Consider the following 81,940-nt stretch of genomic DNA (forward strand, 5'->3'; position numbering starts at 1 on the left):
GAGGGCCGGGGTGAGGGGCTGAAAACCCCCGTCCCCAACCCACCCGGCAAGCCGTGAATACACCACGTCCACCGCCTCTTTCACCGGCGGCGTCATCGGATAATAAAACCCGACGATGTCCGGCTGAATGCCCAGAAACAGCACCTCACCCACGTCGTCTTTAATCTGATCCACCATGTAGTTCAGCGGCATGTTGTGGGTGGTCATCATAAACATCTCGGCGATGTCGTCCGGGTCAATCAGGCGGATCTCACCGGGGTTGAGCCCCATATCGGTGGCATCGACGATTAACAACCTGTCCGGGCGCAGCTCGCGAATGGCCACCACGTCGTTTTCCGGCGCGCTGCCGCCGTCAATCACCACCCAGTTGCCCGGCGGGTTCGCGGCGCACATCTCCGCCAGCAGCGGGCCCGCGCCGTCGTCGCCCATCATGCTGTTGCCGACACACAGTAAAACGTCAGTCACGTAATCTCCTCACCATCAGGTAGATGGCGCTCTCCTGATGAATATCGTGCAGCATGCCGAGCAGCGTTTTGCTCCACGCCTGCTGCGCCGGGGTTTGTACGCTCAGCGCCGCGTCAAAGGCGTTGGCGAGCATCGTGATATGGTTGGCGTCGATGACGATCTCACCGTACTTAGGCACGCCCTCCATTTTGCGCCGCGCCGTGCTGCCCTCCTCCAGCGTGGCGATCCACGCCAGGTACTCGGGCCACGGGCAGCTTAGCGCCGTTTCAAGGCAGTCGATCACCCCGAGGTGGTGCCCAATCGCCAGGCTGTAATAGACCACCTGCTGCGCCGCATCCGGCGTGGCATCGTTCTCATCAATAAACTTACGGCTCAGCTGGCTGAACACCACCGTTTCACTCATCGGATACGCGCCTCATCCACAATACTGTTCAGGTTTGCCACGATCTCATTGAGACGCGGATCGTTTTCCGCCTCCAGCCAGCGCGCCACCTGATGGTCGCCCTGGCTCAGCAGGCGCAGATAATCGTCTGCAATCTGACGGCCATAGCGGTAACCCGCCAGCCTGCGCGCCGTGCGATCGATCTTCACCCGCAGCGGCTGCACCATATCCGGGTGCAGGAGAGTGGCTGGCTGGTTGTCCAGCTCGCCCGGCTCGCGGGCGTGGATCTTCTGCTCCAGCAGGCCGAGCGCCATGGCAAAACCGTACAGCGTGGCGGCGGGCGTCGGCGGGCAGCCCGGAATGTAAACGTCCACCGGCACGATTTTGTCGGTGCCACCCCAGACGCAGTAAAGATCGTGGAAGATGCCGCCGCTGTTGCCGCAGGCGCCGTAGGAGATGCAGATTTTCGGATCCGGCGCAGACTGCCAGGCGCGCAGCGCAGGCGAGCGCATCGCGCGGGTGACCGCGCCGGTGAACAGCAGGATATCCGCGTGGCGCGGGGACGGCACCACTTTGATGCCGAAGCGTTCGGCGTCAAACAGCGGCGACAGGGTGGCGAAGATTTCGATCTCACAGCCGTTGCAGCCGCCGCAGTCCACGCGATAGACGTAGGCCGAGCGTTTGATTTTTTTCAGCAACGACGCCTTCATGCTGGCGATGGACTCCTCCACCGTCAGCGGCACCGGAATGCCGTTAGCGTCGCGCGGGCCGAGTAAGTTTTCCATCAGCTGGCCTCTCTCATATGACGGGTTAAATCGATGCGGTCAGACGGCAGCAGGCATTTCTGACGTTTGCACTCCGGGCAGGTTTCGAAGCTTTCACGGTGATGCTCCGCACGCACGTCGCCGTTGTGCTTCAGCAGCGCGATGGCGTAGTCGATTTCTTTTTGCACGGCGAACGGACGCTTGCAGACGCGGCAGTTGCACAGCGCAAAGCGCGACTGCTGGAGGAAATCCTCTTTTTTCCACACCGCCAGCTCGTACTCCTGAGACAGGCGAATGGCTACCGTCGGGCAGACCTCCTCGCAGCGGCCGCAGAAGATGCAGCGCCCGAGGTTAAACTGCCAGGCCAGCTCGCCGGTTTTCAGGTCCGTTTCCACCGTTAAGGCATTCGACGGGCAGGCGTTGACGCAGGCCGCGCAGCCGATGCACTGCTGCGGGTTGTGCTCCGGCTTGCCGCGAAAGTTTTTATCCACCGGGATCGGCTCCAGCGGATAACTGCTGGTCTGCGCGCCGGTTTTGATCACTTTTTTGATAAAGGTAAACATCACGAGTCCTTATTTCAGCGGCGAGTTCTTACGCTCGATGCTGTAGCGCTCAAGCTCTTTGTACGGCACCACCTGGCTTTTCTTCTTGCGCACGTCCACGACGGTCATGCGGTCGGTGCAGGAGTAGCACGGATCGAGGCTGCCGATGATCAGCGGCGCGTCAGAGACGGTGTTACCGCGCAGCATGTAGCGCAGGGTTGGCCAGTTGGCGTAGGTCGCCGCACGGCAGCGCCAGCGGTAGAGCTTCTGGTTGTCGCCGGTCATGCTCCAGTGAATGTCATCCCCGCGCGGCGCTTCGGCGAATCCGAGGGCAAAGCGGTTTGGAATGTAGGTGAAGCCTTCCACCATCAGCGGGCCGCCCGGCAGGTTATCAAGGCCGTAGTCGATCATGTTCAGCGCGGTAAACACCTCGTTGATGCGCACCTTCAGGCGGGAGATGACGTCGCAGCCCTGCTCGCTGTGCACGGTCATCGGCAGCAGGCCGTAGCCGACGAACGGGTGATCGGCGCGGGTGTCGCGGGCGTGGCCGCTGGCGCGCACCATCGGGCCGACGTTGCTGAAGTCGCGGGCGATTTCAGGGTCAAGACGACCAATCCCGACGGTGCGCTGCTCGATGTTTGGCGTGCTGAGCAGCATGTCCACCAGCTCCTGCACGTCGCGGCGCATCTGCTGCGCCAGCTGGCGGGTCTGGATCATGTCGTCTTTCAGCAGGTCGCGGCGGATCCCGCCGATCAGGTTCAGGCCGTAGGTTTTACGCGCCCCGGTGAGGATCTCCGCCATCTTCATTGATGCCTCACGCACGCGGAAGAACTGCATAAACCCGGAGTCAAAGCCGACGAAGTGGCAGGCCAGGCCGAGGTTCAGCAGGTGTGAGTGCAGGCGTTCCACCTCCAGCAGAATGGCGCGGATCATCTGCGCGCGTTCCGGCACCACGATCCCCATGCCGTTCTCCACCGAGGTGGTGTAGGCGGTGCTGTGGGCAAAGCCGCAGATGCCGCACACGCGGTCAGAAAGAAACGTGACTTCGTTGTAGCCCATGCGGGTCTCCGCCAGCTTCTCCATGCCGCGGTGGACGTAGAACAGGCGGTAGTCGGCGTCGATAATGTTTTCGCCGTCGACGAACAGGCGGAAGTGGCCCGGTTCGTCAGAGGTGACGTGCAGCGGGCCGATCGGCACCACATTATTCTTCTTGCTGCCCAGCTCGTTGATGAACTCGTAGGTTTCGCTGTCGGTTGTCGGGGCCGGACGCTGGCGGTAGTCCATGCTGTCCTTGCGCAGCGGATAGAGTTCATCCGGCCAGTCGTCCGGCAGCACCAGACGACGCTCGTCAGGCAGACCAACCGGCACCAGGCCGTACATGTCGCGCACTTCGCGCTCGCCCCAGACGGCGGCGGGTACGCGCGGCGTGACGGACGGGTACTCCGGCTTGTTCGGGTCAACTTCGACGCGCACGGTGAGCCAGCACTTCTCGCCCTGCTCCATCGACATCACGTAGTACACCGCATAGTTGCCGCACAGCTGACGCTCGTCGTTGCCGAACAGCACCGACAGCCAGCCGCCCTGCTGGTAGTAGAGAAACTCCACCACTTCCGGCAGGTAGTTCACCTTAATGGTGACGGTTACCTGGTCTTTGGTTTGCCAGGACTCCTCCAGCACCACGCCCGGGAAAGCCTGATGCAACGCGGCGAGATACTGCTGACCTTTCTTTTCTTCAGACATAAACACTCTCTTTAATCACGCCACCAGCAAGGAGACGAACGCTAAAAATGCAAAACCAAAACCAGCCCAGGTAATGCGTGACGTTTCGACAAAACGCAGGCGCGCCATGCTGTTTTCAAACAGGGCAATCACCAGCACGCCGATAAGCAGCTTGAGCGCAGCCACCACAACGGCCAGCAGCAGGCCGCCCGCAGAGAAGTGCGTCATCTGCCCCCACGGGAAGAAAACGCCGACGAACATCTGCAACACCACCAGCTGCTTGAGGCTGATGCCCCACTTCAGCACCGCAAAGCCGTAGCCGCTGTACTCGGTGAGTGGCCCCTCCTGCAATTCCTGCTCCGCTTCCGCGAGATCGAACGGCAGCTTGCCCATCTCGATAAAGGTGGCGAACGCGCAGGCGCAGAGCGCCAGCACCAGCGGGAGCGAACGTGAAACCGGCCAGTGGTAAACGGTGTCGGTGATGAAACTGATGTGGGTCGAGCCAGCAACCTGCGCGGCGACCCACAGCCCCAGCAGCAGAATTGGCTCAACCAGCACGCCGAGCATCGCCTCACGACTGGCGCCGATACCCGTAAACGGGCTGCCGGTGTCCAGGCCCGCAATCGCAAAGAAGAAACGCGCGATGGCGAAGAGGTAGATCAGCGTAATCAGATCGCCAAGCACGGGCAGCGGCGAGCCCACCGTCACTACCGGCAGCGCGGTGGCGATGGTCAGCATCACGCCGACCATCACGAACGGCGTCAGGCGGAACACCCAACCTGCGGCATCCGGCGCGACGCTCTGACGGGAGAGCAGCTTGAAGAGATCGCGGTACTCCTGGAGCACGCCAGGCCCGCGACGGTTGTGTAGCCGGGCGCGCGCCACGCGCGTGATGCCCGACAGCAGCGGCGCGGCGGCAAACAGCACCAGCGCCTGAAGAATTGCCAGTAACAAACTCATGTCAGGCTCCTCGTGAAATGACAATCACCACCAGCACCGCCAGCTCGATCAGCGCCAGGCGGCGGAACAGCACGGGCACGGCGGCACTCTGCCAGCCCGGCACCCAGCGCACCGGGTTCAGCCAGTGGCGCAGCTTCAGCACGGCGGCGAAGTTCTCCTTCACCGGCATGGCGAAACCGTGGGCGGTGATGACCATCGACTGCTCGTGTTCGTAGCCGCAGGCCCACGCCGCGCCGCGCGAGCGGGAGGCGAGACGGTCGCGTCTGAAGAACAGCATCAGCACGAACGGCAGGAGCGGCGCGGCAATCAGCAGCAGCGCCATCATCGGCTGGGACACGACGGTATGCGCCGTAGCCAGCGGCAGCGGAATGGCGTGGCCCAGAAGCGGCAGCAGCCACGGCGCGGCAACCCCACCTGCGATACAGCACAGCGCCAGCGCGACCACGCTGGTGGCCATCAGCACCGGGGCGCAACAGGCGTTTTCCGCTTCGCGGGTGCGCGGCGCGCCCAGGAAGGTGACGCCGTAAACCTTCGCCATACACATCACCGCCAGCGCCCCGGTAATCGCCAACCCAACCGCCAGCAGCGGGCCGAGCAGCCGCGCGATAAACGCGTCGCTCTGGCCGAGCGCGAAGAAGGATTGATAGATCACCCACTCCCCGGCAAAGCCGTTCAGCGGCGGCAGCGCGGCCATCGCCATCAGCCCGACCAGCATCGCCAGCGAAATGACGGGCATTTTTTTGCCAATCCCGCCGAGCTTTTCAATATCGCGGTGCCCGGTGCGAAACCAGACGCTGCCCGCGCCGAGGAACAGGGTGCTTTTAAACAGGCTGTGGTTGATAAGGTGATACAGACCGCCAATAAACCCGGCGGCAATCAGCGCTGGCTGGTTGAGCGCCAGCCCGCTGACACCCGCGCCCATGCCGAGCAGGATGATGCCGATATTCTCCAGAGTGTGGTACGCCAGCAGGCGCTGGATGTTATGCTCCATCAGGGCGTACAGCCCGCCGACAAATGCGGTGATCATCCCCGCAATCAGCAGCGCCACGCCCCACCACAGCGGCGGCTGGCCGCCCGTCAGGGTTATCGTCAGGATGCCGAACAGACCGACCTTCATCACCACGGTGGAGAACAGCGCGGCAGCCGGGGCCGAGGCATTGGCATGCGCCTGCGGCACCCAGCCGTGCAGCGGGATAATCCCGGCCAGCAGGCCAAAACCGACTACGCCCAACAGCCAGACGTCATTCCCCAGCGGCTGGCCGTTAAGCACGGCAAAGTCCAGCGTGCCGAAACGCTGCCACACCAGCCAGCAGGCCAGCGCCAGCAGCAGCGTGCCGAGTCGTCCGAGCGCAAACCACAGCTTGCCGGAGGCGCTGCATCCGGTCAGGAACACGCCGCACAGGGCCATGATTTCAGCCATCACCACCAGCGCGCCGAGGTTGCTGGCGACAACAGTGCAGACCGCGGCGGCCATCAACAGGTTGACCAGCAGGCCGTTGGCGTTGGTGTGCTGATGGCGGTGCCAGTCGATATTAAACAGGCTGATAAACAGCCCACACAGACCAAAGGTGACCAGCCAGATGGCATTTAGCGGCGTAAGCTCAACGGCGTGGTGAATCAGCGGGATGAGGGTGTCGACGGATTGGCCGTCGATCAGGACAGCGCCGCCCGCCGCCAGCGTCATCAGGCTGCCGACCGCCCCGCCGATACCGGCGATCCAGCCGCTCAGCGTTTTATGGAAGGAGAGGAGCAGCGCCAGGACAGCGGCGGCGGCAAACCAGGCCACGCCGCTGGTCATCATAACTATCGCGTTCATTTCGCCCCCTCGTTAAACGCCCGCAGCAGCGAAAGATCGCCGACGTCAGTATTGATGGTCAGCTCGCGCTTGCGTTTGCTGGTGCGGGCGATGTCGCGAATATTAACCAGAATTAACGCTTTGGTCGGACAGGTGCGCACGCAGGCCGGACCTTGTTCATCGAAGCTGCACAGGTCGCACTTCACCGCGACGGCGCGAATGCCCGGCACCCAGTCCAGCATCGTGCTCACGCGTGCCGGTGCCGGCGGCGCAGGCGGCGCTTTCGGGGTGTTGGCATTCGCCGGAATATGCAGCGGACGGCTGCCGGAAAACTCAATGGCGCCAAACGGACAGGCGATGCCGCACAGCTTGCAGCTCACGCACAAGCTTTCGTTCAGCTGTACCGCGCCGTCAACGCGGGTGATGGCATTGACGGGACAGACGCCCGCGCATGGCGCGTCTTCACAGTGGTGACAGAGCTGCGGGGCAGACTCTTTCTCATTACGCATGACGCGCAGGCGCGGCATGGACTGTAGCCCGTGCAGGCGGTGCGTTTCCGAGCACGCCGCCTCACAGGTTCGACAGCCAATACAGACCGTCGAGTCAGCAATTACAAAACGGTTCACCGGGTCATCCTCTGGTGATGGTCATTTTTGACGAAAAAAAACTGTCTTATCGACACTTCTCGACACTCGCTTTTCAGGCCACGTTCGCGGAGGATTTTCCGTCGATCAGCTGTTTCAGGTTGATCGGCTGATCGTGCTCAACGGCAGCGTAGAGGCCGTTATAAACCGGCGCGATTTTCTCCAGATAGTGCTCCAGCACCTGCTGGCGATCGCGGGTGCTGACGTGACCGTCCACCATGCCGTCGGCCATCAGTTGGGCTTTCGCAATACACTGTTTTTCACCCTCTTTTGTCTCAACGTAATACTCAATGGTGTGGCTGTTGAAGCTCTCCGCCAGGGTGACAAAAATCGTGAAGTGTCCAAACAACACAAAGCGCATATCCCCCTGCGCCGCGCAGCTCATGGCATGGTGCAGACGGGCTTTTGAGAGGGTGATCCCCTGAATCAGAGAGTTGCAGTAGAGGTGCCACTGATCCTGAAGCTGCTGATGACGTTGCGCGATGTAATCCGCTTTTTCGCTAATTTCCCAAATAGTCATAAAAGGTATCCGGTTAATGGAGTTAGCGGCTGTTAAGCAGATTTCGTGCCAGTTTTTAATTTATTGATTTATATTGATTTTAAAGAGATGCGCACTGTCACCGCTGCGGTGTCGACGTGTCATTTCGACAGCGTTGACATCGTCACGCCGTAACGCAAATCAAGCTGGCACTGTTATTGCATTAAAGGGGCAATTCATTAAGGAGGCGTCATGCACGAAATCACCCTCTGCCAGCGGGCACTGGAACTTATCGAACAGCAGGCTGTGCAGAACCATGCGAAGCGCGTGACTGGCGTCTGGCTGAAGGTCGGGGCGTTTTCCTGCGTCGAGACCAGCGCCCTCACCTTCTGTTTTGAGCTGGTGTGCCGCGGCACGCTGGCGGAGGGTTGCGCACTGCATATCGAGGAGCAGCAGGCGGAGTGCTGGTGCGAGCAGTGTCAGCAGTACGTCACGCTGCTGTCATCGAAGGTACAGCGCTGTCCGCAGTGCCAGAGCAGCGGGCTGCGCATCGTGGCGGATGACGGTATGCAGATCCAACGCCTCGAAATCGAGAAGGAGTAATGTATGTGTAGTACCTGCGGTTGCGCTGAAGGCAACCTGTATATAGAAGGGGATGAACACCGTCCCCACTCCGCGTTTCGCTCCGCGCCCTTTTCCCCTGCCCCGCGTCCCGCGGCGGCATTGACCGGCATCACCTTTGCGCCGCAGCGTTCAGACGCGGGCGACCTGCATTACGGCCACGGCGAAGCAGGCACCCACGCGCCGGGCATCAGCCAGCGCGAGATGCTGGAGGTGGAGATCAATGTGCTGGACAAAAATAACCAGCTCGCCGCCCGCAATCGCGCCTGCTTTGCCGCCCGTCAACAGCTGGTACTGAACCTGGTCTCCAGCCCCGGCTCCGGTAAAACCACCCTGCTGACCGAAACCCTCAAACGACTGAATAAACGTGTCTCCTGCGCCGTTATCGAAGGCGATCAGCAAACGGTAAACGACGCGGCGCGCATCCGCGAAACCGGTACGCCCGCGATTCAGGTCAACACCGGCAAGGGCTGCCACCTGGATGCGCAGATGATTGCCGACGCCGCCCCGCGCCTGCCGCTGGCGGATAACGGCATCCTGTTTATTGAAAACGTCGGCAACCTGGTCTGCCCGGCAAGCTTCGACCTCGGCGAGCGGCATAAAGTGGCGGTGCTCTCCGTGACCGAAGGGGAAGACAAGCCGCTGAAGTATCCACATATGTTTGCCGCCGCCTCCCTCATGCTGCTGAACAAAGTCGACCTGCTGCCGTACCTGAATTTCGACGTGGATAAGTGCCTGGCTTACGCCCGGGAAGTGAACCCGGACATTGAGATCCTGCTGGTTTCCGCCACGCGCGGCGACGGGATGGACGCCTGGCTGAACTGGCTGGAGAGCGAACGATGTGCATAGGCGTCCCCGGACAAATTCATTCCATCGTCGGCAATCAGGCCAAAGTGGATGTCTGCGGCATCCTGCGCGATGTCGATCTGACGCTGGTGGGCAGCCACGATGAGACCGGCGCATCGCGTCTCGGCCAGTGGGTGCTGGTCCACGTGGGGTTTGCCATGAGCGTGATTAATGAGGAAGAAGCACGCGACACGCTGGACGCGCTACAGAATATGTTCGACGTTGAGCCGGACGTGGGTGCCCTGCTGTATGGTGAGGAACGATAACACATGCGTTACGTTGATGAATATCGCGCGCCTGAGCAGGTGTTGCAGCTTATCGATCGCCTGAAAACCCGCGCGTCCCTGCTGGACTACACGAAAGAAAAACCGCTGCGGATCATGGAGGTGTGCGGCGGACACACCCACGCCATCTTCAAATTTGGCCTCGACCAGCTGCTGCCGGAGAACATCGAATTTATCCACGGCCCCGGCTGCCCGGTGTGCGTGCTGCCGATGGGGCGCATCGACAGCTGTCTCGACATCGCCAGCCGCCCCGGTGTGATTTTTTGCACCTTTGGCGACGCCATGCGCGTACCGGGAAAAAATGGCTCGCTGCTCCAGGCGAAGGCGCGCGGCGCGGACGTGCGAATCGTCTACTCACCGATGGATGCCCTGACGCTGGCGATGGCTAATCCTGAGCGTAAGGTGGTCTTTTTCGGGCTGGGTTTTGAAACCACCATGCCCGCCACCGCTATCACTCTCCAGCAGGCGAAAGCCCGCAACGTCACTAACTTTTACTTTTTCTGCCAGCACATCACGCTTATTCCCACGCTGCGTAGCCTGCTTGAAGCGCCGGACAACGGCATCGACGCCTTCCTGGCACCAGGACACGTCAGCATGGTGATCGGCACAGAAGCCTACGGTTTTATCGCTGAACAGTACAATCGTCCGTTAGTGGTGGCTGGTTTCGAGCCACTTGATCTACTGCAAGGCGTGACCATGCTGGTTGAGCAGAAAATAGCGGCCCTGAGTGTGGTGGAAAATCAGTATCGCCGCGTGGTGCCCGATGCAGGTAACAGACGGGCACAGCAGGCGATAGCCGACGTGTTTAGCGTCGAAGGCGACAGCGAGTGGCGCGGACTGGGGCTGATTGCCGAATCCGGCGTACACCTGACGCCCGCGTATCGCGCCTTCGACGCCGAAGCGCATTTCCGCCCGCAGCCGCAGAAGGTGTGCGACGATCCCCGCGCCCGCTGTGGCGACGTACTCACCGGCAAATGCAAACCTCATCACTGCCCGTTATTTGGCAACGCCTGTAACCCGCAAACCGCGTTTGGCGCGCTGATGGTCTCTTCCGAAGGGGCATGCGCCGCGTGGTATCACTATCGCAACCAGGAGTGTGAAGCATGAACACGGTGGAAATGGCGCACGGAAGCGGTGGACAGGCGATGCAGCAGTTGATTAACAGGCTGTTCATGGAAGCCTTTAACAACCCCTGGCTCGCCGAGCAGGAAGATCAGGCGCGTATTGACCTCGCGGCCCTGACCGCCCACGGCGACAGGCTGGCGTTCTCTACCGACAGCTACGTGATTGACCCGCTGTTCTTCCCGGGCGGCGATATCGGCAAGCTCGCCGTCTGCGGCACGGCAAACGACGTGGCCGTCAGCGGCGCGATCCCCCGCTACCTCTCCTGCGGGTTTATCCTCGAAGAAGGGTTACCCATGGAGACGCTCACGGCGGTGGTCAACAGCATGGCGCACACCGCCCGCGAGGCGGGGATCGCCATCGTGACCGGGGATACCAAGGTGGTGCAGCGCGGCGCGGCAGATAAGCTCTTCATTAACACCGCCGGAATGGGGGCGATCCCCGCCAACATTCACTGGGGCGCGCAGCAGCTTTGTGCAGGCGACGTGCTGATTGTCAGCGGCACGCTGGGCTGCCACGGGGCAACCATCCTCAACCTGCGCGAAGGCTTAGGGCTGGATGGCGAGCTGCACAGTGACTGCGCGGTACTCACGCCGCTGATCCAGACGCTGCGCGACATGCCGGGTGTAAAAGCCCTGCGCGACGCCACGCGAGGCGGCGTGAACGCCGTCGTACACGAATTTGCCGCAAGCAGCGGCTGTGGAATTGAACTGACCGAGCGCGGCCTGCCCGTTAAGCCTGCTGTACGCGGGCTGTGCGAGCTATTAGGGCTAGACCCGCTTAACTTTGCCAACGAAGGCAAGCTGGTGATCGGCGTGGAACGTACGGTGGCGGAAGCCGTACTTGAACAACTGCGCGCACATCCCTTAGGGAAAGACGCGGCCATCATCGGCGACGTGGTTGAGCGCAAAGGGGTGCGCCTGACCGGGCTTTACGGCGTGAAGCGCACGCTGGATCTGCCGCACGCTGAACCGTTACCCCGAATTTGCTAGACCGCGCCAAAAGCGGTCAGCGCTGAATGTCTCTTTTTTGCCAGTTTCTATTGGAAAGCAATAATGCCGTATACACCGATGAGCGATCTTGGACAGCAGGGCCTGTTTGACATCACGCGCACACTTTTACAACAGCCCGACCTCGGCGCGCTGAGCGATGCCCTGACGCGGCTGGTCAGGCAATCAGCGCTGGCGGACAGCGCCGCCATTGTGCTCTGGCATAGCGCAACCCACCGCGCGAGCTATTTCTCAACGCGTGATAATGGCAAAATCTTCGAATATGAAGATGAAACGTTTCTGGCCCACGGTCCGGTGCGACGTATTCTCTCCCGCCCGGAAGCGCTGCACTGCAATTTTGACCAGTTTCGCCAGGCCTGGCCGAAGCTGGCAGAGAGCAACCTTTACCACCCGTTCGGCCACTACAGCATGCTGCCGCTGGCGGTGGAAGGGCAAATTTTTGGCGGCTGCGAGTTTATCCGTAATAACGACCAGCCCTGGACCGAGGCGGAGTACGAGCGGTTGCATACCTTCACGCAGATTGTGGCCGTCGTGGCAGAGCAGATCCAAAGCCGCGTCACCAATAACGTGGATTACGACCTGTTGAGCCGCGAGCGCGATAATTTCCGCATTCTGGTCGCCATCACCAATGCCGTGCTGTCGCGTCTCGATATGGACGAACTGGTGAGCGAAGTCGCCAAAGAGATCCATCACTATTTCAGGATCGATGCCATCAGCATTGCGCTGCGCGGCAACCGTAAGGGCAAGCTGAACATCTACTCCACCCACTACCTCGACGAAGCTAACCCGGCGCACGAGCAAAGCGAAGTGGACGAAGCGGGAACCCTGTCTGAACGGGTATTTAAAAGCAAAGAGATCCTGCTGCTCAATCTCAATGAACAGGATCCGGTAGCCCCCTACGAGCGGATGCTGTTCAACACCTGGGGCAACAAGATCCAGACCCTGTGTCTGCTGCCGCTGATGTCCGGCAACACCATGCTCGGCGTGCTTAAACTGGCGCAGTGCGATGAAGCCGTATTTACCACCGCCAACCTGAAGCTGCTGCGCCAGATCGCCGAACGTATCTCCATTGCGCTGGATAACGCCCTCGCCTATCAGGAGATCCACCGTCTGAAAGAACGGCTGGTGGACGAAAACCTGGCGCTGACCGAGCAGCTCAACAATGTGGACAGCGAGTTTGGCGAAATCATCGGACGCAGCGATGCCATGTACAATATCCTCAAGCAGGTGGAGATGGTGGCGCAGAGCGACAGCACGGTGCTGATCCTCGGTGAAACCGGCACAGGGAAAGAGCTGATTGCCCGGGCGATCCACAACCTGAGCAACCGCAACAGCCGCCGGATGGTGAAGATGAACTGCGCGGCGATGCCTGCGGGCTTACTGGAAAGCGACCTGTTCGGCCACGAGCGCGGCGCGTTTACCGGCGCCAGCAGCCAGCGGCTGGGCCGTTTTGAACTGGCGGATAAAAGCTCATTGTTCCTCGACGAAGTGGGCGATATGCCGCTGGAGCTTCAGCCTAAGCTGCTGCGCGTTTTGCAGGAGCAGGAGTTCGAGCGTCTCGGCAGCAACAAGCTGATCCAGACCGACGTGCGTCTGATTGCCGCCACCAACCGCGATCTGAAAAAAATGGTCGCCGACCGCGAGTTTCGCAGCGATCTTTACTATCGTCTGAACGTCTTCCCGATCTGCCTGCCGCCGCTGCGCGAACGCCCGGAAGATATTCCGCTGCTGGTGAAAGCCTTTACCGCGAAGATTGCCCGCCGGATGGGGCGAAATATCGACAGTATTCCTGCCGAAACGCTACGCACCCTTTCGGCGATGGAGTGGCCGGGGAACGTGCGCGAGCTGGAAAACGTCATTGAGCGCGCGGTCCTGCTGACGCGCGGGAACGTGCTCCAGCTCTCCCTGCCAGAGGTTACTCTCTCTGAAACGACCGTGGCCGCAAGCGAGCTTGCGAAAGAGGGAGAAGATGAATATCAGCTCATTATGCGAGTGCTGAAGGAGACCAACGGCGTGGTAGCCGGACCGAAAGGTGCGGCGCAACGGCTGGGGCTGAAGCGTACCACCCTGCTCTCGCGTATGAAGCGTCTGGGAATCGATAAAGAGAGCCTGAAATAACCCGTCATTCCGGCGGCGAGCGTCAGCGGGTACATATCGCTCCCGCGCTGGCGCAGGGATATTTGGTGCTCTTTTTCTGTCTGCCTGCGCCGCGCCGTCGCCCTGAGCGTGATTTGTCGTCCACTGCGGCGCTGAGCCGGTTATTTTTTAGGCCGATACTTTTCCGGTAATTCCGGAACCGGACGACGATCGTCGATCAGATGTCGGATGGTCAGAATCGGATGACGCCATAACATACGTGGCCCTGCCCAGCGCATTACCTGCTTCATCTCTTCCCGTCGGGCGGGCTGATAACAGTGCACCGGGCACTGTTTGCAGGCAGGTTTTTCCTCACCAAACACGCATTTATCCAGCCGCTTATCGGCATAAGCCTTAAGCGCCGAATAGTGCCCCTCTTCTTTTATGGCGTGCGGACACCTGTTTTCGTACAGGGCGATCATTCTGGCGATCGTCTTTTTTTCTCGTGAAATACGTTTACCGGACATAACGTCGTCCTCAACAATAAAGTGCATTTATAATACCTTTTTATCCGCACATTTTCAGTTATTGCATTCCGTTTTCTGAAGCGTCCTTCCAGAATTACCCCTCCCCTCGCTGCGTTTTACTGGTATTTTATACAGGTGTAAATAACCGTATTCACCGGAGAGCTTATGCAACAGATCGCGATCGCCAAACCCTATCGGCACTTAAAAGTGGGTTACTTCAGAAAACGTCATGAAGACCGTAAAACGAAAATTCCAAAACGCTACAGCGTACACGCAGCGCTGAGCCTGAAAGGCGACTGGCTTGAACAAGCGGGATTTACCACCAACTCGCAGGTTCGGGTGGGCGTCGAGCACGGAAAAATCATCATTGAATTAATAGCGGAAGATGCCTCGTAAAGTCGTGACTTTTTTCTGCGCCGCACCTTTTTTTCATGCGACAATAGAAGGAACAATCGGCCATTGAGCCGCTCAAAGCGTAATATTTTCAAAGAAATGGATATCATAACTCCATGAGCACAATCGACAATTTCGACGCGCATACGCCAATGATGCAGCAGTACCTGAAGCTGAAGGCACAGCATCCGGAAATTCTGCTGTTTTACCGTATGGGCGATTTTTACGAGCTTTTTTATGACGATGCGAAACGTGCGTCTCAGCTGCTCGACATTTCTCTGACGAAACGTGGCGCGTCGGCAGGCGAGCCCATCCCGATGGCGGGTATCCCGCATCACGCGGTTGAAAACTATCTGGCGAAGCTGGTGAACCAGGGCGAGTCTGTCGCTATCTGCGAACAAATTGGCGACCCGGCCACGTCGAAAGGCCCCGTTGAGCGCAAGGTCGTACGCATCGTGACGCCGGGAACCATCAGCGATGAAGCCCTGCTTCAGGAGCGCCAGGATAACCTGCTGGCGGCGATCTGGCAGGACGGTAAAGGGTTTGGCTACGCCACGCTGGATATCAGCTCCGGTCGTTTTCGCCTGAGTGAACCGGCTGACCGTGAAACCATGGCGGCTGAACTACAGCGCACCAATCCGGCAGAACTGCTTTATGCAGAGGATTTCGCCGAGATGGCGCTGATTGAAGGTCGCCGCGGCCTGCGTCGTCGTCCACTGTGGGAGTTCGAAATTGATACCGCGCGCCAGCAGCTGAACCTGCAATTTGGCACGCGCGATTTGATTGGCTTTGGTGTGGAAAATGCCCCGCGCGGGCTATGTGCTGCAGGCTGCCTGTTGCAGTACGTGAAGGATACGCAGCGTACCGCCCTGCCCCATATCCGTTCAATTACCATGGAGCGTCAGCAGGACAGCATCATCATGGATGCCGCCACGCGCCGCAACCTGGAGATCACGCAGAACCTCGCTGGCGGCATGGAAAATACGCTGGCGTCGGTTCTTGACAGCACGGTTACCCCCATGGGCAGCCGTATGCTCAAACGCTGGCTGCATATGCCGATCCGCAACACCGAAACGCTGATTGGCCGTCAGCAAACCATTGCCGCATTGCAGGATCGTTACACCGAATTGCAGCCGGTGCTGCGTCAGGTGGGTGATCTTGAGCGTATCCTGGCGCGCCTGGCATTGCGCACCGCGCGTCCACGCGATCTCGCCCGTATGCGTCACGCTTTCCAGCAGTTGCCGGAACTGCGCGCTCAGCTGGGAGAGATCGACAGCGCGCCAGTGCAAAAGCTGCGCGAAACCATGGGCGAATTTACCGAGCTTCGCGAACTGCTGGAACGCGCCATCATTGATGCGCCGCCTGTTCTGGTGCGGGATGGCGGGGTTATTGCTCCGGGTTATAACGAAGAGCTGGACGAATGGCGTGCGCTGGCCGATGGCGCGACGGATTATCTGGATAAGCTGGAAATCCGCGAGCGTGAACGTCTGGGGCTCGACACCCTGAAAGTCGGCTACAACGCCGTACACGGTTACTATATCCAGATCAGTCGTGGGCAGAGCCACCTGGCACCGATTCACTACGTTCGCCGCCAGACGCTGAAAAATGCCGAGCGCTACATTATTCCCGAGCTGAAAGAGTACGAAGACAAAGTGCTCACGTCGAAAGGTAAAGCGCTGGCGCTGGAGAAACAGCTGTATGACGAGCTGTTCGACATCCTGATGCCGCATCTGGCTGACCTTCAAATGAGCGCCGCTGCGCTGGCCGAGCTGGATGTGCTGGTAAACCTGGCCGAGCGCGCCGAAACGCTGAACTACACTTGTCCAACCTTTACTGACAAGCCCGGCATTCGCATTACCGAAGGTCGCCATCCGGTGGTTGAGCAGGTGCTGAACGAGCCGTTTATTGCCAACCCGTTGAACCTGTCACCGCAGCGAAGAATGCTGATCATTACCGGCCCCAATATGGGCGGTAAAAGTACCTATATGCGCCAGACAGCCCTTATCGCGCTGCTCGCCTACATCGGCAGCTACGTTCCGGCGCAGAAGGTTGAGATTGGCCCTGTCGACCGTATCTTCACCCGTGTGGGTGCGGCGGACGATCTGGCGAGCGGTCGCTCTACCTTTATGGTCGAGATGACCGAAACCGCCAACATTCTGCATAACGCGACAGAGAACAGTCTGGTGTTGATGGACGAAGTAGGACGCGGTACCTCCACCTATGACGGCCTGTCCCTGGCCTGGGCGTGCGCGGAAAGTCTGGCGAATAAAATCAAGGCGCTGACGCTGTTCGCGACGCACTATTTCGAACTGACACAGCTGCCAGAGAAAATGGAAGGCGTGGCTAACGTTCACCTTGATGCGCTTGAGCACGGCGACACCATCGCCTTTATGCACACGGTGCAGGACGGCGCGGCAAGCAAGAGCTATGGCCTGGCCGTCGCCGCGCTGGCGGGTGTGCCGAAAGAGGTGATTAAGCGCGCGCGTCAGAAATTGCGTGAGCTGGAAAGTTTGTCACCGAATGCGGCAGCTACGCAGATAGATGGTACGCAGATGTCACTGCTGGCGGTGCCGGAAGAGACCTCTCCGGCTGTGGAAGCGCTGGAAAATCTCGATCCGGATTCGCTGACGCCGCGTCAGGCGCTGGAGTGGATTTATCGGTTGAAGAGTCTGGTTTAGTTCTCTGCGGTCTTTTTTGCCGGGTGGCGGCTTCGCCTTACCCGGCCTACAAAACCCGTAGGCTCGGTAAGCGTAGCGCCACCGGGCAAAAGACCGCACAATATTATCGCCCGGTAAGCGCAGCACCTCCGGGCTTTTTATTACAGCAGCGGCGGGATCGTCGGCACCTGCGGTGCCTCATCAATATCCTTCTGCGTCATGCGGAACGCTTCCGGGTAATGCTCGCGGCTGGTACGGCGCAGCGGTTCGGTATCGCGCCAGGTATACAGACAGTGCTGACACTGGTATACCGTCCAGACACCTTTCACCGGTGATGTTGCCATCACTTCAATTTGTTCATCGGCACAACGTGGACAAATCATTTTTTCCTCCTTATTGACGTGCCGCCAGCATCGCGGTCAGTTTTTCGGCCCAGGCTTTGGTTTCAGGGAGATCCTGTACCGGCTGGCTGTAATGACCACGGTTGTCCGGGGCAACAGGGGTAGTGGCATCAATGATCAGCTTGTCAGTGATCCCCGCCGGGCTGGAGCCGGGGTCAAGCTCGAGCACAGACATATTCGGTAGCTGCACCAGATCGCCAGCCGGATTGACCTTCGATGACAGCGCCCACATCACCTGCGGCAGGTTAAACGGATCGACGTCCTCATCCACCATAATCACCATTTTCACGTAACCCAGACCGTGTGGCGTGGTCATGGCGCGGAGCCCGACCGCACGGGCAAAACCGCCGTATCGTTTTTTGGTGGAGATAATCGCCAGCAGGCCGTGGGTGTACATGGCGTTTACCGCCTGCACTTCCGGGAATTCCGCCTTCAGCTGCTGATAGAGCGGCACGCAGGTAGCGGGCCCCATCAGATAATCAATCTCGGTCCACGGCATCCCCAGGTAGAGAGATTCGAAAATGGGTTTTGTGCGGTAAGAGACTTTATCAATGCGCACGACCGTCATGTTGCGCCCGCCGGAGTAGTGTCCGGTAAACTCACCGAATGGCCCTTCAATCTCACGTTTTCGGCCTTCAATCACCCCTTCCAGGATCACTTCCGACCCCCACGGCACATCAAAACCGGTCAGCGGAGCCGTCGCAATCGGATACGGGCTTTCGCGTAGCGCACCGGCCATCTCATACTCGGATTGATCGTATTTCAGCGGCGTGGCGCCCATCAGGGTGATGATCGGATCGTTACCCAGCGTAATGGCAATAGGCAGGTCTTCGCCGCGCTCTTCTGCCTTATGCAGATGCAGCGCGATATCATGCATCGGCACCGGTTGCAGGCCGAGCTTACGCTTGCCCTTCACTTCCATACGGTAAATCCCGACGTTCTGCTTGCCGAAGTGATCGGGGTCGAGCGGATCGCGGGAGACAACGCACGCTTTATCGAGATAAAAGCCCCCGTCACCGTCGTTCAGGCGGAACAGCGGCAGAATGTCGAACAGGTTGATGTCTTCCCCGTCCACCGTGTTCTGCGCCCAGACCGGATTTGCACGACGCTCTGGCGAGACGGGGAATTTGTCCCAGCGACGAATAAACTCGTCGATCTGTTTTTTCACCGGGGTATTCGCTGGCAGCCCCATCGAAATAGCGTGGTTTTGCCACGAGCCGATAGTGTTCATCACCACACGGGCATCGGTGAAGCCGCGAATATTATCGAACCACAGCGCAGGCGCACCATCGCCAATGCGTCCGGTAGCGTTGGCGGCGGCGGCTAAATCCGGCTCAGCGTTTACCTCTTCCTCAATTTTCAGCAGCTGCCCTTGCTCATCGAGCGCCTGCAAGAAGCTTCTCAAATCATCAAATGCCATCTTTATTCTCCTGTGAAAAATGTTTCGCTGCCTGCAAACCTTCCCAGCGTCGGGCTTTTTTATGCTCCAGACCAAACTGGTCCAGAACGCGGGTCACGATATGCTGGGTTATGTCATCGGCGGTTTGCGGGTGGTTGTAGTACGCAGGCATAGGCGGCACCATCGCCACGCCCATGCGGGAAAGGGCAAGCATGTTCTCAAGATGGATGGTGCTGAGCGGCGTCTCACGCGGAACCAGCACCAGCTTGCGTCCCTCTTTCAGCACCACGTCTGCCGCACGCCCTACCAGCCCTTCGGCATAGCCCGCGCGGATACCCGCCAGCGTTTTCATGCTGCACGGAATGACGATCATGCCGTCGGTGCGAAACGAGCCGGATGAGATGGTGGCAGCCTGATCGGCCGGGCTATGGACGACATCCGCCAGTGCGGCAACGTCATGCGCAGTGAAGGGCGTTTCCAGCTCAATCGTGGTTTTTGCCCACTTCGTCATCACCAGATGCGTTTCCACCTCCGGCATTTCCCGCAGCGCCTGCAACAACGCCACGCCTAATGGCGCACCCGTCGCGCCCGTCATTCCCACAATCAATCTCATTCAGCACCTCAATTAGTTTGTTCGTATACGAACATATTAACTAAACTACGCCTCGATCCTGCTGCTGACAAGATCGTTCGCATACGATCACACTATTCGCTAAAAACTCTCGCGTTAAAATTCAGCCCGAGAGCGGCTATCATAGAGGGAGTATTTTTCCGTCGGAGTGTCCATGGAGTTAAGACAAGAAGCTTTTCACCTGCTACGTCAGCTTTTTCAACAGCATACCGCCCAGTGGCAACACGCATTGCCCGAACTGACCAAACCACAATATGCGGTGATGCGGTCAATTGCTGAAAATCCTGGCATTGAGCAGGTTGCCCTGACTGAAGTCGCGGTGAGCACCAAAGCGACGCTGGCAGAAATGCTGAGCCGCATGGAAGCACGCGGCCTGGTCAGGCGCGAGCACGATCCGGCAGACAAGCGCCGTCGGTTTGTCTTTCTGACGGCCGAAGGTGAGGCCCTGCTTGAGAGCAGTAAACCGATTGGAAATGAGGTGGATGAGGCGTTTTTAGGGCGCCTTAACGGCGCGGAACGAGAGCAATTTTCAGCGCTCATTAAAAAGATGATGCAGGGTTAAGTAACCCTGACGCGCATAAAATCAATAAATGTTCGCACTTTCGCGGGCACATGCCGGGCATCGGGATAAACAGCATAGATGCCCTGCTGAGCAAACGTGTACTCCGGTAACAGCGAGACCAGCGTCCCTGTATCCAGTGCGTTACGCACCAGCCACTCCGGCAACAGCGCCACGCCACATCCCGCGAGGGCAAAAGCCATCAACGCCTGGGCACTGTCTGCATACAGGCGCGGCGCTTTTCTGATCTCAAAGGAAACCGGATGCCGATCAACGCCTCTCACCTGCCAGCGCAGCGGCGACGTTAAACGCTCGTGAATGATCCAGTCCGCTTCCGCCAGCTGCTCCAGCGAGTCAACCGGATGGTTTGCCAGCCAGCATGGCGTCGCCACGGGCAGGATGGTGAAGGAGGTCATCAACGCGGCGTGGTAGCGCGAATCTGCAAGCGTGCCGAGCCGGATAGCGACATCGAAGCGCTCGGCGATAAGATCGGCATGCAAAGAGGACGAGACATGCCGCACGCGGAGATCAGGGTGCAGCTGGCTAAACTCAGCCAGCAAAGGCACCACCACCTGCGAGCCATACTCGGGCGTGGTGGTGATCCGCAGTTCTCCCGTCAGCCCGGCGTGGTTGGCGCGAACATCATCCTGCAATCGCTCTGCATCCCGTAACAGCATCACGCTTCGTTGATGAAAGAGCTTCCCCGCTTCGGTCAGCGTCAGGCGTCGGGTGGTTCGCAGCAACAGGGTGACGCCCAGCTCCTCTTCAAGCTGACGAATATGAAAGCTGACCACCGCTTTTGTCAGCCCCATCGCCTCCGCCGCGGCGGTGAAACTGCCGGTGTCCGCTACGGCGATAAACATCGCCGTACGCTGTAAATTAAGCATCGCTTGCCTGGTTAACTGTCAAAATAATGTTGACAGTATATCGTCCTTTGTCGCGTTTATCCGTAACGCGCGGGCCGATACGATACGCCACCTCACCGGAGGAACTTCCATGACGTATCGCAGCAAAATCGCCGTCGTCTTTCTGCTCGGCTTTTTCCTTGATTTGATAAACATGTTTATTGCCAGCGTCGCCTTTCCGGCGATGGCTCACGCATTCAATACCACACCTTCCGCGCTTGCCTGGGTAAGTAACGGATACATTGCCGGGCTGACGTTAGTCATCCCATTCAGCAGTATTCTGACGCGCCGCGTCGGGCCGAAGCGCGTTATTCTGCTCTCACTGCTTCTCTTTAGCGCGGCCTCCGTTGCGGCGGGTCTCTCATCTTCGCTGGAAAGTTTGATTGCCTGGCGCGTCGTGCAGGGCGCCGGAGGGGGTTTACTGATCCCGGTTGGTCAGGCGCTGACCTGGCAACAGTTTAAGCCTCATGAGCGGGCCAGACTCACCTCGGCGGTGATGCTGGTCGCGCTGCTTGCCCCCGCCTGCTCACCGGCTGTGGGCGGCATGCTGGTTCAGACATTCAGCTGGCGCTGGATATTTTTTGCCACCCTGCCCGTCGCCATTGTCACCTTTGTTTTGGCCTGCGCGTGGCTTAAAACAGAACCGTCACCGATAAACACCACCAGAATAGTAAACCTGTCTTTGCTGACGGATCCGCTGTTGCGCTTATCCATGCTTATCTATGTGTGCGTACCCGGCATCTTTATTGGCGTGAACGTAACGGGCATGTATTACCTTCAGAGCGAGGCCAATATGACGCCCACCGCAACGGGCATGCTTATGCTGCCGTGGTCTGTGGCATCGTTTTTGGCTATCACCGCGACAGGACGCTATTTCAACCGTATCGGCCCGCGGCCGCTGGTGGTCATCGGTTGCCTTTTGCAGGCAACGGGCATTCTGCTTTTAATTAACGTCGGCCCGGCTATGCTGTTACCTGCCGTTGCGTTTGCGTTAATGGGTGCGGGGGGAAGCCTTTGCAGCAGTACGGCTCAGAGCAGCGCGTTTTTGACAATGCGGCGGGAAGATATGCCTGATGCCAGTGCGCTGTGGAATCTGAATCGTCAGTTGAGCTTTTTTGCGGGTGCCGTGCTGCTGGCGCAGGCGCTGAGCTTCATGCAAGCTTATTTTACGCCGCTGGCCGCCTGGCACGGGATGTTTATTTTTGCCGCAGTTATCACTCTGCTGCCCGTACTGTACGTCTACCGTCTTAATAACACGCAGTTACTTGCGCAACTGCAACAGGAGCAACCATGACCCATTTCGAACAAGAGATCCTCGACATCCACGTCGCCCTTGAAAACTGGTTAGGTGCAGGCGAAGGCGATCGGGACGCCCTGCTCGCCCGTTTCCGTCCGGATTTTCTGATGGTTCCAACGAGTGGCGCCCATTTAGATCATCACGCTCTGGCCCAATTTTTATATGCGCAGCGGGGAACCCGACCCGGGCTCAGGATCGGCATTGATGCGCTAACGACGCTTCAGACATGGGACAACGGCGCGGTGCTCCATTACCGGGAGACGCAAACCCGGCCAGGCCAGCCCGTCAACGTGCGCTGGTCAACCGCGGTGCTTAATCAGGAAGGGGATAACATCACCTGGCGTTTGCTGCACGAAACGGCGCAATCGTAAGGCATAAAAAAGGCCCGTCTCACGACGGGCCTTTTCTGACGAATGGTTGCTTACTCGCGGAACAGCGCTTCGATATTCAGACCTTGCCCTTGCAGGATTTCACGCAGGCGGCGTAGCCCTTCAACCTGAATCTGACGAACACGTTCACGGGTCAGGCCAATCTCACGGCCGACATCTTCCAGTGTCGCAGCTTCATACCCCAGTAAACCGAAACGACGTGCCAGCACTTCACGCTGTTTGGCGTTCAGTTCGAACAGCCATTTGACGATGCTCTGTTTCATGTCATCGTCCTGCGTGGTGTCTTCCGGGCCGTTGTCTTTTTCATCGGCCAGGATGTCCAGCAGCGCTTTTTCGGAGTCACCACCCAGCGGGGTGTCAACCGAGGTAATGCGCTCGTTGAGACGCAGCATACGGCTTACGTCATCAACCGGTTTGTCGAGTTGCTCTGCAATCTCTTCCGCACTTGGCTCGTGGTCCAGTTTATGGGACAACTCGCGCGCGGTACGCAGATAAACATTCAACTCTTTGACGATGTGGATCGGCAGTCGAATCGTACGGGTCTGGTTCATAATAGCCCGTTCGATGGTCTGACGAATCCACCAGGTCGCGTAGGTTGAGAAACGGAACCCGCGTTCCGGGTCAAACTTCTCAACTGCGCGGATGAGACCTAAGTTGCCCTCTTCAATCAGATCCAGCAGAGCCAGACCACGATTGCCGTAACGGCGGGCAATTTTCACGACCAGTCGCAGGTTACTTTCGATCATGCGACGACGCGAGGCAACATCACCACGCAAAGCACGACGTGCGAAATAGACTTCTTCTTCGGCCGTTAGCAGTGGGGAGTAACCAATCTCCCCAAGGTAAAGCTGAGTCGCGTCCAGCACACGCTGTGTGGCACCCTGCGATAACAGCTCTTCTTCAGCCAAATCGTTATCACTGGGTTCCTCTTCTACTAAGGCTTTTTCGTCAAAAGCCTCTGATCCGTTCTCATCAAATTCCGCGTCTTCATTTAAATCATGAACTTTCAGCGTATTCTGACTCATAAAGGTGGCTCCTACCCGTGATCCCTGGACGAGACACCCTGGCTGGCATGCCCCGTCAATTTATCGCTGCGGTAAATATTGCAGCGGGTTTACGGATTTCCCCTTGTAACGAATTTCAAAATGCAAGCGTGTAGAACTGGTTCCGGTGCTACCCATGGTAGCGATTTTTTGCCCCGCCTTAACTTCTTGTTGTTCCCGGACCAGCATAGTGTCGTTATGGGCGTAGGCACTCAGGTAATCATCGTTATGTTTGATGATAATAAGATTACCGTAACCGCGCAGTGCGTTACCGGCATAGACAACGCGTCCGTCTGCGGTCGCGATGATTGCCTGTCCTTTACTGCCTGCGATATCGATCCCTTTGTTGCCCCCCTCAGAGGTAGCGAAGTTCTCGATAATCTTGCCGTCAGTTGGCCAGCGCCAGGTGGTGATTGACGAGCTGGCATTCTGACTGCTTGCAGTCGGTACAGTAGAGCTAACCACAGGTGCCGTAGTCGGTGCTGTGACAACAGTCGCAGTACCTTTATTATTCGGCAACATTTTGTTAGCACTCTGATCACCTGAATCCTCAGAATACGTAATTACAGGTTGTGAAGCAACCACCGTGGTGGTTTTTTGTGCAGGAGTAACGCTGTTATTTTGCGCAGTTACGTCGGCCGCTGAAACGGTGTTGCCTGGCGTAAGCGGTGTCCCCGTCGCGTTGCCAACCTGAAGCGTTTGCCCGACTTCCAGAGCATACGGGGCCTGGACGTTGTTTCGCTGTGCAAGATCGCGGAAATCGTTCCCGGTGATCCAGGCAATATAGAACAGCGTATCGCCGCGCTTCACGGTATAGGTGCTGCCGCCGGTATAGCTACCTTTCGGAATGTTCCCATACTTACGGTTATACACTATGCGGCCATTTTCAGTCTGAACAGGCTGTTCCACTGCCTGAATCTGCGTAGGCTGCGTAACTGGACGTTGAACCGGCTGGATCTGCGGAGTTTGCTGCGCCGTTGAGGTGCCCATTTTAGGCGGAGGGGTGATCAACATTCCGCTGGACGTGTTACCCGAGCCGCTGGTTCCATTAACGGAACTGACGGGCGCAGGCGCGTTATTTGAACTTGTACAGCCTGCCAGCCAGAGCGAAACCAGTGATAATGCCGCAACACGGCTGATGGTGAATTTTGGGCTTCCCGCGCTCATTTATCCCCCAGGAATGTGTTAACTACCAGTGACTTAAAAATAACCGTGATGGCACGAATCTATCGCGCCACACCATACGCTGAATTTGCCTTAATAACCCTGGAAAAATCCGAGTCTCAGGCCAGTTCGCCCTTAACCAGGGGCACAAAGCGCACGGCTTCCACGGTATCGATAATAAACTCGCCGCCGCGTCGACGAACGCGCTTCAAAAGCTGCTGCTCATCGCCGACGGGCAATACAAGAATGCCACCCTCGTCCAGCTGCGAAAGAAGCGCAGTGGGGATTTCAGGTGGCGCTGCCGTGACAATGATGGCGTCAAACGGGGCGCGAGCCTGCCAACCCTGCCATCCATCGCCGTGGCGTGTCGATACATTATGTAAATCAAGCTGTTTCAGGCGACGGCGCGCCTGCCACTGCAACCCTTTAATCCGTTCCACCGAACAGACATGGTGCACAAGGTGAGCCAGGATCGCGGTTTGATACCCTGAACCGGTGCCAATTTCCAGCACCCGGGACTCTGGCGTTAGCTCCAGAAGCTCCGTCATACGCGCCACCATGTAGGGCTGCGAAATCGTCTGGCCTTGCCCAATGGGCAGCGCCACGTTTTCCCACGCTTTGTGTTCAAACGCCTCATCTACAAACTTCTCACGGGGAACCTGGGCAAGCGCGTTCAGCACCTGCTCGTTGGCGATCCCCTGTGCGCGTAATTGTTCCAGAAGAGTTTGTACACGTTTACTTACCATTGCGCGTTCACTCCGACCCGATCTAACCAGTCCGACACCACATCATGCGCGCTATAAGCGGTTAAATCTACGTGCAACGGCGTAACGGAAACGTACCCTTCATCCACCGCAGCGAAGTCGGTGTCTGGCCCGGCATCGCATTTATCTCCCGGCGGGCCGATCCAGTACAGGGTATTGCCGCGCGGATCCTGCTGGGGAATAACCTGATCGGCAGGATGGCGACTGCCACAGCGCGTCACGCGGATCCCTTTGATCTCGTCCAGCGGGAGGTCCGGCACGTTAATATTGAGGATACGTCCGGTACGCAGAGGCTCGCGGCCAAGCGCACGGAGAATGGAGCAGGTCACCGCGGCGGCTGTGTCATAGTGGGTGTGACCGTTTAACGAGACCGCCAGCGCCGGAAACCCCAGGTGACGCCCTTCCATCGCCGCAGCCACGGTGCCGGAGTAAATCACATCATCGCCAAGATTTGGCCCGGCATTGATGCCGGAGACCACAACGTCCGGCCGCGGGCGCATCAGCGCGTTCACGCCCAGAAACACGCAGTCGGTCGGCGTCCCCATCTGGACGGCAATATCGCCATTCTCAAAGGTAAAGGTGCGAAGTGAAGATTCCAGCGTCAATGAGTTAGACGCGCCACTGCGGTTACGATCGGGAGCCACGACCTGCACATCCGCAAATTCGCGGAGGTGTTTCGCCAGCGTCTGAATACCTGGCGCATGGATCCCGTCATCGTTACTCAGCAATATTCGCATAATCACCCGACGTGTTGATAAGTTCCCTGACAACACTGGTGGCAAAGCTACCTGCCGGCAGCCAGAAGCGTAACTCGACGGTTACGTCATCCCACCAGTTCCAGCTCAGCTGTTGCGGGTAGAGGAGCATCGCACGGCGTGCCGCCTCGACCTTTTCCCGCACCAGCAACGATTGTAATTCTGGCGCATCCGCCACCGCTGACTGCTCAGCGGCCAGCGCCTCGCCCTGGGTTCCCCAGTCGCCTGAACCCGGCAAGGCGGCGGTAATCATCAGCGTTTTAGCGTCCACGCGCGACTGGACATCGGCCATCTCTTCGGCCGTTGCCACAAACCAGCTTCCGCGTCCCGCTAATTGTAGCGCATCGCCGACAACAACTTGATTCGCGTCCGGTTTTTTCAGCCGTTCGCTCACAATCTGATTAAACAACGCACTGCGGGCCGCCGACAACCAAAAACTGCGTTTATTACGATCACGCACCGGTGCACCGCTTTGCGCCCAGCGCAGCGCGCCCAGCAGGTTGCTACCACCGATACCAAAGCGCTGAGCGCCGAAATAGTTTGGTACGCCGCGTTCGTTAATGGCCTTCAGGCGTTTTTCAACGTCCTCGCGTTCGGTCACTTCGCGCAACACCAGGGTAAAGGCATTGCCTTTCAGTGCGCCCAGACGCAATTTGCGTTTATGGCGGGCGTACTCCAGTACCTTACAGCCCTCAAGCTCAAATTTGCTTAAATCGGGCATGGCATTGCCGGGCACGCGGGCGCAAAGCCACTGTTCGGTCACGGCATGTTTATCTTTTTGACCGGCAAAGCTCACTTCGCGGGCGTGAATATTGAGGAATTTTGCCAGCGCGTCCGCCACGAAGCGGGTGTTGCAGCCGTTTTTCAGAATGCGCACCAGGATGTGCTCGCCTTCGCCGTCCGGCTCAAAACCCAGATCTTCCACTACCACGAAATCTTCAGGGTTGGCTTTCAGCAGACCCTTGCCCTGCGGTTTACCGTGCAGATACGTCAGATTGTCGAAATCCGTCATTTGGCCGCCTTCACCAGCAGCGCCACGGCTTCACAGGCAATGCCTTCGCCACGACCGGTAAAGCCCAGCTTCTCCGTGGTGGTCGCTTTGACGTTGACGTCGTCCATATGGCAACCCAGATCTTCAGCGATAAACACGCGCATCTGAGGGATGTGCGGCAGCATCTTTGGTGCCTGAGCAATGATCGTCACATCAACGTTGCCGAGGGTGTAGCCTTTGGCCTGAATACGACGCCAGGCTTCGCGCAGCAGTTCGCGGCTGTCTGCGCCTTTAAAAGCAGGATCGGTGTCCGGGAACAATTTGCCAATGTCGCCCAGCGCGGCGGCACCCAGCAGCGCGTCGGTCAGCGCATGCAGCGCCACGTCGCCATCAGAATGCGCCAGCAGACCTTTTTCGTAAGGAATGCGCACGCCGCCAATGATAATTGGGCCAACGCCGCCAAAGGCGTGTACATCAAAACCGTGTCCAATACGCATTATGCCTTCTCCTGAGGGGTCGTACGGGTAAGATAAAATTCCGCGAGTTGTAAGTCTTCCGGGCGCGTCACTTTTATATTATCAGCGCGCCCTTCAACAAGCGTGGGGTGGAAACCGCAATACTCCAGCGCCGAGGCTTCGTCCGTAATGGTCGCACCTTCTTTAAGCGCTCGCGTTAAGCAGTCGTGGAGTAATTCGCGGGGAAAAAATTGTGGCGTCAGCGCGTGCCATAGATCGACGCGCTCGACGGTGTGGGCAATCGCCGGTTTACCCGGTTCGGCACGCTTCATGGTGTCACGCACCGGGGCGGCCAGAATGCCGCCCACTTTACTGGTTTCACTCAGGGCCAGCAGACGCGACAGATCGTCGTGATGCAGACAGGGACGCGCGGCATCGTGCACCAGCACCCACTGCGCGTTCCCGGCAGCCTGAATGCCCGCCAGAACGGAGTCAGCCCGCTCTGCGCCGCCGTCAACGACGGTAATCTGAGGATGATTCGCCAGCGGGAGCTGCGCAAAACGTGCATCGCCGGGGCTGATGGCAATAACAACGCGTTTCACCCGGGCATGCGCCAGCAGCGCCGCCACGGCGTGCTCGAGGATCGTTTTATCGCCAATTGAGAGATACTGCTTAGGACATTCTGTCTGCATACGCCGGCCAAAACCTGCGGCCGGCACCACGGCACAGACGTCCGAAAAAGTTGCTGCCATGTCGTAATCCTGGGCCTGATTATCGATTGTTTTGTGCGGAGCCCTGATTGCGTTTAGACGCATCCGGAACCAGGCGATAAAACGTTTCGCCCGGCTTAGTCATACTAAGTTCATTGCGTGCGCGCTCCTCAATCGCCTCCTGGCCGCCATTGAGGTCATCAATTTCAGCAAAAAGTTGATCGTTACGCGCTTTAAGTTTGGCGTTTGTCGCCTGCTGTGCCGCGACGTCATCGCTCACCCGGCTGTAGTCGTGCAGTCCGTTTTTGCCGAACCACAGCGAATATTGCAGCCAGACCAGCAAAGCCAGCAACAGCAGCGTTAGTTTACCCATCCTGCCCCCTGAAAAAACGGCATCATCATCCCATAACTTTCCGCTGGACTCTACTGCGGGGTTTTAATTATGCCGTAAGTTAGCCCATCAGCCATAAAAACAGCAGGCCAAAGATGACCACAACGGTGGCGATAGTGATGAGCGTACTATACAGGAGCTTGCCGTTGAAAAGGGAGTGCAGCGCCACGCCCACCACAACCGCAACGGGCATCAGCGCCAGGAAGAAAGGCCAGGTATAGAGGAAGAAAAAGAGGGTGTTTCCACCGTAGATCAAAAACGGGATACCCAGCGCCAGTAGCCACGACACAAAGCCGACAATCGCCCCAGGGAAGGACCAGGTCGTCTCGTCGTCGGTCGTTAACGGTTCCGACCCGGTGGTAATCATGTAGTTTTCACTGTTGCGCATAGCTAATCCTGTGACCGTGACTCATCGCTCGGGAAGACAGCTCCCGAACGATACCGTCTCAGGATCTGATAATATCGTCCCGTCTGAGCAGGTCTAATAATTGGCTTACTAAATTTGTTACCAATTGTTGACCTTCCAGATGAATCTCAGGGGATTCAGGCGCTTCGTAAACCGAGTCAATACCGGTGAAGTTTCGCAGCTCTCCCGCGCGGGCTTTTTTATACAGCCCTTTCGGATCGCGCGCTTCGCAGATTGCCAGCGGCGTATCCACAAACACTTCAATGAAGCGATTCCGGCCCACGCGCTCACGCACCATCTGACGTTCGGCGCGGTGCGGTGAGATAAACGCCGTCAGCACCACCAGCCCGGCATCCGCCATCAGGCTGGCGACTTCTCCCACCCGGCGAATGTTCTCTTTACGGTCTTCATCGCTGAACCCTAAATCGCTGCACAGTCCGTGACGCACGTTGTCGCCGTCCAGCAGGTAGGTGCTCACTCCCTGCTGATGCAGCGCCTCTTCCAGCGCGCCTGCCACCGTGGATTTACCGGAGCCAGACAGCCCGGTAAACCACAGCACAACCCCACGGTGACCGTGGAGCTGTTCGCGCTGGGCGACGGTGACCGGATGAGGATGCCAGACGACGTTCTCATCATGGGCAGCCATTACTTGCCTCCCAGCAAATCGCGTGCGCCCCAGTGCGGGAAGTGTTTACGCACCAGCGCATTCAGCTCAAGTTCAAACGCGCTGAACTCAGAGGCCACGGTAGCCTGCGTGTTTGGTTCACGGACCATCCCGGCGCCGACGGTGACGTTGGTCAGGCGGTCGATAAAGATCAGCCCGCCCGTCACCGGATTCTGCTGATACGGATCCAGCACCAGCGGCTCGTCGAAGGTCAGATCCACCAGACCGATGCCATTCAGCGGCAGCTCGCTCACGTCACGGTGGGTCAGGTTGTTGATGTCCACCTGGAACTGAATGCCGTCCACGCGGGCGCGGGTTTTCTTGCCGGCAATTTTAATGTCATAGCTCTGGCCTGCGGTCAGGGGCTGTTCCGCCATCCACACCACGTCCATGGATGCGCCCTGCACCGCCGCCAGCGTTTCCTGCGCGTCGACCAGCAGATCGCCGCGGCTGATGTCAATCTCGTCTTTTAGCACCAGGGTTACCGCTTCACCTGCCCCTGCTTCGTCCAGATCACCATCAAAGGTGACGATACGGGCAATGGTCGATTCCACGCCGGACGGCAGCACCTTCACGCGCTGGCCCACGTTGACCGAGCCGGACGCAAGGGTGCCGGAGAAGCCGCGGAAATCGAGGTTCGGACGGTTTACGTACTGCACCGGGAAGCGCATCGGCTGGGTCTCAACCACGCGCTGAATTTCAACGGTTTCCAGCACCTCCAGCAGCGTCGGGCCGCTGTACCACGGCATGTTCGCGCTCTGAGAGGCGACGTTATCCCCTTCCAGCGCCGACAGCGGCACAAAGCGAATATCGAGGTTGCCCGGCAGCTGTTCAGCAAAGGTCAGGTAGCTCTGGCGGATCTCGTCGAATCGCGCTTCGCCGTAGTCCACCAGATCCATTTTGTTCACCGCCACCACCAGGTGTTTGATCCCCAGCAGCGTAGAGATAAAGCTGTGACGACGCGTCTGATCCAGCACGCCTTTACGGGCGTCCATCAGCAGGATCGCCAGGTCACAGGTGGACGCGCCGGTCGCCATGTTACGGGTGTACTGCTCATGCCCCGGGGTGTCGGCGATAATAAATTTGCGCTTTTCGGTAGAGAAGTAGCGATAGGCGACATCAATGGTAATGCCCTGCTCGCGCTCCGCCTGCAAGCCGTCCACCAGCAGCGCCAGGTCGAGTTTTTCGCCCTGGGTGCCGTGGCGTTTACTGTCGTTGTGCAGGGAAGAGAGCTGATCTTCGTAAATTTGTCGCGTGTCGTGCAGCAGGCGACCAATCAGGGTACTTTTCCCGTCATCAACGCTGCCGCAGGTCAGGAAACGCAGCAGACTTTTGTACTGTTGGGCGTGCAGATAAGCTTCTACGCCGCCTTCATCGGCAATTTGTTGGGCAATAGTCGTATTCATGGCGGCTCCTTAGAAATAACCCTGACGTTTCTTCAGCTCCATGGAGCCTGCCTGGTCGCGGTCAATCACGCGGCCCTGTCGCTCACTGGTGGTCGACACCAGCATCTCCTCGATAATCTCCGGCAGCGTCTGCGCACTGGATTCCACCGCGCCGGTCAACGGCCAGCAGCCGAGAGTACGGAAACGGACCATCTGTTTTTTGATCACTTCACCCGGCTGTAAATCAATGCGATCGTCGTCGATCATCATCAGCATGCCGTCGCGCTCCAGGACCGGGCGCTCTGCTGCCAGATACAGCGGAACGATCTCAATATTTTCCAGATAGATGTACTGCCAGATATCCAGCTCGGTCCAGTTGGAGAGCGGGAAGACGCGAATGCTTTCGCCCTTGTTGATCTGGCCGTTGTAGTTGTGCCACAGCTCCGGACGCTGGTTTTTCGGGTCCCAGCGGTGGAAGCGGTCGCGGAAAGAGTAGATACGCTCTTTGGCGCGGGATTTCTCTTCGTCACGCCGCGCGCCGCCGAAGGCCGCATCAAAACCGTATTTATTCAGCGCCTGCTTCAGCCCTTCGGTTTTCATGATATCGGTATGCTTGGCGCTGCCGTGCACGAACGGGTTGATGCCCATCGCCACCCCTTCCGGGTTTTTGTGCACCAGCAGCTCGCAGCCGTAGGCTTTGGCGGTACGGTCACGAAACTCGTACATCTCGCGGAATTTCCAGCCGGTATCCACATGCAGCAGCGGGAACGGCAGCGTCCCCGGATAAAAGGCTTTACGCGCCAGGTGCAGCATGACGCTGGAATCTTTACCGATGGAGTACATCATCACCGGGTTAGAGAACTCGGCGGCCACTTCGCGGATAATGTGAATACTTTCCGCTTCGAGCTGCCGCAGGTGAGTAAGTCGTTTTTGGTCCATAACCGTTCCTTAAGCCAAATTTACAACAGAAGCGCCGAAGCCTTCTGTGTCGGTTGTGTGTTGGAACCAGGCGAGCGAGCTGTGCAACTGCACCACTTCTCCCACCACGATCAGGGCGGGCATCGGGGCGTCTTTCGCCAGGGTTGCAAGGTCTTGTAAAGTGCCGATGGCGACATGCTGATCGACGCGTGTCCCGCGGGAGATCACCGCTATCGGCGTCGTCACATCGCGACCGTGCTGAATAAGCTGTTCGCTGATGTCTGCCGCTTTCATCGTGCCCATATAAATCGCCAGCGTTTGTCGGCTCTGGGCGAGATGCGACCAGTCAAACGGCGTGCTGTCGGCTTTATAGTGCCCGGTCACAAAGGTCACGCTCTGGGCGTAATCGCGATGGGTCAGCGGAATACCGGCGTAGGCCGTGACGGCAGACGCCGCCGTAATGCCGGGAACCACCTGGAACGGGACGCCCGCTTCGGCTGCCGCCTGCAACTCCTCGCCACCACGACCGAAGATAAACGGATCGCCCCCTTTCAGGCGCACCACGGTTTTGCCCGCTTTCGCGGCGGCAATCAGCATTTGATTGGTGTCGTGCTGCGGCACGGAGTGCTCGCCGGCACGTTTGCCGACGCAGATTTGCTCCGCGTCACGGCGGATCAGCTCGCGAATACCGTCGGTGACCAGGTGGTCGTAGAACACGACATCCGCATCCTGAAGAACCTGGAGGCCACGCAGCGTGAGCAGCCCGGCATCGCCCGGCCCGGCGCCCACCAGAATGATCTCCCCGCCCGTACTGCCGGGGTTATCCAGTTCGTCTTCGAGGATTTGTTGCGCCGCCGTCTCGTTACCGGCCTGCATCAGGCTGGCAAAGCGGCCGCGAAACACACGCTCCCAGAAGCGACGGCGTTCCGTCACGCTGCTCAGACGCGTTTTCAGATGGTTGCGCCAGTAGCTGGCCTTCTCCGCCATACGTCCGAGGCTGGTCGGCAGCAGCGCTTCGATTTTTTCTCTCAGCACGCGCGCCAGCACCGGGGCGGTGCCGCCGGAGGAGATCGCCACCAGCAGCGGCGAGCGGTCGACAATCGACGGGAAGATAAATGAACATAACGGCTGGTCGTCTACCACGTTCACCAGGCGGTGACGGGCCTGGGCTGCGGCGGAGATTCGGCTGTTGAGCGCCCGATCTTCGGTTGCCGCAATCACCAGTACCACGCTGTCGATCTGAGACTCTGCAAAATCCGCCTCTGCAACGATCTGCACCTGCGCCCCGGCGCGTTGCAGGAAGGCGATTTTGCGATCGGCAATTTCACCCGTCCCGACAACCAATACCGGTCGGTCTTTCAAGGCGGCAAAAAGGGGGAGATAGTCCACAGGCAACAACTCACTAACAACCAGGAATAAAGGGACTATAGGGGGCGGCTTAGATCGAATGAAATTACGAATTGGAATGAGTAGTTACTCAATGGAATAACGCCGTGGAAAAGCAAATATCAAAAAGTGCTTAACACGCGAAATTTCGGGCATTTAAGCGCAATTCAAATTGTGTCTACCCGATCACAGTTTCATACTATGCGGGTTAAAATTTTGCTCTGTTTTTAAGGACTCACTATGTTTTCCGCAATGCGCCACCGATTCGTTGCCCTGGCGCTCGGCGTTTGCTTTATCCTTCCGGCTCAGGCAAAAAATCAATCTTACGGTGAAATAGCCAGTATGCAGGCGCGGCATATTGCGACGGTCTTTCCGGGCCGCATGACCGGAACCCCAGCCGAAATGCTCTCGGCAGACTATATTCGTCAGCAATTTGCGGATATGGGCTATGAGAGCGACATTCGCGCTTTCCACAGCCGCTACATCTATACCTCACGCAATAAAACGCAGAACTGGCATAACGTAACCGGCAGCACGGTCATTGCGGCGCACGAAGGAAAGGCGGCTGAGCAGATTATTATTATGGCGCACCTTGATACCTACACGCCGATGAGCGACGCTGATGTCGATAATAACCTCGGCGGGCTGACGCTTCAGGGACTGGATGACAATGCGGCGGGGCTGGGCGTCATGCTTGAGCTGGCCGAACGCCTGAAGAATATTCCGACGAAATACAGCATTCGCTTTGTTGCGACCAGCGGTGAAGAAGAAGGAAAACTCGGCGCTGAGAATCTCCTTAAGCGCATGACCGCTGAGGAGAAGAAAAATACGTTGCTGGTGATTAACCTCGATAATCTGATCGTGGGAGATAAGCTCTATTTTAATAGCGGACAGAGCACGCCGAGCAGCGTACGTAAACTCACCCGCGACCGCGCGCTGGCGCTTGCCCGCACGCATGGCGTCTATGCCGCGACAAATCCGGGCGGTAACCCCGATTATCCCAAAGGCACGGGCTGCTGTAATGACGGTGAAGTGTTTGATAAGGCGGGCATTCCGGTGCTGTACGTCGAGGCGACTAACTGGGCGCTGGGCAAAAAAGATGGCTATCAGCAGCGCGCTAAATCGAAGGCGTTCCCAAACGGGACCAGCTGGCATGACGTGCGGCTGGATAACCAGCAGCACATTGATAAAACGCTGCCGCAGCGGATTGAGCACCGCAGCCGGGATGTCGTGAAAGTGATGCTGCCGCTGGTGAAGGAGCTGGCGAAAGCGGGGAAAGCCTGATGCAATTAAGCCCGGTGGCGCTGCGCTTACCGGGCCTACAACGGCACGAAACGTAGGCCCGGTAAGGCGTAGCCGCCACCGGGCGAAAAAAAATTACCCTTCGTGCAGCCCGCACTCGCGCTTCAGCCCAAAGAATCGCGTCTCTTCTTCCGCCATTCCCGGTTCCCATTTACGCGTGGTATGGGTGTCGCCTACCGACAGGTAGCCTTGATCCCACAGCGGATGGTACTTCAGCCCGTGCTTTTGCAGATACTGGTACACCGTGCGGTTATCCCAGTCGATGATCGGCAGCACTTTAAACACCCCGCGCTGCACCGCCAGCACCGGCAGCGTGGCCCGGCTCCCGGACTGCTCGCGGCGCAGGCCCGCAAACCAGGTCTGAGCGTTCAGCTCTTTCAGCGCCCGGTTCATCGGCTCGACCTTGTTGATCTCATTGTATTTCTCAATGCCCTCAACGCCCTGCTCCCACAGCTTGCCGTAACGCGCCTCCTGCCAGGCCGCGCTTTCGGTTGCGCGATAAACCTTCAGGTTCAGCTTGAGCTTGTCCGTCAGCTCGTCGATAAACTGATAGGTCTCCGGGAACAGATAGCCGGTATCGGTGAGGATCACCGGAATGTCCGGACGGATCTGATTCACCAGATGCAGACTGACCGCCGCCTGAATGCCAAAGCTCGACGAAAGCACATAGTCTCCCGGCAGGTTTTCCAGCGCCCACGCCACGCGCCCTTCGGCGTCGAGCTTTTCCAGTTGGGCGTTAGTTTCTGCCAGGGCCAGAATGCGTTCAACTTTTGGCAGGTCATTAAGGGCGTTTAGATCGAGTACGGACATAAGAACCTCGTTTGCCTGTTTCGCCGGGCGGCACTGCGTTTGCCCGGCCTACAAAACCCGTAGGCCCGGTAAGCGAAGCGCCACCGGGCAAAGGATGGATTACTCCCAGAAATCCCTTGCGGGATCGAGCACCGGGCGAATGATGCCCGCACGTACCGTAAAGTCGCCGAAGCCTTCACCCGCTTCGCGCTCTTTCGCCCAGCGTCCGATAAGCACGTCGAGGGAATCGAGAATTTCCGGCTCGGTGATGTTCTCGCGGAACATACGCGGAATACGTGTCCCGATACGGTTACCGCCCAGGTGCAGGTTATAGCGACCCGGCGCTTTCCCTACCAGACCGAGTTCGGCCAGCATCGCGCGGCCGCAGCCGTTCGGACAGCCCGTCACGCGCATAACAATATGCTCGTCCGGAATACCGTGTTTTTCCAGAATCGCCTCCACTTTATCAGTGAAGGACGGCAGGAATCGCTCGGCTTCGGCCATCGCCAGCGGACAGGTCGGGAACGACACGCAGGCCATTGAGTTTTCACGCTGCGCGCTCACCGCATTCATCAACCCGTGCTCGCGGGCCAGCTCTTCAATTCTCGCCTTATCGCTTTCCGGCACGCTGGCGACGATCAGGTTCTGGTTGGCGGTAATACGGAACTCGCCTTTGTGGATCTTTGCGATTTCCAGCAGGCCGGTTTTCAGCGGACGGCCCGGATAATCCAGAATACGGCCGTTTTCGATAAACAGCGTCAGGTGCCAGTTATTGTCGATGCCTTTCACCCAGCCGATGCGATCGCCGCGACCGGTGAATTCGTAAGGGCGGATCGGCTCAAACTTGATGCCCGCGCGACGCTCCACTTCTTCTTTGAACGTCTCGACGCCTACGCGCTCAAGGGTATATTTGGTTTTCGCGTTTTTACGATCGGTACGGTTACCCCAGTCGCGCTGGGTCGTAACCACCGCCTCTGCCACGGCCAGCGTGTGCTCCAGCGGCAGGAAGCCGAACTCGCTCGCGGTGCGGGCGTAAGTTTTCTTGTTACCGTGCTCAATGGACAAACCGCCGCCCACCAGCAGGTTAAAGCCGACCAGCTTGCCGTTTTCGGCAATCGCCACGAAGTTCATGTCGTTGGCGTGCAGGTCGATATCGTTCTGCGGCGGGATCACCACCGTGGTTTTAAACTTACGCGGCAGGTAGGTCTGACCGAGGATCGGCTCTTCATCGGTGGTGGCGACTTTCTCCTGATCGAGCCAGATCTCCGCATAAGCGCGGGTACGTGGCAGCAGATGTTCGGAGATTTTTTTCGCCCACTCGTACGCTTCGGCGTGCAGCTCAGATTCGTACGGGTTCGAGGTGCAGAGCACGTTACGGTTCATGTCGTTGGCGGTCGCCAGCGCGTCCAGACCCACGGAGTGCAGCATCTGGTGCACCGGCTTGACGTTCTTCTTCAGAATGCCGTGGAACTGGAAGGTCTGACGGTTGGTCAGACGAATGCTGCCGTAGATTGTGTTTTCACCGGCAAACTTGTCGATCGCCTGCCACTGTTTCGTAGTGATTACCCCGCCCGGCAGACGACAGCGCAGCAGCATCGCGTGACGCGGCTCCAGCTTCTGTTCGGCACGCTCGGCGCGGATATCGCGGTCGTCCTGTTGGTACATACCGTGGAAACGGATCAGCAGGAAGTTGTCGCCTTTGAAACCGCCGGTCAGGCCGTCATTTAAATCTTCGGCAATGGTACCGCGCAGGTAGTTGCTCTCTACCTTCATGCGCTCGGCATCAGTCAGTTTGCCTTCGACCACCAGTGGGCCAGGATGTTTTTCGCTCATTAGTAGACATCTCGCTGATAACGGCGCTCTACGCGCAGCTCACTTAAAAATTCATCCGCCGTTTCGGCATCCATACCGCCGAATTCGGCAATCACTTCCAGCAGTGCCTGCTCAACGTCTTTCGCCATGCGATTGGCGTCGCCGCAGACATAAATGTGGGCGCCGTCATTGATCCAGCGCCACAGCTCTGCGCCCTGTTCGCGCAGTTTGTCTTGTACGTATACTTTTTCTTTCTGATCGCGGGACCAGGCCAGATCGATGCGGGTCAGCACGCCCTCTTTGACGTAGCGCTGCCACTCAACCTGGTAGAGGAAATCTTCAGTAAAGTGCGGGTTGCCGAAGAACAGCCAGTTTTTACCCGGCGCGTCGTCTGCCGCACGCTGCTGCATAAAGGCGCGGAATGGCGCAATACCGGTGCCTGGGCCAATCATAATCACCGGCGTTTCGGGGTTCGCCGGCAGGCGGAAGTTGTCGTTGTGCTCGATAAAGACGCGAACTTCACCCTCTTCTTCCACGCGGTCTGCCAGGAAGCCTGACGCCCCACCCGCGCGCGCGCGGCCTTCGATGTCGTAACGCACCACGCCAACGGTGATGTGGACTTCGTTTTCCACTTCCGCCTGCGAGGAGGCGATGGAGTACAGGCGCGGGGTCAGCGGACGCAGCAGGCCGACCAGCGCGTCAGCATCCAGCTGTGCCGGAGAGAAACGCACCATATCGACAATCGGCGTTGTCGCCGCGTATTGCTGTAACTTCGCCTTATCCCCGACCAGCGGAAGGAGCGATTCGCTGCGGGTTAAGGTGGCGTAGTTTTCAACGATGTTGGCGGTGTTCACCGTCAGTTCGAAATGCCACTGGAGCGCCTCGGAGATCGAGAGCGTTTTGCCGTCCACGATAACCGGTTCATCACCTTTCAGCCACAGCAGCTCGACCAGCTCTTTCACCAGCGCCGGATCGTTCTGATACCAGACGCCCAGCGCATCGCCAGGCTGGTAACGCAGGCCAGAGTCACCGAGATCGATTTCGATATGGCGCACGTCTTTTTCTGAATCACGGCCCGTGATTTTCTGGTTTACCGACAGGCTCGCCGTCAGTGGCGCCTCTTTCGTGTAAGGGCTGGTGTGGATTTCGTTAACGGTGCCGGCTGCGGTAACGGCGGCCTGCGCTGGCGTCTCTTTCGGGACGCGGGCCTTCAGCACCTCAACGATGCGCGCCCGCCATTCGGCGGCGGCAGCCTGGTATTCCACGTCAGCGTCTACGCGATCCAGCAGGCGCTCTGCGCCCAGCTCCGCCAGCTTGCTGTCGAAATCTTTACCGGACTGGCAGAAAAATTCATAGGACGTATCACCGAGGCCGAAGACGGCAAAGGCGGTGCCCTCGAGCTTTGGTGCTTTTTTCGAGAACAGGAACTTATGCAGCGCGACGGCTTCTTCAGCAGGCTCACCTTCCCCCTGCGTTGACGCCACCACCACCAGCAGTTTTTCAGACGCGATCTGTTTGAATTTATAATCCCCGGCGTTGACCAGGTTAACGTTCAGCTTCGCGGCGAGCAGGTCATCACGCAGCGCTTCGGCCACACGACGGGCATTACCCGTTTGCGAAGCGGAGATAAGCGTGATGGCAGGAATTTCAACGGCCGTTGGCGGGACGCCTGCCACAGCACCCGGCTGCTGGTTCAGCATTCCCCAGAAATAGCCGGAGACCCAGGCAAGCTGGGTGGGTGAAAAATCGGAAGTCGCGGCCTGGAGGCGCGCCAGTTGCTCCGGGTTAAGGGGAAGCAAATTTGAAGGTGGGGCCTGTGTTGTCATGCGTCGTTATGTTCCAGTAGCAAAGCGGACTTTAAGCGAATAAATCCAAACTGAAGATAAGGTTAACGGCGGGGATAATAACAATTAAAGAAGGGATGGAAATAATTAATAACCAAATGGACTAACCTGTTTTAGTTATCGTTCTTAACGATAAAAGCGATTAAATAACCATATGAAATAAAACAACAAAAGTCGATAAACACCATGAATACGAGGCGGTGACCGTTCAGAGCCGTTTTAGTTAATGATAAAAATTGTGCTTTCCGGTACTATGCGGCGGTTTTTTCCGCATTCCTGAGAGCTATGATGTCCACCACACTGTTTAAAGATTTCACCTTCGAAGCCGCACACCACCTTCCACACGTTCCTGCCGGGCACAAATGTGGCCGCCTGCATGGACACTCGTTTATGGTGCGTCTTGAAATCACCGGTGAAGTCGATCCCCATACGGGCTGGATCATGGACTTTGCCGAACTGAAGGCCGCGTTTAAGCCGACCTACGATCGTCTCGATCACTACTATCTGAATGATATTCCGGGCCTTGAAAACCCGACCAGCGAAGTGCTGGCGAAATGGATTTGGGATCAGATGAAACCGCTTGTGCCGCTGCTGAGCGCGGTGATGATCAAAGAGACCTGCACGGCAGGCTGCGTCTACCGCGGGGAGTGAATCTCCTCCGTTTCGGCCTCAAGAGGCACGAGCGGCGTAAACTCATAGAGCACCAGCGCATTACTCTCCAGTGATTCTGTCAGTTGCCAGCCGTCATCAATGCGTTCATCGTACAGGGAAAGCGTTGGACGCGCTTTGTGCGCTATCCAGCGCCACATCTCTTCGTCAGGGCCGCTTTCGCTGCCTACCCCTTCAAGCAACGGATAGAGCGCGCCGTTATGCTGATCGAAAAGATGGCGTTTAATTCGCCAAATACCGCGCATTCCCTTCAGGTGTAAATGATACTGCTGGCGAAAACGCTGGATGAATGCTTCTTCACTGGAAAGGAGCGGATTAAAAACCACCACATTACGCAGCAGCAACTGGTAACCATTGTGATGGCGCGTGAGCAGAACACGCCCGTCGTTTACCAGCACCTCGCCCCGCAGGCGTTGCCAGAGCCAGAGTACCCAATAAACCGGCCGTGGGAGACCATGGTTGTACTGTAGCGCAAGGCTTGACGTATCGATGGTATTGTTCGCACGAGCTTCACCCTGAAGGCCCGAATTGAGCCAGAATCCCCCTAGCCAGACCTGCTCCGATAGCCCGAGCAGGCTCTGCATCAGCAGCGCCCCACGAAAAAACCAGCCGTTTGTCGCCCGCGTGTTCCCGGTGAGGGTATTCCAGGAGAGAAGCCAGACGGGAAGCGAACATTTGCGCAGACGAAGGGCGGCGATAATCTGGCGGATCTTCTGTACCGGATAATTTTCTGTAGAAGAGAGTTGGGCTGGCTCCCGCTGCGCAGGATCGAGAAGTTCATTGGCATCGGCTGAACAGGCAAGAAAATCGGCCTGCATCAGGATGGCTGAGCTGAACAGGGTATTGTCGCTCACGCCCGCGCTGTCGGGTGAAAATCGATGCCATAAACCAAACTTTGCCTGTGGCAGATAGTTGCGTATGACGTTTTGCTGCGCCAGCCAGACCTGCTCCCGGGTCTCCTCACTCGCCTGTGTTGACCAGTGCATGACAAAGTGCCAGCCCGCGGTGATCTCGGGCGAAAAATGATTGACCGACCGTTGTAAAAAACGGGCAAGTAGATCGCGACGGGTCGTCACGCCGGTGTGCAGCAGCACCGTCCATTGCTTTTTTGCCAGCCAGGTGAAGAGCTGATGCAGATTGTACCAGCAGGCGTAGCCCGCCATCTGGGGGTCATCCCACCCGGTGGCAAACAGACGGCTGCTGAGAAAAGGTTCGGCGATATCAATTCCCTCTATGGGAATGGCCTCATTTATCGCTTCAAGATTCTGACGAACGTCCTCACGCAGTAAATCGTCGAGCTCACGCAGGGTAATGACCACCCGCATACGACGCAGCGAGGTGGAGAGAGGATTAAGCTGCTCAAGATCCAGTGTCTGCTCCTGCTGCGGGCGATCGATAAGCGGGGAGGCTCCCCAGCCGCGCGCCACCGGTTCATTGAGCAGGCTAAACAGTTTATCCATGGCCACCGGATAGCGCTGCTCACACCTGTCCGTACGAACACGTGTGGCCTCCGGGTGCTGGCGTCGGGACTTACGAAACTCACCCGGGGACATATTGTGAACACGCCGAAACCGATCGGTCATCATACGCGTGCTGGCGAAACCCTGCTCAAGCGCAATCTGATGCAGCGGTCGGTTCGTCAGACGGAGCGCGTCAGCCGCCTTTTCCAGCCGCAGGGTGGTGATGTACTGCATGAAACTGATCCCCACTTCCTTTCTAAAGAGACGAGAGAGCCAGGCTTCAGAGACATATTCACTCGCGGCGATTTCCGCAAGCGTAATACGGCGAGAATAACTGGCATTGATCCGCTCTATCACCCGGGCAATGCGTTTGCTGTGCGCTGGGGAAAGTTCACGGGACAAAAACCGGGCGGGCTGCTGAAAGCGGCTGGTCAGCAACAGCAATATCTCGCTCAGCCAGCGGTACGCCTCCAGCCGGTAGCGGTGTGGGTCGTTGATGAGGGTGACCACAAGAAGCTGGCGCAGCAGATCGCGAAGCGCATCGCATTGGGGCCAGACGCCTCCGGCTTCTGCCGGTATAGCGTAATCATGGACAAAAAAATCATTGCAGAGCTGGACCACCCAGCGCCCGGAAAGGGACACGCGCAGGGTGATATTTGCCGTTTCGCTCGTGAACTGCCAGCGCCGATGACGGTTGATGATGGCAAGGGTATTGGCCTCCAGGATGTCACGTCCCACATCGGTATTCAGCTCAGCCCGCCCTTCCAGCACCCAGAGCAACGTTAGCGTATCGCCTTCATCCTCCACGCAGTGGCGAATGTCCTGGATCTCCACCAAAAATTCATCTCCCCGCTGATTCATCTTTCCCCTCATCAAAGACAAATAATGACCGGCTCTTTTTTGTCATAACGGAATTGTATGAAAAACAATCAAAACAAAACCGTCGCTTTACAACAAAAAAATGCATTTTCTGGCAGTGCGATCGTCATAGACTCGAAATTATCACCGTTTGGCATAAAAAGGATAACAAAAATGACACATCCAATTATCGAAGCTCTGCGCGGCAAAGAGGCCCAGTTCACTGAATTACGTCGCAATTTTCATCAGCATCCTGAAATTGGTTTTGAGGAGCACAATACGAGCGATCGCGTTGCGGCGTTGCTTGAGGAATGGGGATATGAGGTTCATCGCGGCCTGGCGAAAACCGGTGTGGTCGGCACACTGAAGGTGGGTAACGGGCCTAAACGCCTGGGTCTGCGCGCCGACATGGATGCGCTGCCTATGCAGGAAAACAGCGGCAAGGCCTGGAGCAGTACCGTTGAGGGTAAATTCCACGGCTGCGGCCATGACGGCCACACCACAACGCTCCTGTATGCAGCGGAGTACCTGGCACGCACCCGCAATTTTAACGGCACGCTGCACCTTATTTTTCAGCCCGCGGAAGAACTTCTGTATGGCGGACGCGTTATGGTAGAGGACGGTTTGTTTGACCTGTTCCCCTGCGACCACATTTTTGGTCTGCACAATATGCCGTCACAGCCCGTCGGAAAAATTGGTCTACGCGATGGCGCCATGATGGCCTCTTCGGACACCCTTCATATTGAGGTTAACGGCGTGGGAGGTCACGGTGCGGTGCCAGAACATACCGTAGACGCCACCCTGGTTGCCTGTCATATCACTATCGCTTTGCAGTCCATTGTTTCGCGCAATATCACCCCTTTTCAGCCTGCCGTCGTTACCGTAGGCAGTATTCAGGCCGGACATGCCCCCAACATCATCAACGACAAAGTATTGATGAAACTTACCGTGCGCACGCTGGATGAAAGCGTGCGGCAAACCGTGCTACAACGCATCCATGATATCGCCGTTGCGCAGGCGGAAAGTTTCAATGCCACGGCTACCATTCGACACATTAATGGCAGCCCGGTACTGAAAAACAATCCGCAAGCCAATGAGATGGTGCGCAGCGTCGCCACCGATCTGTTCGGTCAGGATTCCGTCACGGAGGTGAATGCGTTTATGGGCAGCGAGGACTTTGCGTTCATGCTCGAGAAAAATCCCAATGGCTGTTATTTCACCCTTGGCGCTGGCGATGAGCCTGACCGCTGCATGGTGCATAACCCGGGCTACGACTTTAACGACACTATTCTCCTCACCGGCGCGGCGCTGTGGGCCGCACTGACCGAACACTATCTGCGCTGATTCGCACCTTCCCGGGAGGGCTGCATTATGAGTACCGTTTCCCTGACAGACGCATCCGCCTACGCCGGTAACGATCGGCTGCTGGCGGGTATCGTCATGAGCGTTCTGACCTTCTGGCTGTTTGCCCAGTCGGTTATCAACGTGGTTCCGGCCATGCAGAATAGCCTCGACATTGCCCTCGAAACCCTTACGCTGGCCGTCAGCCTGAGCGCGTTGTTTAGCGGCTGTTTTGTCGTAGCCTGCGGTGGGTTTGCCGATAAGTTTGGGCGCATGCGCCTGACCATGACAGGCCTGATTTTGAGCATAATCGGAAGCGGTCTGCTGTTCATTTCATGGGAGCCCGTCCTGTTTCTGTTGGGAAGAGCGATACAGGGGCTATCCGCGGCCTGCATCATGCCCGCCACGCTGGCGCTGATTAAGACCTGGTATGAAGGGAAAGCACGCCAGCGCGCAATCAGCTTCTGGGTTATTGGTTCATGGGGCGGGAGTGGCCTGAGCTCGTTTGTGGGAGGCGCCATCGCCACCACGCTGGGCTGGCGCTGGATTTTTATTTTGTCGATAGTGGTGGCTCTGGTCGCGCTATTGCTTATCCGCGCCACGCCGGAAAGCCGCAGCCCTGATGCGTGTCGACACAAGCTGGATATCAGCGGCCTGGTGAGTTTTGTCCTTATGCTGGTGCTGTTCAATCTGTTTATCAGCAAAGGACACAGCTGGGGCTGGAGCAGCAGTTTATCGCTTCTTGTACTGTGTGGAGCCGTGATTGCACTGATGTGCTTTGTCGTTACCGGGCGGCGGAAGGGCGATGCGGCATTGATCGATTTCGCCCTGTTTAAAAACCGTGCCTATAGCGCCTCGGTATTCTCAAATTTCCTGCTCAACGGCTGCATTGGCACCATGATGATCGCCAGCATCTGGTTGCAGCAAGGCCATCATCTGTCACCGCTACAGACCGGCACGATGACGCTGGGGTATCTGGTTACCGTACTGGCGATGATCCGGGTGGGTGAAAAACTGCTTCAGCGCTATGGCGCCAGGCTGCCGATGATGACCGGCCCGCTGCTGACCGCAACAGGTATTACGCTGATTTCATGCACCTTCTTAAGCAAAGAGGTCTACATTGTCACCGTCTTTCTGAGCAATATTTTATTCGGGCTGGGGCTCGGATGTTACGCCACGCCCTCAACGGACACGGCGGTAATGAATGCCCCTGAAAACAAAGTGGGGGTGGCTTCAGGGATCTATAAGATGGGCAGTTCCCTGGGCGGCGCAATGGGGATCGCGGTCACCGCATCGCTGTACGCCCTATGGCTGCCGATGGGAACGGCCAGTGCCGCGCAGTATGCCTTGCTGTTCAACAGTGCGATTTGCCTTGGGTCGGCAGTCGTGACCTGGGCTTTACTGCCAACAACAAAAGCCCCGCGTTAAGCGGGGCCACAAAAGTATCAGGCAATGTTCAGATATTTGTGCGTCTGCATCGACAGGCGCCAGTTGCGGGCGATACAGGTTTCAATGCACAGACGGGTTGCATCGTCTTTCTGGCTGATAGGCTGTAGCGCGATCACGCGCTGCTTCTCATCCGTCAGCGTCGCCAGCAGTTCATCCAGCGCTTCGATGTCACGCACGCGCCCCACCGGATGTTTGATCTCATCCGCACGCTCAAGCGCCTGCGACAGTACGTCATAACCGCCGCGCATATTCACTTTCGGTGAAACCGTTACCCACGTTGAATGGGAGCAGCGCACTTCATGGGTACCGCTGGTTTCGATCTGACAGCTATAGCCATTCTTCTCGAGCAGTTCGGTGAGGGGCATCAAATCGTGAATGCAGGGTTCCCCGCCGGTGATCACCACATGCCGCGCCGTCCAGCCCTGACGACCAATAATGGCAAGCAGATCTTCCGCGCTGCCCGCGCCCCATTTATCGCTCTCTTTGGTTTTAGCCAGAATGCTGAACAGCGACACTTCCCGATCTGCGAGCTTATCCCACGTATGTTTGGTATCACACCAGGCGCAGCCAACCGGGCATCCCTGTAAACGAATAAAGATAGCGGGAACGCCGGTAAAGTAACCCTCGCCTTGCAGGGTCTGGAACATCTCGTTAATCGGGTACTGCATAGTCAACTCTGTTAAGGGAATAAACGATAAGTATCGCAGATCCCCGTCAGATGATCATGCTCCATCGGTGCTTTGCGCGCCAATTGCCGCCATAAACCGTTCCGTAATTTGCTGCGGTCGGGTGATCGCCCCGCCGACGACAACCGTATGCGCCCCCAACTCCAGACACCTGGCCGCGCGATCGGGGGTATCCACGTTACCTTCGGCAATCACGGGGATCGTGACGGCAGACAGCACCTCTTTCAAAAACGCGCAGTCATTTTCCGGTAGCGAATGGCCCGCGGTCTCTGCCGTATAACCGTAAAGGGTGGTTCCGACACAATCAAACCCCAGCGCCTGCGCGGTCACGGCCTCCTGCACGGTGGCAATATCCGCCATCAGCAGCAGCGAAGGGTAACGGGTGCGGATCTGCGCGATCAGCATGTCCAGCGATACGCCACCGGGCCGTTTCCGGGCGGTCGCATCCAGCGCAACGATGTCCGGGGCGACCGCCATCAGCTCATCCACTTCTTTGAGCGTCGCGGTGATAAACACCTCGCTATCCGGATAGTCCCGTTTGATGATGCCGATGACCGGCAGTGAGACCAGCCCTTTGATAGCCTTGATATCCACCACGCTATTGGCGCGGATCGCAGCGGCACCGCCCTGGGCTGCCGCCAGCGCCATTCGCGACATAATAAACGGGCTGTGCAGCGGTTCATTTTCCAGCGCCTGGCAGGAGACGACCAGTTTTCCTTTCAGGTTATCCAGTACAGTTTTCATTACGATAAGATCTCTTCCACTTCGTTTTTGATAAGGGTGACGTGCGGGCCATAGATGACCTGGACACCGTTGCCGCGGACGATAACGCCGCGCGCGCCGGTCGCTTTCAGTGCTGCTTCATTGACTTTGCTACCGTCTTTCACCGTGACGCGAAGACGCGTGGCGCAGCAGTCAACGTCATCCAGATTGTCTCTTCCACCCAATCCGGCGATCACCGCCGCGGCACGCTCGCTTTGCGGCATGGTAGCCTCGTCAGCCAACGCCTCCTTTTCACGGCCCGGCGTGGCAAAATCAAAACGTTTAATCAGATAGCGGAAAGTACAGTAGTAAAGGAAGAACCACGGTACGCCTACCAGCGGGACGAACATCCAGTTAGTTTTCGCTTCACCCTGCAAAATGCCGAACAGCACGAAATCAATAAACCCGCCGGAGAAAGTTTGCCCGATGGTGATATGCAGCATGTGCGCGAGCATAAACGCCAGCCCGTCAAACAGCGCATGAATGACGTACAGCACCGGCGCAATAAACAGGAATGAGAACTCGATGGGCTCGGTAATGCCCGTCAGGAAAGAGGTTAACGCCGCTGACAGCAGCAGCCCGGCTACGCGCTTCTTGTTCTCGGGTTTAGCCGTGTGGTACATCGCCAGGCAGGCGCCCAGCAGGCCAAACATCATCGTAATAAAGCGCCCGGACATGAAGCGCGACGTGCCCTCATAGAAGTGCTGGGTGTTCGGGTCCGCGAGCTGAGCAAAGAAGATCCGCTGCGTGCCCTCAACCAGGTGACCGTTAACAATTTCACTGCCGCCAAGCGCGGTGGTCCAGAACGGCAGATAAAAGATGTGGTGCAGGCCAAACGGGCCAAGCATGCGCAGGATGAAGCCGTACAGCAATGTTCCCAGATAGCCGGTGGCATCCACCAGACCGCCAAGGCCAAAGATCAGCTTCTGAAAATGCGGCCAGACCACGGTCATCAGCGCGCCGACGAGTATCGCCGCCAGTGAGCTGATAATGGGTACGAAGCGTGAGCCGCCAAAAAAGCCCAGGAATTGCGGAAGCGCGATTTTATTAAACCGATGATGCAGTGCGCAGGTCACAAGCCCAATAACGACCCCACCAAACACGCCCGTTTCAAGCGTCTGAATACCCAGCGTCATGCCCTGCCCTACGGCGCCCGGGTTCTCATACGCCAGTTTTCCGGTCAGGATCAGCAGCGCATTGATAGTGGCATTCATCACCAGATAAGCGAGTAATGCCGCCAGCCCTGCCGTACCTTTATCATTTTTTGCCAGCCCAACGGCGACCCCAACAGCAAACAGTACCGACAGGTTTGCGAACACAATCGAGCCTGCACTGCTCATGATGGTAAATATGGCCTGTAGCCAGCCAACGTCTAAAAATGGATACGCGGTAAGCGTATTCGGATTCGATAGCGCCCCGCCGATCCCCAACAACAGACCTGCTGCGGGCAGTATGGCGATAGGTAACATAAAGGATTTGCCAAAGCGCTGCGCTTTTTCAAACCATCCGCCGGAAGACGCTCCGCTGAACATTTGCATCATTTTATTATCCCCCTGGTTGTTGATGAAAATTTTTACCACATATAATTTTAATTGTGAAAATTACCACCAAAAACCAGGACGCCGATCATACTTTTTCGAAATGACTGGCATCTCTCCCCCGCTTTCCGCCACACTAGTTGGCAGAGAAACGCATTAAGGATCTAGCATGTCGGACCATGAAAACCTGCTGCTGAAGCTACGCCAGGAGGCTTCCGGGTACAGCCCAACGCAACAAAAACTGGGGGAGTTTGTTCTCAACGATCCTGCCAGGGTGCTCTACCTGACGATCACCGAGCTGGCGCGTGAAAGCGGCACCAGCGAGGCCAGCGTCACACGCCTTTGCCGCACGCTGGGCTGTAAGGGATATAACGAATTTAAAATGGCGCTTGCGCTGGACATTCAGCAGGGTTTGCCAGAGCGTCAGGCAGGAGATGCGATAGATAACGTGGTGGATGAGTCTGTCCAGGCGCTGCAAGATACCGCAAAACTCCTCGACCGGGCCCAGCTTGAACAGGCGACACTGGCCCTGCATCAGGCGCAATCAGTGCAAATTTACGGGGTGGCGGCCAGCGCGATTCTGGGGGAGTATTTGCATTACAAGCTGCTGCGACTCGGCAAACCTGCACAGCTGTTTAGCGATATGCATCGCGCCGCCATGAATGCGACGACGCTCTCAAAAGAGACGCTGGTGGTGGCCATCTCAAGTTCTGGCTCTACACGGGATCTGCTTCACGTGGTGAAACTCGCCCGCAAGCGTGGCGTTAAGGTACTGGCGCTCAGCAATACACCCCGCAGCCCGCTGGCCTCCCTGAGCGATTTACAGCTGGTTGCAGCCAAGCCCGAGGGACCGCTGAGCGCGGGTGCGCTCAATGCCAAGGTTGGCGTGATGCTGCTGGTTGAACTGCTTACCACTTCCCTTATTGCAGTAGACAGCCATTACGGTGACGTAAGCCAGCAAACGGCCAGCGCCACGCTGCCGCTTCTGCTATAGAAAACAAAAAACCCGCCGAAGCGGGTTTTTTCATAAGAACGAAAGTTCAGGCTTATGCCTGGCCTTTGATCTCTTTACGACCGTTGTAAGGTGCTTTTTCGCCCAGCGCTTCTTCGATACGAATCAGCTGGTTGTATTTAGCAACACGGTCAGAACGGCTCATAGAACCGGTTTTGATCTGGCCAGCAGCGGTACCCACAGCCAGGTCAGCGATGGTAGCGTCTTCAGTTTCGCCAGAACGGTGAGAGATAACAGCGGTGTAGCCAGCGTCTTTCGCCATTTTGATCGCAGCCAGCGTTTCGGTCAGAGAACCGATCTGGTTGAATTTGATCAGGATGGAGTTAACGATGCCTTTCTCGATGCCTTCTTTCAGGATCTTGGTGTTGGTTACGAACAGATCGTCACCAACCAGCTGGATTTTGTCGCCCAGTACTTTGGTCTGGTATGCGAAACCATCCCAGTCAGACTCGTCCAGACCGTCTTCGATAGAAACGATTGGGTACTGTTTGGTCAGGTCTTCCAGGAAGTGGGTGAACTCTTCGGAGGTGAACGCTTTGTTGCCTTCGCCAGCCAGAACGTATTTACCGTCTTTGTAGAATTCAGATGCTGCACAGTCCATCGCCAGGGTGATGTCTTTGCCCAGCTCGTAGCCTGCTGCTTTAACCGCTTCAGCGATAACAGCCAGCGCTTCTGCGTTAGAACCCAAGTTTGGCGCGTAGCCACCTTCGTCACCAACAGCAGTGTTCATACCTTTAGCTTTCAGAACTTTAGCCAGGTTGTGGAACACTTCAGAACCCATACGCACCGCTTCTTTCAGGGATTTCGCGCCAACAGGCTGAATCATGAATTCCTGAATATCAACGTTGTTGTCTGCGTGCTCACCACCGTTGATGATGTTCATCATTGGTACAGGCATGGAGTATTTGCCTGGGGTGCCGTTCAGTTCAGCGATGTGCTCGAACAGTGGCATACCTTTAGCAGCAGCAGCTGCTTTGGCGTTCGCCAGGGAAACTGCCAGGATTGCGTTCGCACCGAAGTTAGATTTGTTTTCAGTACCGTCCAGATCGATCATGATCTTGTCGATGCCAGCCTGATCTTTGGCATCTTTGCCAACGATAGCCTGAGCAATAGGACCGTTAACAGCGCCAACCGCTTTCAGTACGCCTTTGCCCATGAAACGGGATTTGTCGCCATCACGCAGTTCCAGCGCTTCGCGGGAACCTGTAGATGCGCCTGATGGAGCAGCAGCCATACCGACGAAACCACCTTCCAGATGAACTTCGGCTTCAACGGTCGGGTTACCACGGGAGTCGATGATTTCACGACCGATGACTTTAACGATTTTGGACATTAGATTTTCCTCAGTACAAGTTAAACTAAAACTCCAGACAAACAACGCGTACCAGGGGTACGCGTTGCCGTTCTAACTTTTTTTACTTCGCCTGACGCTTCTGGTACTCGCTGGCGGCTTTCACGAAGCCTGCAAACAGCGGATGCCCGTCACGCGGCGTTGAAGTAAATTCCGGGTGGAATTGGCAGGCCACGAACCACGGATGGTTTGGCACTTCGATGATCTCGACTAACTGATCATCCCCGGAACGGCCTGCAACACGCAGACCTGCAGCTTCAATTTGTTTCAACAACATGTTGTTGACTTCATAGCGGTGACGATGGCGCTCGGTAATCACCGGCTCGCCGTACAGCTTGCGAACCACGCTATCGTCTGACAGCTGGCAGGCCTGTGCGCCAAGACGCATGGTGCCACCCAGATCGCTCTTCTCGGTACGGACTTCGACGTTACCGTCTTCGTCGCGCCATTCCGTAATCAGCGCCACGACAGGGTACTTACAGTCTGGCACAAATTCCGTAGAGTTCGCGTTTTCCATTCCCGCTACGTTGCGCGCAAATTCAATCAGCGCAACCTGCATACCCAGGCAGATGCCGAGGTATGGAATATTGTTTTCACGCGCATAGCGTGCAGTGGCGATCTTGCCTTCAACACCACGGTAGCCGAAACCGCCAGGGATGAGAATCGCATCCAGATCTTTGAGAATTTCAACGCCGCGCGTTTCAACATCCTGCGAATCAATCAGCTTGATGTTCACAGAGACGCGATTCTTCAGACCACCGTGCTTCAGCGCCTCGATAACTGACTTATAGGCGTCCGGCAGTTCAATATACTTGCCGACCATACCGATAGTCACTTCGCCGCCCGGATTGGCTTCTTCGTAAATCACCTGCTCCCATTCAGACAGGTTAGCTTCCGGACAGTTCAAGCTGAATCGTTTACAAATATAATCGTCCAGACCCTGTGATTTCAACAGGCCCGGGATTTTATAAATGGAATCGACGTCTTTCATTGAAATAACGGCTTTTTCAGGCACGTTACAGAACAATGCAATTTTCGCGCGTTCGTTCGCCGGAATCGCGCGATCGGAACGGCAAACCAGGATATCAGGCTGAATACCGATGGAGAGCAGCTCTTTAACAGAGTGCTGAGTCGGTTTGGTTTTCACTTCACCTGCTGCCGCCATGTAAGGCACCAGCGTCAGGTGCATGAACAGCGCGTTCTCACGACCAATATCTACCGCCAGCTGACGAATCGCTTCGAGGAACGGCAGGGATTCGATATCCCCTACGGTACCGCCGATTTCAACCAGCACAACGTCATGCCCTTCGCCACCGGCAAGGACACGCTCTTTGATGGCGTTAGTGATGTGTGGGATGACCTGCACGGTCGCGCCCAGGTAGTCACCACGGCGCTCTTTACGCAGAACGTCAGAGTAGATACGGCCAGTCGTAAAGTTGTTACGACGGGTCATTTTGGTACGGATGAAACGCTCGTAGTGGCCAAGATCCAGATCGGTTTCAGCGCCGTCTTCAGTAACGAACACTTCCCCGTGTTGGGTTGGGCTCATGGTGCCTGGATCGACGTTGATGTACGGATCCAGTTTCATCATGGTCACATTGAGGCCACGGGCTTCAAGAATGGCTGCGAGGGAGGCTGCGGCAATGCCTTTACCCAGAGAGGATACGACCCCGCCGGTCACAAAAATATAGTTCGTTGTCATGCTGAACCTGAGAAGTTAGGGTGAAACGATGGAATAACCAGGACGGGAAAGTAGTATACCCGAACACGACGAGCGCCACAAACTTTCATTCTCCGTCTCCTTCCCAGGCCATGACAAACATAAGGAGTGAGAAAATAGCCCCTTTTGGGTAAATGTTTTTGACGCAAATCAAGCGCTTGTCATTTAAAAAATCACACAAATTGCGCTTGATCGCAAAATTTCGTTAGAGATCATGTTCCTGGCGTTTTACTTCCTGCCAGACTTCTTCCATCGCCTCGAGGTCAATGCCGCTCATTTCCAGGCCGCGCGAGGCCACAATGCGCTCAACTTCGCGGAAGCGACGTTCGAATTTGATGTTCGCTTTTTGCAGGGCGGTTTCCGCTTTTACACCGAGGTGGCGAGAAAGGTTGACGGTCGCGAACAGCAGATCGCCCATCTCCTCTTCCAGCTTTGCTTCATCCACAACGGCCTGCTGCGCTTCATGCATCACTTCGTCGATCTCTTCGTGCACTTTTTCCAGCACCGGGCCGAGAGAGGTCCAGTCAAACCCTACCGCCGAGCAGCGCTTTTGAATTTTGTGCGCGCGCATCAGCGCAGGAAGGTTCAGGGGAATGTCGTCCAGCGCCGAGTGCTGGGATTTTTCAGCGCGTTCGGCGCTTTTGATCTGCTCCCAGCGCGCCAGCACTTCCGCACTGTTGCCTGCGGAGGCATCGCCAAAGATATGCGGATGACGGCGCTCCAGCTTGTCGCTGATAGCGGCGCAGATGTCGTCAAAGTTAAAGCGCCCCTCTTCCTGCGCCATCTGTGCGTAGAACACCACCTGGAACAGCAGGTCGCCCAGCTCACCGCGCAGGTCGTCGAAATCTTCGCGCGAAATCGCATCCAGCACTTCGTAGGTCTCTTCCAGCGTGTAAGGCGCAATGGTGGCGAAAGTCAGCTCTTTATCCCACGGGCAGCCGTTTTCCGGGTCGCGCAGGCGTTTCATGATGCCAAGCAGGCGGTCGATTTGAGTCATAGTTCTGTCCTGATGTCAAAATGCCGGGTGGCAGCGTTGCCTTACCCGGCCTACAGAAGAGGATGTTCAGCCGCCGTGCAGACGACGCGCGTCAATCACATCCGGCACCTGGTTCAGTTTACCGAGCACCCGGCCCAGCACCTGCAGGTTATAGATTTCGATGGTCATATCGATGGTGGCAAGCTGCTCGCGGGTATCGCTGCGGCTGGCAACGCCCAACACGTTGACCTTCTCGTTGGCGAGAATGGTGGTGATGTCGCGCAGCAGGCCACTGCGGTCGTTGGCAGTGACGCGCACCACCAGCGAGTAGCCAGCGGAGTAGCTTTCACCCCAGACGGCTTCCACGATACGTTCCGGCGCATGCGATTGCAGCTCAGCAAGCTGATCACAGTCGGAGCGGTGAATTGAGATCCCGCGCCCCTGGGTGATAAAGCCGACAATATCGTCACCCGGTATCGGCTGGCAGCAGCGGGCAATATGGTGCATGAGGTTACCCACCCCTTCAACCACCACGCGGCCATTGTCCTTGCTGCGCTGCTGCGGAGCGTAGGTTTTCTGCTGGAGCTGTTTCAGCGCTGCCGCATCCTGCTCTGCCGCGCTTGGCTTGTTGAACTGCGCTTGCAGGAAGTTCACCATCTGGTTCAGGCGGATATCGCCGCCGCCAATCGCCGCTAACAGTTCGTCGAGCTCGTTGAAGTTGTAGCGCGGCAGCAGGAACTTCTCCGCCTCTTTCAGGTTTATCCCGATATGCTCCAGCTCGTCGTCAAGGATCTGACGACCGGCAAGGATATTCTTGTCACGATCCTGCTTGCGGAACCAGGCGTGAATTTTAGAGCGCCCGCGGCTGGTGGTCACGTAACCGAGGTTTGGATTCAGCCAGTCGCGGCTTGGGTTTGGCTGCTTCTGGGTGATGATTTCAATCTGGTCGCCCATCTGTAGCTGGTAGGTAAACGGTACGATACGTCCGCCGATCTTCGCCCCGATGCAACGGTGCCCCACGTCGCTGTGAATGTGGTAGGCGAAATCGAGCGGCGTAGAGCCTGCCGGCAGATCAACCACATCCCCTTTCGGGGTAAAGACGTAGACGCGATCGTCGAAGACCTGACTGCGCACTTCGTCGAGCATTTCGCCGGAGTCGGCCATCTCTTCCTGCCACGCAATCAGCTTACGCAGCCAGGCGATACGGTCCTCGTGTCCGGAGCGCGCGCCGCCGGAAGTGCCTTCTTTGTACTTCCAGTGCGCGGCGACGCCCAGTTCGGCGTCTTCGTGCATCTGTTTAGTACGGATCTGAATTTCCACAGTTTTGCCGCCGGGGCCAAGCACCACGGTGTGGATGGACTGATAGCCATTCGGTTTGGGGTTCGCGACGTAGTCATCGAACTCATCCGGCAGATGGCGGAAGTGAGTATGTACTATCCCCAGCGCGGCGTAGCAGTCCTGGAGACGCTCCGCCACGATACGCACGGCGCGCACGTCAAACAGCTCGTCAAAGGCGAGGTGTTTCTTCTGCATTTTGCGCCAGATGCTGTAGATGTGCTTCGGACGCCCGTAGACCTCGGCGCGCACATTCTCCTCTTTCATCGACTGGCGCAGCCCGCTGACAAATTCCTCGATATAGTGCTCGCGGTCGATGCGGCGTTCGTGCAGCAATTTTGCAATGCGTTTGTATTCCGCCGGATGCAGATAGCGGAAGCAGTAATCTTCCAGCTCCCACTTCAGTTGCCCGATACCCAGACGGTTCGCCAGCGGCGCATAGATATTCGTACACTCTTTGGCGGCCAGGACGCGCTCGTCTTCCGGCGCATCCTTCACTTCGCGCAGATGGGCAACCCGTTCGGCCAGCTTGATCACCACGCAGCGAAAATCATCCACCATCGCCAGCAGCATGCGGCGGACGTTATCCACCTGCTCGGAAGAGACAGAATCCGTTTGCGCGGCTTTCAGTTGACGGATGGCGGCCATATCACGCACGCCGTGGATGAGCGCCACGACGGACTGGCCGACGCTTTCACGCAGCACGTCTTCCGTCACCACGTTAGCATCTGCCAGTGGGAACAGCAGTGCGGCCTGTAGCGTTTCGATATCCATGTTAAGCATGGAGAGAATTTCAACCATCTCCACGCCGCGCCACAACAGCAGTTCAGCGTCCGGATGCCCCTGCGTTGTGCGTAAACAATAGGCCCAGGTTTCGGTTAAGCGTTCACACGACTGCTGGCTGGAAATCCCCAGACTTGCGATCCATTTTTGAGGGTCAAACTCACCAGCTTTATTTAAATGTGCACTTCTTACCGCAACCATCGTCCTCTCCTTTAGGGACAAGGGCCTGTCGAAGTCGACAAGCCAAACTCATTAGATGTGCTCGAACAACACCATTGATTCCAGATGTCCAGTGTGCGGGAACATGTCCAGCATTGCCAGACGCCGAATCTGGTAACCCCCGCTCAATAATGCTTCGCTGTCACGGGCCAGCGTCGCCGGGTTACAGGAAACATAGACCACGCGTTCAGGCGCGAGTTTAATTATATGCTGCATCACGCCCGGTGCACCTGCGCGCGCCGGATCGAGCAGGATCTTATCAAAGCCCTGCTTAGCCCACGGTTGCTGAGTAACATCATCCTCAAGATTTTGATGAAAGAATGTCACATTTTGCAAGCCGTTCTGTTGGGCGTTCTCCTGGCCTTTCGCCACCAGCGCCTCAACGCCTTCCACCCCGACCACGCTTGCTGCTTTGCGGGCCAGCGGCAGGGTAAAGTTACCCATACCGCAGAACAGATCGAGCACCCGATCGGTGGGCTGGACGTCAAGCCACGCCAGCGCGTTCGCCACCATCTGCTGGTTCACGCCGTCATTGACCTGGATAAAATCCCGCGGGCTGAACGTTAAGCGTAGCCCGTCTGACGCATACCAGGGCGCGTCTCCGCTAACCTGCTCAAGTATCTCGCTTTGCGGCGCGAGGAAAAGCGCAAGCTCATGAGAATGCGAAAAGCGTTCCAGTTTTTCGCGATCTGCCCTGGACAGCGGTGCGGTGTGGCGCAGCACCATCAGCGGGCCGCCGTTGGCCAGCACCAGTTCGACATGGCCCAGCGAACGCACACCATCCAGCGATGCAAGACAGTGGTGCACGGCCGGGAGCAGCGCCTCAAGTTGGGGCACCAAAACAGGGCATTGCGTGATGGAGACGATATCGCTGGAGCTGGCTTTGCGAAACCCCATCTCCAGCCGTTCAGTTTTTGGCTGGTAGCTTAGACTCAGGCGAGCGCGGCGACGGTAGCCCCACGGCTGGTCAGCAACGATGTCACTGACGTCATGTTTTAGCAGGCGGGCCAGCGCGTTGCTTTTACTTTTTTGCTGTAATTCTGTGCTGGCATGCTGTTGCTGACAGCCTCCGCAAACGCCAAAATGGGGGCAGCGAGGCGTCACGCGCTCCGGGCTATCATTAAGACGGCGCTTGACCTGGCCGCGCGCATACTGGCGTTTGTCTTCCGTCAGCGTAATATCTGCGCGTTCTCCTGGCAGCAAACCTGTGATAAACAGTGTCTTACCGTTGTGACGCGCTACCCCCTGTCCAAAAGGATCGAGGTCAGAGGCTTCAACAGTTATGATCTGACGCGTCGTCACGCGTCGTTTTGCAGAGTAGAATTGCGCCATCGCCGAGATTGTTCTCAAATAAACATAATTAGCCTGATTGTCCCATAACGGAACTCCATGACCAACTACAGCCTGCGCGCGCGCATGATGATTTTGATCCTCGCTCCTACCGTTCTCATCGGTTTGCTGCTGAGCATTTTCTTTGTGGTGCATCGCTATAACGATTTGCAGAGACAGCTTGAAGATGCCGGGGCCAGCATTATCGAACCGCTGGCCGTCTCCAGCGAGTACGGTATGAACCTGCAAAACCGTGAATCCATTGGTCAGTTAATCAGCGTGCTGCACCGCCGTCATTCAGAGATTGTGCGCGCCATTTCCGTTTACGATGAGCATAACCGTCTTTTCGTCACCTCGAATTTCCATCTGGATCCCACGTCGCTGAAAATCCCGGAAGGTACCCCTTTCCCGCGTCATCTCACGGTCCTGCGGCGCGGCGATATCATGATCCTGCGCACGCCGATTATCTCAGAAAGCTATTCACCCGACGAATCCGCCCAGTCCGATGCGAAGTCCAGCAATAATATGCTGGGATATGTGGCGCTGGAGCTGGATCTCAAGTCGGTGCGGCTCCAGCAGTACAAAGAAATATTCATCTCCGGCGTGATGATGCTGTTCTGTATCGGCATCGCGTTGATCTTCGGCTGGCGGCTGATGCGCGACGTCACGGGGCCTATCCGTAACATGGTGAATACCGTTGACCGGATCCGCCGGGGTCAGCTGGACAGCCGCGTGGAAGGCTTCATGCTCGGCGAGCTGGATATGCTGAAAAACGGCATCAACTCAATGGCGATGTCGCTGGCGGCTTATCACGAAGAGATGCAGCACAACGTTGACCAGGCCACCTCTGACCTGCGCGAAACGCTGGAGCAGATGGAGATCCAGAACGTGGAGCTGGATCTGGCGAAAAAACGCGCTCAGGAGGCGGCCCGTATTAAGTCTGAGTTCCTGGCAAACATGTCACATGAGCTGCGCACGCCGCTGAACGGGGTGATTGGCTTCACCCGTCTGACGCTCAAAAGCGAGCTCAACCCGACCCAGCGTGACCACCTGCATACCATTGAACGCTCAGCCAACAACCTGCTGACCATTATTAACGACGTACTGGACTTCTCGAAGCTGGAAGCGGGCAAGCTGATTCTGGAGAGTATCCCCTTCCCGCTGCGCAGCACACTGGATGACGTGGTCACGCTTCTCGCCCACTCCTCGCATGATAAGGGGCTGGAACTGACGCTCAATATCAAAAATGACGTACCGGATAACGTCATTGGCGACCCGCTGCGCCTGCAACAGGTCATCACCAATCTGGTGGGCAACGCGATTAAGTTCACCGAGAGCGGCAACATCGACATTCTGGTCGAAAAAAGGGCGCTCAGTAATAATAAGGTCCAGATTGAAGTTCAGATCCGGGATACCGGCATCGGCATTCCGGAGCGCGATCAGTCGCGTCTGTTCCAGGCGTTCCGCCAGGCCGATGCGAGCATTTCCCGTCGTCACGGCGGAACGGGCCTGGGTCTGGTGATCACCCAAAAGCTGGTGAAAGAGATGGGAGGCGATATCTCCTTCCACAGCCAGCCTAACCGGGGCTCGACCTTCTGGTTCCATATCAATCTTGATCTTAATCCGAACGTGCAAACCGACGGTCCGGTCACCGACTGCCTGAAAGGGATGCGTCTGGCCTATGTGGAACCGAACGCCGCCGCGGCGCAGTGTACGCTGGATGTATTAAGCAGCACGCCGCTGGAGGTGGTCTACAGCCCGACCTTCTCCGCGCTGGCGAACGATCATTACGATATTCTTTTGCTGGGGATTCCGGTGACATTTACCGGAGAACTGACCATGCAGCAGGAACGGCTGGCAAAGGCGGCCTCAATGACGGACTACCTGCTGCTGGCTCTGCCGTGCCACGCCCAAATCAACGCCGAAGAGCTTAAAAACGACGGGGCGGCGGCATGTCTGCTGAAACCCCTCACCGCCACACGGCTGTTACCTGCGTTGACCGAATATTGCCGTCTGACGCATCAGTCCCTGCCGCTGGAAAACGACGAACATAAGCTGCCGATGACGGTGATGGCCGTGGATGATAACCCGGCAAACCTTAAGCTGATTGGCGTGCTGCTTGAGGATCAGGTTCAGCACGTTGAACTGTGTACCAGCGGCGCCGAAGCCGTAGAACAAGCCAAACAGATGCAGTTTGACCTGATCCTGATGGATATTCAGATGCCGGGCATGGATGGCATCCGCGCCTGCGAATTAATTCGTCAGCTTCCGCACCAGCAGCAGACGCCGGTGATTGCCGTGACGGCGCACGCGATGGCGGGACAAAAAGAGAAACTGCTGGGTGCGGGCATGAACGATTATCTGGCGAAACCGATCGATGAAGAGAAGCTGCACAGCCTGCTGCTGCGCTACAAACCGGGGCACATTGGCGGGACGTACACCATTTCAGCTGAATCGCCGGAAATCAGCGTTAACCAGAATGCCACGTTTGACTGGCAACTGGCGCTGCGCCAGGCAGCAGGCAAAGCCGATCTGGCCCGCGATATGCTGCAAATGCTGGTGGACTTCCTGCCTGAGATCCGTAACAAGGTTGAAGAACAGCTGGTGGGCGAAAACCCTGAAGGGCTGCTGGAGGCCATCCATAAACTGCACGGTAGCTGCGGCTACAGCGGCGTGCCGCGGTTGAAAAATCTCTGCCAGTTGCTTGAACAGCAGCTCCGCGCGGGTACGCCAGAATCCGATCTTGAGCCGGAGTTTCTGGAGCTGCTGGACGAGATGGACAACGTGACGCGGGAAGCGATGAAGGTGTTGGGAAGCTAAGACAAAAGCCCGGTGGCGCTTCGCTTACCGGGCCTACAGGAGCACGAACGTTAACGCGACATCCCCTGTCCCACCTTAATCACCGCCGCAATATTCCTTGCGGCCATCTGTACATTCTGTTGCGCATTTTCCAGCGCATCCTCCAGCGAGCAGATGGTGTAAATCACGCTGAATACCGCATCCAGTCCGTGCTCGTGCACCACGCCAACATCCGTCGTCAGGCTGCCGGCAATGCCGATAACCGGTTTGTTATAGCGTTTCGCGACTCTCGCCACGCCAACGGGCACTTTGCCGTGGATCGTCTGGCTGTCGATACGCCCTTCGCCCGTGATCACCAGATCGGCGTCCGCGACCTGTTCATCGAGATGCAGGGCATCGGTGACAATCTCAATCCCCCGACGAAGCTGTGCCCCGCAAAATGCATACAGCGCCGCCCCCATTCCGCCAGCTGCTCCGCCCCCCGCCAGGTTTAAGACGTCAATGTCCAGATCCCTGGCGATAATGTTTGCGTAATGCGCAAGCGCGTTGTCCAGCGTCCTGACCATCTCCGGCGTCGCCCCTTTCTGCGGACCGAATACCGCAGAAGCGCCAGTCTCGCCAATCAGGGGGTTGGTCACATCGCAGGCCACTTCAATTCGACAGTCTGCCAGCCGCTCATCCAGCCCACTAAGATCGATCTGCGCAAGGCTTGCCAGTTCGCCGCCGCCCGGCCCAACGGGCTGTGCTTTCGCATCCAGCAGTTTTACGCCCAGCGCCTGCACCATGCCTGCGCCACCGTCATTGGTCGCGCTGCCTCCAATGCCAATAATGATATGCTTAACGCCCGCATCCAGCGCATGACGGATCAGTTCCCCGGTCCCCCACGAGGTGGTGATTAACGGGTTACGCTTTGCAGGAGCAACAAGCTCCAGACCACTCGCGGCCGCCATCTCGATAAACGCGCTTTTCCCGTCTCCGGATAACCCGAAAAACCCTTCCACGCGTTCTCCCAAAGGCCCGGTAACGGGAACATGGACAAGACGCCCATGGGTGGCTGCAACCATAGCTTCCACCGTCCCTTCGCCACCATCGGCAACCGGTAATTTGACGTACTCCGCCGAGGGGAAAATTTCGCGAAAACCGATCTCTATCGCTGTCGCCACCTCCAGCGCGCTCAAGCTTTCCTTATACGAGTCCGGAGCGATAACAATTTTCATAAGCCATCCTTACGCATGTTAGTTACGTTAAGCATACACCACGTAAGGGACCGCTCATGGGAGCGGTCCCAGTTGGCTTATCGTACCATGCACGGACGTTTATTGTCGAATGACCACTCTGGGATCAGGTACTGCATCGCCAGCGCATCATCACGTGCGCCCAGCCCGTGTTTCTGGTAAAGCTCGTGCGCTTTCATGACCTGATCCATATCCAGTTCAACGCCCAGCCCCGGCGTAGCTGGAACCTGCACCATCCCCCCCTTGATCTCAAACGGCTGTTTGGTCAGGCGCTGATTGCCCTCCTGCCAGATCCAGTGGGTGTCGATAGCGGTAATGTTGCCCGGCGCAGCAGCCGCTACGTGGGTGAACATCGCCAGCGAGATGTCGAAGTGGTTGTTGGAGTGCGAGCCCCAGGTCAGGCCGAACTCATGGCACATCTGCGCCACGCGAACCGAGCCCTGCATCGTCCAGAAGTGCGGGTCTGCCAGCGGAATATCCACCGATTGCAGCGAGAGCGTGTGCCCCATCTGGCGCCAGTCGGTCGCGATCATGTTGGTGGCGGTTGGCAGCCCGGTGGCGCGACGGAACTCCGCCATCACTTCACGTCCAGAGAACCCCTGCTCTGCGCCGCACGGATCTTCCGCGTAGGCCAGCACGCCTTTGAGCTGCTTACCGATTTTGATCGCCTCATCAAGGGACCAGGCACCGTTCGGATCCAGCGTGACGCGCGCCTGCGGGAAGCGCTTCGCCAGCGCGGCAATCGCCTCAGCTTCTTCTTCACCCGCCAGTACGCCGCCTTTCAGCTTGAAGTCATTAAAGCCATATTTTTCATACGCGGCTTCAGCCAGGCGCACCACCGCATCCGGGGTCATCGCTTCATCGTGACGCACACGATACCAGTCGCATTTTTCGTCCGGCTGGCTCTGGTACGGCAGCGGGGTGAGTTTGCGGTTGCCGATAAAGAACAGGTAGCCGAGCATTTCCACTTCGCTGCGCTGCTGGCCGTCGCCCAGCAGGGAGGCGACATTGACGCCCAGATGCTGGCCTAACAGATCCAGCATCGCGGCTTCAATGCCCGTGACCACATGGATAGTGGTACGCAGATCAAACGTTTGCAGACCACGGCCACCCGCATCACGATCGGCAAAGGTCGTACGCACGCTGGTCAGCACATTTTTGTACTCGCCCAGCGTTTTACCTACCACCAGCGGAATGGCGTCCTCCAGCGTTTTACGGATCTTCTCCCCGCCCGGGATTTCACCGACACCGGTATGCCCTGAGTTGTCCTTGATCACCACAATATTACGGGTGAAGAACGGCGCATGGGCGCCGCTCAGGTTCATCAGCATGCTGTCATGTCCCGCGACAGGAATGATCTGCATGGAGGTGACTACAGGGGTAGAAAATGTGCTCATCGTTCGATCCTTTTTCAGTGACGTCCAAATACAGGGCGCTTACGGTCAAATGTCCAGCCGGGGATAAGGTACTGCATCGGGCCTGCGTCGTTGCGCGCACCGCCCGGCAGTTTTTTATACGCTTCATGCGCCTTGTGGATCTGATCCCAGTCAAGCTCCACGCCCAGCCCCGGCGCATCCGGTACGGCAATGGTGCCGTTTTTGATTTCAAGTGGATTTTTGGTCAGGCGCGCTTCGCCTTCCTGCCAGATCCAGTGCGTATCGATGGCGGTCGGGTTACCCGGCGCCGCTGCGCCAACGTGGGTAAACATCGCCAGCGAAATGTCGAAATGGTTATTGGAGTGGCAGCCCCAGGTGAGCCCCCAGTCATCGCACAGCTGCGCCACGCGCACTGCGCCGGAAAGGGTCCAGAAGTGCGGATCAGCCAGCGGTATGTCCACCGCATTCAGCATCACCGCGTGGCCCATTTCGCGCCAGTTAGTGGCGATCATGTTGGTCGCAATCGGCAGCCCGGTAGCGCGGCGGAATTCGGCCATCACCTCGCGACCAGAAAAGCCCTGCTCGGCGCCGCAAGGATCTTCCGCGTAGGTCAGCACGTCGCCCAGTCCTTTGCACAGCGCGATAGCTTCATCCAGCCGCCAGGCGCCGTTCGGATCGACGGTGATGCGTGCCTCCGGGAAGCGTTTTTTCAACGCGCGCACGCTGTCAATCTCCTGTTCGCCCGGCAGAACGCCGCCTTTCAGCTTGAAGTCTTTAAAGCCGTAGCGATCCTGCGCCGCCTCTGCCAGGCGTACCACCGCCTCGCCAGAGAGCGCTTCCTGATGACGCAGGTGATACCACGCGTGGCTGCCCGGCGAGCGCTCCAGATACGGCAGATCGGTTTTCGTCCGGTCGCCAACGTAGAACAGATAGCCCAGCACCGTTACTGCATCACGCTGTTTGCCTGGCCCCAGCAGTTCGCAGACCGGCACATTCAGCGCCTTGCCCAGTAAATCAAGGAGAGCCGCCTCCAGCGCCGCCACCGCGTTAACGCGCAGTTCAAACGTCCAGGCGCCTTTGCCGAAGGTATCAAAATCAGCCGACTGGTTGCCCTTATGCACCCGCTGAACCACCTTGTTCAGGCGGGCGACCTCCTGCCCAACCACCTGCGGGATGGCGTCGACCAGCGTCTGGTAAATCACCTCTCCGCCAGGCGCTTCCCCGACGCCGGTATTCCCTGCGCTGTCGGTCAGCACCACGATGTTGCGGGTGAACCAGGCGTTATGCGCGCCGCCAATGTTGAGCAGCATGCTGTCCTGACCCGCCACCGGGATGACTTTCATCTCCGTCACGATCGGGCTTGATTGCGTTGTCATCATCCGCGCTCCCCAACAGGTTTCAGTTCGATTCGTTTGATGTCCCCCACCAGCACCAGGTAACTGAGTACCGCCACCAGCGCATGGACGCCTACATAAATCAGCGCACCATTGAAGGAGCCGGTGGTGCCGACGATGTAACCGATAGCGATTGGGGTGACAATGCCGGAAATGTTGCCAAACATGTTGAACAGACCGCCGCTCAGGCCGCTGATCTCTTTCGGCGCGGTATCTGCCATCACCGCCCAGCCCAGCGCGCCGATGCCTTTACCGAAGAAGGCCATCGCCATAAAGCCGATAATCATCCACTCCGCGCTGACGTAGTTACAGAACACCATGGTCATGGAGAGCAGCATGCCGAGCACGATTGGCGTTTTACGCGCAATATTCAGCGAACCGGTGCGACGCATCAGCCAGTCGGAGATGACCCCGCCGAGCACCCCGCCCACGAAGCCGCAGATGGCTGGCACAGAGGCGACAAAACCCGCCTTCAGAATCGACATCCCGCGCGCCTGCACCAGGTAAACCGGGAACCAGGTGATGAAGAAGTAGGTTAAGGCGTTAATGCAGTACTGGCCGAGATAGATACCGATCATCATCCGTGAGCCGACGAGCTGTTTGATCTGCCCCCATTTCTGGCTGAACGGAACTTTTGCTTTCTGGGTTTTCTGATCCATGTTGATCAGCGCCCCGCCTTCAGCAATGTAGTCCAGCTCTTTCTTGTTCACGCCCGGGTGCTGGTTTGGTTCGTGGATCACTTTCAGCCAGATAAAGCTGATGACGATCCCCAGCCCGCCCATGAAGAAGAAGACGTGCGACCAGCCCACTTCGTGCGTCAGCCAGCCCATAATTGGCGCGAAAATAACCGTCGCAAAGTATTGCGCCGAGTTAAAGATTGCTACCGCCGTTCCCCTCTCCTGCGCCGGGAACCAGGCGGCCACAATGCGGCTGTTGCCCGGGAAAGATGGCGCTTCCGCTAAACCCACCAGGAAGCGGAGGGTAAAGAGCGCAATGATAATGCCGAAGCCGCTGAAGATATCCACGAAGCCCTGTAACAGGGTAAACATCGACCAGATGAAAATGGACCAGAAATAGACCCGTTTTGAGCCAAAGCGGTCCAGCAGCCAGCCGCCAGGGATTTGGCCGATTACGTAGGCCCATGAAAATGCGGAGAAAACATAACCCATACCCACCGGATCAAGTCCGATGTCCTTTGCCATCTCAGAGCCGGCAATGGATAACGTGGCACGGTCGCCGTAGTTGAAAGAGGTGACGATAAACAGCATCACCACTATCCAGTATCGGGCGTTGGTGCGCTTCTCAGCGCTGCTCGCCGCGTGGCTTAATGTACTCATTGTTGCACTCCTGAAACATAGCTTTCGCCTGGTTCATTCTGTACAGCACCTGTAGGGTAATCAGAATGAGAGATTTGTGTTTGGTTTTGGTACGGCCCGAAGCCGTTTTATAGTGACGGGAAAAGTATATGAAGGAGTGACCGGTTCTCTCACCGTGCAGAAACACAACATTGACGGGCGTGGGGAACGTGGATTGGGGCATAAGCCCAAAGTGGTGGAAGATACTTCACGGAATTGAGGATATGGTGCAGCTTCGTTGCCGGGTGGCGGCTACGCCCTACCCGGCCTACAGCTCGTATAGTACAGGGTTAGTTCAGGAGCGTGGCCCAATGTTCAACCCAGGGATTTGACTCGCTTTCCGGTTCGGGGTGCTCGCCAGCATCAATCAGTAACATCTCGCCGACCCGCTGAGCGTGCTGTTCCTGCAACAGCGCGTCGAACTGCTTACCGCCGCCGCAGAAATTGGCGTAAGAGCTATCGCCGAGGGCGATGATGCCATAGTGAACATCTGGCTGATAGCCAAGCTGGTCTTTAATGCCCTGGAAAAGCGGGACGATGCTGTCCGGGAGATCGCCCTGCCCGGTGGTGGAGGTCACCACCAGAATGTATTTATCTTTATACTTTTCCCAGTCCGCCAGCTCCGGGTCTTCATAGACCGTTGCTTTATGGCCCTGATTGACGAGGATTGCTTCTGCTTCCTCCGCAACCAGCAGCGAGTTGCCGTACATCGTGCCGACAAAAATACCTACTTCAGCCATGCTTTGCTCCCGTAATTATTGCGCTTGCTGTTCATCCTGAACGTTGCCTGCGGCAAACTCAACCCTTTCATTTTCGGGGAGTTGTCCCAGCCAGCCAAACTGTGACAGCGCCTGCATCCAGACCTCGTCCAGCCCCGCGCGAATAGTCAGCGGTTCGCCGGTAAACGGGTGCGTCAGGCTTAGCTCGCTGGCGTGCAGCATCAGTCGGTTACAGCCAAAGTGCTCTGCCGCGCTGCGGTTCTGCCGCAGATCGCCATGCTTGCTGTCGCCGATAATTGGGTGGCGCAGATGTGCAAGGTGGCGGCGAAGCTGGTGCTTGCGCCCGGTTTTGGGCAAAAGCTCAACCAGACTGTATCGCGTAGTGGGAAATTTGCTGGTCGCCACCGGCAGTTCTGTGGTCGCCATACCGCGATAGTCGGTCACCGCAGGCTGCGGACCTTTATCTTCGCGGGCAAATTTATCGGCGATTTTATCCAGTTCCTCCACCAGCGGATAATCCAGCGTGGCGGAATCCGTCAGCCAGCCGCGCACAATGGCGTGGTAGCGCTTCTGGATCTGGTGCTGTTCAAACTGCTGCGACAGCAGGCGCCCGGCCTCACTGGAAAGCCCCATCAGCAGAACGCCAGAAGTTGGCCGATCCAGACGGTGGGCAGTAAAGACGTGCTGACCGATTTGGTCGCGCACGGTTTGCATAACAACCACTTTCTCATCGCGATCGAGCCAGCTTCGGTGTACCAGCCAGCCGGACGGTTTATTCACCGCCACCAGCCACTCATCCTGATACAGGATCTCAAGCGTCATGCATCGTCACCGGCGAAAAGCGTATCCAGCTTTTCCAGCTCAACCAACATAACGTCGCGCGCCGGGTGAGTCGCCTCCAGCGCCATTTCGTAATAGGGAGAGACGGCAAACGCCTGGGGCAACGCGTGTCCCCCTTCCAGCAGCGCGTGCATGCGCGGAATTAATACCCACTGGAGCCATTCAAATGGAGACAGCGTATCCAGACAAAACGGCTGGGTGCTGGCGAACGCGTCTGGCTGCGGCGCACTTTCCTGCCACAGCTGATGCTGGCGCATAAGGGCTTCGATGGCGTGCAACTGCGCACGAACGCTATCGTGATGCGTCATAGTAACCTCAACTGAAAAACGGAATGGCGCGAAGCATAGCATTGCGGAAGACAGAAATAAAAAAAGGGAGCACTGTAAAAACAGTGCTCCCGGTTCGTTTCGCAGCATTCCAGCTACAATACGTGCTCCCTGCTCATCCGTGACAACTTTTCCTGATGCCCGAAGGCCTGGTCATCCCTTTACCTTTTGCTTCCTGCTCACATCATCCTGACGTGTAGGTTTCGTCCTGAAACGTCCTGGCCATCCTGACCCACCGACCATCCTGACCGGCTCACGTTCTCCTTCCTGGAGGTGTCCCTTACGCATCCTGCGTGATCCACTTTGCTTCATCCTGAAGCCTTCCTGCGGCGTCGTCCTGACGTGTTCCTGGTGAGAAACGCCATCATCCTGATGTTCGTTTCTCGCGTCGGCATCCTGTCGACACAGATAGAATCCGCTATTCTGCCTCGTCTTACAACCCACCCTGTGAGCAAGGTAAGCCTGGCGAAACGGGGATAATCGTTTCAGGAAATCGCTAACCTGTTGAAAGGGAAGTTAATATTAATCTGAAATCCCTAAGACAAAGCTAATTGTTTCGGCGATGTCTCACAGTGCGTGTAAGAGATCTCTCACACGTCCAGTAGCATCATGGATTACAGAAGCGGCTCAAGTCGGGTAAGAAAATCCGCAAGAGAAGGCGCGAGAACGTCGCGATTGCGGGTGCCGAGCGTCTCTTTAATGACCTCGCCAGACAGGTTGCAGACTGAAATGACGTCCAGTTCACTGTCGAGCGTCGCAATAAAGAGAGTCGGGGAGAGCTTAAGGCGTTTTTGCGTGACCAGGTGACCAATGAGGTTTTCCTGAACGCGTTGAAGATCGTCTTCGCTCCAGGTTTGCAGCAGCGTCAGCGGCTGTCCTGCAAAACATGCAGTCATATCCCCGGCAAACTGCGTGGTATAAATTGCATGAAGCGCAGGTTGTATCACAATGTCCATTGCGCGTTCAACCGCATTTACATTCTGCTCGCCCGTGAACGGTTTCGGTTGCCAGATAACGTAATCATCCTGCGAAGCGATAATGCACGGTGACGGCACGCCATATAAGTCAGTACTTTGCGGCCACGTCCCCCGCTTTTCATGCCATGCATCGCAATAGCGGGTCGTGAAGGACGTCAGGGCATTTGCAGTTTCGATATCCACCGATTTCTCTCTTCTTGTAAGACAGGATAAACTCAGCCCCTAAGTGTACCTGTAAAGTGGCTATGAAACATGTCTTACGAAAATCATCAGGCGTTAACGGGCTTAACGCTGGGTAAATCGACCGATTACCGCGACACCTACGACGCAAGCCTGCTTCAGGGTGTGCCGCGCAGCCTGAACCGCGATCCGCTTGGCCTTCATGCCGACGCGCTGCCGTTCGTCGGCGGCGACATCTGGACGCTGTACGAACTCTCCTGGCTGAATGCGCGCGGTCTGCCGCAGGTGGCCGTGGGCCATGTCGAGCTGGATTACGCCAGCGTAAACCTGGTCGAATCCAAGAGCTTTAAGCTCTATCTCAACAGCTTTAACCAGACCAAATTTAACAGCTGGGACGAGGTACAACAGACGCTTGAACGTGATTTAAGCGCGTGCGCGCAGGGGAACGTAACCGTCTCGTTATACCGTCTGCATGAGCTGGAAGGTCAGCCCATCGCCCATTTCCACGGCACCTGCATCGACGATCAGGACATTGATGTGGAGAGCTACGAATTTAGCACCGACTATCTGGAAAACGCGGCGGGCGGAAAAGTGGTCGACGAAACGCTGGTCAGCCATCTGCTGAAATCCAACTGCCTTATCACCCATCAGCCGGACTGGGGCTCGGTACAGATCCAGTATCGCGGCCCGCAGATTGACCGGGAAAAGCTGCTTCGTTACCTGGTGTCATTCCGTCATCACAACGAATTCCACGAGCAGTGCGTGGAACGCATCTTCAATGACATCCAGCGTTTCTGCCAGCCCGAAAAGCTGAGCGTTTATGCCCGCTATACCCGTCGCGGCGGCCTGGACATTAACCCATGGCGCACCAATACCGATTTTGTGCCTGCCACCGGACGGCTGGTGCGCCAGTAAGATAAATATTTTCACAATATGCGGGCGGTATTCCGCCCGAAGTGTTGTGAAACGTCATAAGCCAGGGCTATTGTAATCAACAGGGAAAGACGATAATCGTCCCATAAGGAGCTCACTTGATTACACATATTAGCCCGCTTGGCTCTATGGATATGTTGTCGCAACTGGAAGTGGACATGCTTAAACGCACCGCCAGTAGCGACCTGTATCAACTGTTTCGTAACTGTTCACTTGCTGTACTGAACTCCGGAAGCCTGACCGACAACAGTAAAGAGCTGCTGTCCCGCTTCGAAAGTTTTGATATCAATGTGCTGCGCCGCGAGCGCGGGGTGAAGCTGGAAGTGATCAACCCGCCGGAAGAGGCGTTTGTCGATGGGCGTATTATTCGCTCACTTCAGGCCAACCTTTTTGCCGTGCTGCGCGACATCCTGTTTGTTAACGGACAGATCAGCAACGCCGGTCGTTTCCAGCATCTCGATCTGGAAAGCTCCGTTCATATCACCAACCTGGTTTTCTCCATTCTGCGTAACGCCCGCGCCCTGCACGTTGGCGAAGCGCCGAACATGGTCGTCTGCTGGGGTGGTCACTCCATTAACGAAACCGAATACCTGTACGCCCGCCGCGTGGGTAATCAGCTCGGCCTGCGCGAGCTGAACATCTGTACCGGCTGCGGTCCTGGCGCGATGGAAGCGCCGATGAAAGGCGCGGCAGTAGGACACGCGCAGCAACGCTATAAAGAAGGCCGTTTTATCGGCATGACCGAGCCGTCGATCATCGCCGCTGAGCCGCCTAACCCGCTGGTTAACGAACTGATTATTATGCCGGATATCGAAAAACGTCTTGAGGCGTTTGTCCGTATCGCGCACGGTATTATCATCTTCCCGGGCGGCGTAGGTACGGCGGAAGAACTGCTTTATCTGCTCGGGATCCTGATGAACCCGGCCAACAAAAATCAGGTTCTGCCGCTGATCCTGACCGGCCCGAAAGAGAGCGCCGACTACTTCCGCGTGCTGGACGAGTTTATCGTGCATACGCTGGGGGAAGACGCGCGCCGTCACTACCGCATTATTATTGACGATGCCGCAGAAGTGGCCCGTCAGATGAAAAAAGCGATGCCGCTGGTGAAAGAGAACCGTCGTGATACCGGGGATGCCTACAGCTTTAACTGGTCCATCCGTATCGCACCGGATCTCCAGATCCCCTTCGAGCCGTCGCATGAGAACATGGCGAACCTCAAACTCTATCCGGATCAGCCGGTGGAAGTACTGGCAGCTGACCTGCGTCGCGCCTTCTCTGGCATCGTGGCGGGGAACGTGAAGGAGGTGGGGATCCGCGCGATTGAGGAGTTCGGGCCGTATAAAATCCACGGTGACCCGGAGATGATGCGCCGCATGGATGACATGCTGCAGGGCTTTGTGGCTCAGCATCGCATGAAACTTCCGGGTTCTGCCTATATTCCCTGTTACGAAATCATCAAATAAAGCGTCCTTTCCCTCCTCTCAAGCCGGATTGTCATCCGGCTTTTTTATTAGTGATGTAATTCATAGCGATCTTCAATGTTATTAACAAATCTGGCGCCTGCGCAAACGATTACCTCGTTTTTGAAACCGTAAATAATCAGCCTTAATCGAAATTACCTGCCAGAAAATCCTAAAATCCTATTTCTTTACAGCGAAAGACACCTATCTCGCGGGTCAGCCTTTTCGAAAACATGTCGTTAATGGTAGCCTTCGCGCCCGTAAATCCTCTTTGATGTTTTTTTAACAGATAAATGGTCTAAATATGCCCACATCATAAGTGGATTATTGCATTTGGGATCGCGATCACTGATAGATTCATAACGAGAATGTATCTTTCCGCCCGCCAATAGTTACGGGCAAAAATTATTAAAAAACCGTCACTGAACGAATTTCATATTACCGTCAGGCACTTTTTCATCGGATTTGACTAAAAACCTGACAATTTGCTTCCTCCAGGAGATACAGATGGAAACCACTCAAACCAGCACCGTTGCTTCGATTGAATCCCGAAGCGGTTGGCGCAAAACGGATACCATGTGGATGCTTGGCCTGTACGGCACGGCAATCGGCGCTGGTGTACTGTTCCTTCCTATCAACGCAGGTGTCGGCGGTCTGATCCCGCTGATCATCATGGCCATCATCGCCTTTCCGATGACCTTCTTTGCACACCGCGGCCTGACCCGCTTCGTGCTGTCCGGTAAAAACCCGGGCGAAGACATTACTGAAGTCGTTGAAGAACACTTCGGCGTCGGCGCAGGTAAGCTGATTACCCTGCTCTACTTCTTCGCGATTTACCCGATTCTGCTGGTGTATAGCGTTGCTATCACCAACACCGTTGAAAGCTTCATGATGCACCAGCTGCAGATGACCCCGCCGCCGCGTGCGATCCTGTCCCTGATCCTGATCGTCGGTATGATGACCATCGTGCGCTTTGGCGAGCAGATGATTGTCAAAGCGATGAGCGTGCTGGTATTCCCGTTTGTTGCAGCCCTGATGGTGCTGGCGCTGTACCTGATCCCACAGTGGAACGGCGCTGCGCTGGAAACTCTGTCTCTGAGCAGCGCATCCGCAACCGGTAACGGCCTGCTACTGACCCTGTGGCTGGCGATCCCGGTAATGGTGTTCTCCTTCAACCACTCGCCAATCATCTCCTCCTTCGCGGTGGCGAAGCGTGAAGAGTACGGCAATGGTGCAGAGAAGAAGTGCTCCAGCATCCTGGCTCGCGCGCACATCATGATGGTACTGACAGTTATGTTCTTCGTGTTCAGCTGCGTGCTGAGCCTTTCCCCGGCGGATCTGGCGGCGGCGAAAGAGCAGAACATCTCTATTCTGTCCTACCTGGCAAACCACTTTAACGCACCGCTGATTGCGTGGATGGCACCGATCATCGCGATTATCGCCATCACCAAATCCTTCCTGGGCCACTACCTGGGCGCACGTGAAGGCTTCAACGGTATGGTGATTAAATCTCTGCGCGGTAAAGGCAAGAGCATTGAAATCAACCGTCTGAACAAAATCACCGCGCTGTTCATGCTGGTGACCACCTGGGCGGTAGCCACCCTGAACCCAAGCATTCTGGGCATGATTGAAACCCTGGGCGGCCCGATTATCGCGATGATTCTGTTCCTGATGCCGATGTACGCGATTCAGAAAGTGCCAGCGATGCGTAAATACAGCGGCCATATCAGCAACGTGTTCGTTGTTGTGATGGGTCTGATTGCCATCTCCGCTATTTTCTACTCGCTGTTCAGCTAATACCTCCTGCGCCGTCTTCGGATGGCGCACTCCTCCCCTCTGACTGAAGCAATGGACGCATCATGATTAGCGTATTCGATATCTTCAAAATCGGTATTGGTCCTTCCAGCTCTCACACCGTCGGACCAATGAAAGCCGGTAAACAATTCACGGATGACTTGATTGCACGCGGCATTTTGCACGACATCACCCGCGTGGTTGTCGATGTATACGGTTCCCTTTCCCTGACCGGTAAAGGCCACCATACCGATATTGCCATTATCATGGGGCTGGCGGGTAACCTGCCGGATACCGTTGATATTGACTCCATTCCTGGCTTTATCCAGGACGTGAACACCCACGGTCGTTTGCTGCTGGCCAACGGCGAGCATGAGGTTGAATTCCCGGTTGACCACTGCATGAATTTCCATGCGGATAACCTGTCGCTGCACGAAAACGGCATGCGCATTACCGCGCTGGTCGGCGATAAAGCGGTTTACAGCCAGACGTATTACTCCATCGGCGGCGGGTTTATCGTCGACGAAGACCATTTTGGTCAAACCAACGGCTCCGCCGTTGAGGTGCCGTACCCGTACAAAAACGCGGCCGATTTACAGCGTCACTGCCAGGAGACAGGCCTATCTCTCTCCGGCCTGATGATGAAAAACGAGCTGGCCCTGCACAGCAAAGAGGAGCTGGAACAGCACTTCGCAAACGTCTGGGAAGTGATGCGCAGCGGCATTGAGCGCGGGATCACCACCGAAGGCGTGCTGCCGGGGAAACTGCGTGTTCCACGTCGTGCGGCTGCGCTGCGCCGCATGCTGGTCAGCACCGACAAAACCACCACCGACCCGATGGCCGTTGTCGACTGGATCAACATGTTCGCGCTGGCGGTGAACGAAGAGAACGCCGCGGGTGGCCGCGTCGTCACCGCGCCAACCAACGGGGCGTGCGGCATTGTTCCGGCGGTCCTGGCGTATTACGACAAGTTTATCCGTGAAGTGAATGCAAACTCACTCGCGCGGTATATGCTGGTCGCCAGTGCGATTGGCTCACTGTACAAGATGAACGCCTCGATTTCCGGCGCGGAAGTGGGCTGTCAGGGTGAAGTGGGCGTAGCCTGCTCTATGGCGGCGGCGGGTCTGGCCGAATTGCTGGGCGCAAGTCCTGCGCAGGTTTGTATTGCGGCGGAAATCGGCATGGAACATAACCTGGGGCTGACCTGCGATCCGGTCGGCGGACAGGTCCAGGTGCCATGCATCGAGCGTAACGCCATCGCCTCTGTGAAAGCGGTGAACGCGGCCCGTATGGCGCTGCGCCGCACCAGCGAACCGCGCGTGTGTCTCGACAAGGTTATCGAAACCATGTACGAAACCGGTAAAGATATGAACGCCAAATACCGCGAAACCTCCCGCGGTGGCCTGGCGATGAAGATCGTTACCTGCGATTAAGCCTCTCAGGAAGCCTCGTTTTGCGAGGCTTCTTCCTGTTTTCCCCACCATTCATAGTTTCATGCTGCGCTCAGTGTTACCCTTCCCCCATTAGACAGAAGGGAGATTATCTGTGGCCGTTCATTTGCTTATCGTCGATGCACTTAACCTGATTCGCCGTATTCACGCGGTACAGGGCACCCCCTGCAAGGACACCTGTTTACACGCGCTGGAGCAGCTCATTCGCCATAGCGAACCCACCCACGCTGTTGCCGTATTCGACGATGAAGCACGCAATACCGGCTGGCGGCACCAGCGCCTGCCGGACTACAAAGCCGGGCGTGCGCCGATGCCGGACGATCTGCACGCCGAAATGCCCGTTATACGCGCGGCCTTTGAACAGCGCGGCGTTCCGTGCTGGGGCGCACACGGTAATGAGGCTGACGATTTAGCCGCAACGCTGGCGGTTAAAGTCGCGAGCGCCGGGCATCAGGCGACTATCGTTTCAACCGACAAAGGCTACTGCCAGCTGCTCTCTCCTACGATCCGCATCCGGGACTACTTCCAGAAACGCTGGCTGGACGCGCCATTTATTGCCAGCGAGTTTGGCGTATCGCCTGAGCAATTGCCGGATTACTGGGGGCTGGCGGGGATCAGCAGCTCCAGAGTGCCGGGTGTCGCCGGTATTGGACCCAAAAGTGCCGCACAGCTGCTGACGGAGTTTCAGAATCTGGAAGGGATTTACGCAAGGCTTGAGGAAGTGCCGGAAAAATGGCGCAAGAAGCTGGAGGCGAATAAAGAGATGGCGTTTATCTGCCGGGAAATCGCAACGCTACAGACGGATTTACAGCTGGACGGGAATTTACAGCAGTTAAGGTTAGAACGTTAAAACAACTACACGATTTTGTAGGCCCGGTAAGCGCAGCGCCACCGGGCGTTACAAACGTTATCGCTCGTCGCGACGCCCACCCACGGCCGCCCACCAGCGACGGATATGCACCGTCACTTCTTCACGGTCGTGATACAGCTGACGCGCCTGGATTTCCGCGTTAATCCCGTGTTCGTCCAGTTGCTGCTGAATATAAGCCAGGTTCTGCGACACCTCTTCGTAACGCTTTTTCATCGGCAGCTTGAGGTTGAAAATCGTCTCACGACACCAGCCGTTCACCAGCCAGGAGGCCATCAGCGCTGCGACTTTCGCCGGTTTTTCTACCATGTCGCACACCATCCAGGAGATGTTGTTACGGGTAGGACGGTAGCGGAAACCATCTTCACGCAGCCAGGTGACCTGCCCGGTGTCCATCAGGCTTTGCGCCATCGGGCCGTTATCCACAGACGAAACCCACATGTTGCGTTTCACCAGCTGATAGGTCCAGCCGCCCGGGCACGCGCCAAGATCGACGGCATACATGCCGTTTGCCAGACGTTCGTCCCACTCGTCCGCCGGGATAAAGACGTGGAACGCCTCTTCCAGCTTCAGGGTTGAACGGCTCGGCGCGTCTGACGGGAAGCGCAGACGCGGGATCCCCATAAAGAACGGCGAGTTATTGGTGGTATACGAGTAGCCGGTGTAGCAACATCCTGGCGCAATAAAGAAGATATGCACGACTGGACGCTTTGGCGTTTCGTAGTTTGTCAGCACACCCGCATCACGCAGTGCCGCGCGGAGCGGCACGGTAAACTTACGGCAGAACTTCATCAGCTCTTTGCTTTCATTGGTGTCAGCCACTTCCACGCGCAAATCGCCGCCCTTCTCCACCACGCCCTGCAACAGGCCAACAATCGGCGTGATGCGATCTTCCGGCGGAAGATCTTTCAGTAATTCGCCCGCGACAAACATCTGACGGGCGAAAATCAGCGAGCTGAACGGCAGTTCGCGCGCCAGCTTGTCGGCATCATCAGGCTGATAGCATTCAAATACCACATAGCCCGCGTTCTCTTTGACGCGAGCGAATCCGAAGACTTCACGCTTCGCCGCTTTATCGGTGATTTCCGCGGCGCACTCTTTCTCAAACCCCGGGCGACAATATAAAACAACCTTATTCATGAACAACGCCCTTGCGTTTCAGACGGATAGCTCCGATAAACATTAAAACCCAACCCGCCAGGAAGCTGACGCCGCCGACAGGTGTAACAAACGCCCACAGGCGTAAATGCGACAGCGCCAGACAGTAGAGACTGCCGCTGAACAGTACGGTACCCAGCGCCAGAAAGACGCTGCTCCAGTAAAACCAAATGCTGATACGGCGCTGCATCGCCACCGCCAGCCCAAAAATTGCCAGCGTGTGGAACGCCTGATATTCAAGGCCGGTCTGGATCCAGCCCATCTCCACAACGCCCAAAGACTTGCTTAAGACATGCGCGCCAAACGCGCCCAGAGCTACAAAAATAAAGCCACTCACCGCGGCGAAAATCAGCATGAATCGGCTGGTCATGTTTAAGTCCTGAATTAATGCGTGCCCGGCACACAAACGTTATTGTTCATACCTGAAGCGGAATTTTTCTTGCTCGCTTGCCGCTTTCGCCAGTATCCACTGCCGGAAAGCGGCTATTTTACCCAGTTCTGCCTGACTGTCATGACAAACCAGATAAAATGCATTCTTGCTGACCAGTACATCGTTAAATGGGCAAACCAGACGGCCTGCCTCAATTTCGGACTGCGCCATGACGTTATTCGCTAATGCCACGCCCTGCCCGTGAATGGCAGCCTGTAACACCATCGCGCTGTGGCTAAAAATGGGCCCCTGCTGCACGTTTATATGATTAAGACCTAACTGGCGGGTATAAGTTTGCCAGTCGCGACGCGACGCATCGTGCAAAAGCGTGTGTTGCGCCAGATCGGCGGGCGTTTTGAGCGCTTTCTCCCCCGTCAGCAGCAGTGGTGAACAGACCGGCAGCAGATATTCTGCGTATAATTTTTCAACACGCAAGCCCGGCCAGTTACCACGACCGTAAAAAATCGCCACATCCACATCGTCTGCAAGCTTGTCTTCCTGACGGTCCACCGCCTGGATTCGGACATCGATTCCCGGATAAGTTGAGTTAAAGCTTGAGAGTCGCGGCACCAGCCACTGAATGGCAAAACTGGGCAATAAACTCACAGTCAGGGCGCCTTTTGCGCTCCGTGCCTGAAGCTTACGGGTGGCTTCCGTCAGCTGGGAGAAAATCTCTTTAATATCCTGAAAATAGCTCTGCCCTTCTTCGGTCAACAGCAACGAACGGTTGCGGCGACGGAACAGCTTAAGCCCCAGAAAATCCTCCAGAGACTTGATTTGATGACTTACTGCGGCCTGTGTCACAAAAAGCTCATCGGCTGCGCGGGTGAAGCTGAGGTGGCGTGCTGCTGCATCAAAAACACGTAATGCATTTAGGGGTGGCAATCGCTTGGACATGGTTATCTGGCTTAGATGTTAACGAGATTTAACATATAGGAAACAACGTTTAACCTATTAGTTTTTTTTATCTGAGCCATTATAATTTGTCCGTTGAGGAACTACCAGCAAATACCTATAGTGGCGGCACTTCCTGAGCCGGAACGAAAAGCTTTTTTTGGAATGCGTGTTCTGAAGGGCTTTTGGCTTACGGTTGTGATGTTGTGTTGTTGTGTTTGCAATTGGTCTGCGATTCAGACCACGGTAGCAACGCTACCAATTTTTCACTTCCTGTACATTTACCCTGTCTGTCCATAGTGATTAATGTAGCACCGCCAACTTGCGGTGCTTTTTTTTCGCTTATCTAACTGTTAATGCTCGATTTCCTTCATCTCTTTCACGTCACTGCGATTGATCTGCTGTTTGTTCCCGTTAGCATCTTTGTATGAAATCATCCCGGTATCATTATCGGTTGTCGGTTTCCCTTCAGAGACGATAGAACGACCATCGTTGGTATGCATTACGTAGTTATTACCAGAACATGCGCTCAGGGCAAAGGTCAACGCACAAGCAGAAATGATTGCAGCTGTCTTTTTCATGATTATTCTCCTTTAGCAATTAATGCTATTCAAACCTCGATTTATAACAGGCTAAAACATCCGCCTAACACTATTTAGCATAACCTGCTTTTTCAGACTCGCCAGGATAAGCAGACAAATCTGATAGATATCAACTTCCTTGCCCTGCCGATGAATTTGCGCGACGATCGTAGAATTGATATGAGGAATTCCATGAACGCTTTCAGTCCTGCGCAGTTTCGCGCACAGTTTCCTGCGCTGGCCGATGCCGGCATTTATCTTGATAGCGCCGCCACGGCCCTTAAGCCGCAAGCGGTGATTGAGGCAACCCGCCAGTTTTACAGCCTGAGCGCCGGGAACGTGCACCGCAGCCAGTATGCCGACGCGCAGCGCTTAACGGCGCAATACGAAGCCGCACGGGATCAGGTCGCGCGCCTGATCAATGCTGACAGCGGTAAGAACATCGTCTGGACGCGGGGCACTACCGAGGCCATTAACATGGTGGCGCAATGTTACGCGCGTCCGCTGTTGCAGCCCGGGGATGAGATCATCGTCAGCGAGGCGGAACACCACGCCAACCTGGTGCCCTGGCTGATGGTGGCCGAACAAACCGGGGCACGGGTTGTAAAACTCCCGTTGGGTACAGACTTCCTGCCTGACGTGGCGCGTCTGCCTGAGCTGATTACGCCGCGCAGCCGTATTCTGGCGCTGGGGCAGAAGTCCAACGTCACCGGCGGCTGTCCGGATCTGGCGCGCGCCATTGAGATTGCCCATGCCAGCGGCGTGGTAGTAATGGTCGACGGTGCGCAGGGTGTGGTGCATTTTCCGGCTAACGTTCAGGCGCTGGATATCGACTTCTATGCCTTCTCAGGGCATAAATTGTACGGGCCAACCGGTATCGGCGCGCTGTACGGCAAACCTGAACTGCTGGCCCGGATGACGCCGTGGCTCGGCGGCGGCAAGATGATTACCGAAGTCACCTTCGACGGTTTCAAAACGCAGGATGTGCCTTACCGCCTGGAAGCCGGTACGCCGAACGTGGCAGGGGTTATCGGTCTGAGCGCAGCGCTCGAATTTCTCGCAGATACGGACGTGGCTCAGGCTGAAAGCTGGAGCCGGGGCCTGGCGACGCTGGCAGAAGAAGAGCTTAAGAAACGCCCCGGGTTTCGCTCGTTCCGCGTCCAGGACTCCAGCCTGCTCGCCTTTGATTTTGCGGGCGTACACCATAGCGACATGGTGACGCTGCTTGCCGGATACGGCATTGCCCTGCGCGCAGGACAGCACTGCGCCCAGCCGCTGCTGGCGGCCATGGGGGTGAGCGGTACCCTGCGCGCCTCGTTTGCACCGTACAACACAAAAAGTGACGTCGACGCGCTGGTTTCCGCCGTCGACCGCGCCCTGGAATTACTGGTGGATTAATGACAAGTTCAGCCTTAGCCGGGCATCCGTTCGGCACCGTTATCACTGAAGAGACGTTAAAACAGACCTTCGCCCCGCTCACGCAGTGGGAGGATAAATACCGTCAGCTGATCCTGCTGGGCAAACAGTTGCCCACGCTGTCAGACGAACTGAAATCGCAGGCGAAGGAGATAGCTGGCTGCGAGAACCGCGTCTGGCTTGGGTTTAGCATATCCGGTGAGAAACTGCATTTCTTCGGCGACAGCGAGGGACGCATTGTTCGCGGTCTGCTGGCGGTGCTGTTGACCGCAATCGAAGGGAAAAGCGCCGCAGAGCTGCTGGCGCATTCTCCGCTGGCGCTGTTTGATGAGCTGGGACTTCGCACGCAGCTTAGCGCCTCGCGCGGTCAGGGACTGATTGCGCTAAACGACGCGGTGCTGGATGCCGCCCGTCAGGCTCAGGCCTGACGTTCCGCCTTCGCCATCATCTTCTTCAGGGCGTGAGAGACCGCCACAAAGCCGAAGGAGGCGGTCACCATGGTGGCCGCTCCAAACCCTGAGGCACAATCCATCCGCTTTGGCCCTTCCGCTGTGCTTTTCATTGCACAGACCGAACCATCCGCCTGCGGATAAACCAGCGCTTCTGTCGAGAACACACAGTCCACGCCCAGCTTGCCTTTACTGTTCTTCACCACGTTGAAGTCGCTTTTTAAGCGCTCGCGCAGCTTAGCAGCCAGTGGATCCTGAATGGTTTTCGCCAGATCTGCCACCTGGATCTGCGTCGGATCAATTTGTCCACCCGCGCCGCCCGTTGTCACCAGCGGCACCTTGTAACGACGACAGTAAGCGATCAGCGCCGCTTTTGGCCGCACGCTGTCGATGGCGTCAATCACATAGCTGTAGCCTTTGCTCATGTACTCCGCGACGTTATCTGCCGTCACAAAGTCGTCAATCACCGTTACGCGGCACTCCGGGTTGATGAGACGAATACGCTCCGCCATCACCTCGGACTTCGCCAGACCGACGTTATCACGCAGGGCGTGGATCTGACGGTTAGTGTTAGTGACGCAGACGTCATCCATATCAATCAACGTAATTGCGCCAATGCCGGTTCTCGCCAGCGCTTCTGCCGCCCACGAACCCACGCCACCAATGCCCACCACGCAGACATGCGCATCCGCGAACAGTTGCAGGGCTTTTTCACCGTATAACCGTGCCGTGCCGCCGAAACGCTGGCGCCAGGCATCGCTGATTACCACAGACATAAAACCTCAGATGTAAAAAGGGTGAGGTATTCCTCACCCTGAACCGTAATCCGTCTTGCGCTCAGAATACCACACTCAGCCGCTAAATACGTTCCCGGTACCCGGCGCTGTCTTCAGCACCCACACGCGCCCGTAGTGGTTATACCAGCCTGCACGGTGGCCGGCATCCGGGCCGATGCCCTGGTAAATATCGAAGTGCTGACCTTTAATCGCCCCGCCCACGTCCAGCGCCACCATCAGGCGTAATTCATACTTGCCGTTGAATTTGCCGTTGTTGTCGAGGAGAGGGACTTCCGCCAGCAGCGTGGTACCCGCTGGGATAATCGAACGATCCGATGCCACAGAAGCGCGGCCAATCAGCGGGACGGCGCTCGCCCCTTTCACCGGCGCAAAGTTCTGCGGTTTGAAGAAGACAAACGATGGATTCTGCTCAAGCAGCTCACGCACTTCCGCTTCGCTGTGTTTTTCGCCCCACTCGCGGATCGCCTGCATCGACATATCTTCTCGTTTCACTTCACCACGGTCGATGAGCACCTTACCGATGCTGCGATAGGCATGGCCGTTTTTCCCGGCATAGCTAAAGAAGTTCAGCGGCGAGCCGTCGCCAAAATCAATATAGCCGCTGCCCTGCACGTCCATGATGAAGTTATCCATCAGCGAGTTGCTGTAGGCCAGCACGTAATTTTCGCTAAGCGCACCGGCATAGATTTCAGCGCGTGACGGGAGACGACCGCGTTTTGGCGGCATGCGGTAAATCGGATACTGGAATTCGCCCTGACGCGTGTGTCGTGCCTGGACAACCGGGGTGTAGTAGCCGGTAAACTGAACGTTACCGTAGTTATCCGCCCCTTCCATCTGCCACGCGTCAATACCAAACTGGCGCATATTGCGCGTATCACCGCCAGCACGCAGCCAGTCCTGCACTGCACTATAAACGTTGTTCTGTGAGCCATACAGGCGCGGCGACGCTTTGCGGATCTGGTACACCTGCTCGGAGAAATCCCCGGCATTGATTGGAGCACCCACGGCATCTGGCTGGTTAACTAAAGAGAAAGGCTGGGATAACTTCCCGTCTTTATACTGTTGACCGCGATCGGTCGGTTTGGAAGAGCAGGCCGCAAGAATCGCTACCATTGCGCCTGTCATCAGATACTTCACCCAACGTCCTTTCATTATATCTCGTCTTTTAGTTGCCCAATTCCGCGTGATGAAGATAACAAACCCACCGTGGTAATGAAATGCGATCGCCTTCCCTTTGGCAAATTCTGGACAAAAAATAGTCCAAAGTGGCTATTCCCGTTCATTTTGCATACAAAATAATGAATTATGCGAAAAAGGGGTTGCATCACAAACCTATCCGAGTATAGTGCGCTTCCACGGACGCGGGGTGGAGCAG

The 81,940-nt window shown here is 56.9% G+C and carries 78 protein-coding genes; 25 read left to right on the forward strand and 53 right to left on the reverse strand.

The window, feature by feature from the left end; all coding sequences use genetic code 11:
- The 9 genes from hycI to hycA form a co-directional block, all read right to left on the reverse strand.
- Positions 1–465: hydrogenase maturation peptidase HycI (gene hycI / locus IPZ49_RS00005; RefSeq protein ID WP_193762826.1), on the reverse strand; the 465-nt coding region annotated here is incomplete at its 3' end.
- Complete coding sequence (locus IPZ49_RS00010; protein ID WP_045308755.1) at positions 458–868, reverse strand: formate hydrogenlyase maturation HycH family protein; 411 nt, start codon at positions 866–868, stop codon at positions 458–460. The genes hycI and IPZ49_RS00010, both read right to left, overlap by 8 nt.
- On the reverse strand, positions 865–1,632 hold the full coding sequence (locus tag IPZ49_RS00015) for an NADH-quinone oxidoreductase subunit B family protein (protein WP_022649161.1): 768 nt from the start codon (positions 1,630–1,632) through the stop codon (positions 865–867). The genes IPZ49_RS00010 and IPZ49_RS00015 overlap by 4 nt, the downstream gene beginning before the upstream one ends.
- Positions 1,632–2,174: a formate hydrogenlyase complex iron-sulfur subunit gene (locus IPZ49_RS00020; protein WP_003862138.1), complete on the reverse strand. Its 543-nt coding sequence runs from the start codon at positions 2,172–2,174 to the stop codon at positions 1,632–1,634. Before IPZ49_RS00020 ends, IPZ49_RS00015 begins: the two co-directional genes overlap by 1 nt.
- A 9-nt stretch (positions 2,175–2,183) precedes the next feature.
- A complete protein-coding gene (gene hycE, locus IPZ49_RS00025) occupies positions 2,184–3,893 on the reverse strand; it encodes a formate hydrogenlyase subunit HycE (RefSeq protein WP_022649163.1) in 1,710 nt (569 codons plus the stop codon).
- 15 nt (positions 3,894–3,908) lie between these two features.
- Complete coding sequence (locus tag IPZ49_RS00030; protein ID WP_032625965.1) at positions 3,909–4,832, reverse strand: respiratory chain complex I subunit 1 family protein; 924 nt, start codon at positions 4,830–4,832, stop codon at positions 3,909–3,911.
- Between the two features lies 1 nt (position 4,833).
- Complete coding sequence (gene hycC / locus IPZ49_RS00035) at positions 4,834–6,648, reverse strand: formate hydrogenlyase subunit 3 (protein WP_063146459.1); 1,815 nt, start codon at positions 6,646–6,648, stop codon at positions 4,834–4,836.
- Positions 6,645–7,253, reverse strand: coding sequence for a 4Fe-4S dicluster domain-containing protein (locus IPZ49_RS00040; RefSeq protein WP_063146460.1), 609 nt, complete (start codon positions 7,251–7,253; stop codon positions 6,645–6,647). Before IPZ49_RS00040 ends, hycC begins: the two co-directional genes overlap by 4 nt.
- A 73-nt stretch (positions 7,254–7,326) precedes the next feature.
- Entirely contained in the window at positions 7,327–7,791 is a 465-nt protein-coding gene (gene hycA / locus IPZ49_RS00045) for a formate hydrogenlyase regulator HycA (protein WP_022649167.1), read from the reverse strand.
- A gap of 210 nt (positions 7,792–8,001) precedes the next feature.
- Between hycA and hypA the strand changes: the two genes are divergently transcribed.
- From hypA to flhA, 6 genes are all read left to right on the forward strand, one after another.
- On the forward strand, positions 8,002–8,352 hold the full coding sequence (gene hypA / locus IPZ49_RS00050; protein WP_022649168.1) for a hydrogenase maturation nickel metallochaperone HypA: 351 nt from the start codon (positions 8,002–8,004) through the stop codon (positions 8,350–8,352).
- 3 nt (positions 8,353–8,355) lie between these two features.
- Entirely contained in the window at positions 8,356–9,219 is an 864-nt protein-coding gene (hypB, locus tag IPZ49_RS00055; protein ID WP_063146461.1) for a hydrogenase nickel incorporation protein HypB, read from the forward strand.
- Positions 9,210–9,482 (forward strand): HypC/HybG/HupF family hydrogenase formation chaperone, encoded by a 273-nt coding sequence (locus IPZ49_RS00060; RefSeq protein WP_063146462.1) that lies wholly within the window; start codon positions 9,210–9,212, stop codon positions 9,480–9,482. Before hypB ends, IPZ49_RS00060 begins: the two co-directional genes overlap by 10 nt.
- Before the next feature lie 3 nt (positions 9,483–9,485).
- On the forward strand, positions 9,486–10,607 hold the full coding sequence (hypD, locus tag IPZ49_RS00065; protein WP_045620860.1) for a hydrogenase formation protein HypD: 1,122 nt from the start codon (positions 9,486–9,488) through the stop codon (positions 10,605–10,607).
- The gene (hypE, locus tag IPZ49_RS00070) at positions 10,604–11,614 is read left to right on the forward strand and encodes a hydrogenase expression/formation protein HypE (protein ID WP_023306824.1); all 1,011 of its coding nucleotides are present in this window, start codon (positions 10,604–10,606) and stop codon (positions 11,612–11,614) included. The genes hypD and hypE overlap by 4 nt, the downstream gene beginning before the upstream one ends.
- Before the next feature lie 63 nt (positions 11,615–11,677).
- Entirely contained in the window at positions 11,678–13,750 is a 2,073-nt protein-coding gene (gene flhA, locus IPZ49_RS00075; protein WP_063146463.1) for a formate hydrogenlyase transcriptional activator FlhA, read from the forward strand.
- Between the two features lie 140 nt (positions 13,751–13,890).
- On the opposite strand, the gene IPZ49_RS00080 is transcribed toward flhA, so the two are convergent.
- On the reverse strand, positions 13,891–14,235 hold the full coding sequence (locus tag IPZ49_RS00080) for a nitrous oxide-stimulated promoter family protein (RefSeq protein ID WP_022649174.1): 345 nt from the start codon (positions 14,233–14,235) through the stop codon (positions 13,891–13,893).
- A 165-nt stretch (positions 14,236–14,400) separates the two neighbouring features.
- On the opposite strand from IPZ49_RS00080, the gene IPZ49_RS00085 reads away from it, so the two are divergent.
- Positions 14,401–14,631, forward strand: a complete 231-nt coding sequence (locus IPZ49_RS00085) for a SymE family type I addiction module toxin (protein WP_022649175.1) — start codon at positions 14,401–14,403, stop codon at positions 14,629–14,631.
- Between the two features lie 113 nt (positions 14,632–14,744).
- On the forward strand, positions 14,745–17,306 hold the full coding sequence (mutS, locus tag IPZ49_RS00090; protein WP_022649176.1) for a DNA mismatch repair protein MutS: 2,562 nt from the start codon (positions 14,745–14,747) through the stop codon (positions 17,304–17,306).
- Between the two features lie 140 nt (positions 17,307–17,446).
- Here the strand turns inward: mutS and IPZ49_RS00095 are convergent, their stop codons facing one another.
- The 3 genes from IPZ49_RS00095 to IPZ49_RS00105 are packed head-to-tail and all read right to left on the reverse strand — an operon-like array spanning position 17,447 to position 19,698.
- On the reverse strand, positions 17,447–17,668 hold the full coding sequence (locus tag IPZ49_RS00095; RefSeq protein WP_038416597.1) for a non-oxidative hydroxyarylic acid decarboxylases subunit D: 222 nt from the start codon (positions 17,666–17,668) through the stop codon (positions 17,447–17,449).
- Positions 17,669–17,678: 10 nt separating this feature from the next.
- Complete coding sequence (locus IPZ49_RS00100) at positions 17,679–19,106, reverse strand: non-oxidative hydroxyarylic acid decarboxylases subunit C (protein WP_063146465.1); 1,428 nt, start codon at positions 19,104–19,106, stop codon at positions 17,679–17,681.
- Positions 19,096–19,698 carry a non-oxidative hydroxyarylic acid decarboxylases subunit B gene (locus IPZ49_RS00105; RefSeq protein ID WP_006811756.1) on the reverse strand — a complete coding sequence of 201 codons (603 nt, stop codon included), beginning with the start codon at positions 19,696–19,698 and terminating at the stop codon, positions 19,096–19,098. Before IPZ49_RS00105 ends, IPZ49_RS00100 begins: the two co-directional genes overlap by 11 nt.
- A 172-nt stretch (positions 19,699–19,870) precedes the next feature.
- On the opposite strand from IPZ49_RS00105, the gene IPZ49_RS00110 reads away from it, so the two are divergent.
- Entirely contained in the window at positions 19,871–20,278 is a 408-nt protein-coding gene (locus IPZ49_RS00110) for a MarR family winged helix-turn-helix transcriptional regulator (protein WP_022651767.1), read from the forward strand.
- On the opposite strand, the gene IPZ49_RS00115 is transcribed toward IPZ49_RS00110, so the two are convergent.
- Entirely contained in the window at positions 20,275–21,162 is an 888-nt protein-coding gene (locus IPZ49_RS00115) for a LysR family transcriptional regulator (protein ID WP_046618652.1), read from the reverse strand. The genes IPZ49_RS00110 and IPZ49_RS00115 overlap by 4 nt on opposite strands.
- Positions 21,163–21,271: 109 nt before the next feature.
- Here IPZ49_RS00115 and IPZ49_RS00120 point away from each other — a divergent pair, with 109 nt between their 5' ends.
- Together IPZ49_RS00120 and IPZ49_RS00125 are read left to right on the forward strand one after the other, a co-directional pair.
- Entirely contained in the window at positions 21,272–22,474 is a 1,203-nt protein-coding gene (locus IPZ49_RS00120; RefSeq protein ID WP_063146466.1) for an MFS transporter, read from the forward strand.
- Positions 22,471–22,848, forward strand: coding sequence for a DUF4440 domain-containing protein (locus IPZ49_RS00125; RefSeq protein WP_063146467.1), 378 nt, complete (start codon positions 22,471–22,473; stop codon positions 22,846–22,848). The genes IPZ49_RS00120 and IPZ49_RS00125 overlap by 4 nt, the downstream gene beginning before the upstream one ends.
- A gap of 50 nt (positions 22,849–22,898) precedes the next feature.
- Here the strand turns inward: IPZ49_RS00125 and rpoS are convergent, their stop codons facing one another.
- Positions 22,899–23,891 (reverse strand): RNA polymerase sigma factor RpoS, encoded by a 993-nt coding sequence (gene rpoS, locus IPZ49_RS00130; protein ID WP_022649182.1) that lies wholly within the window; start codon positions 23,889–23,891, stop codon positions 22,899–22,901.
- 60 nt (positions 23,892–23,951) lie between these two features.
- A complete protein-coding gene (gene nlpD, locus IPZ49_RS00135; RefSeq protein ID WP_306307778.1) occupies positions 23,952–25,025 on the reverse strand; it encodes a murein hydrolase activator NlpD in 1,074 nt (357 codons plus the stop codon).
- Here nlpD and IPZ49_RS23385 point away from each other — a divergent pair.
- Positions 24,967–25,098: a peptidase gene (locus IPZ49_RS23385; protein ID WP_306173474.1), complete on the forward strand. Its 132-nt coding sequence runs from the start codon at positions 24,967–24,969 to the stop codon at positions 25,096–25,098. The genes nlpD and IPZ49_RS23385 overlap by 59 nt on opposite strands.
- A gap of 94 nt (positions 25,099–25,192) precedes the next feature.
- On the opposite strand, the gene IPZ49_RS00140 is transcribed toward IPZ49_RS23385, so the two are convergent.
- The 11 genes from IPZ49_RS00140 to cysG all read right to left on the reverse strand — a co-directional run bounded on the left by IPZ49_RS00140 (position 25,193) and on the right by cysG (position 33,901).
- Complete coding sequence (locus IPZ49_RS00140; RefSeq protein WP_022649184.1) at positions 25,193–25,819, reverse strand: protein-L-isoaspartate(D-aspartate) O-methyltransferase; 627 nt, start codon at positions 25,817–25,819, stop codon at positions 25,193–25,195.
- Positions 25,813–26,574 (reverse strand): 5'/3'-nucleotidase SurE, encoded by a 762-nt coding sequence (surE, locus tag IPZ49_RS00145; RefSeq protein WP_017382816.1) that lies wholly within the window; start codon positions 26,572–26,574, stop codon positions 25,813–25,815. Before surE ends, IPZ49_RS00140 begins: the two co-directional genes overlap by 7 nt.
- Complete coding sequence (gene truD / locus IPZ49_RS00150; protein ID WP_023298481.1) at positions 26,555–27,604, reverse strand: tRNA pseudouridine(13) synthase TruD; 1,050 nt, start codon at positions 27,602–27,604, stop codon at positions 26,555–26,557. The genes surE and truD overlap by 20 nt, the downstream gene beginning before the upstream one ends.
- Complete coding sequence (gene ispF / locus IPZ49_RS00155; protein ID WP_003862097.1) at positions 27,601–28,080, reverse strand: 2-C-methyl-D-erythritol 2,4-cyclodiphosphate synthase; 480 nt, start codon at positions 28,078–28,080, stop codon at positions 27,601–27,603. Before ispF ends, truD begins: the two co-directional genes overlap by 4 nt.
- On the reverse strand, positions 28,080–28,790 hold the full coding sequence (gene ispD / locus IPZ49_RS00160) for a 2-C-methyl-D-erythritol 4-phosphate cytidylyltransferase (protein WP_000741569.1): 711 nt from the start codon (positions 28,788–28,790) through the stop codon (positions 28,080–28,082). Before ispD ends, ispF begins: the two co-directional genes overlap by 1 nt.
- Positions 28,791–28,809: 19 nt before the next feature.
- Positions 28,810–29,121, reverse strand: coding sequence for a cell division protein FtsB (gene ftsB / locus IPZ49_RS00165; protein WP_003862095.1), 312 nt, complete (start codon positions 29,119–29,121; stop codon positions 28,810–28,812).
- A gap of 79 nt (positions 29,122–29,200) precedes the next feature.
- The gene (locus tag IPZ49_RS00170; protein ID WP_006811767.1) at positions 29,201–29,527 is read right to left on the reverse strand and encodes a DUF3561 family protein; all 327 of its coding nucleotides are present in this window, start codon (positions 29,525–29,527) and stop codon (positions 29,201–29,203) included.
- A 58-nt stretch (positions 29,528–29,585) separates the two neighbouring features.
- On the reverse strand, positions 29,586–30,191 hold the full coding sequence (gene cysC / locus IPZ49_RS00175; protein WP_022649188.1) for an adenylyl-sulfate kinase: 606 nt from the start codon (positions 30,189–30,191) through the stop codon (positions 29,586–29,588).
- Positions 30,191–31,615 (reverse strand): sulfate adenylyltransferase subunit CysN, encoded by a 1,425-nt coding sequence (cysN, locus tag IPZ49_RS00180; RefSeq protein ID WP_063146468.1) that lies wholly within the window; start codon positions 31,613–31,615, stop codon positions 30,191–30,193. The genes cysC and cysN overlap by 1 nt, the downstream gene beginning before the upstream one ends.
- Before the next feature lie 9 nt (positions 31,616–31,624).
- Positions 31,625–32,533, reverse strand: coding sequence for a sulfate adenylyltransferase subunit CysD (gene cysD, locus IPZ49_RS00185; RefSeq protein ID WP_006811770.1), 909 nt, complete (start codon positions 32,531–32,533; stop codon positions 31,625–31,627).
- Between the two features lie 9 nt (positions 32,534–32,542).
- Entirely contained in the window at positions 32,543–33,901 is a 1,359-nt protein-coding gene (gene cysG, locus IPZ49_RS00190; RefSeq protein WP_063146469.1) for a siroheme synthase CysG, read from the reverse strand.
- A gap of 237 nt (positions 33,902–34,138) precedes the next feature.
- Between cysG and IPZ49_RS00195 the strand changes: the two genes are divergently transcribed.
- Positions 34,139–35,182 carry an aminopeptidase gene (locus IPZ49_RS00195; protein WP_023298484.1) on the forward strand — a complete coding sequence of 348 codons (1,044 nt, stop codon included), beginning with the start codon at positions 34,139–34,141 and terminating at the stop codon, positions 35,180–35,182.
- A gap of 93 nt (positions 35,183–35,275) precedes the next feature.
- Here IPZ49_RS00195 and cysH read toward each other — a convergent pair whose 3' ends face one another.
- The 3 genes from cysH to cysJ form a co-directional block, all read right to left on the reverse strand.
- Complete coding sequence (gene cysH, locus IPZ49_RS00200) at positions 35,276–36,010, reverse strand: phosphoadenosine phosphosulfate reductase (RefSeq protein WP_063146470.1); 735 nt, start codon at positions 36,008–36,010, stop codon at positions 35,276–35,278.
- A gap of 99 nt (positions 36,011–36,109) precedes the next feature.
- Positions 36,110–37,822: an assimilatory sulfite reductase (NADPH) hemoprotein subunit gene (cysI, locus tag IPZ49_RS00205; RefSeq protein ID WP_023306833.1), complete on the reverse strand. Its 1,713-nt coding sequence runs from the start codon at positions 37,820–37,822 to the stop codon at positions 36,110–36,112.
- Entirely contained in the window at positions 37,822–39,627 is a 1,806-nt protein-coding gene (gene cysJ, locus IPZ49_RS00210; RefSeq protein WP_058646253.1) for an NADPH-dependent assimilatory sulfite reductase flavoprotein subunit, read from the reverse strand. Before cysJ ends, cysI begins: the two co-directional genes overlap by 1 nt.
- Before the next feature lie 303 nt (positions 39,628–39,930).
- Here cysJ and queD point away from each other — a divergent pair, with 303 nt between their 5' ends.
- The gene (gene queD / locus IPZ49_RS00215; protein WP_006811776.1) at positions 39,931–40,296 is read left to right on the forward strand and encodes a 6-carboxytetrahydropterin synthase QueD; all 366 of its coding nucleotides are present in this window, start codon (positions 39,931–39,933) and stop codon (positions 40,294–40,296) included.
- Here the strand turns inward: queD and IPZ49_RS00220 are convergent.
- A complete protein-coding gene (locus IPZ49_RS00220) occupies positions 40,281–42,635 on the reverse strand; it encodes a helix-turn-helix domain-containing protein (RefSeq protein WP_063146471.1) in 2,355 nt (784 codons plus the stop codon). The genes queD and IPZ49_RS00220 overlap by 16 nt on opposite strands.
- 171 nt (positions 42,636–42,806) lie before the next feature.
- Between IPZ49_RS00220 and IPZ49_RS00225 the strand changes: the two genes are divergently transcribed.
- Together IPZ49_RS00225 and IPZ49_RS00230 are read left to right on the forward strand one after the other, a co-directional pair.
- Entirely contained in the window at positions 42,807–43,976 is a 1,170-nt protein-coding gene (locus IPZ49_RS00225; RefSeq protein WP_063146472.1) for a M20 aminoacylase family protein, read from the forward strand.
- Positions 43,977–44,003: 27 nt separating this feature from the next.
- Positions 44,004–45,401, forward strand: coding sequence for an MFS transporter (locus tag IPZ49_RS00230; RefSeq protein ID WP_063146473.1), 1,398 nt, complete (start codon positions 44,004–44,006; stop codon positions 45,399–45,401).
- Positions 45,402–45,418: 17 nt separating this feature from the next.
- Here IPZ49_RS00230 and queE read toward each other — a convergent pair whose 3' ends face one another.
- Genes queE through IPZ49_RS00245 form a run of 3 tightly spaced genes read right to left on the reverse strand, consistent with a single transcriptional unit; the run spans position 45,419 to position 48,411 of the window.
- On the reverse strand, positions 45,419–46,090 hold the full coding sequence (queE, locus tag IPZ49_RS00235) for a 7-carboxy-7-deazaguanine synthase QueE (RefSeq protein WP_006811780.1): 672 nt from the start codon (positions 46,088–46,090) through the stop codon (positions 45,419–45,421).
- Between the two features lie 54 nt (positions 46,091–46,144).
- On the reverse strand, positions 46,145–46,852 hold the full coding sequence (locus IPZ49_RS00240) for an N-acetylmannosamine-6-phosphate 2-epimerase (protein WP_023298492.1): 708 nt from the start codon (positions 46,850–46,852) through the stop codon (positions 46,145–46,147).
- Positions 46,852–48,411 (reverse strand): maltose/glucose-specific PTS transporter subunit IIC, encoded by a 1,560-nt coding sequence (locus IPZ49_RS00245; RefSeq protein WP_063146506.1) that lies wholly within the window; start codon positions 48,409–48,411, stop codon positions 46,852–46,854. The genes IPZ49_RS00240 and IPZ49_RS00245 overlap by 1 nt, the downstream gene beginning before the upstream one ends.
- Before the next feature lie 166 nt (positions 48,412–48,577).
- Here IPZ49_RS00245 and IPZ49_RS00250 point away from each other — a divergent pair, with 166 nt between their 5' ends.
- Positions 48,578–49,402, forward strand: coding sequence for a MurR/RpiR family transcriptional regulator (locus IPZ49_RS00250; RefSeq protein ID WP_015571725.1), 825 nt, complete (start codon positions 48,578–48,580; stop codon positions 49,400–49,402).
- Between the two features lie 52 nt (positions 49,403–49,454).
- Here the strand turns inward: IPZ49_RS00250 and eno are convergent, their stop codons facing one another.
- The 5 genes from eno to rlmD form a co-directional block, all read right to left on the reverse strand.
- Positions 49,455–50,753 (reverse strand): phosphopyruvate hydratase, encoded by a 1,299-nt coding sequence (gene eno, locus IPZ49_RS00255; protein ID WP_022649201.1) that lies wholly within the window; start codon positions 50,751–50,753, stop codon positions 49,455–49,457.
- Between the two features lie 82 nt (positions 50,754–50,835).
- Positions 50,836–52,473: a glutamine hydrolyzing CTP synthase gene (pyrG, locus tag IPZ49_RS00260; RefSeq protein WP_022649202.1), complete on the reverse strand. Its 1,638-nt coding sequence runs from the start codon at positions 52,471–52,473 to the stop codon at positions 50,836–50,838.
- A 223-nt stretch (positions 52,474–52,696) separates the two neighbouring features.
- Positions 52,697–53,488, reverse strand: a complete 792-nt coding sequence (mazG, locus tag IPZ49_RS00265; protein WP_063146474.1) for a nucleoside triphosphate pyrophosphohydrolase — start codon at positions 53,486–53,488, stop codon at positions 52,697–52,699.
- Positions 53,489–53,554: 66 nt separating this feature from the next.
- Positions 53,555–55,786: a GTP diphosphokinase gene (gene relA, locus IPZ49_RS00270; RefSeq protein ID WP_022649204.1), complete on the reverse strand. Its 2,232-nt coding sequence runs from the start codon at positions 55,784–55,786 to the stop codon at positions 53,555–53,557.
- A gap of 51 nt (positions 55,787–55,837) precedes the next feature.
- Positions 55,838–57,136 (reverse strand): 23S rRNA (uracil(1939)-C(5))-methyltransferase RlmD, encoded by a 1,299-nt coding sequence (gene rlmD, locus IPZ49_RS00275; RefSeq protein WP_063146476.1) that lies wholly within the window; start codon positions 57,134–57,136, stop codon positions 55,838–55,840.
- A gap of 57 nt (positions 57,137–57,193) precedes the next feature.
- Here rlmD and barA point away from each other — a divergent pair, with 57 nt between their 5' ends.
- Positions 57,194–59,953 carry a two-component sensor histidine kinase BarA gene (gene barA / locus IPZ49_RS00280; protein ID WP_022649206.1) on the forward strand — a complete coding sequence of 920 codons (2,760 nt, stop codon included), beginning with the start codon at positions 57,194–57,196 and terminating at the stop codon, positions 59,951–59,953.
- Between the two features lie 50 nt (positions 59,954–60,003).
- On the opposite strand, the gene IPZ49_RS00285 is transcribed toward barA, so the two are convergent.
- The 8 genes from IPZ49_RS00285 to syd form a co-directional block, all read right to left on the reverse strand.
- Positions 60,004–61,149 (reverse strand): glycerate kinase, encoded by a 1,146-nt coding sequence (locus tag IPZ49_RS00285; RefSeq protein ID WP_063146477.1) that lies wholly within the window; start codon positions 61,147–61,149, stop codon positions 60,004–60,006.
- Between the two features lie 77 nt (positions 61,150–61,226).
- Entirely contained in the window at positions 61,227–62,564 is a 1,338-nt protein-coding gene (gene gudD, locus IPZ49_RS00290) for a glucarate dehydratase (protein ID WP_023298497.1), read from the reverse strand.
- A gap of 14 nt (positions 62,565–62,578) precedes the next feature.
- Positions 62,579–63,919 carry an enolase C-terminal domain-like protein gene (locus tag IPZ49_RS00295; RefSeq protein ID WP_063146507.1) on the reverse strand — a complete coding sequence of 447 codons (1,341 nt, stop codon included), beginning with the start codon at positions 63,917–63,919 and terminating at the stop codon, positions 62,579–62,581.
- Entirely contained in the window at positions 63,919–65,274 is a 1,356-nt protein-coding gene (gene gudP, locus IPZ49_RS00300) for a galactarate/glucarate/glycerate transporter GudP (protein ID WP_003862734.1), read from the reverse strand. Before gudP ends, IPZ49_RS00295 begins: the two co-directional genes overlap by 1 nt.
- Before the next feature lie 308 nt (positions 65,275–65,582).
- Complete coding sequence (locus tag IPZ49_RS00305) at positions 65,583–66,032, reverse strand: flavodoxin (protein ID WP_022649212.1); 450 nt, start codon at positions 66,030–66,032, stop codon at positions 65,583–65,585.
- 15 nt (positions 66,033–66,047) lie between these two features.
- A complete protein-coding gene (gene truC, locus IPZ49_RS00310) occupies positions 66,048–66,833 on the reverse strand; it encodes a tRNA pseudouridine(65) synthase TruC (RefSeq protein WP_023298500.1) in 786 nt (261 codons plus the stop codon).
- Positions 66,830–67,159 (reverse strand): YqcC family protein, encoded by a 330-nt coding sequence (locus IPZ49_RS00315; protein WP_022649214.1) that lies wholly within the window; start codon positions 67,157–67,159, stop codon positions 66,830–66,832. Before IPZ49_RS00315 ends, truC begins: the two co-directional genes overlap by 4 nt.
- A gap of 632 nt (positions 67,160–67,791) precedes the next feature.
- Positions 67,792–68,337, reverse strand: coding sequence for a SecY-interacting protein (syd, locus tag IPZ49_RS00320; protein ID WP_022649215.1), 546 nt, complete (start codon positions 68,335–68,337; stop codon positions 67,792–67,794).
- A gap of 69 nt (positions 68,338–68,406) precedes the next feature.
- Here syd and queF point away from each other — a divergent pair, with 69 nt between their 5' ends.
- The 5 genes from queF (at position 68,407) to xni (ending at position 74,822) form a co-directional block, all read left to right on the forward strand.
- Positions 68,407–69,249, forward strand: coding sequence for an NADPH-dependent 7-cyano-7-deazaguanine reductase QueF (gene queF / locus IPZ49_RS00325; RefSeq protein WP_023298501.1), 843 nt, complete (start codon positions 68,407–68,409; stop codon positions 69,247–69,249).
- A gap of 116 nt (positions 69,250–69,365) precedes the next feature.
- Positions 69,366–70,730 carry a nucleotide 5'-monophosphate nucleosidase PpnN gene (gene ppnN, locus IPZ49_RS00330; protein WP_023298502.1) on the forward strand — a complete coding sequence of 455 codons (1,365 nt, stop codon included), beginning with the start codon at positions 69,366–69,368 and terminating at the stop codon, positions 70,728–70,730.
- 504 nt (positions 70,731–71,234) lie between these two features.
- The gene (locus tag IPZ49_RS00335) at positions 71,235–72,524 is read left to right on the forward strand and encodes an HAAAP family serine/threonine permease (RefSeq protein WP_022649218.1); all 1,290 of its coding nucleotides are present in this window, start codon (positions 71,235–71,237) and stop codon (positions 72,522–72,524) included.
- Between the two features lie 62 nt (positions 72,525–72,586).
- Positions 72,587–73,954 (forward strand): L-serine ammonia-lyase, encoded by a 1,368-nt coding sequence (locus IPZ49_RS00340; protein ID WP_022649219.1) that lies wholly within the window; start codon positions 72,587–72,589, stop codon positions 73,952–73,954.
- Positions 73,955–74,066: 112 nt separating this feature from the next.
- Complete coding sequence (gene xni / locus IPZ49_RS00345; protein ID WP_045308735.1) at positions 74,067–74,822, forward strand: flap endonuclease Xni; 756 nt, start codon at positions 74,067–74,069, stop codon at positions 74,820–74,822.
- Between the two features lie 57 nt (positions 74,823–74,879).
- Here the strand turns inward: xni and rlmM are convergent, their stop codons facing one another.
- The 4 genes from rlmM to IPZ49_RS00365 all read right to left on the reverse strand — a co-directional run bounded on the left by rlmM (position 74,880) and on the right by IPZ49_RS00365 (position 77,903).
- Positions 74,880–75,980 (reverse strand): 23S rRNA (cytidine(2498)-2'-O)-methyltransferase RlmM, encoded by a 1,101-nt coding sequence (gene rlmM / locus IPZ49_RS00350; RefSeq protein ID WP_022649221.1) that lies wholly within the window; start codon positions 75,978–75,980, stop codon positions 74,880–74,882.
- Positions 75,973–76,368, reverse strand: coding sequence for a DUF423 domain-containing protein (locus IPZ49_RS00355; protein WP_003862756.1), 396 nt, complete (start codon positions 76,366–76,368; stop codon positions 75,973–75,975). The genes rlmM and IPZ49_RS00355 overlap by 8 nt, the downstream gene beginning before the upstream one ends.
- A 39-nt stretch (positions 76,369–76,407) precedes the next feature.
- Complete coding sequence (gene gcvA / locus IPZ49_RS00360; protein WP_022649222.1) at positions 76,408–77,325, reverse strand: glycine cleavage system transcriptional regulator GcvA; 918 nt, start codon at positions 77,323–77,325, stop codon at positions 76,408–76,410.
- A gap of 350 nt (positions 77,326–77,675) precedes the next feature.
- Complete coding sequence (locus IPZ49_RS00365) at positions 77,676–77,903, reverse strand: YgdI/YgdR family lipoprotein (RefSeq protein ID WP_015571738.1); 228 nt, start codon at positions 77,901–77,903, stop codon at positions 77,676–77,678.
- A 192-nt stretch (positions 77,904–78,095) separates the two neighbouring features.
- Here IPZ49_RS00365 and csdA point away from each other — a divergent pair, with 192 nt between their 5' ends.
- Both csdA and csdE read left to right on the forward strand, forming a co-directional pair.
- Positions 78,096–79,301, forward strand: a complete 1,206-nt coding sequence (csdA, locus tag IPZ49_RS00370; protein ID WP_063146478.1) for a cysteine desulfurase CsdA — start codon at positions 78,096–78,098, stop codon at positions 79,299–79,301.
- The gene (gene csdE, locus IPZ49_RS00375) at positions 79,301–79,747 is read left to right on the forward strand and encodes a cysteine desulfurase sulfur acceptor subunit CsdE (RefSeq protein ID WP_063146479.1); all 447 of its coding nucleotides are present in this window, start codon (positions 79,301–79,303) and stop codon (positions 79,745–79,747) included. The genes csdA and csdE overlap by 1 nt, the downstream gene beginning before the upstream one ends.
- Here the strand turns inward: csdE and tcdA are convergent.
- Both tcdA and mltA read right to left on the reverse strand, forming a co-directional pair.
- Entirely contained in the window at positions 79,738–80,544 is an 807-nt protein-coding gene (tcdA, locus tag IPZ49_RS00380; protein WP_006811804.1) for a tRNA cyclic N6-threonylcarbamoyladenosine(37) synthase TcdA, read from the reverse strand. The two genes, csdE and tcdA, sit on opposite strands and share 10 nt — an antisense overlap.
- 75 nt (positions 80,545–80,619) lie before the next feature.
- Positions 80,620–81,717, reverse strand: a complete 1,098-nt coding sequence (gene mltA / locus IPZ49_RS00385) for a murein transglycosylase A (RefSeq protein WP_022649225.1) — start codon at positions 81,715–81,717, stop codon at positions 80,620–80,622.
- Positions 81,718–81,940: the final 223 nt, after the last annotated feature.

It is taken from the genome of Enterobacter cloacae complex sp. S2 (genome assembly GCF_015159675.1).
GTDB classification, from domain to species: Bacteria; Pseudomonadota; Gammaproteobacteria; order Enterobacterales; family Enterobacteriaceae; genus Enterobacter; species Enterobacter intestinihominis.

What these genes read in the sequence shown, in the direction of transcription:
- IPZ49_RS00010 (WP_045308755.1), bottom strand. Translation starts at nt 868, where the DNA reads ATGAGTGAAACGGTGGTGTTCAGCCAGCTGAGCCGTAAGTTTATTGAT.
- IPZ49_RS00015 (WP_022649161.1), bottom strand. Translation starts at nt 1,632, where the DNA reads ATGGAAAACTTACTCGGCCCGCGCGACGCTAACGGCATTCCGGTGCCG.
- IPZ49_RS00020 (WP_003862138.1), bottom strand. Translation starts at nt 2,174, where the DNA reads ATGTTTACCTTTATCAAAAAAGTGATCAAAACCGGCGCGCAGACCAGC.
- hycE (WP_022649163.1), bottom strand. Translation starts at nt 3,893, where the DNA reads ATGTCTGAAGAAAAGAAAGGTCAGCAGTATCTCGCCGCGTTGCATCAG.
- IPZ49_RS00030 (WP_032625965.1), bottom strand. Translation starts at nt 4,832, where the DNA reads ATGAGTTTGTTACTGGCAATTCTTCAGGCGCTGGTGCTGTTTGCCGCC.
- hycC (WP_063146459.1), bottom strand. Translation starts at nt 6,648, where the DNA reads ATGAACGCGATAGTTATGATGACCAGCGGCGTGGCCTGGTTTGCCGCC.
- hycA (WP_022649167.1), bottom strand. Translation starts at nt 7,791, where the DNA reads ATGACTATTTGGGAAATTAGCGAAAAAGCGGATTACATCGCGCAACGT.
- hypA (WP_022649168.1), top strand. Translation starts at nt 8,002, where the DNA reads ATGCACGAAATCACCCTCTGCCAGCGGGCACTGGAACTTATCGAACAG.
- hypB (WP_063146461.1), top strand. Translation starts at nt 8,356, where the DNA reads ATGTGTAGTACCTGCGGTTGCGCTGAAGGCAACCTGTATATAGAAGGG.
- IPZ49_RS00060 (WP_063146462.1), top strand. Translation starts at nt 9,210, where the DNA reads ATGTGCATAGGCGTCCCCGGACAAATTCATTCCATCGTCGGCAATCAG.
- hypD (WP_045620860.1), top strand. Translation starts at nt 9,486, where the DNA reads ATGCGTTACGTTGATGAATATCGCGCGCCTGAGCAGGTGTTGCAGCTT.
- hypE (WP_023306824.1), top strand. Translation starts at nt 10,604, where the DNA reads ATGAACACGGTGGAAATGGCGCACGGAAGCGGTGGACAGGCGATGCAG.
- flhA (WP_063146463.1), top strand. Translation starts at nt 11,678, where the DNA reads ATGCCGTATACACCGATGAGCGATCTTGGACAGCAGGGCCTGTTTGAC.
- IPZ49_RS00080 (WP_022649174.1), bottom strand. Translation starts at nt 14,235, where the DNA reads ATGTCCGGTAAACGTATTTCACGAGAAAAAAAGACGATCGCCAGAATG.
- IPZ49_RS00085 (WP_022649175.1), top strand. Translation starts at nt 14,401, where the DNA reads ATGCAACAGATCGCGATCGCCAAACCCTATCGGCACTTAAAAGTGGGT.
- mutS (WP_022649176.1), top strand. Translation starts at nt 14,745, where the DNA reads ATGAGCACAATCGACAATTTCGACGCGCATACGCCAATGATGCAGCAG.
- IPZ49_RS00095 (WP_038416597.1), bottom strand. Translation starts at nt 17,668, where the DNA reads ATGATTTGTCCACGTTGTGCCGATGAACAAATTGAAGTGATGGCAACA.
- IPZ49_RS00100 (WP_063146465.1), bottom strand. Translation starts at nt 19,106, where the DNA reads ATGGCATTTGATGATTTGAGAAGCTTCTTGCAGGCGCTCGATGAGCAA.
- IPZ49_RS00105 (WP_006811756.1), bottom strand. Translation starts at nt 19,698, where the DNA reads ATGAGATTGATTGTGGGAATGACGGGCGCGACGGGTGCGCCATTAGGC.
- IPZ49_RS00110 (WP_022651767.1), top strand. Translation starts at nt 19,871, where the DNA reads ATGGAGTTAAGACAAGAAGCTTTTCACCTGCTACGTCAGCTTTTTCAA.
- IPZ49_RS00115 (WP_046618652.1), bottom strand. Translation starts at nt 21,162, where the DNA reads ATGCTTAATTTACAGCGTACGGCGATGTTTATCGCCGTAGCGGACACC.
- IPZ49_RS00120 (WP_063146466.1), top strand. Translation starts at nt 21,272, where the DNA reads ATGACGTATCGCAGCAAAATCGCCGTCGTCTTTCTGCTCGGCTTTTTC.
- IPZ49_RS00125 (WP_063146467.1), top strand. Translation starts at nt 22,471, where the DNA reads ATGACCCATTTCGAACAAGAGATCCTCGACATCCACGTCGCCCTTGAA.
- rpoS (WP_022649182.1), bottom strand. Translation starts at nt 23,891, where the DNA reads ATGAGTCAGAATACGCTGAAAGTTCATGATTTAAATGAAGACGCGGAA.
- IPZ49_RS00140 (WP_022649184.1), bottom strand. Translation starts at nt 25,819, where the DNA reads ATGGTAAGTAAACGTGTACAAACTCTTCTGGAACAATTACGCGCACAG.
- surE (WP_017382816.1), bottom strand. Translation starts at nt 26,574, where the DNA reads ATGCGAATATTGCTGAGTAACGATGACGGGATCCATGCGCCAGGTATT.
- truD (WP_023298481.1), bottom strand. Translation starts at nt 27,604, where the DNA reads ATGACGGATTTCGACAATCTGACGTATCTGCACGGTAAACCGCAGGGC.
- ispF (WP_003862097.1), bottom strand. Translation starts at nt 28,080, where the DNA reads ATGCGTATTGGACACGGTTTTGATGTACACGCCTTTGGCGGCGTTGGC.
- ispD (WP_000741569.1), bottom strand. Translation starts at nt 28,790, where the DNA reads ATGGCAGCAACTTTTTCGGACGTCTGTGCCGTGGTGCCGGCCGCAGGT.
- ftsB (WP_003862095.1), bottom strand. Translation starts at nt 29,121, where the DNA reads ATGGGTAAACTAACGCTGCTGTTGCTGGCTTTGCTGGTCTGGCTGCAA.
- IPZ49_RS00170 (WP_006811767.1), bottom strand. Translation starts at nt 29,527, where the DNA reads ATGCGCAACAGTGAAAACTACATGATTACCACCGGGTCGGAACCGTTA.
- cysC (WP_022649188.1), bottom strand. Translation starts at nt 30,191, where the DNA reads ATGGCTGCCCATGATGAGAACGTCGTCTGGCATCCTCATCCGGTCACC.
- cysN (WP_063146468.1), bottom strand. Translation starts at nt 31,615, where the DNA reads ATGAATACGACTATTGCCCAACAAATTGCCGATGAAGGCGGCGTAGAA.
- cysD (WP_006811770.1), bottom strand. Translation starts at nt 32,533, where the DNA reads ATGGACCAAAAACGACTTACTCACCTGCGGCAGCTCGAAGCGGAAAGT.
- IPZ49_RS00195 (WP_023298484.1), top strand. Translation starts at nt 34,139, where the DNA reads ATGTTTTCCGCAATGCGCCACCGATTCGTTGCCCTGGCGCTCGGCGTT.
- cysH (WP_063146470.1), bottom strand. Translation starts at nt 36,010, where the DNA reads ATGTCCGTACTCGATCTAAACGCCCTTAATGACCTGCCAAAAGTTGAA.
- cysI (WP_023306833.1), bottom strand. Translation starts at nt 37,822, where the DNA reads ATGAGCGAAAAACATCCTGGCCCACTGGTGGTCGAAGGCAAACTGACT.
- cysJ (WP_058646253.1), bottom strand. Translation starts at nt 39,627, where the DNA reads ATGACAACACAGGCCCCACCTTCAAATTTGCTTCCCCTTAACCCGGAG.
- queD (WP_006811776.1), top strand. Translation starts at nt 39,931, where the DNA reads ATGATGTCCACCACACTGTTTAAAGATTTCACCTTCGAAGCCGCACAC.
- IPZ49_RS00220 (WP_063146471.1), bottom strand. Translation starts at nt 42,635, where the DNA reads ATGAATCAGCGGGGAGATGAATTTTTGGTGGAGATCCAGGACATTCGC.
- IPZ49_RS00225 (WP_063146472.1), top strand. Translation starts at nt 42,807, where the DNA reads ATGACACATCCAATTATCGAAGCTCTGCGCGGCAAAGAGGCCCAGTTC.
- IPZ49_RS00230 (WP_063146473.1), top strand. Translation starts at nt 44,004, where the DNA reads ATGAGTACCGTTTCCCTGACAGACGCATCCGCCTACGCCGGTAACGAT.
- queE (WP_006811780.1), bottom strand. Translation starts at nt 46,090, where the DNA reads ATGCAGTACCCGATTAACGAGATGTTCCAGACCCTGCAAGGCGAGGGT.
- IPZ49_RS00240 (WP_023298492.1), bottom strand. Translation starts at nt 46,852, where the DNA reads ATGAAAACTGTACTGGATAACCTGAAAGGAAAACTGGTCGTCTCCTGC.
- IPZ49_RS00245 (WP_063146506.1), bottom strand. Translation starts at nt 48,411, where the DNA reads ATGATGCAAATGTTCAGCGGAGCGTCTTCCGGCGGATGGTTTGAAAAA.
- IPZ49_RS00250 (WP_015571725.1), top strand. Translation starts at nt 48,578, where the DNA reads ATGTCGGACCATGAAAACCTGCTGCTGAAGCTACGCCAGGAGGCTTCC.
- eno (WP_022649201.1), bottom strand. Translation starts at nt 50,753, where the DNA reads ATGTCCAAAATCGTTAAAGTCATCGGTCGTGAAATCATCGACTCCCGT.
- pyrG (WP_022649202.1), bottom strand. Translation starts at nt 52,473, where the DNA reads ATGACAACGAACTATATTTTTGTGACCGGCGGGGTCGTATCCTCTCTG.
- mazG (WP_063146474.1), bottom strand. Translation starts at nt 53,488, where the DNA reads ATGACTCAAATCGACCGCCTGCTTGGCATCATGAAACGCCTGCGCGAC.
- relA (WP_022649204.1), bottom strand. Translation starts at nt 55,786, where the DNA reads ATGGTTGCGGTAAGAAGTGCACATTTAAATAAAGCTGGTGAGTTTGAC.
- rlmD (WP_063146476.1), bottom strand. Translation starts at nt 57,136, where the DNA reads ATGGCGCAATTCTACTCTGCAAAACGACGCGTGACGACGCGTCAGATC.
- barA (WP_022649206.1), top strand. Translation starts at nt 57,194, where the DNA reads ATGACCAACTACAGCCTGCGCGCGCGCATGATGATTTTGATCCTCGCT.
- IPZ49_RS00285 (WP_063146477.1), bottom strand. Translation starts at nt 61,149, where the DNA reads ATGAAAATTGTTATCGCTCCGGACTCGTATAAGGAAAGCTTGAGCGCG.
- gudD (WP_023298497.1), bottom strand. Translation starts at nt 62,564, where the DNA reads ATGAGCACATTTTCTACCCCTGTAGTCACCTCCATGCAGATCATTCCT.
- IPZ49_RS00295 (WP_063146507.1), bottom strand. Translation starts at nt 63,919, where the DNA reads ATGACAACGCAATCAAGCCCGATCGTGACGGAGATGAAAGTCATCCCG.
- gudP (WP_003862734.1), bottom strand. Translation starts at nt 65,274, where the DNA reads ATGAGTACATTAAGCCACGCGGCGAGCAGCGCTGAGAAGCGCACCAAC.
- IPZ49_RS00305 (WP_022649212.1), bottom strand. Translation starts at nt 66,032, where the DNA reads ATGGCTGAAGTAGGTATTTTTGTCGGCACGATGTACGGCAACTCGCTG.
- truC (WP_023298500.1), bottom strand. Translation starts at nt 66,833, where the DNA reads ATGACGCTTGAGATCCTGTATCAGGATGAGTGGCTGGTGGCGGTGAAT.
- IPZ49_RS00315 (WP_022649214.1), bottom strand. Translation starts at nt 67,159, where the DNA reads ATGACGCATCACGATAGCGTTCGTGCGCAGTTGCACGCCATCGAAGCC.
- queF (WP_023298501.1), top strand. Translation starts at nt 68,407, where the DNA reads ATGTCTTACGAAAATCATCAGGCGTTAACGGGCTTAACGCTGGGTAAA.
- IPZ49_RS00335 (WP_022649218.1), top strand. Translation starts at nt 71,235, where the DNA reads ATGGAAACCACTCAAACCAGCACCGTTGCTTCGATTGAATCCCGAAGC.
- IPZ49_RS00340 (WP_022649219.1), top strand. Translation starts at nt 72,587, where the DNA reads ATGATTAGCGTATTCGATATCTTCAAAATCGGTATTGGTCCTTCCAGC.
- rlmM (WP_022649221.1), bottom strand. Translation starts at nt 75,980, where the DNA reads ATGAATAAGGTTGTTTTATATTGTCGCCCGGGGTTTGAGAAAGAGTGC.
- IPZ49_RS00355 (WP_003862756.1), bottom strand. Translation starts at nt 76,368, where the DNA reads ATGACCAGCCGATTCATGCTGATTTTCGCCGCGGTGAGTGGCTTTATT.
- gcvA (WP_022649222.1), bottom strand. Translation starts at nt 77,325, where the DNA reads ATGTCCAAGCGATTGCCACCCCTAAATGCATTACGTGTTTTTGATGCA.
- IPZ49_RS00365 (WP_015571738.1), bottom strand. Translation starts at nt 77,903, where the DNA reads ATGAAAAAGACAGCTGCAATCATTTCTGCTTGTGCGTTGACCTTTGCC.
- csdA (WP_063146478.1), top strand. Translation starts at nt 78,096, where the DNA reads ATGAACGCTTTCAGTCCTGCGCAGTTTCGCGCACAGTTTCCTGCGCTG.
- csdE (WP_063146479.1), top strand. Translation starts at nt 79,301, where the DNA reads ATGACAAGTTCAGCCTTAGCCGGGCATCCGTTCGGCACCGTTATCACT.
- tcdA (WP_006811804.1), bottom strand. Translation starts at nt 80,544, where the DNA reads ATGTCTGTGGTAATCAGCGATGCCTGGCGCCAGCGTTTCGGCGGCACG.
- mltA (WP_022649225.1), bottom strand. Translation starts at nt 81,717, where the DNA reads ATGAAAGGACGTTGGGTGAAGTATCTGATGACAGGCGCAATGGTAGCG.